Annotated in this window: 108 protein-coding genes, 3 tRNA genes and 1 pseudogene (1 of these 112 only partly in view); 49 read left to right on the top strand and 63 right to left on the bottom strand. The window is 56.5% G+C overall.

Features of this window, described 5'->3' with window-relative positions; genetic code table 11:
• The 5 genes from V6N04_RS06245 to V6N04_RS06225 all read right to left on the bottom strand — a co-directional run.
• On the bottom strand, positions 1–580 hold the 5' end (the start) of the coding sequence (locus tag V6N04_RS06245; protein ID WP_371169279.1) for an aromatic ring-hydroxylating dioxygenase subunit alpha. It extends 764 nt beyond the left edge of the window; 580 of the gene's 1,344 nt are visible here — the first part of the coding sequence; the start codon lies at positions 578–580; its stop codon lies off the left edge, out of view.
• A 24-nt stretch (positions 581–604) separates the two neighbouring features.
• On the bottom strand, positions 605–1,549 hold the full coding sequence (locus V6N04_RS06240; RefSeq protein ID WP_371169278.1) for a PDR/VanB family oxidoreductase: 945 nt from the start codon (positions 1,547–1,549) through the stop codon (positions 605–607).
• Positions 1,550–1,594: 45 nt separating this feature from the next.
• Entirely contained in the window at positions 1,595–3,163 is a 1,569-nt protein-coding gene (locus V6N04_RS06235; RefSeq protein ID WP_371169277.1) for an indolepyruvate oxidoreductase subunit beta family protein, read from the bottom strand.
• A complete protein-coding gene (locus V6N04_RS06230; protein WP_371169276.1) occupies positions 3,160–5,328 on the bottom strand; it encodes a thiamine pyrophosphate-dependent enzyme in 2,169 nt (722 codons plus the stop codon). Before V6N04_RS06230 ends, V6N04_RS06235 begins: the two co-directional genes overlap by 4 nt.
• A 94-nt stretch (positions 5,329–5,422) precedes the next feature.
• On the bottom strand, positions 5,423–5,881 hold the full coding sequence (locus V6N04_RS06225) for a MarR family winged helix-turn-helix transcriptional regulator (protein WP_371169275.1): 459 nt from the start codon (positions 5,879–5,881) through the stop codon (positions 5,423–5,425).
• A gap of 102 nt (positions 5,882–5,983) precedes the next feature.
• Here V6N04_RS06225 and V6N04_RS06220 point away from each other — a divergent pair, with 102 nt between their 5' ends.
• Positions 5,984–7,333: a M20/M25/M40 family metallo-hydrolase gene (locus tag V6N04_RS06220; RefSeq protein WP_371169274.1), complete on the top strand. Its 1,350-nt coding sequence runs from the start codon at positions 5,984–5,986 to the stop codon at positions 7,331–7,333.
• Positions 7,334–7,336: 3 nt separating this feature from the next.
• Here V6N04_RS06220 and V6N04_RS06215 read toward each other — a convergent pair whose 3' ends face one another.
• Positions 7,337–7,816, bottom strand: a complete 480-nt coding sequence (locus V6N04_RS06215; RefSeq protein ID WP_371169273.1) for an acyl-CoA thioesterase — start codon at positions 7,814–7,816, stop codon at positions 7,337–7,339.
• A 245-nt stretch (positions 7,817–8,061) separates the two neighbouring features.
• On the opposite strand from V6N04_RS06215, the gene V6N04_RS06210 reads away from it, so the two are divergent.
• The 13 genes from V6N04_RS06210 to V6N04_RS06150 all read left to right on the top strand — a co-directional run bounded on the left by V6N04_RS06210 (position 8,062) and on the right by V6N04_RS06150 (position 22,548).
• On the top strand, positions 8,062–9,642 hold the full coding sequence (locus V6N04_RS06210; protein WP_371169272.1) for a phytoene desaturase family protein: 1,581 nt from the start codon (positions 8,062–8,064) through the stop codon (positions 9,640–9,642).
• Between the two features lie 17 nt (positions 9,643–9,659).
• On the top strand, positions 9,660–10,808 hold the full coding sequence (locus tag V6N04_RS06205) for a nitrilase-related carbon-nitrogen hydrolase (protein ID WP_371169271.1): 1,149 nt from the start codon (positions 9,660–9,662) through the stop codon (positions 10,806–10,808).
• A 4-nt stretch (positions 10,809–10,812) separates the two neighbouring features.
• Positions 10,813–11,079 carry a hypothetical protein gene (locus tag V6N04_RS06200; protein ID WP_371169270.1) on the top strand — a complete coding sequence of 89 codons (267 nt, stop codon included), beginning with the start codon at positions 10,813–10,815 and terminating at the stop codon, positions 11,077–11,079.
• A gap of 19 nt (positions 11,080–11,098) precedes the next feature.
• Positions 11,099–12,766, top strand: a complete 1,668-nt coding sequence (locus tag V6N04_RS06195; RefSeq protein ID WP_371169269.1) for a thiamine pyrophosphate-dependent enzyme — start codon at positions 11,099–11,101, stop codon at positions 12,764–12,766.
• A 3-nt stretch (positions 12,767–12,769) separates the two neighbouring features.
• On the top strand, positions 12,770–14,263 hold the full coding sequence (locus V6N04_RS06190) for an aldehyde dehydrogenase family protein (RefSeq protein WP_371169268.1): 1,494 nt from the start codon (positions 12,770–12,772) through the stop codon (positions 14,261–14,263).
• Between the two features lie 3 nt (positions 14,264–14,266).
• The gene (gene hisC, locus V6N04_RS06185; protein WP_371169267.1) at positions 14,267–15,364 is read left to right on the top strand and encodes a histidinol-phosphate transaminase; all 1,098 of its coding nucleotides are present in this window, start codon (positions 14,267–14,269) and stop codon (positions 15,362–15,364) included.
• Between the two features lie 86 nt (positions 15,365–15,450).
• Positions 15,451–16,662, top strand: a complete 1,212-nt coding sequence (locus tag V6N04_RS06180) for an ABC transporter substrate-binding protein (protein ID WP_371169266.1) — start codon at positions 15,451–15,453, stop codon at positions 16,660–16,662.
• Positions 16,663–16,745: 83 nt separating this feature from the next.
• The gene (locus tag V6N04_RS06175) at positions 16,746–17,618 is read left to right on the top strand and encodes a carbohydrate ABC transporter permease (RefSeq protein ID WP_371169265.1); all 873 of its coding nucleotides are present in this window, start codon (positions 16,746–16,748) and stop codon (positions 17,616–17,618) included.
• A complete protein-coding gene (locus tag V6N04_RS06170) occupies positions 17,615–18,472 on the top strand; it encodes a carbohydrate ABC transporter permease (RefSeq protein WP_371169264.1) in 858 nt (285 codons plus the stop codon). The genes V6N04_RS06175 and V6N04_RS06170 overlap by 4 nt, the downstream gene beginning before the upstream one ends.
• Before the next feature lie 3 nt (positions 18,473–18,475).
• On the top strand, positions 18,476–19,567 hold the full coding sequence (locus V6N04_RS06165; RefSeq protein ID WP_371169263.1) for an ABC transporter ATP-binding protein: 1,092 nt from the start codon (positions 18,476–18,478) through the stop codon (positions 19,565–19,567).
• Positions 19,568–19,598: 31 nt separating this feature from the next.
• Complete coding sequence (locus V6N04_RS06160) at positions 19,599–20,312, top strand: FadR/GntR family transcriptional regulator (protein ID WP_371169262.1); 714 nt, start codon at positions 19,599–19,601, stop codon at positions 20,310–20,312.
• 207 nt (positions 20,313–20,519) lie between these two features.
• Positions 20,520–21,809 carry an imelysin family protein gene (locus V6N04_RS06155; protein ID WP_371169261.1) on the top strand — a complete coding sequence of 430 codons (1,290 nt, stop codon included), beginning with the start codon at positions 20,520–20,522 and terminating at the stop codon, positions 21,807–21,809.
• 217 nt (positions 21,810–22,026) lie between these two features.
• The gene (locus tag V6N04_RS06150) at positions 22,027–22,548 is read left to right on the top strand and encodes a hypothetical protein (protein ID WP_371169260.1); all 522 of its coding nucleotides are present in this window, start codon (positions 22,027–22,029) and stop codon (positions 22,546–22,548) included.
• Positions 22,549–22,804: 256 nt separating this feature from the next.
• On the opposite strand, the gene V6N04_RS06145 is transcribed toward V6N04_RS06150, so the two are convergent.
• The 8 genes from V6N04_RS06145 to V6N04_RS06110 all read right to left on the bottom strand — a co-directional run bounded on the left by V6N04_RS06145 (position 22,805) and on the right by V6N04_RS06110 (position 30,480).
• On the bottom strand, positions 22,805–23,713 hold the full coding sequence (locus V6N04_RS06145) for a sugar kinase (RefSeq protein WP_371169259.1): 909 nt from the start codon (positions 23,711–23,713) through the stop codon (positions 22,805–22,807).
• A 140-nt stretch (positions 23,714–23,853) separates the two neighbouring features.
• The gene (locus tag V6N04_RS06140; RefSeq protein ID WP_371169258.1) at positions 23,854–24,843 is read right to left on the bottom strand and encodes an ABC transporter substrate-binding protein; all 990 of its coding nucleotides are present in this window, start codon (positions 24,841–24,843) and stop codon (positions 23,854–23,856) included.
• Between the two features lie 43 nt (positions 24,844–24,886).
• On the bottom strand, positions 24,887–25,732 hold the full coding sequence (locus tag V6N04_RS06135) for an ABC transporter permease (RefSeq protein WP_371169257.1): 846 nt from the start codon (positions 25,730–25,732) through the stop codon (positions 24,887–24,889).
• The gene (locus V6N04_RS06130) at positions 25,729–26,664 is read right to left on the bottom strand and encodes an ABC transporter permease (RefSeq protein WP_371169256.1); all 936 of its coding nucleotides are present in this window, start codon (positions 26,662–26,664) and stop codon (positions 25,729–25,731) included. Before V6N04_RS06130 ends, V6N04_RS06135 begins: the two co-directional genes overlap by 4 nt.
• Positions 26,657–27,439 (bottom strand): ABC transporter ATP-binding protein, encoded by a 783-nt coding sequence (locus V6N04_RS06125; RefSeq protein WP_371169255.1) that lies wholly within the window; start codon positions 27,437–27,439, stop codon positions 26,657–26,659. Before V6N04_RS06125 ends, V6N04_RS06130 begins: the two co-directional genes overlap by 8 nt.
• A 1-nt stretch (position 27,440) precedes the next feature.
• Positions 27,441–28,895, bottom strand: coding sequence for a dihydropyrimidinase (hydA, locus tag V6N04_RS06120; protein ID WP_371169254.1), 1,455 nt, complete (start codon positions 28,893–28,895; stop codon positions 27,441–27,443).
• Between the two features lie 11 nt (positions 28,896–28,906).
• The gene (locus tag V6N04_RS06115; protein ID WP_371169253.1) at positions 28,907–29,236 is read right to left on the bottom strand and encodes a barstar family protein; all 330 of its coding nucleotides are present in this window, start codon (positions 29,234–29,236) and stop codon (positions 28,907–28,909) included.
• A complete protein-coding gene (locus tag V6N04_RS06110; RefSeq protein WP_371169252.1) occupies positions 29,233–30,480 on the bottom strand; it encodes a Zn-dependent hydrolase in 1,248 nt (415 codons plus the stop codon). Before V6N04_RS06110 ends, V6N04_RS06115 begins: the two co-directional genes overlap by 4 nt.
• A gap of 197 nt (positions 30,481–30,677) precedes the next feature.
• Between V6N04_RS06110 and V6N04_RS06105 the strand changes: the two genes are divergently transcribed.
• Both V6N04_RS06105 and V6N04_RS06100 read left to right on the top strand, forming a co-directional pair.
• Positions 30,678–31,316 (top strand): TetR family transcriptional regulator C-terminal domain-containing protein, encoded by a 639-nt coding sequence (locus V6N04_RS06105; RefSeq protein WP_371169251.1) that lies wholly within the window; start codon positions 30,678–30,680, stop codon positions 31,314–31,316.
• Positions 31,316–31,951: a TetR family transcriptional regulator C-terminal domain-containing protein gene (locus V6N04_RS06100; protein WP_371169250.1), complete on the top strand. Its 636-nt coding sequence runs from the start codon at positions 31,316–31,318 to the stop codon at positions 31,949–31,951. Before V6N04_RS06105 ends, V6N04_RS06100 begins: the two co-directional genes overlap by 1 nt.
• On the opposite strand, the gene V6N04_RS06095 is transcribed toward V6N04_RS06100, so the two are convergent.
• The 4 genes from V6N04_RS06095 to glpD form a co-directional block, all read right to left on the bottom strand.
• Positions 31,923–32,813 (bottom strand): DMT family transporter, encoded by an 891-nt coding sequence (locus tag V6N04_RS06095; RefSeq protein ID WP_371169249.1) that lies wholly within the window; start codon positions 32,811–32,813, stop codon positions 31,923–31,925. The genes V6N04_RS06100 and V6N04_RS06095 overlap by 29 nt on opposite strands.
• Before the next feature lie 7 nt (positions 32,814–32,820).
• On the bottom strand, positions 32,821–34,125 hold the full coding sequence (gene preA / locus V6N04_RS06090) for an NAD-dependent dihydropyrimidine dehydrogenase subunit PreA (RefSeq protein WP_371169248.1): 1,305 nt from the start codon (positions 34,123–34,125) through the stop codon (positions 32,821–32,823).
• On the bottom strand, positions 34,125–35,465 hold the full coding sequence (locus V6N04_RS06085; RefSeq protein ID WP_371169247.1) for an NAD(P)-dependent oxidoreductase: 1,341 nt from the start codon (positions 35,463–35,465) through the stop codon (positions 34,125–34,127). Before V6N04_RS06085 ends, preA begins: the two co-directional genes overlap by 1 nt.
• A 140-nt stretch (positions 35,466–35,605) precedes the next feature.
• Positions 35,606–37,177, bottom strand: coding sequence for a glycerol-3-phosphate dehydrogenase (gene glpD / locus V6N04_RS06080; protein WP_371169246.1), 1,572 nt, complete (start codon positions 37,175–37,177; stop codon positions 35,606–35,608).
• A 115-nt stretch (positions 37,178–37,292) separates the two neighbouring features.
• Between glpD and V6N04_RS06075 the strand changes: the two genes are divergently transcribed.
• The 4 genes from V6N04_RS06075 (at position 37,293) to V6N04_RS06060 (ending at position 41,399) form a co-directional block, all read left to right on the top strand.
• Positions 37,293–38,051 (top strand): DeoR/GlpR family DNA-binding transcription regulator, encoded by a 759-nt coding sequence (locus V6N04_RS06075; RefSeq protein ID WP_371169245.1) that lies wholly within the window; start codon positions 37,293–37,295, stop codon positions 38,049–38,051.
• A 91-nt stretch (positions 38,052–38,142) separates the two neighbouring features.
• The gene (locus tag V6N04_RS06070) at positions 38,143–38,601 is read left to right on the top strand and encodes a (2Fe-2S)-binding protein (protein WP_371169244.1); all 459 of its coding nucleotides are present in this window, start codon (positions 38,143–38,145) and stop codon (positions 38,599–38,601) included.
• Between the two features lie 2 nt (positions 38,602–38,603).
• Positions 38,604–40,838, top strand: a complete 2,235-nt coding sequence (locus V6N04_RS06065; protein ID WP_371169243.1) for a xanthine dehydrogenase family protein molybdopterin-binding subunit — start codon at positions 38,604–38,606, stop codon at positions 40,836–40,838.
• A gap of 126 nt (positions 40,839–40,964) precedes the next feature.
• The gene (locus V6N04_RS06060) at positions 40,965–41,399 is read left to right on the top strand and encodes a hypothetical protein (protein ID WP_371169242.1); all 435 of its coding nucleotides are present in this window, start codon (positions 40,965–40,967) and stop codon (positions 41,397–41,399) included.
• On the opposite strand, the gene V6N04_RS06055 is transcribed toward V6N04_RS06060, so the two are convergent.
• Positions 41,388–41,708 (bottom strand): hypothetical protein, encoded by a 321-nt coding sequence (locus V6N04_RS06055; RefSeq protein ID WP_371169241.1) that lies wholly within the window; start codon positions 41,706–41,708, stop codon positions 41,388–41,390. The genes V6N04_RS06060 and V6N04_RS06055 overlap by 12 nt on opposite strands.
• A 4-nt stretch (positions 41,709–41,712) precedes the next feature.
• A complete protein-coding gene (gene uvrB / locus V6N04_RS06050; protein ID WP_371169240.1) occupies positions 41,713–43,884 on the bottom strand; it encodes an excinuclease ABC subunit UvrB in 2,172 nt (723 codons plus the stop codon).
• Between the two features lie 582 nt (positions 43,885–44,466).
• On the opposite strand from uvrB, the gene V6N04_RS06045 reads away from it, so the two are divergent.
• Positions 44,467–44,778, top strand: coding sequence for an ETC complex I subunit (locus tag V6N04_RS06045; protein ID WP_371169239.1), 312 nt, complete (start codon positions 44,467–44,469; stop codon positions 44,776–44,778).
• Positions 44,779–44,854: 76 nt separating this feature from the next.
• On the opposite strand, the gene V6N04_RS06040 is transcribed toward V6N04_RS06045, so the two are convergent.
• On the bottom strand, positions 44,855–45,613 hold the full coding sequence (locus V6N04_RS06040; protein ID WP_371169238.1) for an alpha/beta fold hydrolase: 759 nt from the start codon (positions 45,611–45,613) through the stop codon (positions 44,855–44,857).
• A gap of 101 nt (positions 45,614–45,714) precedes the next feature.
• On the opposite strand from V6N04_RS06040, the gene V6N04_RS06035 reads away from it, so the two are divergent.
• From V6N04_RS06035 to V6N04_RS06020, 4 genes are all read left to right on the top strand, one after another.
• Positions 45,715–46,074 carry a hypothetical protein gene (locus V6N04_RS06035; protein ID WP_371169237.1) on the top strand — a complete coding sequence of 120 codons (360 nt, stop codon included), beginning with the start codon at positions 45,715–45,717 and terminating at the stop codon, positions 46,072–46,074.
• Between the two features lie 65 nt (positions 46,075–46,139).
• Positions 46,140–46,730, top strand: coding sequence for a TetR/AcrR family transcriptional regulator (locus V6N04_RS06030; protein WP_371169236.1), 591 nt, complete (start codon positions 46,140–46,142; stop codon positions 46,728–46,730).
• Positions 46,731–46,857: 127 nt separating this feature from the next.
• Positions 46,858–47,535 (top strand): PspA/IM30 family protein, encoded by a 678-nt coding sequence (locus V6N04_RS06025; protein WP_371169235.1) that lies wholly within the window; start codon positions 46,858–46,860, stop codon positions 47,533–47,535.
• A 41-nt stretch (positions 47,536–47,576) separates the two neighbouring features.
• Positions 47,577–47,855 (top strand): hypothetical protein, encoded by a 279-nt coding sequence (locus V6N04_RS06020; protein WP_371169234.1) that lies wholly within the window; start codon positions 47,577–47,579, stop codon positions 47,853–47,855.
• Between the two features lie 69 nt (positions 47,856–47,924).
• Here the strand turns inward: V6N04_RS06020 and glyA are convergent, their stop codons facing one another.
• The gene (gene glyA, locus V6N04_RS06015; RefSeq protein WP_371169233.1) at positions 47,925–49,217 is read right to left on the bottom strand and encodes a serine hydroxymethyltransferase; all 1,293 of its coding nucleotides are present in this window, start codon (positions 49,215–49,217) and stop codon (positions 47,925–47,927) included.
• 170 nt (positions 49,218–49,387) lie between these two features.
• On the opposite strand from glyA, the gene V6N04_RS06010 reads away from it, so the two are divergent.
• Positions 49,388–50,149 carry an NAD kinase gene (locus tag V6N04_RS06010; RefSeq protein WP_371169232.1) on the top strand — a complete coding sequence of 254 codons (762 nt, stop codon included), beginning with the start codon at positions 49,388–49,390 and terminating at the stop codon, positions 50,147–50,149.
• Between the two features lie 45 nt (positions 50,150–50,194).
• Here V6N04_RS06010 and V6N04_RS06005 read toward each other — a convergent pair whose 3' ends face one another.
• From V6N04_RS06005 to V6N04_RS05995, 3 genes are all read right to left on the bottom strand, one after another.
• Positions 50,195–51,664 (bottom strand): sigma-54-dependent transcriptional regulator, encoded by a 1,470-nt coding sequence (locus tag V6N04_RS06005; RefSeq protein ID WP_371169640.1) that lies wholly within the window; start codon positions 51,662–51,664, stop codon positions 50,195–50,197.
• A 265-nt stretch (positions 51,665–51,929) separates the two neighbouring features.
• Positions 51,930–53,819, bottom strand: coding sequence for a propionyl-CoA synthetase (locus tag V6N04_RS06000; RefSeq protein ID WP_371169231.1), 1,890 nt, complete (start codon positions 53,817–53,819; stop codon positions 51,930–51,932).
• Positions 53,820–54,047: 228 nt separating this feature from the next.
• Entirely contained in the window at positions 54,048–56,321 is a 2,274-nt protein-coding gene (locus tag V6N04_RS05995) for an NADP-dependent malic enzyme (protein WP_371169230.1), read from the bottom strand.
• Positions 56,322–56,527: 206 nt separating this feature from the next.
• On the opposite strand from V6N04_RS05995, the gene cdd reads away from it, so the two are divergent.
• The 4 genes from cdd to upp are packed head-to-tail and all read left to right on the top strand — an operon-like array spanning position 56,528 to position 59,745.
• A complete protein-coding gene (cdd, locus tag V6N04_RS05990; RefSeq protein WP_371169229.1) occupies positions 56,528–56,920 on the top strand; it encodes a cytidine deaminase in 393 nt (130 codons plus the stop codon).
• The gene (locus V6N04_RS05985; protein WP_371169228.1) at positions 56,917–58,131 is read left to right on the top strand and encodes a phosphopentomutase; all 1,215 of its coding nucleotides are present in this window, start codon (positions 56,917–56,919) and stop codon (positions 58,129–58,131) included. The genes cdd and V6N04_RS05985 overlap by 4 nt, the downstream gene beginning before the upstream one ends.
• Positions 58,128–59,111 (top strand): adenosine deaminase, encoded by a 984-nt coding sequence (locus V6N04_RS05980; RefSeq protein ID WP_371169227.1) that lies wholly within the window; start codon positions 58,128–58,130, stop codon positions 59,109–59,111. The genes V6N04_RS05985 and V6N04_RS05980 overlap by 4 nt, the downstream gene beginning before the upstream one ends.
• 1 nt (position 59,112) lies before the next feature.
• Positions 59,113–59,745 carry a uracil phosphoribosyltransferase gene (gene upp / locus V6N04_RS05975; RefSeq protein WP_371169226.1) on the top strand — a complete coding sequence of 211 codons (633 nt, stop codon included), beginning with the start codon at positions 59,113–59,115 and terminating at the stop codon, positions 59,743–59,745.
• Positions 59,746–59,794: 49 nt separating this feature from the next.
• Here the strand turns inward: upp and V6N04_RS05970 are convergent, their stop codons facing one another.
• Both V6N04_RS05970 and V6N04_RS05965 read right to left on the bottom strand, forming a co-directional pair.
• Positions 59,795–60,811: a hypothetical protein gene (locus tag V6N04_RS05970; protein ID WP_371169225.1), complete on the bottom strand. Its 1,017-nt coding sequence runs from the start codon at positions 60,809–60,811 to the stop codon at positions 59,795–59,797.
• An 83-nt stretch (positions 60,812–60,894) separates the two neighbouring features.
• The gene (locus V6N04_RS05965; RefSeq protein ID WP_371169224.1) at positions 60,895–62,541 is read right to left on the bottom strand and encodes an AMP-binding protein; all 1,647 of its coding nucleotides are present in this window, start codon (positions 62,539–62,541) and stop codon (positions 60,895–60,897) included.
• A gap of 118 nt (positions 62,542–62,659) precedes the next feature.
• Here V6N04_RS05965 and V6N04_RS05960 point away from each other — a divergent pair, with 118 nt between their 5' ends.
• The gene (locus tag V6N04_RS05960; protein WP_371169223.1) at positions 62,660–63,565 is read left to right on the top strand and encodes a DMT family transporter; all 906 of its coding nucleotides are present in this window, start codon (positions 62,660–62,662) and stop codon (positions 63,563–63,565) included.
• A gap of 20 nt (positions 63,566–63,585) precedes the next feature.
• Positions 63,586–64,233 (top strand): sulfotransferase family 2 domain-containing protein, encoded by a 648-nt coding sequence (locus V6N04_RS05955; RefSeq protein ID WP_371169222.1) that lies wholly within the window; start codon positions 63,586–63,588, stop codon positions 64,231–64,233.
• A gap of 126 nt (positions 64,234–64,359) precedes the next feature.
• On the opposite strand, the gene V6N04_RS05950 is transcribed toward V6N04_RS05955, so the two are convergent.
• The 8 genes from V6N04_RS05950 to V6N04_RS05915 form a co-directional block, all read right to left on the bottom strand.
• Positions 64,360–66,564, bottom strand: a complete 2,205-nt coding sequence (locus tag V6N04_RS05950) for a 3-hydroxyacyl-CoA dehydrogenase NAD-binding domain-containing protein (RefSeq protein ID WP_371169221.1) — start codon at positions 66,562–66,564, stop codon at positions 64,360–64,362.
• Positions 66,565–66,579: 15 nt separating this feature from the next.
• Positions 66,580–67,785, bottom strand: a complete 1,206-nt coding sequence (locus V6N04_RS05945; RefSeq protein ID WP_371169220.1) for an acetyl-CoA C-acetyltransferase — start codon at positions 67,783–67,785, stop codon at positions 66,580–66,582.
• A 17-nt stretch (positions 67,786–67,802) separates the two neighbouring features.
• Complete coding sequence (locus V6N04_RS05940) at positions 67,803–68,438, bottom strand: glutathione S-transferase family protein (protein ID WP_371169219.1); 636 nt, start codon at positions 68,436–68,438, stop codon at positions 67,803–67,805.
• 148 nt (positions 68,439–68,586) lie between these two features.
• Positions 68,587–68,799: a hypothetical protein gene (locus V6N04_RS05935; RefSeq protein WP_247034294.1), complete on the bottom strand. Its 213-nt coding sequence runs from the start codon at positions 68,797–68,799 to the stop codon at positions 68,587–68,589.
• Between the two features lie 22 nt (positions 68,800–68,821).
• On the bottom strand, positions 68,822–70,597 hold the full coding sequence (locus V6N04_RS05930) for an acyl-CoA dehydrogenase C-terminal domain-containing protein (protein WP_371169218.1): 1,776 nt from the start codon (positions 70,595–70,597) through the stop codon (positions 68,822–68,824).
• A gap of 23 nt (positions 70,598–70,620) precedes the next feature.
• On the bottom strand, positions 70,621–71,010 hold the full coding sequence (locus V6N04_RS05925) for a MerR family transcriptional regulator (protein WP_371169217.1): 390 nt from the start codon (positions 71,008–71,010) through the stop codon (positions 70,621–70,623).
• Positions 71,011–71,260: 250 nt separating this feature from the next.
• The gene (locus tag V6N04_RS05920; protein ID WP_371169216.1) at positions 71,261–71,629 is read right to left on the bottom strand and encodes a MerR family transcriptional regulator; all 369 of its coding nucleotides are present in this window, start codon (positions 71,627–71,629) and stop codon (positions 71,261–71,263) included.
• Positions 71,630–71,723: 94 nt separating this feature from the next.
• On the bottom strand, positions 71,724–72,848 hold the full coding sequence (locus V6N04_RS05915; protein WP_371169215.1) for a putative manganese transporter: 1,125 nt from the start codon (positions 72,846–72,848) through the stop codon (positions 71,724–71,726).
• Positions 72,849–72,953: 105 nt separating this feature from the next.
• On the opposite strand from V6N04_RS05915, the gene V6N04_RS05910 reads away from it, so the two are divergent.
• Genes V6N04_RS05910 through V6N04_RS05900 form a run of 3 tightly spaced genes read left to right on the top strand, consistent with a single transcriptional unit; the run spans position 72,954 to position 75,270 of the window.
• A complete protein-coding gene (locus V6N04_RS05910; RefSeq protein WP_371169214.1) occupies positions 72,954–73,445 on the top strand; it encodes a PaaI family thioesterase in 492 nt (163 codons plus the stop codon).
• Positions 73,442–73,957: a PaaI family thioesterase gene (locus V6N04_RS05905; RefSeq protein WP_371169213.1), complete on the top strand. Its 516-nt coding sequence runs from the start codon at positions 73,442–73,444 to the stop codon at positions 73,955–73,957. The genes V6N04_RS05910 and V6N04_RS05905 overlap by 4 nt, the downstream gene beginning before the upstream one ends.
• Positions 73,954–75,270 carry an MATE family efflux transporter gene (locus tag V6N04_RS05900; protein WP_371169212.1) on the top strand — a complete coding sequence of 439 codons (1,317 nt, stop codon included), beginning with the start codon at positions 73,954–73,956 and terminating at the stop codon, positions 75,268–75,270. The genes V6N04_RS05905 and V6N04_RS05900 overlap by 4 nt, the downstream gene beginning before the upstream one ends.
• Here the strand turns inward: V6N04_RS05900 and arsC are convergent.
• Genes arsC through V6N04_RS05885 form a run of 3 tightly spaced genes read right to left on the bottom strand, consistent with a single transcriptional unit; the run spans position 75,267 to position 77,004 of the window.
• Positions 75,267–75,608 carry an arsenate reductase (glutaredoxin) gene (gene arsC / locus V6N04_RS05895; protein ID WP_371169211.1) on the bottom strand — a complete coding sequence of 114 codons (342 nt, stop codon included), beginning with the start codon at positions 75,606–75,608 and terminating at the stop codon, positions 75,267–75,269. The genes V6N04_RS05900 and arsC overlap by 4 nt on opposite strands.
• On the bottom strand, positions 75,605–76,669 hold the full coding sequence (locus tag V6N04_RS05890; RefSeq protein WP_371169210.1) for a quinone-dependent dihydroorotate dehydrogenase: 1,065 nt from the start codon (positions 76,667–76,669) through the stop codon (positions 75,605–75,607). Before V6N04_RS05890 ends, arsC begins: the two co-directional genes overlap by 4 nt.
• On the bottom strand, positions 76,666–77,004 hold the full coding sequence (locus V6N04_RS05885) for a DUF952 domain-containing protein (protein ID WP_371169209.1): 339 nt from the start codon (positions 77,002–77,004) through the stop codon (positions 76,666–76,668). The genes V6N04_RS05890 and V6N04_RS05885 overlap by 4 nt, the downstream gene beginning before the upstream one ends.
• 173 nt (positions 77,005–77,177) lie before the next feature.
• Between V6N04_RS05885 and V6N04_RS05880 the strand changes: the two genes are divergently transcribed.
• The gene (locus V6N04_RS05880; protein ID WP_371169208.1) at positions 77,178–78,755 is read left to right on the top strand and encodes a bifunctional metallophosphatase/5'-nucleotidase; all 1,578 of its coding nucleotides are present in this window, start codon (positions 77,178–77,180) and stop codon (positions 78,753–78,755) included.
• A gap of 148 nt (positions 78,756–78,903) precedes the next feature.
• Here V6N04_RS05880 and V6N04_RS05875 read toward each other — a convergent pair whose 3' ends face one another.
• On the bottom strand, positions 78,904–79,458 hold the full coding sequence (locus tag V6N04_RS05875) for a flavodoxin family protein (RefSeq protein WP_371169207.1): 555 nt from the start codon (positions 79,456–79,458) through the stop codon (positions 78,904–78,906).
• 109 nt (positions 79,459–79,567) lie between these two features.
• Between V6N04_RS05875 and V6N04_RS05870 the strand changes: the two genes are divergently transcribed.
• On the top strand, positions 79,568–81,016 hold the full coding sequence (locus V6N04_RS05870; RefSeq protein ID WP_371169206.1) for an amidase: 1,449 nt from the start codon (positions 79,568–79,570) through the stop codon (positions 81,014–81,016).
• A gap of 28 nt (positions 81,017–81,044) precedes the next feature.
• Entirely contained in the window at positions 81,045–82,571 is a 1,527-nt protein-coding gene (locus tag V6N04_RS05865; RefSeq protein ID WP_371169205.1) for a malonate--CoA ligase, read from the top strand.
• A 10-nt stretch (positions 82,572–82,581) separates the two neighbouring features.
• On the opposite strand, the gene V6N04_RS05860 is transcribed toward V6N04_RS05865, so the two are convergent.
• The 6 genes from V6N04_RS05860 to V6N04_RS05835 all read right to left on the bottom strand — a co-directional run bounded on the left by V6N04_RS05860 (position 82,582) and on the right by V6N04_RS05835 (position 89,249).
• Positions 82,582–83,907, bottom strand: a complete 1,326-nt coding sequence (locus V6N04_RS05860) for an NAD(P)/FAD-dependent oxidoreductase (protein ID WP_371169204.1) — start codon at positions 83,905–83,907, stop codon at positions 82,582–82,584.
• A complete protein-coding gene (locus V6N04_RS05855; RefSeq protein ID WP_371169203.1) occupies positions 83,907–85,253 on the bottom strand; it encodes a glutamine synthetase family protein in 1,347 nt (448 codons plus the stop codon). Before V6N04_RS05855 ends, V6N04_RS05860 begins: the two co-directional genes overlap by 1 nt.
• Positions 85,253–86,062 (bottom strand): ABC transporter permease, encoded by an 810-nt coding sequence (locus tag V6N04_RS05850; protein WP_371169202.1) that lies wholly within the window; start codon positions 86,060–86,062, stop codon positions 85,253–85,255. Before V6N04_RS05850 ends, V6N04_RS05855 begins: the two co-directional genes overlap by 1 nt.
• Positions 86,059–86,949 carry an ABC transporter permease subunit gene (locus V6N04_RS05845; RefSeq protein WP_371169201.1) on the bottom strand — a complete coding sequence of 297 codons (891 nt, stop codon included), beginning with the start codon at positions 86,947–86,949 and terminating at the stop codon, positions 86,059–86,061. Before V6N04_RS05845 ends, V6N04_RS05850 begins: the two co-directional genes overlap by 4 nt.
• Entirely contained in the window at positions 86,946–88,091 is a 1,146-nt protein-coding gene (locus tag V6N04_RS05840; RefSeq protein WP_371169200.1) for an ABC transporter ATP-binding protein, read from the bottom strand. The genes V6N04_RS05845 and V6N04_RS05840 overlap by 4 nt, the downstream gene beginning before the upstream one ends.
• Positions 88,092–88,163: 72 nt before the next feature.
• Positions 88,164–89,249, bottom strand: a complete 1,086-nt coding sequence (locus V6N04_RS05835; RefSeq protein ID WP_371169199.1) for a polyamine ABC transporter substrate-binding protein — start codon at positions 89,247–89,249, stop codon at positions 88,164–88,166.
• A 163-nt stretch (positions 89,250–89,412) separates the two neighbouring features.
• Here V6N04_RS05835 and V6N04_RS05830 point away from each other — a divergent pair, with 163 nt between their 5' ends.
• The 3 genes from V6N04_RS05830 to V6N04_RS05820 all read left to right on the top strand — a co-directional run bounded on the left by V6N04_RS05830 (position 89,413) and on the right by V6N04_RS05820 (position 92,945).
• Complete coding sequence (locus tag V6N04_RS05830) at positions 89,413–90,066, top strand: GntR family transcriptional regulator (RefSeq protein ID WP_371169198.1); 654 nt, start codon at positions 89,413–89,415, stop codon at positions 90,064–90,066.
• A 134-nt stretch (positions 90,067–90,200) separates the two neighbouring features.
• Positions 90,201–91,595: an aspartate aminotransferase family protein gene (locus tag V6N04_RS05825; protein WP_371169197.1), complete on the top strand. Its 1,395-nt coding sequence runs from the start codon at positions 90,201–90,203 to the stop codon at positions 91,593–91,595.
• 48 nt (positions 91,596–91,643) lie between these two features.
• Positions 91,644–92,945: an NAD(P)/FAD-dependent oxidoreductase gene (locus V6N04_RS05820; protein ID WP_371169196.1), complete on the top strand. Its 1,302-nt coding sequence runs from the start codon at positions 91,644–91,646 to the stop codon at positions 92,943–92,945.
• Here the strand turns inward: V6N04_RS05820 and modC are convergent.
• The 5 genes from modC to msrB form a co-directional block, all read right to left on the bottom strand.
• Positions 92,942–94,042, bottom strand: a complete 1,101-nt coding sequence (gene modC, locus V6N04_RS05815; RefSeq protein WP_371169195.1) for a molybdenum ABC transporter ATP-binding protein — start codon at positions 94,040–94,042, stop codon at positions 92,942–92,944. The genes V6N04_RS05820 and modC overlap by 4 nt on opposite strands.
• The gene (gene modB / locus V6N04_RS05810) at positions 94,039–94,734 is read right to left on the bottom strand and encodes a molybdate ABC transporter permease subunit (protein ID WP_371169194.1); all 696 of its coding nucleotides are present in this window, start codon (positions 94,732–94,734) and stop codon (positions 94,039–94,041) included. Before modB ends, modC begins: the two co-directional genes overlap by 4 nt.
• Entirely contained in the window at positions 94,731–95,525 is a 795-nt protein-coding gene (gene modA, locus V6N04_RS05805; RefSeq protein ID WP_371169193.1) for a molybdate ABC transporter substrate-binding protein, read from the bottom strand. Before modA ends, modB begins: the two co-directional genes overlap by 4 nt.
• A gap of 108 nt (positions 95,526–95,633) precedes the next feature.
• Positions 95,634–96,143 carry a peptide-methionine (S)-S-oxide reductase MsrA gene (gene msrA / locus V6N04_RS05800; protein WP_371169192.1) on the bottom strand — a complete coding sequence of 170 codons (510 nt, stop codon included), beginning with the start codon at positions 96,141–96,143 and terminating at the stop codon, positions 95,634–95,636.
• The gene (gene msrB / locus V6N04_RS05795; protein WP_371169639.1) at positions 96,143–96,589 is read right to left on the bottom strand and encodes a peptide-methionine (R)-S-oxide reductase MsrB; all 447 of its coding nucleotides are present in this window, start codon (positions 96,587–96,589) and stop codon (positions 96,143–96,145) included. The genes msrA and msrB overlap by 1 nt, the downstream gene beginning before the upstream one ends.
• A 311-nt stretch (positions 96,590–96,900) precedes the next feature.
• On the opposite strand from msrB, the gene V6N04_RS05790 reads away from it, so the two are divergent.
• On the top strand, positions 96,901–98,022 hold the full coding sequence (locus V6N04_RS05790) for an aminodeoxychorismate synthase component I (RefSeq protein ID WP_371169191.1): 1,122 nt from the start codon (positions 96,901–96,903) through the stop codon (positions 98,020–98,022).
• Positions 98,023–98,136: 114 nt separating this feature from the next.
• On the opposite strand, the gene V6N04_RS05785 is transcribed toward V6N04_RS05790, so the two are convergent.
• A tRNA-Tyr gene (locus tag V6N04_RS05785) sits at positions 98,137–98,220 on the bottom strand.
• A 144-nt stretch (positions 98,221–98,364) separates the two neighbouring features.
• On the opposite strand from V6N04_RS05785, the gene rlmB reads away from it, so the two are divergent.
• The 3 genes from rlmB (at position 98,365) to V6N04_RS05770 (ending at position 100,348) form a co-directional block, all read left to right on the top strand.
• Positions 98,365–99,150 (top strand): 23S rRNA (guanosine(2251)-2'-O)-methyltransferase RlmB, encoded by a 786-nt coding sequence (gene rlmB, locus V6N04_RS05780; RefSeq protein ID WP_371169190.1) that lies wholly within the window; start codon positions 98,365–98,367, stop codon positions 99,148–99,150.
• 69 nt (positions 99,151–99,219) lie between these two features.
• Positions 99,220–99,693, top strand: a complete 474-nt coding sequence (locus tag V6N04_RS05775) for a YHS domain-containing (seleno)protein (RefSeq protein ID WP_371169189.1) — start codon at positions 99,220–99,222, stop codon at positions 99,691–99,693.
• A gap of 208 nt (positions 99,694–99,901) precedes the next feature.
• Positions 99,902–100,348, top strand: coding sequence for a CoA-binding protein (locus tag V6N04_RS05770; RefSeq protein ID WP_371169188.1), 447 nt, complete (start codon positions 99,902–99,904; stop codon positions 100,346–100,348).
• A 63-nt stretch (positions 100,349–100,411) separates the two neighbouring features.
• On the opposite strand, the gene V6N04_RS05765 is transcribed toward V6N04_RS05770, so the two are convergent.
• The gene (locus tag V6N04_RS05765; RefSeq protein WP_371169187.1) at positions 100,412–100,726 is read right to left on the bottom strand and encodes a phosphoribosyl-ATP diphosphatase; all 315 of its coding nucleotides are present in this window, start codon (positions 100,724–100,726) and stop codon (positions 100,412–100,414) included.
• A complete protein-coding gene (hisF, locus tag V6N04_RS05760) occupies positions 100,723–101,520 on the bottom strand; it encodes an imidazole glycerol phosphate synthase subunit HisF (protein ID WP_371169186.1) in 798 nt (265 codons plus the stop codon). The genes V6N04_RS05765 and hisF overlap by 4 nt, the downstream gene beginning before the upstream one ends.
• 100 nt (positions 101,521–101,620) lie before the next feature.
• On the opposite strand from hisF, the gene V6N04_RS05755 reads away from it, so the two are divergent.
• Positions 101,621–102,064 carry a DUF302 domain-containing protein gene (locus tag V6N04_RS05755; RefSeq protein ID WP_371169185.1) on the top strand — a complete coding sequence of 148 codons (444 nt, stop codon included), beginning with the start codon at positions 101,621–101,623 and terminating at the stop codon, positions 102,062–102,064.
• On the opposite strand, the gene hisA is transcribed toward V6N04_RS05755, so the two are convergent.
• Entirely contained in the window at positions 102,061–102,777 is a 717-nt protein-coding gene (gene hisA / locus V6N04_RS05750) for a 1-(5-phosphoribosyl)-5-[(5-phosphoribosylamino)methylideneamino]imidazole-4-carboxamide isomerase (protein ID WP_371169184.1), read from the bottom strand. The genes V6N04_RS05755 and hisA overlap by 4 nt on opposite strands.
• 138 nt (positions 102,778–102,915) lie before the next feature.
• Between hisA and V6N04_RS05745 the strand changes: the two genes are divergently transcribed.
• On the top strand, positions 102,916–103,299 hold the full coding sequence (locus V6N04_RS05745; RefSeq protein WP_371169183.1) for a DUF2147 domain-containing protein: 384 nt from the start codon (positions 102,916–102,918) through the stop codon (positions 103,297–103,299).
• A 47-nt stretch (positions 103,300–103,346) separates the two neighbouring features.
• Here the strand turns inward: V6N04_RS05745 and hisH are convergent, their stop codons facing one another.
• The 4 genes from hisH to V6N04_RS05725 all read right to left on the bottom strand — a co-directional run bounded on the left by hisH (position 103,347) and on the right by V6N04_RS05725 (position 106,544).
• Positions 103,347–103,985 carry an imidazole glycerol phosphate synthase subunit HisH gene (hisH, locus tag V6N04_RS05740; RefSeq protein WP_371169182.1) on the bottom strand — a complete coding sequence of 213 codons (639 nt, stop codon included), beginning with the start codon at positions 103,983–103,985 and terminating at the stop codon, positions 103,347–103,349.
• Between the two features lie 24 nt (positions 103,986–104,009).
• Complete coding sequence (gene hisB, locus V6N04_RS05735; RefSeq protein ID WP_371169181.1) at positions 104,010–104,597, bottom strand: imidazoleglycerol-phosphate dehydratase HisB; 588 nt, start codon at positions 104,595–104,597, stop codon at positions 104,010–104,012.
• A gap of 176 nt (positions 104,598–104,773) precedes the next feature.
• Positions 104,774–105,490: a hypothetical protein gene (locus V6N04_RS05730; RefSeq protein WP_371169180.1), complete on the bottom strand. Its 717-nt coding sequence runs from the start codon at positions 105,488–105,490 to the stop codon at positions 104,774–104,776.
• A 172-nt stretch (positions 105,491–105,662) separates the two neighbouring features.
• Positions 105,663–106,544, bottom strand: coding sequence for a LysR family transcriptional regulator (locus tag V6N04_RS05725; RefSeq protein WP_371169179.1), 882 nt, complete (start codon positions 106,542–106,544; stop codon positions 105,663–105,665).
• A gap of 230 nt (positions 106,545–106,774) precedes the next feature.
• On the opposite strand from V6N04_RS05725, the gene V6N04_RS05720 reads away from it, so the two are divergent.
• Positions 106,775–107,137 (top strand): helix-turn-helix domain-containing protein, encoded by a 363-nt coding sequence (locus V6N04_RS05720; RefSeq protein ID WP_371169178.1) that lies wholly within the window; start codon positions 106,775–106,777, stop codon positions 107,135–107,137.
• Positions 107,138–107,279: 142 nt separating this feature from the next.
• On the opposite strand, the gene V6N04_RS05715 is transcribed toward V6N04_RS05720, so the two are convergent.
• Both V6N04_RS05715 and V6N04_RS05710 read right to left on the bottom strand, forming a co-directional pair.
• A tRNA-Gly gene (locus tag V6N04_RS05715) sits at positions 107,280–107,354 on the bottom strand.
• Between the two features lie 46 nt (positions 107,355–107,400).
• Positions 107,401–107,475: transfer RNA gene (locus V6N04_RS05710), tRNA-Gly, on the bottom strand.
• A 201-nt stretch (positions 107,476–107,676) separates the two neighbouring features.
• Here V6N04_RS05710 and V6N04_RS05705 point away from each other — a divergent pair.
• Positions 107,677–108,483 (top strand): alpha/beta fold hydrolase, encoded by an 807-nt coding sequence (locus V6N04_RS05705; protein WP_371169177.1) that lies wholly within the window; start codon positions 107,677–107,679, stop codon positions 108,481–108,483.
• A 51-nt stretch (positions 108,484–108,534) separates the two neighbouring features.
• Here the strand turns inward: V6N04_RS05705 and V6N04_RS05700 are convergent, their stop codons facing one another.
• The 3 genes and pseudogenes from V6N04_RS05700 to V6N04_RS05690 form a co-directional block, all read right to left on the bottom strand.
• Positions 108,535–111,972 carry a pyruvate carboxylase gene (locus tag V6N04_RS05700; protein ID WP_371169176.1) on the bottom strand — a complete coding sequence of 1,146 codons (3,438 nt, stop codon included), beginning with the start codon at positions 111,970–111,972 and terminating at the stop codon, positions 108,535–108,537.
• A 151-nt stretch (positions 111,973–112,123) separates the two neighbouring features.
• Positions 112,124–113,302, bottom strand: a complete 1,179-nt coding sequence (gene dprA, locus V6N04_RS05695; RefSeq protein WP_371169638.1) for a DNA-processing protein DprA — start codon at positions 113,300–113,302, stop codon at positions 112,124–112,126.
• 224 nt (positions 113,303–113,526) lie between these two features.
• Positions 113,527–113,637: pseudogene (locus tag V6N04_RS05690) on the bottom strand (IS5-like element ISCARN85 family transposase); the annotation flags it as partial.

Here is a 113,637-nt window from a genome sequence, read left to right as displayed (position 1 = left end):
GACCTGCGACCTCTAACCGTCCTTCGGGCGAGCGATCTACCATATTGTCGAGCGATGTCAGGCTGTCCCCAAAGTAGTCCTCAAACGAGATGCCGTCCTCGGCCAAACGCGCAAAGATGAAGCCGCGATAGTTCTTAACGGCGCCAACGGCCTTCATGCCCTTTTTGGCTTCGCCTTCGTTGAATTCAGTCTTTGCATAGCCCTTTTTCAACGGAATCGCGAGCAGGCAGCCGTCCGTTTTGAAAGACCACGCGTGATAAGGACAGCGGAAGAATTTGCCTGTGTTTCCGGTCCGGTCGATGGCGATTTTTGTGCCCTTGTGGGGGCACCGATTATAAAGGACGTGAATTTCGTTGTCCGAGTGACGCACCATGATCACTGGCTGCGTACCGATCTGGGTCGTAAAGTAGTCGCCCTTGTTTGGCGTCTGACTGTCGTGGCCCACAAACACCCACGTATTGGCGAACAGATGCGCCATTTCGAGGTCGAAAATCTCTTCGTCGATATAGGTGTCCTTGTGGACCTGATGTGGCTGAACCAGAGCAGCGACCGCCTCTGGATTGGCTGTATATTTGCTCATCTTGTTCCTCCCATTTTGATCCCGCTAAATGTCCAATTTCAGGCGCGCGGATTTGGCCCGGCTGACGCAGATTTGCATAACATCGCCAGATGCGCGTTCGTCTTCCGATAGGACCACGTCGCGATGATCAGGCGTGCCCTCCAAGACATCCACTTGGCAGATGCCGCAGTCCCCCCGCTGGCAATCATACATCACATCGACACCTGCGTCCTCTAGCGCTTCGATGATCGTTTTGTCGGCGGGGATGGTATAGACTTCTCCGGTGCTGGCGATTTCGACCTCGAAGGCCTCGTCCCCTTCGGCGCTTGCGGCAGAGGTGAACAGTTCGAAATGGATGTGATCGGCTGCAAATCCCGCGCTTTCGGCAATTTCGCGTACGGTGTCGATCATACCTTTTGGACCACAGCAATAAATGTGCGCTGCACGGTCTGTGTTCTCTATGACATCGCGCAAGTCGATGGCGTTACCGTTGTCATGCCAAAGGTGAAATTGCGGACCGTGGTCACGCGAAAGGTGGTCCTTGAATGGTGTGATTTCTGCCGAGCGGGTGGTGAAATGAAACTTGTACGGCAAATCCCGAGATTTAAGCGAGGTCGCAAAAGACAAGATCGGTGTGACTCCGATCCCCCCCGCAAGTAAAAGCGACGGTGCATCGGTTGGGACAAGGGCGAAGTCATTTTTTGGGGCAGTTGCAGCAACGGTATCCCCTTCGGTCAGGTCGTGCATTGCCTTGGAACCACCCTCGCCGCCATCCTCGCGCTGCACGGCGATTTGATAGGTTGCGGGCTCGGGCGCCAAGGGCACGAGGTCGACCAGCGAATAAGCCCGTTTGCCTGCCTTCCCCAAATCAAACTCCAGATGTGATCCTGGTATATAAGTTGGCAAGGAACCCGTCGCGCCGGCAAGCGTGAACAGCGTGATCCGGTCGGTCAGGTCTTCGCGGGCTGTTATGATCAGGTCTAGCGTCACCTTGAGTCCTTTCTACAATAAATATGCATTTGCATATTAATGGGGTCAATCGCTTTGTTCAACTTTCCGGGCGGGGTCATCGCAGAACGACCGAACCGTTTCGATTGCGCCGTCAAGCGCGTCGCCATGCTCGTCCAGAAGTGCGGCCTCTCGCAGGCGCTTTATCCAAGTCGCGGCGTCGGCGCGTCCCTGCAACAATGCCAGCGCGCCGATGACGCGCGAGAACTTGGAGCGCGCCCGCAGATGAGTATCAGAGTACCCCTTAACGAGGCGCTGACATCGCAAAATTTCTGCGGCGAGTGCGGTGTCAGCTTGCGCGGCGTCATGTGCCAATGCAATCAAACTGGTTAGATGCGCCGCCTCATGTTTGTGGCGCAGTAGGCGGCGGCGGAATGGTCGCAGGCGCGCGATGAGCCATAGGAGCGTAAATCCAGCCATCCGATCTGTCCGAATGCGTCGCCCTTTGTTCATCACACGATCCAATCGCGCAAACACCCGTGGGCGATCCATAATCCATTGGCCAAGCCGGACGGGCAGGGTCAGGCAGAACTCCTCTGCACGCGGATGAAAATACTCGGTGACATGGACAATCCCACCGGCGTCGATCTGCTGTTCGCGACGCATGCGCAACTGGCGGGTCGAGCGGGTTTTCAGGTCGGCAACACGCAAGATGTCATCGTAGCACATGGCGTTCGCGATGTATTTTGCTGCCTGTTTGGTAAGGTCGTAATCCGTATCGCTTGTGTCGATCGCCAAGAACCGTTCCATGTGTTCAAGATACTGCTCGCCGTATCCAATATCTTGAAAATCAACGACCTTTGTTAAGCCAGCCTTTACCATCGGATGGACCGGTGTCGGAAGGGACAAGATGCGATTGGAAAGATTTTGCCATTCAGCCAACAGCGTATCGGGACCGCGCATGCCTGTTCCTGAACCGATGGCTGTATCGCCGTCGGATGTGTCTGGATCATGGGTCAACGCCGCTCTAAATGCGCGAAGGCTGGCCTCAACACCTCGACCAGACGCGCGGATCACCTCTTCGTAGGTTGTCGCGTCGAAGGGAAGTGCATCCGAACGAGCGAGGCCACCAAAAAGGCTGGATGAAATGACGCTTCCGGCGTTGCTCGCCAACTTCTCCATATCAAAGCACACCAGCTTCAGCGCCGCATTCTCTATCTTTTCATGCACCACGCCACTATTCGCACGACCGTCACCGGGCTGCTGTTTCTCGTCAACCGAGAGGATGCGATGCGACGAAGTGATCAGTGTGGTCTTGTCTGGAGTCACAAAGCCGCGCATCACTGCGCGGCCCGCCTCCATCAGTTCCGAGGCGATCAGAATATCAACGTCACCCGGCACCGGAGAGAGGGCCATGACTGGCATTCCCTTGTCGGATTTGGGGGCCATCTCGACATAATAGATCGTCGCACCGGTGCGCTGGGCCACGCCTGCGACCGATGTCATCTGGACATCATATCCTCCGCGCGTTCCAAGGTCTGCAATCCAATTTGCCAGCACGCCGCCACCTTGTCCGCCGACTGCTAGAATCGCGATTTTGATAATCTCGGCGGCGCTGTCATGCGGGTGATGTTTGGGGTTGGACATTTGGTTCATTCGGCAACCTCACGCGTTTCGACCGTGATCATCAGCCTGTTTTGCTCGGACCTACACTGTAAGAAATCGATCAACTTGTTGCGCCAGCGGCTTAGGAATTGATCCCAGGTTGTTGGATTTTGAACTAAGTCTGCCTGATAAAACGAGGGGCATAAAATGGCCGCGTCTGCGACCTCGCCGCAATTTCCACAGCCAACGCAGCTGGTGTCGATGGCGGCGACGGGATCGTCGCGCAATGGATCATCCAGATGTTTGACAGACAGCGACGGACAACCCGACAGGCGTATGCAGGCGTGGTCACCCGTGCAGATGTCGTCGTCCACGCCAAACCGGGTGCGTAAAAGTCGCTTCCCTTGCTTGAGTGCAGTCTGACGCGCTGGTTTTTCCCTGCGTTGTCGATTGAGCATGCATTCCGACGAGGCGATGATGACTTTCGGGCCCGTCTCTTTGGTGGTCAGTGCTTCGCGAAGGGCCTTTTGCATCGCGCCAACATCGTAGGTTCGTTCGATATGACGCACCCATTTGACCCCCATCCCTTCAACCGCCTTGCGGATTGGGTGCTGAGTGGACCTGATTGCATTTTCTGCACGCGACGACAGCAAGTCCTGGCCCCCCGTGGCGGCCGAGTAGTGATTGTCGACGATAACAATCACTCCGTCATTGTCATTAAAGACAGCATTCCCGATTGAGGAGGTCAGCCCGTTGTGCCAAAACCCACCATCCCCGATGAACGAGATTGACCGCTTATCTGCTGTTCTGTCGTTGAACGCCGCCGTCGACGCTGGGCCAAGCCCGTAACCCATCGTCGTGGCACCGATGTCAAACGGAGCGTTGATCGAAAAAAGGTGGCATCCAATATCACTGGCGATGTGGTGATCGCCAAGGTCTTGTTGCACCAGCTTGGTCGCCGCGAATATCGGGCGCTCGGGGCATCCGGTGCAAAAGCTTGGTGGGCGGGCAGGGACTGTCTTTGCAAGATCATCATCCGGGATGATGAGCGGCGCATTAGGTGCGCGCCCTTTTGATGGCAACAGATCACCGGCATGCATCTTGATGAAGCTGGTTATTGCATCGAACATCACGGTTCCGGTAAGCTCTCCTGCCTCTGGGAGCACCCCTTTGCCATCCAACGCTGTCGCGGCCCCGGCCTTGTGCAAAATCGCCCGCAGGTTTTGTTCGATATATTCAGGATGCCCTTCCTCAACGACAAGCACCGCAGTTTTACCTCCCGCGAAGTCTAGAAATTCCTCGTCCACAAGGGGGTAGGTCACGTTCAGCACGTAAAGTGGAATCTGAGACTTGCCCTGCAGATCCGCCAATCCAAGTCGTTGAAGCGCGCGGATCACGCCATTATACATACCGCCTTGCATCACGATGCCGACGGCGCCCGTTTCGGGGCCAAAAAATTCGTTCAGGGTGTTTTCTCGGATGAATCGCCGGGCCGCAGGAAGGCGCTTTGTCACCTTTTCCTGTTCGTGCAGAAAGGACGCCGGAGGTAAGACGATCCGGTTCAAATCGCGGGCCGGATTTTCCAGTGCGTCTTTGACGGTCATCGCTGGGCGAATATTGTCGCGTGCTTCAAACTCGCCCAACAGATGACAGGATCGGATGCGGATTTGCAGCATTACTGGCGTGTTCGAGGCCTCTGACAGACCGAACCCATCACCGACCGCCTTGACGATGGATGGCAGGTTTGGACGCGGATCCAACAGCCAGATTTGCGATTTCATTGCAAAGGCATGGCTGCGCTCTTGCATGATTGACGAGCCTTCGCCGTAATCCTCGCCGACAATCACCAGCGCACCGCCGGTCACGCCACCCGATGACAGATTGGCGAGCGCGTCAGATGCGACGTTGGTGCCCACCGTAGACTTGAACGTCACCGCGCCACGGATGGGATAGTGGACAGATGCAGCCAATGTGGCGGCTGCGGTTGCTTCGGACGCGCTTGATTCAAAATGGACGCCAAGGTCTTCAAGGATATCATTGGCATCTGCAAGCACGTCCATCAGATGTGAAATCGGTGATCCCTGATAGCCGCCGACATATCCGACGCCGTTCTCCAGCAGTGCCTTCGTAATCGCGAGTATACCCTCACCCCGAAATACCTCGCCGGCACCGAGTTTGAGGTGCTCCACCTCTTTTTTGAACGACCTCTCCGCCAAGAAACACCTCCAGTTAGATGAAAATTCATATTTATTGGCGCGGTGTGAGTCAAGCTGCGGATGCTGTCAGGTCGAACGAAAGATGTTTCGGGAACTAGATCGGATGCTCGCGCAGTTGTTTCAGGATCTTCTGGTTGAGCTTGAAAAACATGTCTTGTTCGTCCTCTGACAGTGCCCGCAGCAGATAGGCATTGGCCTGATCCATGACAGGGCGGATGTCATTATAGACCCGTCTTCCCTCGGCAGTCAGCGTGATCACCCGGGATCGTTGGTCGTCATCCGGTACGAAACGCGTCACCAGACCCTGCTCTTCCATCTTTTCAATGGCACGGCTCATTGTGGACTGCTCTGATATGGCATGCACGCATAGCTCGTTGACAGACAGTTTCTCGAACACTGCTAGGCTGGCGATCACCCGCATTTTGGTCACGGTCAGGCCGGCTTCTTTCAGTTTGGACTGAAGCGTTTGATTATAGCGGTGCACGATCCGGTTCAGAAGGTAGGGCGCGAAGCTCTGAAGTTCGAGCGGGACAGTCAGGTCGGTGTCGTTCATGTGATTTCTGGTCCCGGGGTTGAGTTACAAGTGGCTGTACAAGTGACGTGATCAACTTATATGAAAACTCATGAGCCTCAAGGGAGTGACAGGGATGCAGCCATGAAGCGTGACATCACAGCGGCACTGGCGCAGGTCGAAACTGGGCTGGGCGAAAGTCTGGAGCGGTTGTCCGAGCTCATCGCAATCCCCTCGGACGCCATAGATAAGACTCGTCACAAAGATTGTGAGGACGCGGCGAAATGGCTGCATCAAACATTCGAAAAAATAGGGTTTGAGGGGGGCGTCAAGCAAACACAAGGCCAGCCGATCGTGCTGATGCGCCGCCCATCCCGTGCACCGTCACGCCGCGTTCTGTTCTATGCCCATTACGACATTCAGCCCGAAGGCCCCGAACGGGAATGGTCCAGTCCTCCTTTTGCGATGGAGGTTCGCAACGGCGCCATCTATGGGCGTGGTGCATCAGACAATAAGGGCCAGATGATGACCGTCATCGAGGCCATCCGTATCCTGGTCGCACAGGATGCGTTTGACCTCGACGTGACGGTTCTGATCGAAGGTGAAGAGGAAATAGGTTCGCCTTCGTTGCCGGCGTTTCTGCAGGCACATCCCGAACTAAGCGACGTTGACGTTATCTATGTCTGTGACAACAGTATGTGGGATGTACAGACCCCGGCCATCTGCACCCGACTGCGTGGACTTGTCAGTGACGAGGTTTCGGTTCGCGTGGCGGCCCATGATCGTCATTCCGGGCAGTTTGGCGGTATCGCTCCGAACGCTGCGCACCTTTTGATCCAGGCTTTATCTTCTTTGCACGATGCAGAGGGTCGCATTCAGGTGCCGGGTTTCTATGACGATGTCGTGCCGCCCCCTGCGGCGGAATGGAGCCGATGGAACGCTCTGCGATTTGACCCCGGTCCTTATGAGGGCCTTTTTGCTGCATCCGATCAAGCCACACTACTGCGAAAACTGTGGTCCGAGCCGTCGTTGGAACTGGGTGGGCTTGTCTCGGGGCATATTGACGAAGGGTTCAAAACCATCATCCCCGCAATGGCATCCGCAAAGATCGGGATCCGGCTGGTAGAGGGGCAGGACCCAGACCGCATTCGTCACGCGCTGAGGCTCTGGCTGAAAAGTCAGCTGCCATCAGCAGCCGACGTTGACTTCACCGCTTATGCAACGACGCCGGCCTGCGTAGTTGAGGAAGGTGCACCCGCGCTTTCGGCTACGCGAAACGCGCTGGACGAAGAATGGCCCAACCCAACCGCGTTGATAGGTGGGGCAGGAACGATCCCCGTGGTTGGGATGTTTCAGGACATTTTGGGCAAGGCACCGCTTTTGGTGGGGTTCGGGTTGGCCGACGACGGCGCGCATGGGCCGGATGAACACTATGCGCTGTCCAGTTTTGTCGGCGGCACGCGCAGCTGGATAAGAATTCTATCTGCGCTTTAGCCCTTACAACTCTTTCGCCATCTGACCGTCGGGGCGTTTAATTTGGGTGTCGGCTTCTGGGGCGTTCAGAATATCCTCGATTTGCGAGCGAATGACGTCAGGCCAAGGCGTCGCCTTCTTTTTGCTCAGGCTGATGCAGACAAGTGTGATGATTGTGCGCAGGCGCTCTTCGCCGTTGCACCAACACGAGATGCCAAATGACAGGCTGGACCTGCCGATACGGTTGAGCTTCATTTGAAATTGCAAACGGTCCTCAAGATAGCTTGCTTCGAAGAAGTCGGTCTCCATGCGAACGGTTGGGACAGTGACCTGTAGTTCAGATTGAAGGCGGTTAAACGAATGCCCAAGCTGAGCCTCGAAAAACCGTTCCACAGTCAGATTTAACATTTCGTAGTAGCGTGGATAGAAAACGATACCGGCCGGATCGCAATGCTGAAAGCGGACGGTTTGTTGTTCTTCAAAAAAGTTCTCTCTTGGCCGCATGGCGTTCTCCCACATTTGCTTAGCGGAGTGTGCGTTGTTTGTGTGAAAGGGGCAAGCATGTGGTCTGGTTAATTGGTTGGACCAAAATTGCTTATTGCGCGGCAACCCCCGAAATCGCGTGTGGATATGGCAAGCAGAGGTGAATTCGTGCGGATCTGACGGGCCAATTTGCACCATTTGTGTCATTTGGTTTGACCAATATGCATTTTCATGTAATCTCGAATGATACCAAACAGGGGAATCAAGTGAGCAACCGCGATTTTGATGTTGTCATTGCAGGGGGTGGGCATAACAGCCTGGCCTGTGGCGCGTGGCTGGCCCGGAGCGGTCTAAAAGTCTGTGTGGTCGAGCGTAATCCATGGATTGGCGGGGGGTGTATTACCCGCGAAGTGACCCAGCCGGGGTTCAAACATGATCTCTTTGGATCAAGTCACGTGTGGATACATGCGAACCCTGATTTTCAAGAATTGCTGCCCGAACTTGAACAGCATGGGCTGGAATACCTTTGGGAGCAAAACCACATCACCGGCCATCCGAATCTGAACGGCGACGGGGTTGTCGTCTACAAGGATGTGGACAAAACCTGCGAAAGCATCGCGAAATATTCGGTGAATGACGCGAAACGTTACCGCGAGATTTACGACAAATGGCATGAAATCCGCGATGGATTCATCAAGGGCATGTTCTCTCCGCCCGCGAAACCAGGCGTGATGCCAAACGCGTTGCAAGACAGCTATGAAGGGCTGTTGAAGCTGAAGGAGTTCAACCTCTCATCCCGCCAATTCGTGATGCAGAATTTCGAAAGCGATACCGTGCGCGCATTCATTCTGGGCTGGGCCATGGCGCCGCAAATCTTTCCCGATACTGAATGCACGGGTCAGTCCTTCTATATCTTGATCCCAGGCATCCACACCTATGGGGCGGCGATCCCCAAAGGTGGATCGATGATGTTGCCGACATCTTTGGCCAACTACATCAAAGCGCATGGTGGGGAAGTTTTGACCGAAGCGCCGATAGACCGTTTTGTCATGGACAGCGACGGGTCATGCGTCGGTGTGCGTCTGGAAAGCGGAGAGGAAATCACTGCCTCAAAAGGCGTTGTGACGGGGCTGGGGATGAAGGTGTCGTTCCTGGACTGTATGGACCCAAATGACTTGCATCCAGAGTTTGTGAAGGCCTGCCAGAACTATTCCTATGGTTCTGTCTCTATTGCGCGGGTGCATTACGCGCTGAACGAGCTGCCCGATTATAACAATGGTGACGATATGAACGCCTGCGCGTTCCACCGCATTTTCGGCACGATGCAGGACATCGACGTCCAGTATGGCGAGATCATGATGGGTAAGGCCCCCACGAACCCGTTCCTGTGGTCTGCAGGCTGGACCAAGCTTGATCCCGGACGTGCGCCAGAGGGCAAGCACACTCTGATTTTAGACACTTTTGTGCCCTCGCGCTTGGCCGATGGCACAAACTGGGACGACTATATCGAAGAATACACCGAGAAGGTGCTGATGAAGGTCATGCGCCGCTACACATCCAACATGGATGACAGTAACATTCTTGGTGCCTACTATGAGACTGGCGTGAGCCTTGAGGCCGCCAATCCGGCCTTTGTCTCGGGCAATACCACCGGGGGCGAACGGCTGCTTAGCCAGATGGGCTACATGCGCCCGCTGCCGGGTTTCAGCCAATATAAATCACCGATCAAGAACCTCTATATGACCGGCCCAAGCTGCCATCCCGGCGGCGGGATCACGGCGATGGGTACGATCACTGCCAATGTCATGCTGCGCGATTGGGGAATGCCCCACCGCCCGCTTAGCTAAATCCGAAGGACACCACGATGCGCAAACCGATCGAGAAGTATACCGCCCTTGTCATGCAACCCCATGTCGAGGTCGCAACCGACCGCGAAGGCATCAAGCGCAACTTGCAACGCGCGCTTGATCTGATTGATTTCGGCGTTGGTTACTACTGGGAAGTCCCGGTGCGGTTGGTCGTTTTCCCCGAGTATTTCTTGCAAGGCGTAACGACGCCTGGAAAGGGCGAACACGGGCTCGAGGACTTCATGAAAAAGGCCATCACATTTGATGACCCGGAAATGCAGGCACTGATCGACAAGTGTAAGGAATACAATCTCTATATCTCGGGCGGCGGTGTGATTGAGAAAGTGCCGGAGTTCCCGGACCGCTGGTTCAACACCGCATTTATTCTTGGTCCCAACGGGGTCGAGCTGCGCTATCACAAATACCACATCCCGGCGTCGATTGGGTTGGGCACGTCGCCTCATGATATGTGGGACGAATATTCCGAGGTTTTTGGCGGTGATATCAAAGATATCTTCCCTGTTCTGGACAGCCCTATTGGCAAGCTGGGCTGCATGACTTGCCATGACGGCTGCACCCCCGAAGCGTCGCGCGCGCTGGGCTTTAATGGGGTCGAGGTGATTTGCCACCCAGTCGCATTGCAAGAAGTCGAAGGCGTGTCCGAGCCATGGGATTTCTGGATGTTCACCCGCCGGACCCGTGCCCACGACAATATGGCCTATGTGCTGGGCTCCAACTGGGGCACGGTGGATTATCAGTATTATCCAAAGGCGTTCTGCGCGGGCAATTCGTTTGCCATTGACTACACCGGGATGGTGCTGCGCCACGCGCCCTATCCAGAAGAGCAAGTGCTGTCGGTTACAATCGATATCGAGGCACAGCGCGAACACCGCACCCGCATCAACCACAACACCTGGGTCGATGTGCGCACCGAGGCTTTCCGCCAGATTTATGAAGAGCCGATCTACCCCCCCAACCTGTTCCCGTCGGGCAATCCGCCACGCAACCTCGCCCACAAAATGACGGGTGCTTATACGTCTATGGACAAGATGTATGAACGAGGTCAGCTGGAGATGCCGTTCGACAAGGCGGGGATGAAACACTCGGACTTGCTGAAATCCCGCATCACACGCGCGCAGAATGTCGGCGCACTTCGGAAGGACTGATCCCATGCGCGTGACCACGCCTATCGCGGATATGGATATCTCGATTGACCGGCTTCGTGTCGAGGATGGTGTGTTGGTTATGACCAACTCTGACGATGACGCCATGCAGACCCGCACGGTGATGAATCCGGAAGATGTTCGCAAAATTTTTGGGGCATTGATGCGCCCCAAAGTGTTGTGGTTCGCGTTCACCTGCCTGTTTCGCAGCAACGCGGATGGCGCACGCCCCGCAGATGTGACCGAAAGCCACCCAACCCCCAACCCTTGGTGAGACCGACGAGACCATGAATATGCAAAACAAAGTCAAAAACACCATGACCGGTGCAGATGTCATCGTATCCTCGTTGAAAGCCAACGGGATCGATACAGTGTTTGGTCTGCCGGGGGGACAGCTCGATAACCTGTTTGACGCGGTGCAGCGGACCGATGGTGACACCAAGATCATCCGCTCTCGTCATGAGCAGGGCGCGGCTTATATGGCCTTCGGCGCGGCACGCTCCACCGGGAAGCCTACGGTGTTTTCCGTGGTGCCTGGGCCGGGGATTATGAATGCGATGGGCGCGCTTTCGACTGCGTGGGCGGCCAATAGCCCGGTTCTGTCCATGTGTGGGCAAGTGGCCTCGGACGCTATCGGCTCGGGGCGCGGCTATTTGCACGAGCTACCCGATCAGCTGGCGACAATGCGCACGATGTTGAAACACGCGGAACGGATCGACAGCCCGCATAACGCGCCGCATATGATCAATGACGCGTTGGTGGCGATGCAAACGGGTCGTCCCGGCCCCGCGCATCTGGAAATGTCGCCGGACGTGATGGGGTTAGAGAGTGGGTATGTCCCAACGCCAGCGACAACTGTACCTGCCGGACCTTGCACCGCAATCGCTGATATCGAACAGGCGATCGCACTTCTGAAAAACTCCAAGCGCCCGCTGATCTATGTGGGCGGAGGCGCCACCCACGCGGCCGATCAGGTCAACACGCTGGCAAATCTGATCGAAGCCCCGGTGACGTGTTTCCGGTCAGGGCGGGGCATCGTCGATGATCGCGATTATCACGCACAGGTCTTCCCTGCGGGGCGTCGTCTGTGGAAAGACGCCGACGTCGTGTTCGCCATCGGCACGCGCTTGAAGTATGCGCAGATGTATTGGGGGCTGGACGAAAATATCAAGATTATCCGGCTTGATATCGACCCCAAGGAATTTGGACGCTACGCCCAACCGGCTGTGGCGTTGCATGGCGACGCGGTGGTGACGCTCGACGCTCTCCTCCCAGCATTGACCGACGAGATCAAAACACCGCGTCCGTCACGCGAAGAAGAATTGACCAAACTCAAGACCGAGCTGCACGCCGAAATGACCGCCAATGTTGGCCCGCAGATGGAGTATCTGAGCGCCATTCGCGAAGTGCTGCCCGATGACGGCATTTTCTGTGATGAGATTACGCAGGTTGGCTTTACTTCGTGGTTCGGCCTGCCAATTCACCGTCTACGCGGCCACATCAACTGCGGATTTCAGGGCACGCTGGGCTATGGATTTGCCACCGCGCTGGGCGTGAAAGCGGCTAACCCCGATACGCCAGTGGTTAGCATTTCGGGCGATGGGGGGTTCCTGTTTACGGCCACCGAACTGGCGACGGCAGTTGAATACGGTATCAATCTTGTATGTGTTGTGTTCAACGACAACCGTTACTCAAACGTCTATCGTCAACAAAAAGAATGGTATGACGGGCGCTTTATCGCATCGGACTTGCACAATCCCGATTTTGTGGCGTTTGCTCGGAGCTTTGGCGCAAATGCCGAACGTGTTGAGGGCCCAGCCCAACTGAAAGCGGCGCTAGAGCGCGGTTTGTCGGCGAAAGGCCCGACAATCATCGAAGCCGTTCAGCAGAAAAACCTGCCAGCCCCGTGGCAATACATCCTTGAGGCCCCGGTGCGCGGCCCGAATGCGGAGGGCGCGTAACGGATGGCGGTGCATAAGCTCTCTGACGCGACAAAGGCGTGGTTGGCCGATCCGGTACCGTTTCGGATTGGTGGAATGCCCGTGGCCGAAGGTGAAATTCGCGCGCTGATCAATCCTGCCACGGGTGCGGAATTTGCGAGCGTTTGCGCGGGAACTGCGGACCATGTTGATCGCGCGGTAGGTGCTGCCCGAGACGCATTTGGATCTGGCGCGTGGGCGAACATGAACCCGACCCTTCGCGCCCGGATCATGTGGCGTCTGGCTGATCTGATCGAGGAGCACGCCGAAGAACTGGGTGAGCTTGAAACGCTATGCATGGGCAAACCATTCGTTGCGGCATCAAAAATGGAAGTGCCGTTTTTTGCGGAGACTTTCCGGTACTACGCGGGCTATTGCACCAAGATTGCGGGACAAAGCGGCGCGCTGTCTTTCCCGGTTGGCGACTTGCATGGGATGACCTTCCATGACCCGGTCGGCGTGGTTGGGATGATCCTGCCTTGGAACGGACCGCTTGTGATAGGTGGCTGGAAAATCGCGCCGGCGCTGGCAACGGGCTGTACCATGGTGATCAAGCCTGCCGATATCACGCCACTTAGCCTTCTGCGTTTTGCCGAACTCGCGGCGGAAGCGGGTGTGCCTGATGGGGTGATCAATATCGTGACAGGGCCCGGTTCGGTCGTGGGGGCAGCAATTGCCAGCCACCCAGAGATCAACAAGTTGGCCTTCACCGGATCGACCGGGGTCGGGCGCGGGCTGGTACATGCCTCGGCCGACAGCAATCTTAAGAAGCTTTCGTTAGAGCTGGGCGGGAAATCCCCGATAGTAGTGTTCCCCGACGCCGATTTGGACGCAGCGGTAAACGGTGCTGCGGATGCGATTTTCGGAAATTCCGGGCAGGTCTGCGTGGCGGGATCGCGGCTTTATGTCAACAACGACATCCGCGAAGAATTCACGGCTCGACTGGCCGACAAGGCTCGTTCCCTGAAAATGGGCGACCCGTTTGACGATACGACCGATCTTGGTCCTGTTTCCTCCCACGGCCATTGTGCCGACATCGCCCGCCGCGTGACCGAAGGCCAGTCTCTAGGGGCTGATCTGGTCTGCGGCGGTGCGCCTGTTGCAGGGGATGGCGCGTTTTTTCCACCAACGATCCTGGCGGTCGATGATCAGACTAACCCGTTGGTGCAGGAAGAGATTTTCGGCCCGGTATTGGCCGTTCGCGGGTTCGATACAGAAGACGAAGCCATCGCGCTTGCCAACGGCACAGACTACGCGTTGGCCGGATCAGTCTGGACCAAAGACATTGACCGGGCGCTGCGTATGAGTCGCGCGATTTATGCCGGCATTGTCTGGGTCAACATTCATAACATCCCCGACCTGCACATGCCCATCGGAGGGCATGATCAATCCGGTTGGGGGCGCGAGTTGGGCCAGCAAGGCTTGTCGGAATACCTACAAACGAAATCGGTGATGATCTCTATCGCCGGAAAGGACTGAACAATGTCGATTGCGGCAAAAGAAACGCTGTCGAAGGTGGCTCCATACAAGCAGGGTCAAAGCACGATTGAAGGGGTGGATCAGGTGATCAAGCTCTCATCAAACGAGCTGCCCTTTCCGCCCAGCCCGAAAGCGGTCGAGGCGTTTCACGCAACTGAAGTTGATCTGGGCCGTTACCCGGACGGATCACAGGCCGGGCTGCGCGCAGCGGTTGCGACAGTGCATAACCTGCCCGAGGCCAACATCTTTGCGGGCAATGGCTCGGAAGAGGCACTCGGCCTGATCATCCGCACTATCCTGTCGGCAGGCGACGAGATCGTGATCAGTGAAAACAGCTTTATGATGGCTGAGATTTATGCCCGTTCGGTCGGGGCTGAGGTTGTGAAATGCGCCGAAACCGACTTCCGCGTGGATGTGAAAGCCATGGCTGCGGCGGTGACGGACAAAACCAAGATGGTCTATATCTGCACGCCAAATAACCCGACGGGCACTTATACAACGGCTGCCGAACTCGAATGGCTTGAAGCGCAGTTGCCTGAAGATATGCTTTTGCTTGTCGATGCGGCCTATGCCGAATTTGTCGACGCTGACGACTACGAAAGTGGGCTGTCCATGTTCTCGACCGAGGGGCGCGTGGCCGTCACAAGGACGTTTTCCAAGGCCTATGGGCTGGCAGCACAGCGGATCGGCTGGGCGGTCGCGCCGGATCGCGTCGTGGATGCGGTTGCGCGACTACGCACTCCGTTTAACACCAATGCAGCAGCGCTGGCCGCGGCAGAGGCGGCGGTCCTGGATCAGGACTATCTGGCTGCAACAGTGGCCCGGATGAATACGATCCGTCGCCAATTTGTTGCTGATCTCGAAGCGTTAGACCTGCACGTGGTGCCCAGTCAAACCAACTTCGTTCTGATCGTCTTTGGTGACGGTGGGGATGAGGCAAAAACCATAGATGCGGCCTTGCAAAAGGCGGGCATTCTAGGGCGGCCCGTTTCAGGCGAGGCCAATGAATTTAGGATTTCGATCGGCACTGAGGAGGAGATGTCGAAAACCATCGCGGTAATCCGCGACTGGGCCCAATCACGGGCGAAGTCCAATACCTGACCGCAGGTCCTGCCTGGCGGTTCATCTTCTACCCGCGCCGGACGGGCAGAGGATCATAACAATCCCGGCGATTAAGGGAGGCCAATATGACCTTTAACTACACGATCAAGGCCAGCATGCTTGCGCTGATGACCTCTGTCGCAGCGCCTGCATTGGCAGACAGTGATGTCTCGCATAACTGGAATTCGGACGGCGAAGCGGCGGCGATGCGCGTCTTCCGCGACAAATATGTCGAGATGGGCGGAACGTGGAAAGACACGTCGTTCCCGGATACGGAAGCCAGTATCTCATCTGTGAAAACCCGCGTCATCGGCGGTACACCCCCGATGGCGCTGCAGTCGTCGCTTGGCGGCGTGATGCGCGAATTTGCGGAAAGCGGTTTGTTGCAGAATATGGATGACGTCGCTTCGGCAGGCGGCTGGGCGGGCAATTTGTCCGAAAGCTTGGCTGAAGTCGGCAAATATGACGGCAACTGGGTGGCAGCACCCGTATTCGTTGACGTGATCAACTGGCTTTACACCAACAATGACGCCCTTGCAGCCGCAGACGTTCAACCACCCAACAGTTGGGATGATTTCAAAGCCTCGCTGCCAAAGCTAAAGGAAGCCGGCATCATTCCATTGGCGGTCGGTGGCCAGTCTTGGCAGGAAGCTATCTTGTTTGATCATGTGCTTTTGGCTGTCGGCGGCGCAGCTCTTTACGAAGGATTGCTGACCGGTGATTCGGACGTCGTGAAATCTGACGCCGTGCTGAAAGCGCTGGAAGAAATGGGTTCGTTGAAAGAGTTCACGGATGAAGGCAAGTCTGGCCGCAGCTGGAACGACACAAACACGCTGATGCTGTCCAACAAAGCCGCTTATTTCTTCATGGGCCCATGGGCCGCTGGTGGATATGGCGATATGGGCCCAGAGGGCGGAAAATGGTCTTGCCGCCTGACCCCATGGGACAACAGCCTGACGGTTGTCGCAGATGGGTTCCAGTTCATCGCAGTTGAAGATGACGCCGATAAAGCCGCGCAGGCATTGTTTGCCAATGCCGTAATGGACCCTGCCACGCAGGTCGCCGCTGCAAAGGCAAAGGGAACGCTGCCTGCGACAAACAAAGCCGACCCAGCTGACTTTGATGGCTGCCCGGCCAAAGCTGTGACTGCGATGGGCAGTGCTGTGACGGCCACCCATTGGAATGGTCGCGCAATCGACGTTGGGACGGCCGTAAAAGACAACGTCTCGGCGTTCTGGAACGGGTCAATTGATGCGCAGACCGCACATCAAAACCTGATCGCGGCTCTGGTTAAGTAAGGCAAGCACACGAAAAACTTGGGCGCGGACCGCGTTCTGCGCCCAAGGACCTCGATCAAAACCAAGAGGGAAGGAGCATTGCGATGCAGGTCTCCTCGAACCGGATAAAGGCATGGCTGGTATTGCTGCCAACCATCGTCGTCGCGCTCTACTTCATCTGGGGTTTTGCGCTGTACACCGGATATCTGTCGTTCACCAAGTCTAAGTTCCTGCCCAAGCACACTTGGAATGGTGTTGAAAACTATAGCGCCCTTTTTGCCGATGATCGTTGGTGGGTGGCCTATACTAATATGTTCCTGTTCGGCGGACTTTACCTTGCGGGCTGCATTGTGCTTGGTGCCGGTCTTGCCATGCTTCTTGATCGTCTGACCAAGGGCGAAGCACTGTTTCGCACCATGTACCTTTACCCCATGTCGCTGTCGCTTGTTGTGACTGGCTTGGCCTGGCAATGGATTTTGAACCCGACCAGCGGCATCCAACAAATCGTACGCAATACGGGGTATGAAAGCTTTAGCTTCAACTGGCTCGTGTCGCCGGATTACGCGATCTACACGATTGTGTTCGCGGCGGTCTGGAATGGCACAGGATTGATCATGATCTTGTTTCTGTCTGGCATCAAATCCGTGGACGGCGAGATTTGGAAAGCCGCGCGCATCGACCGGGTGCCAACCTGGCGTGTCTATGTCTCAATCATTCTTCCGCAACTTCGGACCACCTTGCTGACAGCGGTGATGCTGTTGGGTTTTCAGGTTGTACGCAGTTTCGACGTCGTTGTCGCGCTGACTAACGGTGGCCCGGGTTACGCCTCTGACGTGCCTGCACGTTATGTATTCGAGTACTTCTTCCAGCGCGGGCGTATCGGGCAGGGGGCGGCTGGCGCGGTCATTATGGTCGTCACGATGATCATGATCATCATGCCATATTTGCTTTACGAAGTTCGGAGGAAGGAAGCATGAGACGCCAATACACCTTCAAAACCGCAGCGCTTTATGCAGCTTTGGTTTTCTTCGGACTGTACTTCCTTGCACCGCTTTATGTGATGCTGGTGGCCTCGTTCAAAACACTGACCGAAGTGCGCAATTCCTCGATCATATCCTTGCCCGAGGTGTGGACAATCGAGCCATGGGTCAAAGCGTGGTCCAGCGCGTGTTCTGGGCTGGACTGTAATGGGATCAAACCCTTCTTCCTTGTCACCTTTGAAATCGCCATCCCAGCGGTGATCCTTGCGATCCTGTTCGGCGCTTTAAACGGCTACGTCATGGCAAAGTGGAGGTCCAAGGGCGCAGACATTCTGTTCGCGGCCCTTCTGATCGGCAGCTTTGTCCCACTTCAACTCTACTTAATTCCGCTGGCAGTCACCTTGCGCGAGCTTGGTGTGTTCGGCACCACGGCGGGGTTGATCTTGATCCACACCGTCTATGGTATTCCGCTGACCACGATGCTCTTTCGTAACTACTACGTCACGCTCCCGGACGAGCTGATACGCGCGGCGATTATGGACGGGGCGGGGTTCTTCAAGATTTTCTTCGCGATCATATTGCCGCTGTCACCTGCGATTATGGTGGTCGCGCTGATCCTCGTTTTCTCTGGGATTTACAACGACTTTCTGTTCGCTCTGACGTTTGGGGATACGGCCAAGCGGCCGATCATGGCTGCGGTTCAGAACATCGTCGCCTCGTCCTATGGGGTGAAGGAATACAACATGAATATCGCGGCCGTGATGATCTCGGCGCTTCCGACCCTGTTGTTGTTTTTGGTCGCGGGCAAGTTCTTTGTCCGTGGTCTGACGCAAGGCGCGGTGAAAGGATAAGACATGTCTTTGAAATTGAAAAACATCGTGAAGAACTACGGCAGCGTCGAAGTGCTGCATGATATCTCGATCGAGATCGAGAAGGGGGATTTTCTGGTGCTGTTGGGGGGGTCTGGCTGCGGGAAGTCGACGCTGTTGAATTGCATCGCGGGACTAGAAGAAACCACCGGCGGTGTGGTCGAGATTTTGGGGCGCGACGTAACACACGTGGACCCGGCAGATCGCAACGTGGCCATGGTGTTCCAGTCATACGCGCTTTATCCGACGATGAGCGTGGCACGCAATATCAGCTTTGGTCTGGAATGCGCGCGCGTGCCCAAAGCCGAACGCAAGCTGGCGGTTGATAAAGTCGCAAAGCTTTTGCAGATCGAACCGTTATTGGATCGCAAGCCCAGTCAGCTATCAGGAGGTCAGCGACAACGCGTGGCCATCGGCAGGGCGTTGGTGCGTGACCCTGATATTTTCCTTCTGGACGAGCCTATGTCGAACCTCGATGCCAAGCTGCGCAACCAGATGCGGTTTGAATTGCGAGAGCTTCACCGCAGCCTTGGTCGAACCTTCGTTCTTGTGACCCATGATCAGATCGAAGCCATGTCGATGGCCACCAAGGTTGCCGTGTTGGACCAAGGATATGTTCAGCAATTTGGCACGCCCTATGACGTGTTCCACCGCCCGGAAAACCGCTTCGTTGCGGAGTTCATTGGGGTCAACAAGATGAACTTTCTTGAGGGCGAAATTCGGACCCAGGACGGCGCACCACGTTTTGTCATCGGGTCCCATTCTGCACCTTTGTCCGGTTACGATTTCATCACGCCACCGCAGGACGGCCAGAAAGCCACTCTGGGGGTTCGGCCAGAAAATATCTACCGGCAAAAAGAGCGGCTGGAGGGTCACGAATGCCTTGAGGCGCATCTGACAGTACTGCGGTCCGAACTGACCGGAAGCGATGTTCAGGTGTGGTTCGACTTCGAACAGCAGACCATCGCCAGCCGCTTCAGGTCGTCGCGTACCCCTGATGAAGGGGCCGAGGCCACGCTTTATATGGACATGCAGAACGTGTCTTTGTTTGACCCTCAATCCGGAAAACGGCTATGAACTCTCGTTAAGTTCGCGTTAGGAGCCTTCTATGCTCAATCTTCCTCAGGATCGTTTGTACCAAAAGGTCGCTGCTGACCTTGCGGCCCGTATTGCGCAGGGAGAATTCAATAAGGCTGAAAGGCTACCAACCGAACGCGCATTGTCCGAGATGCTATCGGTGTCCCGCACGACTGTGCGCGAAGCGCTGCTGGTGCTGGAGCTTCATGGGCTTGTCGAAATTCGCGGTGGGTCCGGCAGCTATGTGGTCGATACAGGACCCGGACGTAGCCTGTTGGAACCGGTCCTGGAGTTTGGCACCTCGATCCGAGACAGCCTTGAAATCCGCATGTGCCTTGAGGTGCAACTGGCCGGGCTGGCCGCGGAACGCAGAACAGATGACAACCTTGCAACGCTGCAAGCGGCTTTGAATCGCGGATGGGAAGATTTTCGCAACGAGACGTTTCGCCATGACCCGAAAGATGATCCAGACGGAGTGTTCCATGTCGAGGTCGCGCGTGCCGCACAGAATGCCACCGCCGCACATCTGATACGCGAGCTATGGAATGTAATGCGTTCGCCTTTGTCCGAGGCTGCCGAAAATCTGGTTCAGATCGAGCAATATGCAGAATTGTCCCTGTTGGATCACGATCGCATATTGGCGGCCTTGATCGCACGGGATGCCAGTGCGGCGCGTGATGCGATGCAGCGGCACCTTACCCGGTATCAGAAGATTATCGGTTGGGCGGATCAGCCAGCATACTGACCTTTTCTGACCACCAAGAGACCCCCAAAATTGCGATACGATAAATGCGCCCGCCACTGGGCTGTGCCCGCATGTCATACGGGCGTCATAAGAAGCATATCGAATGATTTGAGGGCGTTAAAATACCTGACAAATATAATAAGGATAGTTTACCTGATAAAAATTGTCGTGTAATAGAACGTCAACGATTCAGAGAACGAGGATACCATGACCTTCAAGAACACCCTTTTGGCCTTGCCTTTGCTGCTCGGTTCTACCGCGCTGGCGCAGGCTGCCGAACCAGCCGACGTGCTGACCACCTATGCCGACATCGCACTTGCCGGATACGAAGATAGCCTGACTACGGCAAAGGCGCTGAAGGTCGCCGTGGATGCACTGGTTGCCAGCCCATCCGAAGGCACATTGCAAGCGGCAAAGGCTGCGTGGCTCCGGGCGCGCGTCCCCTATCAACAAACCGAGGCATACCGCTTTGGTAACCCGACCGTCGACGACTGGGAGGGTAAGGTGAACGCTTGGCCGCTGGATGAAGGGATGATTGACTATGTTGATGTCCTTGTCGCAGACAAGGATGCTGGCGAAGGGGCAAGCAACTATGGCGTCAATGACGAAAACCCGTTTTCGACAGCCAATGTGATCGCAAACCCCGCATTGACGGTTGGCGGCAAGTCCATTGACGCAAGCAAAATCACCCCAGAGCTTCTTGAGAGTCTTCAGGAGATCGACGGTATCGAGGCCAATGTAGCAACCGGATACCACGTTATCGAATTCCTTCTTTGGGGTCAGGATCTGAACGGTACAGATCATGGGGCGGGGATGCGCCCTGCCACGGACTACGACCTTACCAACTGTACCGGTGGCAATTGTGATCGTCGCGCAGATTATCTTGTGACCGCTGCGAACCTTCTGGTCAGCGATCTGGAAGAAGCTGTGGCGAATTGGTCCGAAGGCGGGCAAGGGCGCACCGATGTGACCACGGACACCGCAAAGGGCGTGAAGATGGCCTTCACTGGTATGGGCAGCCTGTCTTACGGCGAGCTTGCTGGCGAGCGTATGAAGCTTGGCCTGTTGCTCAATGATCCAGAAGAAGAGCATGATTGCTTCTCGGATAACTCGCACAACTCGCACTACTTCGATGCTTTGGGCATCCGCAATGTTTATACCGGGCGCTACGTCCGCATTGACGGATCCGTTGTTGAAGGCCCGTCGCTTTATGATCTGGTACAGGCCAATGACGAGGCGTTGGCGAACAACCTGCTGGTTGATCTGGACGAGACGATGATCGCGATGAGCGGTATCGTAACAGCCGCTGAGGGTGGCACGTCGTATGACCAAATGCTCGGCGTTGATGCAGCTGGCGGTGCCTTGGTTCAGAATGCGATCGATCACCTGGTCGAGCAGACCCGCAACATTGAACGCGCCGTTGTGGTCGTAAGCGGTGCAGAGCTCGCCGTCGAGGGATCGGATAGCTTGGACAATCCGACGGCTGTCTTTCAGTAAGATCGCACATATTGTCTTTTAAATCAGGGCATTGCGATCATCTCGCGATGCCCTTTTTCATTGAAAATGGCTTGCAAAACCCGACATTTTCTGTCAGATAAATCGAGCAGCCCGCACCGATTGCCAGCGAACCATACAATATGTTTCGGGAGGGCCCGCAATCCTCGGCACCCCTCAGGCCATGCCGCCTTCCCGGAAACGAAACCCGGAGCGGACTATGACACATGATCCCTGTACGGCGCCCAAACATGGTGATGCGGCTCTCTTGGAAACAGCGGGGCTTGATGCTGATGAGCGCGCAGTCTTGCATGTTATGCGATATTTTTTCCAAAGCTTCACACGCTCAAGCACACAGGGATGGATGGGGACCTTTCGACACGCGCTTGATCAATTCCCTGCTGATCAGGCCGCAAATGTTGCGCTGGCCGTGTTGTCGGTTGTGCAGAACATGCGGATATCGCGTCGCGAAGTGTTTCGTTTCTCAAACCCTGATTGCCCGGGCTGCTGCAAAGTGCTGTGCGATGATGAGCGCCAGTTGATCGGCATTGTCGTTGCCATGCGGCGGGGGCAAATATCCCGTGCGCATACCCATGCGTTGTTGATCTGCGAGGGCAACGACACAGCGCCCGTTTTGCAGGCCACCAGGGAATTGTCACATATCCTGGCACATTGTTCGAATATTTCGGGCCATGCGATCCCGAAGGGATCGGAACAGGCCGGGTTATCTGAAGGGATGTAGCCCATGACCGTTCACCGGACTACCGTTTGACGGAGAAGGTAGAAAGGCCGCGCGAGGGGATGCGCGACCTTTCATGAGTGGTCGTTCGGGTGAACGTGGGTATAGCAAGACCCTATGCATATTGCTGGACCGATCAAGAATGACCCCGGGGAAATGTCATTGGAACGAACTGTTTCCATTAAATGACCACGGGTCATTATTCATCCTGGATGTTCCTCACGCACAGATAAAATCCACCAAAGGTGGTGCGATTCTTCTAAGTACGCGGTGTGATAGCACCCGGTTGGCCGACCACCTCGCACGCCAGATCATGCCCCGCTTTCATGCAGGTAGAGGCTGGTGCACCTTGCAAGAGTGCTGCCAAAAATCCACCGTTGAAACTGTCCCCTGCGGCGGTGGTGTCGACAACGGTTTTGGCCGCAGGAAAACTGATGTTGTCGCCTTGGGCCGGATCAAGCGATACCGGGCCGAGGCTTCCGCGCTTCAGGGCGCCTTGCGTCAGACCATACGTTCGTAGCCGGGCGAGTACGGTTTGTTCGTCAGCCTCTTCGAACAAAGCCATTTCGTCGTCGACAGAGGGAAGTGCGATATCGGTGATCGACCATGCGCGTGACACTGTTTCGCGGGCGGCCTGCACGTTTTCCCAAAGCTTTGGACGATAGTTGCTGTCAAATGCAAAAGCGACGTTGTCCGAGGCGCGCAGCTGCGCCACCTTATCCAGCACCTTGTTTCGCTGATCTTGACCGATGATCGCCAGCGTAATCCCAGATAGGTAAATGATGTCGGCCTGGGCGAAGACATCAAGCTCTTTTGGGTCCTGAAATAGAGTACGGGCCGCGGAGTGTTCGCGCCAATAAAAGAAAGACCGTTCGCCCGCCGCGTCCGTTTTCACTGCATACAGGCCTAGATTTCGTGACGCGTCATAGCGGATTGCTTCGGTGTCCAGTTGTTCGCCTTTGGCAAGCGCGAGTGCGCCGGCGGACAAGGGGTCATGACCTATTCGGGTCTGATATGCGACCTCTCCATTACTGCCCAAACATCTTTTGCAATAAACTGCCGCGTTGAAGCTGTCGCCCGCGAACCCGACAGCGAAGCCATCGCCATCGCTTTCCGAATGCCTCAGCTCGCCCATAACTTCGCCTGCGAAAACGATGCGTTTTCTCATTGTCATAAGCTCCTTTTCACGTCCGCTGCACCCTCACAAATCCTTTTATTGCTTGCAACAGATTTAATACTTGCCGAGCGATACAAAAGAAAACGGCGCGCCAGCTTGGGCGCGCCGTTCCATTCTTGCGCTTATTGACCTTAATTCAGCGCCTTGTCGGTGATCGCGCTGGTCCATGCACCTGATGGCTCGGCTGTAATCACGGGGTCAGAGCCGCCACCCAGCAGCGTTTCCACCGTGCGCTTGTATGCCGCTTCGTCCAACGCGCCATTTGATCCAGCGGTCAGTTTGGCAATCTCGCCCATCATGCGGACCTGATGCTTTTCGGTCTGTGCGCCGGTCTCGTCATACTCAAGAACGATCATGGCTGCATCGGCTGGGTTTTCTTCGGCCCACTTCCAGCCTTTCATCGAGGCGCGGACAAAGCGTTCCATCTTGTCGACAAAGGCCGGATCGCTCAGCTTGTCTTCCATGACATAAAGACCATCCTCAAGCGTTGCGACGCCCTGATCTTCATATTTGAACGTGATCAATTCATCGGGTGAGACACCGGAGTCGATGACCTGCCAATACTCGTTATAGGTCATGGTCGAAATGCAATCGGCCTGACGTTGCAGCAATGGATCGACGTTGAAGCCCTGTTTCAGCACTTCCACGCCCTTATCGCTGGCACCATCTGTGGCGATGCCCAATTGAGACATCCAGCTCATAAACGGAAACTCGTTGCCGAAGAACCAAACGCCCAGCGTGCGATTAGCCAAATCGTTGGGGGTTTCGATCCCAACGTCATTCCAGCATGTCAGCATCATGCCGGACGAAGCGAAAGGCTGTGCAATGTTGACCAGTGGCAGGCCTTTCTCGCGGGCGGCAAGGGCGGCCGGCATCCATTCAACGATCACGTCGGCTCCGCCACCTGCGATCACCTGAGTGGGCGCAATGTCTGGACCACCGGGCAGGACAGTGACATTCAGATCTTCGTCTGTGTAAAACCCGTTCTCCAACGCGACGTAGTAGCCCGCAAACTGGGATTGCGTAACCCACTTGAGTTGCAGGGTCACATCATCTGCGGCCATTGCCGTGCTAGAGGTAACAGCAAGGGCGGCTGCCCCAATCACTGATTTGAAATTCATGTCTCTCTCCTTGTTGAACTTAGTTAGTTTTTATTTGTTTTGCTCAGCCTCTTTGGGATGGGTGCCAGAACGTCACCTTCTTTTCAAACCATGCAACGATACCATAAAACATGGTACCTGCCATCGCCGCCACGGCAATTTCCGCCCAAACCAGATCAATCGACAGACTGCCAACGCCTGTTGAAATGCGGAACCCCATGCCGCGTGTGGGCGATCCGAAATACTCAGCAACGATAGCGCCGATCAGGGCCAGCGTTGCTGCGACTTTCAAACCGTTAAAGATAAAGGGCATAGCGGCGGGGATGCGAAGTTTGATCAAGGTCGAGAAATAGCCCGCTGCATAGGTCTTCATAAGGTCTCGCATCATCACATCAGTTTCGCGCAGGCCCTGCACCGTGTTCACCAATACCGGGAAGAAGACCATGACCACGACCACAGCGGCTTTCGAATGCCAGTCAAAGCCGAACCAGCTGACTAGGATCGGCGCCACGCCCACGATGGGCAGCGCTGCTACGAAGTTACCAATCGGCAACAAGCCGCGGGTCAGGAATGCCGAACGGTCAATCAGGATTGCCATCACGAAAGCCGCAATCGCTCCGATCAGATAGCCGCGTAAGGCGCCTTTCAGAACCGTTTGCTGAAAGTCCTCCCACAACATACCAGTCGAATTCGCGAAGGTTTTTGCCACGTCAGACGGGGCGGGCAGGATTGCGGCAGAGATATTGAAGGACCGTACCACGGCCTCCCACGCGACCAGAATGGTCAGGCCGAAGATCACCGGGACGATGACACGCACGGCAGTGGTATCGACCCATCTGGAGCGCACCATTACGACATTGGCCACCCAGGCCGCGATCCAGAAGATGAATGCAAGGACCAACCAACTCATGAGCGCATCCCCATACGGCGAAGCAACAGATGCTGCGTTCGGTCGATCAGTGTGACCAGAACACCCGCAAGAATTGCCGCCGCAAACAGCGCAGACCAGATCGCCAGCGGCGTGCCGAACTGATCACCGATCAGAATACGCGCGCCAAGGCCGCTGATTGCGCCTGTTGGAAGCTCTCCGACGATGGCGCCGACCAAGGCCGCAGCAATGCCGATTTTCAGTGAAGTGAATAGATAGGGAAGCGACGCGGGCATGCGCAATTTCAGGAACTGCTGCGCACGGGAAGACGAGTATGTTTTCAAAAGGTCAAGTTGTTCAGAGGTCGGCGAGCGCAGCCCTTTGACCATGCCGACCAGCACCGGGAAGAAGCACAGATATGATGAAATCAGCGCTTTCGGAAATCCGCGCCCGTCAATCCCGACTTGTGACGACAGCACGATGATCATGGGCGCAAGCGCGACGATTGGAACGGCTTGTGATATGATGGCCCAAGGCATCATCGACATCTCGATCACGCGCGATTGCACAATGGCTATGGCCCCGATGATCCCGATTGTCGTGCCAAGAAGAAATCCCCAGAATGTCGATTGCAGCGTGATCCAACCATGATAAATCAGGGACCGCTTTGACCATGCGCGACCCTTCAAAGCCATTGCTCCGGTCGTTTTCCATAACTCTTGACCCACTTGCATTGGGGTGGGCAGGCGCGGGCGATCGAGGTTGTAGCCTGTCGCAATATGCGCGCTGTTGTTGGCCATGAGGCTCCAACTTGAAACCTCGCGCCGTTCCACCGGTGTCTCTGGCGTGACGATTTCACCGGCGCGATCCGCTTGATCCAAGGCAACCCGGATATTCATGGGGGCCACGGCCAGAAACCATACGATTACGATCCCGGCCAGCACCGTCAGGACAGAAAGCGCGGTTTTAGTCATAGGAATGCCCCGCGCGCAGCCCTTCACGCACCCTGTGGGCCACGTCCAGAAACTCTTGCGTGTCGCGAATGTCCAAGGGCCGATCCTTGGGCAGCGGACTTTCGATCACATCCGAAATCCGACCCGGTCGCGGTGACATGACGACAATCTTGGTCGACAGATACACCGCCTCGGGGATCGAGTGTGTGACGAAGGCAATCGTCTTTTGGGTCTTGGCCCAAAGCTGCAATAGTTGTTCGTTCAGGTGATCGCGAACGATTTCATCGAGCGCTCCGAAGGGTTCGTCCATCAGCAGGATGTCCGCATCAAAGGCCAACGCGCGGGCGATCGAAGCCCGTTGCTGCATGCCGCCAGACAGTTGCCAAGGGAATTTTTTCTCAAACCCGGCCAAATCAACCAGCTCCAAAACGCGTTTGATCCGCTCGTCTTGGTCAGATTTTGAATACCCCATGATCTCCAACGGCAAGCGCACGTTGCGCCCGATGGTCCGCCATGGATAAAGTCCCGCATGCTGAAAAACATAGCCATAGGCGCGTGACTTCCGAGCCTCACGCGCGGACACGCCGTTGACAGTGATCGTGCCGCCGGTGGGTTCTTCAAGATCAGCCATGCACCGCAGAAACGTGGTTTTGCCACAGCCCGAGGGACCGATGAAGCTGACAAAATCGCCCTTGTTGATGTCGAGCGATACGTCTTTCAACGCGTGCACCGGCCCGTCATTGGTCTGAAAGGTCAGCGAGAGGTTCTCGGCCTTAATCACCGTTTCTGTGTTCAACTTAGACCCCTGTCGCCGGAATGCCGGTGCGTTTGACCGGCTGCGGCGCAGTCAGTTCTTTCCATTTGCTCAGCGCCGTGTTGACGGTCGCATTCGCTTCGCGTTCAACAAACTTGCCGTGGCCTTCTTGCGTTCTGATCTCGCCGTCATGTACGGCAACTTGGCCGCGTGTCAGCGTAAAGCGGGGTAGGCCTTTGACCTTGTGGCCTTCGAACACGTTGTAGTCGATGGCCGATTGCTGGCTGTCTGCCGCGATGGTCTTTTCTTTCTCGGGGTCCCATACAACAAGGTCCGCATCCGCGCCCACAAGAACAGCGCCCTTCTTGGGGTAGCAATTCAGGATTTTGGCGATGTTGGTCGAGGTTACAGCGACGAACTCGTTCATCGTCAGACGACCCGTCGCAACGCCGTTCGTCCAGAGCATCGGCATACGATCCTCCAGCCCACCGGTGCCATTCGGGATCTTGGTGAAATCGCCGACGCCATAGCGTTTCTGTTCGGTCGTGAAGGCGCAGTGGTCGGTGGCCACAACGCTCAGCGAGCCCGATTGTAGACCGGCCCAGAGGCTGTCTTGGTGCTGTTTGTTGCGGAAAGGGGGCGACATCACGCGACGCGCGGCGTGGTCCCAATCCTTGTTGAAATACTCGCTTTCATCCAAAGTCAGGTGCTGGATCAGCGGCTCACCCCAGACGCGCTTGCCTTGCATGCGGGCGCGGCGGATCGCTTCGTGGCTTTCCTCGCACGACACATGCACAACATAAAGTGGCGCACCCGCCATATCGGCGATCATGATCGCGCGGTTGGTGGCTTCGCCTTCGACTTGAGTGGGTCGCGAGTAAGCGTGTGCCTCTGGCCCCGTGTTACCCTCTGCCAGCAGCTTGGCCGACAGTTCTGCCACCACGTCGCCGTTTTCGGCATGGACCATCGGGGTCGCGCCGAGTTCCGCCAGACGGTTGAACGAGGCGAAAAGCTCGTCATCATTCACCATCAGCGCGCCCTTATAGGCAAGGAAGTGCTTGAACGTGTTGATGCCGCGTTCCTGCACGACGGTTTTCATGTCGTCGAACACCTGCTCGCCCCACCATGTCACGGCCATGTGGAACGAATAGTCACAGTTCGCGCGGGTCGATTTGTTGTCCCAGCGCTTCAGTGCATCCAGCAGGCTTTCACCTTGGTTCGGCAGGGCAAAATCCACGACCATCGTGGTGCCACCCGCCAACGCCGCCCGCGTGCCACTTTCGAAATCGTCCGAGGAATAGGTCCCCATGAACGGCATTTCCAAGTGCGTATGCGGGTCGATCCCGCCGGGCATGACATAGCAACCCGTTGCATCGAGCGTCTCGTCGCCCTTCAGGTCCGGTCCGATTTCGACAATTTTGCCGTTGTCGATCAGGACGTCGGCCTTATAGGTCAGATCGGCTGTGACGACGGTTCCGTTTTTGATGACTTTGGTCATTTCGTTACTCCCTAATTCGAATATGCCAGCGACAGTACTGGTGGCATATCAACGTCTATCCGACGTAAATTCACAAATGCCGAGCACTCGTTCAGCGCCTCCCAAATCTGAGGTTGGGCTGATTTTAGTTTGGCTGCGTTCTGGACATAAAGCGTCATTACTTTTCCCGGTTCTATGTGCGTAGTTGTTAGTCCGTCCCCCGGAGCATCCAACGACGTCATACAGTCAATCCAAGCATTCATATTTTGGCCATAGAATTCCGGAAAACCAAGTTCGCGCACAAACAAGTCGTGAAAGTCCTTCCACGAGGAAACATTCCCGACATCTATCCGCAAAATCACTCAACAATCTCCGCCGTCGCCAGCACCGCATGCATCAGCACATCCGTGCCTGCCGCCGCCCATTCCTTGGAGATGTCTTCCGCCTCGTTGTGGCTTAGCCCATCCACACAGGGGCACATGATCATCGCGGTGGGATAGATCTCGTTGATCCAGCAGGCGTCGTGGCCCGCGCCGGAGACGATGTCCATGTGGCTGTAGCCCAGCTCCTCGGCCGCGTCGCGCACGGCTTTCACGCAGCCCTCGTCGAAGGCGGGCGGGTCGAAGGTGCCGACCATCTCCCAGCTCATCTCAACACCGATATCAGCGCAGAGCTTTGGCGCGCGCTCGTCAAACTCTGTGATCATCGCGTCGATCACCTCTTGCAGGTGCGAGCGGAAATCGACTGTGCAGACGACCTTACCGGGGATGATGTTGCGCGAGTTCGGATAGACGTCGACATGTCCAATCGCACCCACCGCGTTGGGTTGGTGCTTCATCGCGATCTCGTGGACCAGTTCGGTGATCAGCGCCAAACCGCGCCCTGCGTTGATCCGCATCGGCATTGGGGTGGACCCTGTGTGGCTTTCCTTGCCCACAATCGTCACTTCCAGCCAGTTCAGGCCCTGTCCATGGGTGACGACGCCAATGTCTTTGCCTTCAGCCTCCAGAATGGGGCCTTGTTCAATGTGCAGCTCGAACATCGCGTGCATCTTACGTGCGCCGACCTCTTCGTCGCCGACCCAACCGATGCGCTTCAATTCGTCGCCGAATTTCAGACCTTCGGCGTCTTCCCGGTCGTAAGCCCAGTCTTGCGTGTGCTTCCCAGCAAACACGCCGGAGGCCAGCATGGCCGGCGCAAACCGCGTGCCTTCTTCGTTGGTCCAGTTGGCGATGACAATCGGGTGCTTGGTTTTGACGTTCAGGTCATTCATCGTGCGGACGGCTTCCAGCCCTCCGAGCACGCCCAGAACGCCGTCATATTTACCGCCTGTCGGCTGCGTATCCAGATGTGATCCCATATAGACGGGCAGGGCGGTGGGGTCCTCGCCCGCACGCGTGGCAAACATGTTGCCCATCGTGTCGAGCCCCATGGTCATGCCCGCAGCCTCGCACCATGTTTGAAACAGCGCGCGCCCTTCGGCGTCTTCATCGGTTAGCGTTTGGCGGTTGTTGCCACCGGCGATGCCGGGGCCAATCTTTGCCATCTCCATCAAGCTGTCCCAGAGCCGATCTGGGTCAATTCGCAGGTTCTTCCTGTTGCTCATATCCATCTCCCTTTGGGTACGCATGGCAGCTGGCGGATTATAGATTCCGTGTTTCCCTCAGGCTGGCGGATTTCTGCACGATCGGTCAATCTTTTTCTGCACGATCGTGCGGAAATTCCTATTTTTCGGGCAAAACTCGTGGCACAAGGTGAAATGCTGTGCGTGTTTCGCACAGGAAATGAGTGTGAAGAGCTGGCGTGAACAAGACGACAAGAGGCATACAAAGCCGCAATCGCGAAGAAAAGACGGCCCAGATTTTGGTCGCCGCCGAGAAGGTGTTTGCTGAGTTTGGCTATGCGGGTGCCTCGATCAGCCGGATCGCCGCACTGGCGGGCATTCCGAAATCCAACGTCGTCTATTATTTTGAGACCAAAGAAGCGCTGTACCGCCGAGTTGTGGGCGAGATATTCGATATCTGGCGCGCGGCGGCCGACAGCATCACCGTCGACAACGATCCGATCCGGGCGCTAGGCGAATACATCGATACGAAGCTCGATCTCGCACGTACGCGGCCCTATGGCTCGAAAGTCTGGGCCAACGAGATCATTCAGCGCGCGCCCATCGTTCAGGATTATCTGGAGGACGAGCTGCGGTCCTGGACCGAAAATCGGATCACAGTGATCGAGGCTTGGATCGCAAACGGCCAGATCAGGCCCATTAGTGCCCGCCACTTGCTTTATGCCATTTGGGCAACGACACAGCACTATGCCGACTTTACCCACCAAATCACGACACTGAACGATGGTGAGGAGTTCTCGAACCAGCAATGGGACGAGGCCAAGGCGGCATTGAAAGATTTGCTGCTATCCGGCGTTCAGCTGCATGGGGACGTCTGATGGCAAAAGCAGGTTCGACATCCCAGCCCACCCGCATTCAACGTGAAAAACGGCAGGCGATATTTGAGGCGGCGTTGGATGTCTTCTCGGAAAAAGGACTGCGCGGCGCGACGCTGGATCAGATTGCCAAGGCGGCGGGGATTTCGAAGCAGAACATCGTTTATTATTTCAACGGCAAAGAGGCGATTTATTCCGAATTGCTAGAGAGTCTGCTTGAGGAATGGGTCAGCCCACTGCGCGATCTGTCTGCGGATGGCGATCCAATGGAAGAAATCCTGACCTATGCAGGACGAAAGATGGAAATGTCGCGCGAGATGCCGCGCGAAAGCCGTTTGTTCGCGACAGAGGTTCTGCACGGCGCACCGCGTCTTGGCGATATGCTCGACAAAGACTTGAAGGCACTGGTGGATGAGAAAGCTGCGGTGATTGCGGGTTGGATGGTCGAAGGCCGCTTGGCGACGATTGACCCGCACCACCTGATCTTCTCGATCTGGGCGATGACGCAGCATTACGCGGATTTTGATCTTCAGGTGCAGGCCGTTTTGGGGCCAGTGCGCAGTGACACCCGGTTCGAGGATGCCGAGGTTTTCATAAAGCACATGTTGATCAGGACGCTTCGCCCCGAAGCAACATGACCAAGGCCAACAGAGTTGCGACGACGCCAGCCATCAGGGCAAGTGGCTGCGTGGTTCCGTTGAACAGAAACTCCCACATCACGACCCAGCTTGGCACCAGATACGTATAGGCCATGACCTTGCCGGCGGGCAGCCGTTGGCTGGCGTATTGCACCAAAAAGAACGTGCCGGCGGTGGTGACAATCGCAAGGTAGGCGATCACAAGCCAGACAGTTGAGGACAGGGCCGCGTAATCTGTGTTTATCACGTCGCGAAACCCGTAAATACCAGCGACGATCAATGCGCCCATCACCGACCCGATGGACGTTTGGAGTGGCTTCACATCATGCGCGAGTTTACGTGATAATGACGGAACCAAGGCGTGCGCCAATGCGCCCAGCGTGAACAGGGCTTCGCCGTATCCGACCTCAAACCGCTTAACCGCGTCCAGGTCTGCGCGGAAGATAACCCAAATGGCTCCGATTGCACCGATGGTCAGCGCCATTAACGTCCAACGGCCAGATTTTTGTCCAGCGATCAGAAAGCCGGACCCTGCCGCCAGCAATGGGGTCAGCGTAAACACCGCCGCTGTTGATACCGCTGTTGTGACACGTAGGGCTTCGAACATCGTGATAAAGTAGATGGCCATTAATCCGCCGATCAAAGCGAACCGCCAGAACCGGTCAAAAACAGGTCGGATCGGCACCCGCAACACACGAGCAAGGACCAGAAGGACGAGCACCGCTAGCGCAAAGCGCACGGTGTTCAATGCGATGGGAGAAATGTCTTTCGCGACGATGTGGCCAAAGCTGAATGACAGCGAGACCAAGGCCGAAAAGGAAAGCATCGCCAGATGGCCCTGCCGGGAGGAGGACAGGGCCATCTCAGCCTTACTCGGCGGCTGTTGCGCTTGGGTTGTTCGGGTGGGTTGTCCAGTTGGCATAATCCTCCTTTACAACCGTTCCCGTACGTTCGTCCATGGCACCCGGTGTGATGGTTTCCATGGTGATGCAGCCCTCGACCGGGCAGACATTGACGCAGAGGTTACAGGCCACGCATTCGTCGTCTTTCACGTCAAAGACGCGATCTTCCGACATGCTGATGGCTTGGTGTGAGGTATCCTCGCAAGCCGCGTAGCACCGGCCGCATTTGATGCAATCATCCTGACTGATCCGCGCTTTGGTGACGTGGTTCAGGTTCAGATATTGCCAATCGGTGACATTGGGCACAGCGCGCCCGACGACTTCGTCAATCGAGTTATAGCCCTGTTCATCCATCCACTGGCTCAGGCCCGAGATCATCTCTTGCACCACTTTGAAGCCATAGGTCATGGCAGCGGTACAGACTTGCACGTTGCCAGCCCCAAGCGCCATGAATTCGGCCGCATCGCGCCACGTTGTCACGCCGCCGATGCCGGAAATAGGCAAGCCATGCGTGCCAGGGTTGCGCGCAATTTCAGCCACCATGTTCAGCGCGATGGGTTTCACCGCAGGGCCACAATAACCACCGTGGGTGCCTTTGCCGTCGATCATTGGCTCGGGCGCCATGGCGTCCAGATTAACATTGGTGATCGAGTTGATCGTGTTGATCAGGCTGACCGCGTCCGCGCCGCCATCCTTGGCCGCCTGCGCGGGCATCAGGATGTTTGTGATGTTTGGCGTCAGTTTCACAATCACGGGCAGGTCGGTGGCTTCCTTGCACCAGCGCGTAACCATCTCGATATATTCTGGCACCTGACCGACGGCAGAACCCATGCCACGTTCAGCCATCCCATGTGGGCAGCCGAAGTTCAGTTCAAATCCGTCACAACCGGTTTCAGCGATGCGTGGAATGATCTCTTTCCACGCCGCCTCCTCGCAGGGCACCATGACCGAGGCGATTAGCGCGTGATCAGGATAATCCTTCTTAACGCGGGTCATCTCCGCCAAGTTGACCTCAAGCGGGCGGTCGGTGATCAGCTCGATATTGTTCAGCCCCAACAAACGACGATCAGCCCCGTGGATCGCGCCATAGCGTGGGCCGTTGACGTTGACGACCGGTGGGCCTTCCGAGCCAAGTGTTTTCCAAACGACACCACCCCAACCGGCTTCGAACGCACGGCGCACGTTGTATTCCTTGTCAGTGGGTGGGGCCGAAGCGAGCCAGAACGGGTTCGGAGACGAAATTCCAAGAAAGTTCGATGTTAGATCGGCCATTAGCTTGCTCCCATCAGGCTGGCGTGAATGTCCATGGCCGCATCGCGGCCCTCGGCGACGGCAGTGACGGTCAAGTCGTCCCCGCCTGTGGCGCAGTCGCCCCCGGCCCAGACATTGTTGGCACTGGTTTTCTGTACGTCGTCGACTTTGATCTTGCCGCTTTCCAGTGTCAGCGCCTCGGGCATGTCGCCCAGTTTCTGACCGATGGCTTTGAACAGTTGATCGGCGGGCAGGGTGAAGGTCTCGTCCAAGGTGACAAGCTTACCGTCCTGCGTTTCGGTATAGGCAAAGGTCACGCCGGTAAGCGAACCGTTGCCTTCGATGCCGACAGGGGTTGCGTTGCAAACCAGGGTGACGCCCTTTTGCTGCGCAAGATCCTGTTCGAACTCGGAGGCTGCCATAGCTTCTTGGCCGCGTCGGTAGACGATAGTGACATCCTCGGCCCCAAGCAATTTGGCCTGCACGCCTGCGTCAATCGCGGTCATACCGCCACCGATCACCACAACGCGCCGCCCGACGGGCAGGGTGGTCATGTCGCCGGCTTGGCGCAGCTCGGCAATGAAATCGACGGCGTCCGAGACATTGTCCTTGTCTTCGCCGTCCATGCGCAGACCGTTCACGGCCGACAGCCCCATTCCAAGGAACACGGCGTCAAAGTCACTTTGCAGCCCATCTAACGTTATCGACTTGCCCAAAGGCTGGTCATAGCGGATTTCGATCCCGCCGATGGCAAGCAGCCAGTCAAGTTCGCGCTGGGCGAAGTCGTTGGTGGATTTGTAAGCGGCGATACCGAATTCATTCAGACCGCCCCCTTTGGCCCGCGCTTCAAAAACCACGACATCATGGCCGAGCATCGCGAGCCTGTGCGCGCAGGCCAGCCCGGCAGGGCCAGCGCCAACGACGGCGACTTGCTTGCCGGTGCCATCTGCGCGTTCAAAAGGGTGTGCCGCTTTGGCCATCAACGTGTCTGTGGCGAAGCGTTGAAGGCGCCCGATCTCGACCGGTTTACCTTCGGCGGTTTCACGTACGCAAACTTCTTCGCAGAGTGTTTCGGTCGGACAGACGCGGGCGCACATCCCACCCAGAATGTTCTGGTTCAGGATCGTCTTCGCGGCGGCCTCGGGTGTGCCTGTTGCGATTTGTCGGATGAAAAGCGGAATGTCGATCGAGGTCGGACAAGCCGTCATGCACGGGGCATCGTGGCAGAAGTAGCATCGATCTGCGGCAACAAGTGCTTCGTGCGGGTCATATTCGGGGTGTAGGTCTGAGAAATTGGCTTGCACATCGGCTGGCGCGAGACGTCCCGGAGAGACGCCATTTTCCCTGTTGGTTTGGGGCATTTCTTGATTCCCATATTGGTTTTGATGCCCAATCGTGACACAAAACAAATAATTTTACCAGATGGTAAAAAATGAAATCAAGACGAGCGCAGCCGCAGGATGGAAAGTTGCATTGCCGCTTGTGATGCAAAGCCGCCGGTTCAGAGGTTGCGTGATATCCAATTGTCGAGCACCTCGACCTCGCCTGTTTGCAAACGAAGCCCCAGTTTAGATCTGCGCCAGATGATATCTTCAGCGCGCGTCACGTATTCGTTGTCGATCAGCCAGCGCACCTCTTGCTCGGTCAGCGTTGCGCCGAAATCGGTGCCAAGATCTTCCGCGACCTTCGCACTGCTCAATATCTGCCAACTGTCGGTGCCGTACGCCTTGATCAAGCGCTGGGACCACCGATCAGTCAGGAAAGGGTAATCGTGGCGCAGTTTTTCTTGAAGTGCCTCCACCCCATCGACAGGGAAGTCGCCGCCGGGCAGGGGCACGCCTGCTGTCCATTGGCCTTTATTCGTGCCAAGCAGCGGCGCGACTTTGACCAGTGCGTTTTCGGCCAGTCGACGATAGGTGGTGATTTTGCCGCCGAAGATATTCAGAACGGGCGCGCCTTTGGCGTCGTTCAGTTTCAACACATATTCGCGGGTCGCCGCTGTGGCCGAACTTGCGCCGTCGTCGTAAAGCGGACGCACGCCCGAATAGGTCCAGACCACGTCATCTTGGGTGATCTGCCGCGCGAAATACTGATTGGCGAAGTCGATCAGATAGCGTTTCTCATCATCGGTACAGGCCGGGGTGTTTTCAGCGTCGTCATGCGCCGCGTCCGTGGTGCCGATCAAGGTGAAGTCAGTCTCATACGGAATGGCGAAAATGATCCGCCCATCTTCGCCTTGAAAGAAGTAAGCTTTGTCGTGCTCAAAGAGCTTCGGCGTCACGATGTGAGAGCCGCGAACCAGTCGGACACGCTCGGTTGTTTCAATATCGAGGACCCCGTCGATCACGTCACCCACCCACGGGCCAGCCGCATTGACCAGAACGCGCGCCTTGTGCGTGGTGACTGGGCCATTTTCCGCTTGTTGCGTTTCGATGATCCAATGGTCGGCGTGACGTGTGGTTTTTGTGACCTTTGTGCGGGTCAGAATGGTGGCGCCGCGCGCCTCGGCATCGCGCGCGTTAAGGACAACCAGCCGTGCGTCCTCGACCCAGCAATCTGAATATTCGTAGGCCGTGGTGAACTTGTTGTTCAGCGGCGCGCCTTCGGCTGTGTCGACCAATGATCGCGTCTCGGTCCCCGGCAGAATTTTCCGACCTCCGAGGTTGTCATAAAGAAACAGGCCCAAGCGGATCAGCCAAGCGGGACGGCGGCCCCTCATCCACGGCATCACCATGGTCAGAAGTTTTGAGGTCGGCGTGTCCCCTTCGAACCGCATATCTTTGTGATAGGGCAGCACGAAGCGCATCGGCCAGCTGATATGCGGCATCGCGCGCAAAAGGGTTTCGCGTTCAATCAACGCTTCTCGGACCAGCCGAAACTCGAAATATTCTAGGTAACGTAGCCCGCCATGGAACAGTTTTGTCGACGAGGACGACGTGGCCCATGCCAAGTCATTCATCTCTGCCAATGTCACGCTTAACCCACGCCCGGCAGCGTCGCGCGCAATGCCGCAGCCGTTGATACCTCCACCAATGATAAAGATGTCGCTGATGTCTGTGTCGGGCTGGGTCATTGGATTCTCGCTTCTCTAACAATGGGCGTTATGCGGCGATTCCCATCAAAAAGAAAGAAAAAGACTTTCGCAGATGTTCGTTTTGACGCAGATTGGCAAAAATGGAGGGGGAAGCATGTCCCAAACGCTACGCATCCCGGAAATTCTTGAAATGGCACGGCGGGAGGGAAAGGTCTCGGTCGACGGGTTGGCGGCCCATTTTGGGGTGACGTTACAGACCATTCGCCGCGACCTGAGCGATCTTGCCGAAGCGGGACGGCTGGAGCGGGTCCATGGCGGTGCCATTCTGCCATCGGGCATTACAAATATCGCGTATGAAGAGCGCAGGGCGCTGAACCAAGCAGCAAAGATGCGGATTGGGCAGGCGGCGGCAAATCTGATCCCGAATGACAGCGCGATCTTTCTGAATATTGGCACCACAACCGAGGCAGTGGCCCATGCGCTTTTGCATCACCAGAACCTTTTGGTCGTAACCAACAACATCAATGTTGCGCAGATACTGTCGCGGAACCCGGATTGTCAGGTGATAGTGGCCGGTGGTGTCATCCGCGCTGCCGATGGTGGGCTTGTTGGTGAGCTTGCCGTTCGGTCGATCCACGCGTTCAAGTTCGACCTGGCAGTGATCGGGTGTTCGGCTCTCGACAAGGACGGAGACCTCTTGGACTTTGATCTGCAAGAGGTTGTGGTTAGCCAGGCCGCTCTTGGGCAATCAAGGCGGTCGATCCTTGTTTGTGACCACTCCAAGCTGGCCCGAACAGCGCCAGCTCGGATCACCTCGCTTTCCGAAATTGATCAAATGGTTACCGATCAAGCACTGCCAAATGCTCTGGCTCAAAGCTGTTTGGTCTCTCAGACCAAAATCAATGTTGCATAGTGAAGTATTCTGTGATCACTATTAGGTGACCGGTGGTCATTTACCCACCGAAGCAGGGCCTTGGTATTTGCGGGGCCGATAGGCGGGCGTGATGAAGCTTACGGTGAACGGAACCGAGCACGACGTGGATGTCGAAGATGACATGCCACTTTTGTGGGTGCTGCGGGATGAGATTGGGCTTGATGGTCCGAAATATGGGTGTGGCGTGGCTGCCTGCGGGGCTTGCACCGTGCATGTGGATGGTGTGGCAGTGCGATCTTGCCAAACCCTTGTGTCCGATGTGGATGGACCCGTCACAACAATCGAAGGATTGGGCAATCCAACCGAAATGCACGCGGTTCAGGCCGCTTGGCTGAAGCATCAGGTCGCGCAATGCGGCTATTGCCAAGGTGGGCAGATGATGCAGGCTGCTGACCTGTTGTCCAATACGCCCGACCCAACTGATGACGATATTGATGAAGCCATGTCTGGCAATCTATGCCGCTGTGGCACCTATCCCCGTATTCGCGCCGCGGTGAAAACTGCCGCGAAGACTTTGCAGGAGGCGTGAGCATGGGACGTGTTGCCACAATCGCGCGCCGAAGTTTTCTTGTGGGCTCTGTCGCCGTTTTGGGCGGAGTCGCGTTTGGATACTACAAGTACAAGCAGCCCGTTTCGAACCCGCTATTGGATGACCTGCCGAAGGGCGATGCGGCCCTGACGCCCTATGTCCTGATCAACGCTGATGGCGTGACTTTGATCACCCCGCGTGCGGACAAAGGGCAGGGCGCCTATTCCGTGCAGGCGGCACTGATTGCCGAGGAGCTCGACATCGAGCTTGATCAGATCAATGTCGACCCCGGGCCCCCGTCGCCATCTTACTACAACACGGCGCTCGCGAATGAGGCTGTTCCGTTCCCAACAACCGATCACGGGACCTTTGCCAACCTGATGCGTGGGACCGCCAACGCGACCATGAAGTTCTTGGGCATTCAGGTGACCGGTGGCTCGACCACAGTTCCGGATGGGTACGAGAAACTGCGCGTTGCTGGCGCAGTGGCACGCGAGACGTTAAAGGCTGCGGCGGCGGAACAATCTGGTCTTGCTGTCTCTCAGCTTAAGACCGAGCGGGGCGCAGTGGTGCTGCCAGATGGCAAGCGCATCCCTTATCAGGCTTTGGCTGCGAAGGCGGCTGAAATCGACCCGGTAACTGATGTTACTTTGCGCCCGTCGACCCAGTGGCGGCTGATCGGAAAGCCGATGCAGCGGGTCGATATGGTGGCCAAGTCCACCGGCACGCAATCTTACGGGATCGATATGCGGATGGACGGGATGGTGAACGCCGCTGTCCGTCTGAACCCACGCAAAGGTGGTGACGTAACGAGCTTTGATGGCACCGAAGCAAAGGCAATGCGTGGAGTGCAGAAGATCATTCCAGTGACCGGCGGCGTTGGTGTGATCGCCGACAACACTTGGCGCGCCTTTCAGGCTGCTGACGCGCTGGAAATCGAGTGGGGTCCAGCCCCGTTCCTTCCTGAACAGGATGAGCATTGGGCGGCGCTGGCCGATGCATTGGATAACGGCGACGAGGATAGTCGTCAGCGCGACGACGGAGATGTTGATGGGCAAGCAGCCTCGGTCGAGGTTGAATATCGCGCGCCCTATCTGGCCCATGCGCCCCTCGAGCCCCTGAACGCCGTCGTAAAGGTAACCAAGGACCGGGTTGATGTGTGGACCGGCAACCAAATCCCACGCATGACCCAAGCCAGCGTTGCGAAAATCACCGGGGTTCCGGTTGACGATGTCCATGTCCACATCTTGATGATGGGCGGTAGTTTCGGTCATCGTCTGGAAGACGAGGTCGTCAAGCGCTGCACAGAAATGGCGATGGAATTGCCAGGAACGCCAGTCAAACTGACGTACAAACGCGAAGAAGACACCAAGCAGGATTACACCCGGCCGATTGCATTGATGCGCGGTCGTGGGTCCGTTGCCGATGGCAAGGTCACGTCGATGGATATTCGCGTGGCGGCGCCATCGATCATGGACAGCCAAATGGCCGAGCGGCAGGGGTTCCCTGTACCGGGGCCGGATAGCAGCATCGTGCAGGCCTTGTGGGACCAGCCCTACGGGATCGAGAATTATCGGATCGTGGGACACCGGGTGAAAGATCTTGGGCCTGTTAGCTCATGGCGGTCCGTCGGCGCGTCCCAGAACGGCTTCTTTCACGAGAACTTTCTGAACGAATTGATCCATGCAGCCGGTGCCGATCCTGTCCAAGAACGGCTGCGTTTGATGACCGATGAACCATCGCGCAAAGTGCTTGAGGCTGTGGCCGAGATGTCCGGCTGGGGCGGCGATCTGGGGCCAAACAAAGCGCGCGGCGTCGCGTTCAGCCTGTCATTTGGCACCCCCGTCGCCGAGGTGATCGAGATCACCAACGGCGAGGATGGTATATCGCTTGATAAGGTCTGGGTTGCAGCCGAAGTTGGCCGAGTGATCGACCCGGTGAATTTCGAGAACCTTGTGCAAGGCGGCGTGATCTGGGCGCTGGGCCACGCGATCAACAGCGAGATTACCTATACAGACGGCATTGCGGATCAAGAGAATTTCTGGGATTTCGAAGGGCTTCGCAACAATCAGGCACCGGAGATTTTCGTGCGTGGCATGGAGAACCGAGACCATGTGACTGGTGTTGGCGAACCCCCAGTGCCACCTGCTGCCCCCGCGCTGGCCGAAGCGATTTTTCAAGCTACAGGAACGCGCCCGACCGAAATGCCGTTCGGGAAAAACTTCACATTCGTCTGACCAACTCACCACCACTCACGGGGTCAGACAGAGCGCGCTTGCTAGGGGATGGCAAGCGCGCTTTCTTTTGGGGGTAGGGGGACTAGACCTGTTTAAATTTATTCGGCACGGTGGTAGTGCGAAGCTATGTTCTTGTTCTCAATCAAAAGCTCTTATGCCAGGACATGGGCCGCGGCGGTTATGCTTGCGTGGTTCATCGTTTTCAGCGCGTTGTTTGTCAAACTGCCGCTGATCATATCAATCATGCTTGCATGTGGTGCCTGCTACTTGAATGTTCGCTATTCAAAGTGGCTATGCGCGCACGAAGACGAGCATGTTTTCATCAACGCATTTGCCAAGGAACATGCGTTTCCCTCCAGTCCACAAAATGATCGCGCGACGTTTAACGTCCAACTGGCGGGGTTTCTTATATTGTTTTGTGTTCCGTTGGTGTTTGCACACGTTGCCAGTCTGGAAAATAGCCAGTTGGTGCATTCCTTCGGCGCGCTGTTTTTGTTTGCTTTCGGGGTTTTCTTCGTAACGGGCGTTATTCACGCCTTCGTTCGGCGGTTACTTTTCTGATCGTTGTCGGTCTATGAGCATCTGACGAAATACAGTTACCGCCGCGATGGCCCAAAAGGCCAGTTTGACCCAAATGAAGATTGCGACAACGAACCAAAGAAAGCCTACCAACACCATCATCGAGACTTCAACAAGCTGAGACATCTGCCTGAGGTAATCCGCAAAGGGTCCGCCACACTCAACACCGCTTCCAAGGGCACCTGTGCAAACTCCAAACGAATGCGCGATTAAGACCAGAACAGGGCCACCAAGTGTAGGTGCCAAGATCAAATAAAGGGCTAGTTTTGCAAAAGGTATGAGTGGCCCCATATACTCACCTCTTCTTCCCCCGCCCCGCCCGTTGCCCCGGTTTCCCAGCCTTCGACCGTCCCTTTACCTTCTGCGCAGCTTCTCCGGCTGCCTCAATCGCTGACTGCCTCGCGAGTGGGTCATCTGCGACCGCAAGCTCAACCGCTTCCAGCCTGTGCACCTCGTCCCGCAGGCGCGCAGCTTCCTCAAACTCGAGGTTTTCGGCCGCCTTGCGCATCTCGGCTTTAAGGCCTTCCAGATGCGCCAGAAGGTTGTCGCCGACCATGGGTTTGTCGATTGTGGCGGTGACGCGGGACATGTCGGTGTCGCCGTCGTAAAGCCCCGCCAGCACATCCTCGACATTCTTCTTCACGGTCTCAGGGGTGATGCCGTGTTCGACATTATAGGCCTGCTGTTTTTCACGCCGCCGTTCGGTTTCCTTCAGCGCGCGCTCCATGGATCCGGTGATCCGGTCGGCATACATGATGACACGGCCTTCGGCGTTCCGGGCGGCGCGGCCGATGGTTTGAACAAGCGAGGTCTCAGAGCGCAGGAAGCCTTCTTTATCCGCGTCAAGAATGGCCACGAGGCCACATTCCGGGATGTCCAATCCCTCGCGCAGAAGGTTGATGCCGACCAGGACGTCAAACGCACCCAGTCGCAGGTCGCGCAGGATTTCAATCCGCTCAATCGTGTCGATATCCGAGTGCATGTAGCGCACGCGGATGCCCTGTTCGTGCAGGTATTCCGTCAGATCCTCGGCCATGCGTTTGGTCAGGGTGGTGACCAGCGTGCGCATGTCGCGGGCCGCAACTTTGCGCACCTCGTCCAACAAGTCATCGACCTGCATGTCAACGGGACGAATTTCAACCTCGGGATCAAGAAGCCCTGTGGGGCGGATCACCTGTTCTGCGAAGACACCACCGGTTTGCTCAAGCTCCCAGTTCGACGGCGTGGCGGACACGAAGACCGATTGCGGGCGCATGGCGTCCCATTCCTCGAATTTCAGGGGGCGGTTGTCCATGCAGGAGGGCAGGCGGAAGCCGTGTTCGGCCAGCGTGAACTTGCGTCGATAGTCGCCGCGATACATGCCGCCGATCTGTGGGACCGAGACATGGCTTTCATCCGCAAAGACAATCGCGTCGTCGGGGATGTATTCGAACAGGGTGGGGGGCGGTTCGCCCGGTGCGCGGCCCGTCAGATAACGCGAATAGTTTTCGATCCCATTACAGAAGCCTGCGGCCTCCAGCATTTCAAGATCGAACTTGGTGCGTTGTTCAAGGCGCTGGGCTTCCAGCAATTTGCCTTCGTCCTCGAATTGCTTCAGGCGCACGGCCAGCTCCTGCTTGATGCTTTGAATGGCCTGTTTCAGCGTGGGTGTCGGTGTCACGTAGTGCGAGTTCGCATAGATGCGCACCTTTTCAAGCGTGTCGGTCTTGGCGCCGGTCAGCGTGTCAAATTCTGTGATGCTTTCCAGTTCTTCCCCGAAGAAAGAGAACCGCCAGCCGCGGTCTTCAAGGTGACTGGGCCAGACCTCTAGGCTGTCACCCCGCACCCGGAACGAACCACGTTGAAACGCGTTGTCGTTGCGCTTGTATTGCTGCGCCACCAGATCACGCATCATCGCGCGCTGATCGTATTCCTCGCCGACGGTGATGTCTTGGGTCATCGCCGTGTATGTCTCGGGCGAGCCAATACCGTATATGCAAGACACGGATGCCACGATGATCACATCGTCTCGTTCTAACAAAGCCCGCGTGGCGGAGTGGCGCATCCGGTCGATCTGTTCGTTGATCTGGCTTTCCTTCTCGATGAAGGTGTCAGAGCGCGCGACATAGGCCTCGGGCTGGTAGTAGTCGTAGTAGCTGACGAAATATTCGACCGAATTCTCCGGGAAAAATCCCTTCATCTCGCCGTAAAGCTGGGCGGCGAGGGTTTTGTTCGGGGCCAGAATGATCGCGGGGCGTTGGGTTTCCTCAATGATCTTGGCCATGGTGAAGGTTTTGCCGGTGCCAGTGGCCCCCAACAGAACCTGATCCTGTTCACCAGAGTTCATTCCACCGACCAGTTCCGCAATGGCTGTAGGCTGGTCCCCTGCCGGCTGGAAGGGTGTGTGCATTACAAATGCTTTGCCGCCCTCAAGCTTGGGGCGTGCTGTTGGCGCCTGAGTTGGATTTGTAAGTGGGCTATGGGTCATGCGAATCCCTCCGACCCTTAGAATGGTCACATTTTGTTCTTCTTCAAGAGGTAAGGAAGTCTTTACCCCTTCCTCCCCATAATTAGCGAGTTGAGGGAAAAGCACCAATTTCCGAAACTAATAGCAAGCTAGGCGATCTTACGTCTGTAGGAATATTGACCAGTTCGCAACCAACGGTTGCATCTTTCGCAAGGAGGTACTTGTTGTACCTTTTTGCTTTGTCGTATCTAACTATAAGAAAATAAACGACAAATTTCCAAATTGAGAACAATCTTTTTCGCAATTTATGCAACTAAAGGTGTTTTTTGCACTTGCGAAGGCGCATGCCCGACGCTAAGTTTGTTTTGCAAGCAGCAGAACGGACTGTCGGTGGCGGCGATACACCCACCCCACCCCTCGCTCCCTCGTCGTTAACCGACAGTCATTCTGATTTTATTCAAGTCACCACTCTCAACGCCATTCGATCCGGAACACGGATCGAATGGCGCGTGTGTGTTTGTAGACTGCTGATCACAACCAAATCCGCTTGAAATTGCTGCCTGCATGACAGATAAACTGCTCAAGCTTTTATGGAGGTCGCGGATGCGCGCACGTATCTATCAACCCGCTCGAAACGCCATGTCATCAGGTCTGGGGAAGACTAAGGTCTGGGTGCTGGAATATGCAGCTGACGAAGCGCGTGAGGTTGATCCCCTGATGGGATGGACCGGGTCGTCCGATACACAGAGCCAGGTGCGCTTACGGTTTGAAACCAAAGATGCCGCACTTGAATATGCCGAGGAGCATGGGATCGAGGCGACTGTTCAGGAACCTCATAAGCGTAAACCGAATATCCGTGCAGGTGGTTACGGTGAGAACTTCGCCACCAATCGCCGGGGACCTTGGACGCACTAATTCCAAGGCTACTTATTCGCCGATCTCATCAGGGGCACAGGTCGTGCCCCTTTTTTGATGCTCCGGGCGTTTGTGTCTATGTGTCCAAAAACATTCGCGCCGCTGCTTCGAACTCGCGGGGCTTTTCAGCGTGCAGCCAATGTCCGGCTTGCGGGATTTTGGCCTGTCTCGCGTTGGGGAAATGCGATTTGATAATGGCTCTGTCTTCGGGGCGAACATAGTCTGACATCGCACCTGCCAAAAATAGCGTTGATCCCTCAAAGCGCGCCTGATCTGCGGGGAAACCGACGATAAGGGACATCTCACGTTCCAGTACGTCGAGGTTTAGTCGCCAAACTTGGGCTTTTACGTCAAGGGATTGCAGTAGGAATGCGCGGACGGAGGCTTCCTCGAGCACATTTGCCAGTTGACGATCTGCATCCCCACGTGTGGACACACGAGACAAGTCGATGCTGCGCATCGCCGTGATCATTGATTGCTGGCTATGCGTATAGGCCACGGGTGCGATGTCAGCGACAAGCAGGCGCCGCACCAGATCACCTTGGCTCATCGCAAGCACCATCGCCGCCTTGCCCCCCATGGAGTGCCCGATCACATCGGCCACACCGCCGATACTTCTGATCACCTCGGCCAAATCTTGAGCCATGTCCGGGTAGCTATGAGTGTCAAACCATGGGCTGGCGCCGTGATTTCGCATGTCCACGCTGACCACGCGACGTGTGTCCGATAGCCGCTTGGCAATGACATTCCAATTGCGGGCAGATCCGAAAAGCCCATGTGCGATTACGATCGGGGGCAGGGAGGTATCGGTGCCGTATGAATAAGTTTCGAGCATGGTGATTGATAACCCGCAATTCGAGCCGCTTGAAGCGCTTTATCCCTTTCAGAGAAGCGCACGCCCCGAGTATAAGGGGACAGGTATACGGGACGCAGACAGTGGACATTCATTCACGGACAGACAGGCTGGCGCAGCTGCTTGAAGAGCGGTTGGATGTTCGCGGCGCGGGTTTCGCAGCAAAATTGCGCCGGGCGGGAAGGCTGTTGCCGGGGCATATCAGGAGCAAGGGGAAAATGCTGGTCCGTGCTCAAGAACATGCTGATCACCCAAGGTTGCTTCGCCAGTTGGATGAAGCCGCGCTTGATCTAGCCGCCAACGAAATTGAACAGTATTTGCTGAAGGTCGACCCGTGGGAGCGACGTCGAAACACGTTCCTGAATTGGGCTGCGAGCTTGTCATTCAACTTGTTCGCGATGATCGCGCTTATCCTGTTGTTGGTCTGGTATCTAGGCCGCTGATCGGGTTTCTCCTTTTTTCTTGCTATCGCGCGGTCTATGTTTGAACGCGGTTCAAGGGGGCAGAGATGGCACGCAAGAGTGAGATTCGAAGAGAGGCGTTGCGCCTGGCCTTGATAGAGGCTGCAGAGCTGCGGATCAGAGCCGAAGGTGCACGCGCCATTAAGGCACGAGACTTGGCCAAGGAAGTGGGCTGCGCGACCGGAGCAATCTACAATGTGTTTAATGATCTGAATGCCCTGAAGATGGCGGTGAATGGCCGGACATTTCTGGCTTTGGGCAAAGCCGTTGCCAGCAGTCGGACCGATGCAGCGGGGCAATCACCTCAGCGGGTTCTGATTGCAATGGCGCAAGCCTATTTGGATTTTGCGGCGCTGCACACGAACCTTTGGCGCGCATTGTTTGATCTTGAGATGACAGTAGAAGAGGTGCCGGAGTGGTATCTGGCAGAGCTTGAAAAGCTCTTCGCGAACATTTCGAGTACTCTCGGTGATCTTTGGCCTACGCGCGAAGCCACCGACATTGCATTGATGACTCGGGCTCTTTTCTCGGCAATCCATGGAATCGTATTGCTGGGATTGGAGCAACGAATCTCGGGTGTGCCGAAAGAAATGATCTCTCAGATGATTGAGAAAACTCTGATCGAGTTGACCGAATAGTCACGTTAGACCTTTGATAACAAAGCGGTAAATTATTTCTGGGAACGTAGTTCAGAAAATACTTGAACAGTGTTCATAAATTGCTATCTCTATTGGTGAACGATGTTCACGAAATGTGGAGGTACAAATGTTCAGAACGTTGAAGACACTTCTTGAAGGTGCAAATGCGCGGACTGAAGAACGCGTGCGCGAGGTATATTCGATCGAACTGATCGATCAGAAAATCCGAGAGGCCAATCAAGGGCTGAAATCCGCAAAGCTAAGCTTGGCCGCATTGACTCAAAGGGCACGATCAGAGGCGCGGACCATCGACAATCTGACTGGTCGCATCAACGACCTTGAAACCCGTGCGCGGGCGGCGCTGGATGCGAAACAGGCGGCTCTGACGGAAGAGGCTGCACAGGCCATCGCATCGTTAGAGAATGAGCGCGCAATGCGCCAAGCAACACAAGAACGACTGGAAGCACGAGTTATTCGGCTCAGGTCCACTGTTGAAACCGTAAACCGTCGCATCGACGATTTGAAGCAGGGGGCAATTGCGGCGCGCGCGTCGCGGGCAGAAGCTGGCGTGCATCGCAAATTGGCGTCGACACTTTCCGGCGCAGGAGCATTGGATGAAGCCGAGGAGCTGATCCGTGGCGTTCTGTGCGAAGATGATCCCTTTGAACAAGCCGAGATCCTTCGCGACATCGATCGAGATTTGGATCAACGCAATGTTACCGACAAGTTGGAGGAAGCAGGCTTTGGAGATCAGACCAAGGCGACGAAAGCATCCGTTCTTAAAAGGCTGAAATCCAATGGCTAACGCCGTTCAAGAACCAATAATGAAAAGAAGGAAAAAGACTCATGCGTAATACACACAGTGATACTTGGCTTATTATGGCTCTTAACGCGGCTGGCGTGGTGGCGGCATATGCCCTGTTGGCATTGTCACTTTATAAATCAGTCGACGTGCCTTTGGCCACAAAGGGCTATTGGGGCATGGGCATCGTGCTTTTGACCCTGTCGTTGATCAACGTTGTCAAATACCGTTTCGATACAAGGGCAAGCGAAGACCGTATTCAAAGAATTGAAGACGCGAAGAACGAAAAGTTGCTGGAGGAATATATCGGAGAGGATAAATAATTCTTCCCGTAAATACGACGAAAGCCCCGGAAATACTCCGGGGCTTTTTTGTCTTTTGGACTCCAACCTTTACAGGTTTGGATACATGGGGAACTTGGCGCAAAGGTCAGCGACCTTCGCTTTGACCGCCTCTTCAACAGCACCGTTGCCGTCTTCACCATTCGCGGCCAAACCATCGACAACCTCGACAATCAGGTCGGCAATTTGACGGAATTCGTCTTCGCCGAAGCCACGGGTGGTGCCGGCGGGCGTACCCAGACGAATGCCCGAAGTTACCGTCGGTTTCTCGGGGTCAAACGGAATGCCGTTTTTGTTGCAGGTGATGTGCGCGCGGCCCAATGCTTTGTCGACGATGTTCCCGGTCACGCCTTTCGGGCGCAGGTCAACCAGCATGACGTGCGTGTCGGTTCCGCCAGTCACGATGTCCAAACCACCCTTCATCAGCTGGTCTGCCAAAGCCACAGCGTTGGCACGGACTTGCTTTTGATAGGTCTTGAACTCGGGGCGCAGGGCTTCTCCGAATGCGACGGCCTTGGCGGCAATGACATGCATCAGGGGACCGCCCTGAATGCCGGGGAAGATAGCAGAGTTGATCTTTTTGGCCAAATCTTCGCGGTTGGTCAGGATCATCCCGCCACGCGGTCCGCGCAGGGTTTTGTGGGTCGTGGTGGTGGCCACATCGGCATAGGGGAACGGCGAAGGGTGTTCGCCCGCAGCGACCAGACCAGCGAAGTGAGCCATGTCGACCATCAGGAAGGCGCCGACACTATCTGCGATTTCACGGAACTTGGCGAAGTCAATTTGGCGTGGAATGGCCGAACCGCCAGCAATGATCAGCTTTGGTTGGTGCTCTTTGGCAAGCGCTGCAAGCTCGTCATAGTCGATCAGATTGTCTTGCTTGCGCACGCCATATTGAACGGCCTTGAACCATTTACCCGACTGGTTCGGGGCAGCACCGTGGGTCAGGTGACCGCCGGACGCCAGGTTCATGCCCAGAATGGTGTCACCAGGCTGAATCATTGCCATAAAGGCACCCTGGTTGGCCTGGCTGCCCGAGTTCGGCTGAACGTTTGCGAACTCGCACCCAAACAGTTCTTTTGCCCGGTCAATCGCGAGCGTTTCGGCCACGTCGACATACTGACAGCCACCATAGTAACGGCGACCGGGATAGCCTTCGGCGTATTTGTTGGTCAGGACTGAACCCTGAGCCTCCATTACGGCAGCAGAGACGATGTTTTCCGAGGCGATCAGCTCGATCTCGTCGCGCTGGCGGCCTAGTTCATTTGTGATCGAGCCGTATAGCTCGGGGTCGCGGGTAGCGAGGGATTCGGTGAAGAAGCCTTGGTCACGAGTGGCAGACATGCGCGTATTCCTTGGGTTGAAAGCCAGATATTGGGATTTCCTATCGGAAACACACCTGTTCGCAAATACCGGAAAGCGACGTAGAAGCCGAAAGACGCGGCAATTTCTGGCACTTTGTGGAAACTTGTGTTTCTTTCGGAAACGAAGGGTCATGAACAGGAAACCCGCGCATGAGTCGCAAGATCGCATTTGTCGCCAGCGAAACGCAGATGTCGCAGCAAGCGAAAACGGAGCTGGTGGCCCGTTATGGTGAAGTTGATGTGGACAGAGCAGATGTGATTGTTGCGTTGGGCGGCGACGGATTCATGTTGCAGACCCTGCACGATACTCAGGGCCAAGCGGCCCCGGTCTACGGCATGAATTGCGGCACAGTCGGATTCTTGATGAACGAATACGCCCCAGATGATCTGGTGGAGCGCCTCATCGCATCGGTAGAAGAGGTGATCAACCCATTGTCCATGCGGGCTGAAGGCGTTGACGGGAAAATCTACAAGGCGCTGGCGATCAATGAAGTAAGCCTTCTGCGGGCGGGCCCTCAGGCCGCGAAGCTTCAGATTAGTGTGGACGGACGGGTGCGTTTGCCTGAACTGGTTTGCGATGGCGCGTTGCTTAGCACACCCGCAGGGTCAACGGCCTATAACTATTCGGCGCACGGCCCAATCCTTCCCATCGGTTCAGACGTGTTGGCCCTGACGGCCATGGCCGCGTTTCGGCCACGTCGCTGGCGTGGGGCGTTGCTGCCCAAAAGCGCGGTGGTGCGGTTTGATGTGTTGGAGCATGACAAGCGCCCTGTAATGGCAGATGCTGACAGCCGCTCCGTGCGCAATGTTGTCTCGGTCGAGATCAAGTCGAAAGGCGATATTGAGCACCGCATCCTGTTTGATCCCGGTCATGGCTTGGAAGAGCGGCTGATCCGGGAGCAGTTTGTCTGACATGACATGGCAGGCCCCTTGGGGCGTTGCGAACAGGCAGACCGGCTATTCTCGATCCCAAGCATCCCGTTTTCGGTAGAGCGTCGACGGTGAGACCCCCAACACCTTAGCCGCCTGGGTTACAGAACCGTTTTGCATCTCGATGGTTCGTTCAATGATCAGCCGCTCAATTTCAGCAAGAGGCCTGCCAATCAACGTGTCCAGAGATGCCTGACTAGAAGCGCCGTCTGCGGCCGGTTGTTGATGATGCTCCGAAAGCAGGTTGGCGGGGAGCATGTCGTGGGTGACCTGTGGGCCATCGTGATGCAACACAACATTGCGGATGACATTCACGAGCTGCCGTATGTTGCCAGGCCAATGGTGCTCGGACAGCCGCTGGGTGGCTTCGACGGACAACGATCGGTAACGTCGCCCATTACGTTGCGAAAGCTCTGTCACCCATGTGGTGGCGATGGCGGCAATATCGGCTCCACGCGCCCGCAGGGCGGGCAGATGGATGGGGACCACATTCAGCCGGTAGTAGAGTTCTTTTAAGAAACTCCCAGATTTAATGGCTGCGGTGATGTCTTCTGAGCAGGAGCAAATAAACCTATGGCCACCTCTGGGGTCGTCCAGTTCGCGTTGGCTTGTGTCTTTTACGGTGTTCAATAGGCTGAGCAGCCGCCGTTGCACGTCAAGACTACATTCCGTGATCCGATCCAAATATACCGTCATTACAGGTAAGCGGTCGTCAACTGTGTCTTTCTGTGGGAAGTGGTCTTTCGAGAACGTGTCAGCCAATCGTTCGATCGTGAGCCGTGGGCAGTCAAGCAATGTAAACGGCCCATGTGCATGCGGACCTTCCGCGTGGATGACGCGGGCGAGGCGTTCTTTTCCCGTACCACTCTCACCGGTAATGAACACCGGTGCACCCGTTGTTCTGACACTATTAAGAGCACGAATGACGGGTTGTGTGGATGGGTCAGAAAAGATCAGGCCACGCCGGGTCTCTGGGATGGGTGTTGGCCGTTTTTCATGGGTCGGGGGTTGGATGGCGGGCGCATGGGGATGCGCGGTGCGTCGAACGTCCCGTCTTGGTCGGACGGCGTTTTGACCAAGTACCTTTTGTAGGACACCACTGACGGTTTTATGCAGTCGTTTTTCGGTGAAAGGTAAGAATATACAGTCTTCGGCACCCAGCCGCATCGCCTCAGCCGCGTCATCGATCTGATCATTCTGAGAGACAACAACGACCCCCAAATTGGAAGTTTTGTTCAACAACTCCTCGATCAGCCACAACGTGCTGCGATTGTTCACCTGCAAGGGCAAAAGCGCTAGATCGAAGTCTTGTGCGTCAGCCAGAGCCTTTGCCTCGGTAACCGAGTGGGCGACAGCAACACAGCATCCGAGCCGCGCAAAAACATGGTCGGGAAACTGGCCTGCCATCTCGTCCGATGTGACCAACAGAGCGTGCGACTTGGTCTGATCGTCATGCCGTGGGTCATCGGTCGACTGGTCGGTGCATTCTGCGACCATCTTATCCAAGATCTTTACTCCCATAAGATCAGGGTATTTGCATTTGCAACGTTGTTGAGATGGTTCTAGCCCGATACGACTTGAAATGCCAAAAAAACTCTCCCAATACGTGTTTGGGAGAGGTCTTAAGCACAGGCTTGGATGCGCCCGGTTCATTAGCGCGCCATGAGAAGTGCCTTTCGACCGGGTATCCTGGCAACTACGACCACGCTGACACGTGTTCCGCGGTCCCCGTCAAACCTGCCGCGGGCAATGCAGAGATGCCTTATGAGGCATATCCCAAGTCCTGAAGTGCGGTCTGGATTTCATCCAGAATTGCGGTGTCGTCGATCGTTGCGGGCATTTTGTAGGATTTCCCATCTGCGATGGAGACCATGGTCGCGCGCAGGATTTTGCCCGAGCGAGTTTTGGGTAGGCGGTCAACAACGGCGCAAAGTTTGAACGCAGCCACCGGCCCAATCTTTTCGCGTACCAGTTTCACACATTCGGCGGTGATCTCGGTATGTGGTCGATCAACACCCGCGCTGAGGCAAATCAGACCCAGCGGCAATTGGCCTTTCAGTGTGTCGGACACGCCGATCACCGCGCATTCAGCGACGTCGGGGTGGTTGGCCAGAACTTCTTCCATCGCGCCAGTCGACAGACGGTGGCCCGCGACGTTGATCACGTCATCGGTACGCGCCATGATATAGAGGTATCCGTCTTCGTCCTTATATCCCGCGTCACCCGTTTCATAATAGCCGGGGAAGGTGTTGAGGTAGCTCGATTTGTATCGCTCCTCTGCGTTCCAAAGCGTGGGAAGCGTGCCTGGGGGCAAAGGCAGCTTGATCGCGATCGCTCCCAACTCTCCGGTCGGCATCTCGTGCCCCCCTTCATCAAGAATCTGCACATCAAAACCCGGCATCGGAACCGACGGGCTGCCAAGCTTTATCGGCATTTTTTCGATCCCAATTGGGTTGGCGGCGATGGCGAAGCCGGTTTCGGTCTGCCACCAGTGATCAATCACCGGGACACCCAATTGAGTTTGTGCCCAGGTAATCGTGTCGGGGTCGGCACGTTCGCCTGCCAGATAGACCTGCTTTAGGCAGGATAGGTCGTATTTTTTGACGAACTCGCCTTTCGGGTCCTCTCGTTTCACGGCTCGAAACGCCGTTGGGGCCGTGAAAAAGCTTTTCACATTATGTTCCGATATTACCCGCCAAAATGTTCCCGCGTCCGGCGTGCCTACGGGCTTACCTTCGAACACGATGGTGGTGTTGCCGTGAATAAGCGGGCCATAGGTGATGTAGCTGTGACCCACCACCCAGCCCACATCGGATGCGGCCCAAAACACATCGCCGGGGTCGACGTTGTAAAGGTGCTTCATCGTCCAGTTCAGCGCCACCAGATGCCCGCCGGTATGGCGAATAACACCTTTGGGTTGGCCGGTCGTGCCAGAGGTATAAAGGATATAGGCTGGATGATTGCCTTCGACCGGGACGCATGGGGCGGGGTCGGCTGCGGCCTCCAACTCCGTCCAGTCATAATCGCGGCCCGGAATAAGATCAGCAAGGCATTCGTCGCGTTGCAGGATCATGGTGAAATCCGGTTTGTGCATGGCCAAATCAATGGCGCCATCCAGTAAGGGCTTATAGGCAATCACACGCCCCGGTTCGATCCCGCACGAACCAGCGATCACGGCCTTTGGTGTAGCATCATCAATACGGACGGCGAGTTCGTTGGCCGCAAATCCGCCAAACACGACCGAGTGCACCGCCCCGATCCGGGTTACGGCCAGCATGGCGATCAGGGCTTCTGCGACCATCGGCATATAGATGATCACCCGATCCCCTTTGGCCACACCTTTCGCCAACAATGCGCCGGCGACTTTGGAAACACGAGTTTGTAATTCAGCAAATGTTATCTTCGACTGCTGCCCGGTGATGGGGCTGTCATAGATGATGGCGACCTGATCAGCGCGTCCATTTTCCACATGGCGGTCGACCGCGTTATAGCAAGTGTTCACCATGCCATCCGCGAACCATTCGTAGAGCGGTGCGTTTTCATCAAAGAGCGCTTTGGACGGCCTATGATCCCAGCTGATAGCCTGCGAGGCGTTCATCCAAAAGTTCTCGGGGTCCGATTGCCAGGCGGCGTAAACATCTTTGTATGCCATAGTGTACATCCTCCAGTTTCCTCGGGTCCACCTGTTACGCCTCAGCCTATCCCTAGGGCAAGCATCCTGAGCAGTAGCGCGACAGTTTATCCTAATTCATTTGCAGCATCGCGCAAAACGGGCTGCAAATTTTTGCAAACCTCTTGAAAATAAGCCACGCGATTTTGACAATCACCGTTTTTGCAAATCTGCAAACCCGACATTGCAAATGCTGAGGTAAGATTCGCCCTATCCGTAATGCGCCACCGGGGTGCCAGCTACAGCAGACATATTCAGCAACCCGCGCGCGGTGATCGAGGGCGTTACGATGTGCGCTCGGTTGCCCATTCCCATAAGAATGGGGCCAACTTCCAACCCACCACCTTTGACTTTCAGCGTGTTGCGCACGGCGCTGGCTGCGTCGGCATTGGTGAACACAAGCACATTCGCAGGTCCGTCAAAACGCGCGCCGGGGAATATGTGATTGCGCACTTCGACATCAAGAGCAGCGTCCACATGCATCTCGCCCTCATAGGCGAAGTCGCGCGGCTTACTGTCTAGGATGTCGAGTGCCCCCCGCGCGCGCAGACCACTGTCACCAGCATGGTTGCCAAACTGCGAATACGAACAGATGGCGATCTTGGGGTCGACGCCAAAGCGACGTACATGGCGCGCTGCTGCGCAGACCGTTTCTGCGATCTGTTCCGAGGTCGGCGTGTTGTGTACATGTGTGTCCGCGATGAAAAGCGGGCCGTCTTGCAAGATCATCAGGCTAAGTGCGCCCACAGGGTGAAGCTGCGCATTCCCTAAAATCTGCTGAATATAGTTCAGGTGCCATAAGTATTGCCCGAATGTGCCCGCGATCAGACTGTCGGCCTGTGCAAGATGAACCATGATTGCGCCAATCGCTGTCGTATTGGTGCGCAAGACGGCTTTCGCCAGATCGGGCGTGGTGCCGCTGCGCGCCATGAGCTGGTGATAGGCACCCCAATAGTCGCGATACCGATCGTCCCGCTCCGGATTAACGATCTGGAAATCTTTGCCGGGCGTAATCGACAGGCCGGCCCGCTTACACCGAAGTTCGATCACATCCGGGCGGCCGATCAGGATGGGGGCGTCGGTGGTCTCTTCCAGCATCGCGTTTGCGGCCCGCAGCACACGCTCATCTTCGCCCTCCGCAAATACAATGCGACGCGCGGCCGTAGCCGCGGCCTCGAATACCGGGCGCATGATCAGGGCAGAGCGGAAGACGGACTCGTCCAGCGCTTCTTTATAGGCGGTCAGGTCTTCAACAGGTTTCGTGGCTACACCGCTTTCCATCCCGGCTTTGGCAACGGCGCTGGCAACCACGCCCATCAAGCGCGGATCAAATGGTTTTGGGATCAGGTAATCTGCCCCAAAAGTGAGTTGCTCGCCCTTATATGCCGCCGCCGCCTCGGCCGAAGTTGTGGCACGTGCCAGCGCAGCGATGCCATCGATACAACCCAATTGCATGTCATCGTTGATCTCGGTCGCACCGACGTCCAGCGCGCCGCGGAAGATGAAGGGAAAGCAGAGTACATTGTTGACTTGATTAGGAAAATCAGAACGACCTGTCGCGATGATCGCGTGGGGGGCGACGGATCGCACCTCGTCTGGCATGATTTCTGGCGTGGGGTTGGCCAATGCGAATACGATAGGCCGTTTGGCCATCTTGGCGACCATATCTGGCTTCAAAACACCTGGGCCAGATAGCCCGAGGAATAGATCAGCGCCATCAATGACATCGTCAAGCGTGGCGGCGGATTTGCCCTGAGCATAAGCCGCCTTCTGAGGTGTCATTTCCGTTTCGCGGCCGTCGTAAACCAATCCGTCGATATCGCAAAGCCACACGTTTTCGCGCTTCACGCCGAGCTTCAATAGCATGTTCAGACAGGCGATCCCGGCCGCCCCGCCGCCCGTCGACACAACCTTGATCTCGTCAAACGACTTACCGGCAACCTTCAACGCATTGGTGGCCGCAGCCCCCACAACGATCGCCGTTCCGTGCTGATCATCGTGGAAAACCGGGATGTTCATCTTCTCGCGACAAATTTGTTCAACGATAAAACAATCGGGTGCTTTGATGTCCTCAAGATTGATCGCACCGAAGCTTGGCTCCATCGCGCATACGATCTCGGCCAGTTTTTCGGGGTCTTTTTCATTCAGCTCAATGTCAAAGCAATCGATGTTGGCAAACTTCTTAAACAAGACCGCCTTACCCTCCATTACCGGCTTTGAGGCCAGCGCGCCGATGTTGCCCAGCCCCAGCACCGCCGTACCGTTCGACACCACCGCGACCAAGTTGCCACGAGCCGTGTATCTGCTTGCCACAGAAGGATCTTTCTTGATTTCGAGGCAGGCTTCGGCAACGCCAGGCGAGTATGCAAGGCTAAGATCGCGACCGTTCGCCATTGGTTTTGTTGGGCGTATCTCTAACTTCCCGGGTTTTGGAAACTCATGGTAATCCAATGCGCGTTTGCGGGGGTAATTGTCTTCGCTCAAGGTGCCCTCCTGCGGGAAGTTTAACGTTAAACTATCTGCGATACTGGCTTACACGATGGTGGTATCGGCAATCAAGCCTGCTTGCGCAATCATAGGATAGCGCAGGTATTGGCCCGCGCGTCAACTCGGGCGGTTTGGTCTTGCATCCGCCTGCTGGCCGCGTCACGGTGTTTGAATATCTGAACCATGACTGATCAGGAGGTCCGATGTCTCTGTTGGACGCAGCAAAGATGGCGCGTGAAAACGCCTATGCACCGTATTCGAATTTCAAAGTGGGCGCAGCGCTGAAATGTGCCTCTGGTGCCGTTTACACAGGCTGCAACGTCGAGAATGTCGCCTATCCAGAAGGCACGTGTGCCGAAGCTGGCGCTATTGCCGCGATGGCGGTTGCAGGTGAACGCGATGTGGTCGAGGCGGTTGTGATCGCAGACGCGCCGTTGCCAGTGACACCTTGCGGCGGTTGCCGTCAGAAACTGGCCGAATTTACCAGCGCAGATGCGAAGATCACCATGATGACGCTTGGCGGCGAGAGCCTGACCATGACGATGGCCGAGCTTCTGCCCGGCGCGTTTGGCACCGAGCATATGGAGAACACATGACACGTGCCTTCCTAATCGTGATGGACAGCGCTGGTTGTGGTGGAGCGCCCGATGCAGATGCATTCTTCAATGACAAAACCGTGCCCGATACAGGTTCCAATACGCTGGCCCACATTGCGCAGGCTTGTGCGGATGGGCGGGCGTCCGAGGGACGAACTGGTCCGTTGAAGATGCCCAACCTAGATGCGCTGGGTCTAGGGGCCGCGATCCGCTTGGCGTCCGGCGATGAAACGCCGGGTCTGACCGCTATTCCCGAAGGATTGTGGGGGGCGGCGCAGGAGGTTTCAAACGGTAAGGATACACCATCTGGGCACTGGGAAATCGCCGGCGTCCCGGTGCCGTGGGACTGGGGCTATTTCCCCGATACTCAACCCGCGTTCCCGACCGAGTTGACGCAGAAGATATGCGAGGTTGCAGGCGTAGATGGCGTTCTGGGCGACAAACACGCATCCGGGACCGCCGTTCTCGAAGAGCTGGGACCAGAGCACATGCGCACGGGTCGCCCGATTGTTTACACTTCGGTCGATAGTGTCATCCAGATCGCCGCACACGAAGAGATGTTCGGTCTGGATCGTCTTATCGCGCTTTGCGAGGCGATTGCGCCAATGGTGCACGAGATGCAGGTTGGCCGTGTAATCGCGCGCCCGTTCCTTGGGTCCGAGGCCAAAGGGTTCAAGCGAACCGTCAACCGGCGCGATTTCGCAATGACGCCCCCCAGCCCGACTTTATGCGATTGGGTGCATGACGCCGGGCGCAAGGTTCACGCCATCGGCAAGATTGGGGACATCTTCGCCCATCGCGGCATCGACACGCTAAAAAAGGGTACGGACGCCGATCTGATGGAGCATCTGATCGCCTCGATGGACACTGCCGAAGACGGTGACTTGGTCTTTGCAAACTTCGTCGAGTTCGACTCGAAATTCGGCCACCGGCGCGACGTTTCGGGCTATGCCCGCGCTTTAGAATGGTTTGACGCTGAACTTCCGCGACTTTTTGCCAAAATGCGTGACGGAGACCTGTTGCTATTCACCGCAGATCACGGCAATGACCCCACCTGGGTTGGCACTGACCACACACGCGAACGCGTGCCGGTTGTTGGTGTTGGCTTGGGCGCACACGAAATCGGAGTGTGCGGATTTTCGGATATAGGTGCGTCCGTGGCGGCGCATCTTGGATTAGACACACGCGGGGCAGGGGTTTCGTTCCTATGAGTTTCAGAGAATTGCCAAAGGTAGAGCTGCACACACATATCGAAGGTGCAGCACCGCCCGATTTCATTCGCAGCTTGGCGAAGGAAAAAGGCGTCGATCTCTCGGCTATCTTCACCGAAGACGGCGGTTACGCATATCGCGATTTCTGGCATTTTCTAGAGGTCTACGAGGCCGCAACATCGGTTCTGAAAAGCCCCGAGGATTACGCCCGTCTGACCACCGCGATTTTGGAAAATGCAGCGAATGATGGTGTGGTTTATCTTGAGACTTTCATCTCGCCCGATTTCTGTGGTGGGCGCGAGGTTGGCCCATGGCGCGAGTATCTTCACGCTATTCAGGAAGCCGCCTCTGCCGCCGAACGAGACACCGGCATCATCTTGCGCGGCGTTGTGACTGCCGTACGCCATTTCGGGCCAGAGAATGCGCGTGAGACAGCGATTTGTGCGCAGCAGACAGCTGGCGATTTCATCACCGGTTTTGGCATGGGCGGGGACGAGAAGTCCGGCAAGCAGGGCGATTTCGCCTATGCCTATGACATGGCGCGCGAAGCTGGGTTGCAGTTGACAACCCATGCTGGTGAGTGGAACGGGCCGGATGAAATCCGCGCAGCCCTTGATGATCTTAAGGTGCAGCGCATAGGCCACGGCGTGCGTGCGATTGAGGATTTGGCGCTGGTCGACCGCTTGGTCGAGGAGGGCATCACCCTTGAAGTGTGCCCCGGCTCCAACGTGTTTCTGGGTGTCTATCCTGACCTTGCCGCGCACCCGATTGCCAAACTGCGCGAGCGTGGCGTGAAGGTGACTGTGTCAACCGATGACCCACCCTTTTTCCGCACCGATATGGTGAAAGAATACGAAGATTTGTCGCGTCAATTTGGGTGGGATGAAGGCGATTTCAAAGCGCTGAATCTTACCGCCGCCGATGCGGCATTCTGTGACGATGCGACCCGCGCCCGCGTGCGCAAATTACTGGAGGCCTGAGATGTACGATCATCTGACCGTCGTGAAACACCCGCTTATTCAGCACAAGCTGACTCTGATGCGGGATCAGAAAACGCCGACCAATCATTTCCGACAGTTGTTGCGCGAAATCAGCCAACTACTGGCCTATGAGGTGACACGCGAATTGCCGATGGAAGACAAGCGCATCACGACGCCGATGCAGGACATGGATGCACCAGTCTTGGCGGGGCGCAAACTGGCGCTCGTGTCGATCTTGCGGGCAGGGAACGGTCTTTTGGATGGCGTGTTGGAGCTGATCCCATCAGCGCGTGTCGGGTTCGTCGGTCTTTATCGGGACGAGGAAACACTTGAGCCGGTTCAGTACTATTTCAAAGTCCCTGAAGCGATTGAAGACCGGTTGGTCATTGCGGTGGACCCAATGCTGGCGACCGGCAACAGCTCGGCCGCGGCCATTGATCTGTTGAAAGAAGCAGGCGCGAAAAATATTCGTTTCATGTGTCTGTTGGCGGCCCCAGAAGGTGTTGCACGCATGAAAGAAGCCCATCCGGATGTGCCGATTATCACGGCATCACTGGACGAAAAGCTAAACGAAAAAGGTTACATTGTCCCTGGACTTGGGGATGCGGGTGACCGGATGTTTGGCACCAAGTAAGATTAGATCGCTGAGACTTGCGAAATGGCGGCCCTTTGGGTCGCCTTTTTCATTCGCCACAGATGCCTTGTAACCGGACCCAATCTGCATCTGACAACAGAGGTGTGGCGTCAAGTAGGGGAACGGGGTCGGCCTCGATCAAATCCAGCGTGCTTTCGCCCGTGATGTCGAGCGCGAAGGCATAGGGGGTGGTACGAAGCCCGGCAGCCTTGAACCGAGCAAGCATAACGTCGTTTGACAGGGGGGCAGGGCGCGCTGTCAGCACATCTTCCGCGTAGTTGTCGATCACATGATCAGGCAGCACGCCTGTGGTCAAAAGCTGTGCAGTTGCTCGCAGGCCTGCGTGTTCCAGCAAAGCGCGCATCGGATCAATGCTCTGTCGACGCATGTCTTCGGCCAACAGAAAACCCGCCACGACGTCAGGCTCTTCGTAATCCTCGATCAAAGCGCGGTTCAAGAGGGTGATATGGCCCGGCAGGTGGGCTGCCTTTTGCACACCACTGGAAAGCACGATGATACGTGGCGCATCTGGACCAAGCACACGGGTACCCAAACGATCCAGCGCGTCGTGTCCGGTTCGTGCGTCACATTGTTGCCCTGCCACACGCCCAATCCGGTTCAGGATACGTTGTCCAATACTGGCGCGCGTTGGATCTGGCACAACAGAGAGCGTATAGCTGCGCAACGCGTTTGGCATCCAAAACACCCCAAGCGCCACCAGCAGTGCGAAGACGCCTGCGGTGACCCAATAGCGCAACCGACCGGGATGTGGCCGCCGTCGCTCGACCACGCGGCGCACTTTCTCGATCGCTTTGATCAGTGTCTCGTCGTCGATCTCGAGCCTCTCGGCCGCATCTTCGCCGGGGGCATAGATTGCGGGACGTTCCGTGGGATTAAGACGAATAATCGCGGGCAGGGACCAATGGGCCAGCGCGGTTTCTTGCATATCTGCAATGGTCAGCGTGGCATCACCAAGGGACAATAGCACATCCCTGCGCTGCGCATCAGGCGAAGCGTGCCATATTCCGGCTGCTTCCAGCCGATCATATTTCGTGAGGGCCGTCATGTTTGGACGGGTCTCGCCTGCTCGTTATTGTTGTTGGCGTCAGAATACCCGCACAACACCCAATGGGCAATGCACGAGGCGGATTAGCCTTCATTACGCATTCTTTGGCGCAGCTCGAACTTCTGAATTTTCCCGGTCGATGTCTTGGGAAGCTCGCAAAACTCCACCATTTTCGGGGTCTTGAACCCTGCCAAACGGCTGCGTACGAAGGCGATCAGCTCGTCCTCGGTGGCGGTTTCTCCGTCCTTAAGCTCAACGAATGCGCACGGCACTTCGCCCCATTTGTCATCTGGCTTGGCGACCACGGCGCACAGGCTGACGGCGGGATGGTGCATCAACACGCCCTCAACCTCGACCGAGCTGACGTTTTCACCGCCCGAGATGATGATATCCTTGGCACGGTCGGTGATACGGATATAGCCGTCCGGTGTTTGGTGAGCGATGTCGCCTGAGTGGAAATACCCACCAGCAAACGCCTCTCGCGTGGCCTCGGGGTTTTTCAGATACCCTTTCATGACAGAGTTGCCACGGATCATAATCTCGCCAATCGCTTCGCCGTTCATTGCCACTTGATCCATGCTGTCTGTGTCCAGAACCGTGATGTCTTCCATCTGCGGCATGGCCACCCCGGTGCGCGCTTTTTTTGAGGCCTTTTCGTCTTGCGAAAGATCGTCCCAGTCCGGTCCGTTCCACAGGCATTCTGTCACGTGGCCGTAGGTTTCCGTCAGGCCATAGACCTGCGTGACGTTGAACCCCAACGGCTCGACTGCTGCCAGTGTTGCGGCCGGTGGGGGCGCGCCTGCGGTGAACACCTCAACCACATGTTCGAAGGGGCGGCGGGTGTCTTCGGGGGCGTTCACGATCATGTTCAGAACGATGGGCGCGCCGCCGAAATGCGTGACGCCTTCGTCCGCAATCGCGTCATAGACCGCTTTTGGCGTCACATCGCGGCAGCAAATGATCGTGCCACCAAGCAGCGGCATCATCCAAGAATGGTTCCAGTTGTTGCAATGAAACAGCGGCACAATCGTCAGATAGCGCGGATAGAGCGTCATTCCCCAACTAACCGGCGTGCCCATCGTCATCAGATAAGCGCCACGGTGGTGACAGACCACGCCTTTCGGTCGCCCCGTGGTGCCAGAGGTGTAGTTCAGCGCAAGGCTTTCCCATTCGTCTTCGGGCATGATCCACTCGAAGCCGGGATCGCCTTCGCCCAACAGGTCTTCGTATTCTTTGTAGGTGCCTGTGGCGGGGAAATCAGCCTCTGGGTCTGCGACCTCGATAATTTTTGGCGTGACCGTTGCGCCCTCTGCCTTCATCTGGCCAATTGCCGCTTCTGCAAGCGGCAGAAGTTGCGTATCGACAAGTACGATGCGTGCCTCACCATGTGCGAAGATATAGGCGACGGTATCGACATCCAGCCGCGTGTTTATCGTGTTCAAAACCGCACCACAGGCGGGGATGCCGAAACTGGCCTCAACATGGGCCAGAACGTTGGGCAATAGTGTGGCGACCACCTCACCGGGCTTGATACCCGTCTTGTTCAACGCCGAGGCAAGCCGCGTCACTCGTTCATAATACGTCGCGTAGGTCAGTCTGCGCGACCCATAGACGAGAGCTTCGCGATTAGGAAAAACCCGAGCGGCGCGCCTTAGATGGGACAGAGGTGTTAACGGCACAAAGTTGGCCGCGCATTTCTCCAACCCGGTTTCGTCAGCCATCCAGCCCATCAGCGTCACTCCCTGTCTTGTCCCGACTTTTATGTCGTGTATGTCGTTGTCAGAGCAGACCAGACCGGGTGCGGCATGGTCAATGCCTTGAAAACGTAATTTGCGGGCGGAAAACGACATGGCGGGCAACAGAACCCTTCAAGCGGCAGGTGTGATCTGCCTTGCGATGTTCTTGCTCGGCTTTTTGGATAACTTTGTCGCGATGCTTGCACAGGATTTGGGGCTTTGGCAGTTTCACCTGATGCGCACCGTCATGGCCGTAGGTGTTTTGGGCGCTCTGGCAATGGCAGGGCGGGCTCAACTTCGGCCCAAACGACAATGGGCGGTTGCGGTGCGCGGAGGGTTCGCGGCTTTTGCTATGCTGATCTATTTCGGCTGTCTCGGTTTTCTTCCGATTGGACAGGTGGCGGCGGGACTATTCACTGCGCCGATTTGGGTCATGTTGATTTCAGCTCTGTTTCTGGGTCAGCGCGTTGGCCTGACGCGGCTCAGCGCAGCGCTGATCGGGTTCCTGGGCGTTCTGATCGTACTGAACCCGTTTGAAAACGGTGTGAACCTGATTGCCCTCGTGCCCATGACTGCCGGTTTTTTCTATGCTATCGGGGGGATCGCAACACGCGAGTGGTGTGAAGGCGAAAGTGCAATGTCGATGTTGCTCTATTTCTTTCTGGCGCTCGGGCTGTTTGGGCTGATTGGCACAATCGTCACCACGGTCTGGGCTTTTGATGTTCCTGCCGGGTCAGAGGGTTTCTTGTTGCGTGGTCTCGTGTGGCCCACGCCACTCGGGTTCGGGCTGACTGTGCTTCAGGCCGTCGGGTCATTGGTCGCTGTCGGATTGGTGTTCAAAGGTTACCAGCTTGGGGACGCCGCACAGGTCGCCATCTATGAATACTCGCTTCTGGCTTTCGCGGCGGGTTGGAGCTTTGTGCTGTTTGGGCAACCGATCCCGCCCCAAGCCATCCTTGGGATGGCGCTGATCGTGGTGTCTGGCATCGTTATCTCGCTGCGCTCGCGCCCGGCCTGATTTCCCGCTAAGGTCGCCATATGATCATTTCGCATGGGCGCCGTTATATCTTTATTCATCCCCCTAAAACCGGAGGGACGTCGCTGGCGCTGGCGCTTGAGGCGCGCGCGATGAAGGATGACATCATGCTGGGCGACACGCCCAAAGCGGTTAAGCGGCGCAAGCGGATGAAGCATGTGAAGACGTCGGGCCGGTTGTGGAAGCACTCGAAGCTTCGCGATATATATGGGTTGGTTACGCAAGAACAGATCGAGGACTATTTCGTCGTCACGCTCGTTCGCAATCCGTGGGATCGGATGGTCAGCTATTACCATTGGCTTAAAGCCCAGCATTTCGATCATCCGGCTGTCGATCTGGCGCACGCGCTGACGTTCTCGGAATTTCTGAACCATCAGCACACAATTGATAGCTTTGCGGCCTCGCCGTTCGGGTCATATGTGATGGATCAAACCGGGCAGGAGCGTTGTGATCTGTTTGCCCGGATGGAGAAATTGCCGGCTGATCTTGCGCCGTTCGAGGCACATTTGGGATTTTCTTTAGGCCCAATGCCGCATGAGAACCGGTCCGAGCGACAGGCGGAATATCGGAGTTATTATAACGACGACGATGCCGCGTTGCTTGCTGATATCTGTTCGCGAGACATCAAACGGTTTTCGTATCAGTTCTGAATTGAAAAGGGAGGGGCGTCGCCCCTCTGCGCTTGCGCGTATTCACCCCAGGATATTTGTGACAAGAAAAAAACTTGGGGGTGAGGAGCAGCCCAAGGAAGTTCTTGGGCTGCTTTGTGGTTTTGATCAGGCTGCGTCTTGGGCGCTGTCGAAGCGGCCGTAGAACGTATCGCCTTTGTCAGCCAGATCGCGCAGAAGGGCGGGCGTTGTAAACCTCGCGCCGTGGGCTTCGGTTAGGCCATCGCAGATCTGGGCCGCCTTGCCTGCGCCGATCATGTCCAGCCAGCTAAACGGACCGCCCGACCAAGGTGCAAAGCCCCAGGCCAGTATCGCGCCGACGTCGCCTTCGCGGATGTCTTCCAACACGCCTTCTTCCAGCGCGCGGACGGCTTCAAGAACCTGGCTCATCATCAGACGATGTTTCACTTCGCTTAGGTCAGGCTGATCGTCGGCCAGTTGGAACTTGTCGCCAAGCCCTTCCCACAAACCGGTCCGCTTTCCCTTGTCGTCGTAGTTATAGAAACCTGCGTTTGACTTGCGGCCCAAACGGCCTTCGTCGGCCATCCAGAAGATGATGTCGTCGACAGCTTCGTCCGGGTAGTCGTTGCCCATCGCCGCTTTCGTGGCCTTGGCGATCTTCACACCCAGATCAATCGAGGTCTCGTCGACCAGTTGCAGCGGTCCGACCGGGAAGCCCAGCAGTTTCGCAGCCCCTTCGACCAGCGCGGGGCTGACGCCCTCGCCAACCATGCGCATACCTTCGTTGATGTAAGGAATGATGCAGCGGTTGCAGTAGAAGAAGCGCGCGTCGTTGACAACGATGGGCGTTTTGCGGATCTGGCGCACATAATCGAGTGCTTTGGCCACCGCACGACCGCCGGTCTCTTTGCCCTTGATGATCTCGACTAACATCATGCGTTCGACCGGGCTGAAGAAGTGGATGCCAATGAACTGATCCGGGCGTGCCGAGGCTTTCGCCAACTCGGTGATCGGCAGGGTCGAGGTGTTGGTGGCGTAGATGCAATCTTCACCCACGACGGCCTCGACCTTCTTGGTCATTTCAGCCTTCACGCCCACGTCTTCAAACACCGCTTCGATGATCAGGTCCGCACCTTTGAGCGCCTCCAGATCGGTGGTTGCGGTGATGGCGGACAGCACAGCCTCTTTCTTCTCAAGCGTGGCTTTCTTGCGGGCGATGCCTTTGTCCAGATAACCCTCTGAATAAGACTTGCCGCGATCAGCCGCTTCTTGGGTCTGGTCGATCAGAACGACCTCCATCCCAGCCATGGCAGACACAAGCGCGATGCCCGCGCCCATCATGCCCGCGCCCAAAACGCCGACCTTCTTGACCGACTGGTCGTCAACGTCCTTGGGACGCACAGCGCCTTTTTCCAAGGCCTGCTTGTTGATGAACAGCGAGCGGATCATGGCGCTGGATGACGGGTTCATCAGCACGTTCACGAACCAACGGCATTCCACGCGCAGCGCGTCGTCAAAAGGCACCATCGCACCTTCATAGACAGCAGCCAAAAGAGCTTTTGCTGCTGGATAGACGCCATTTGTCTTGCCATGGATCATCGCGGCCGCGCCTACGAAAGTCTGGAAACCAGCGGGGTGATAGGGCGCGCCGCCAGGCATTTTGTAGCCTTTGGCGTCCCACGGTTTCACGATGTCCGCGTCGGTGGCGTTCAAAACCCACTCTTTCGCGCGGGCTTGCAGTTCATCCGCTGGGACAACCTCGTCAATCAGGCCAGCGGCCTTGGCTTTGTCAGGCGAGACGGTCTTGCCTTCCAACAGGAACGGAGCAGCCGCCATCGCGCCCATCTTGCGTACAAGACGGGTGGTACCGCCGGCGCCGGGGAAGATGCCGACCATAATCTCTGGCAGACCGATCTTGGCCTTGGGATTGTCGGCGGCAATGATGCGGTGGCAGGACAGCGGGATTTCGAGGCCGATGCCAAGCGCGATGCCGGGCAGGGCGGCGACAATCGGTTTGCCGCCTTTGTTGGTTTTGGCATCCATGCCTGCACGCTCGATTTTACGCAGCACGCCGTGCATGCCCATGACACCGTCGAACAGGCCTTTGGCGGGGTTGTCGCCCGCATCGTTCTTCATCTGAGCGATGACGTTCAGGTCCATCCCGCCAGCGAAATCCTTTTTCGTGGACGTGATGATTGCACCCTTCACGGCATCGTCTGCCAATACGGTGTCGATATGTCCATCCAGCTCGCGCAGTGCAGCATAGGACAGCACGTTCATGGATTTGCCCGGAACGTCCCAGGCAATAGTTGCGACGCCATCGGCGTCCACGGAATAGTGAAAATCAGCCATTATAACGTCTCCTTCTTACACGCGTTCAATGATGGTTGCAGCGCCCATGCCCGAGCCGATGCAAAGCGTGGCCAGTCCGGTTTCTTTGTCGGAACGCTCCATTTCGTCCAAGAGAGCGCTCAGGATCATCGCGCCGGTGCCGCCCAGCGGGTGACCCATAGCAATGGCGCCACCGTTGACGTTCACCTTGTTGGTGTCGGCGTCAAACGCTTGGATGAACCGCAGAACAACCGAGGCGAAAGCTTCGTTGACTTCGAACAGGTCGATGTCGCCGAAATCCATGCCAGCGGCTTGCAGCACACGCTCGGTCGCGGGGACCGGGCCGGTCAACATGATCGTCGGATCAGTACCAACTTTCGAGGTCGCACGGACCCGCGCCCGAGGTTTGATCCCGTGACGTTCGCCGAATTCTTTGTTGCCGATCAGGATGGCTGCCGAGCCATCCGCGATGCCAGACGAGTTGCCGGCGTGGTGAACGTGATTGATCTTTTCTAAGTGTGGGTACTTCAACAAGGCCACGGCATCGAAGCCCGGCATCGCCTCGCCCATCGCTTTGAAAGACGGGTTCAGGCCACCAAGTGTTTGCATGGTGGTCTCGCGGATCATCTGATCCTCAGCCATAATCTCAAGGCCGTTTTGATCCATCACCGGCACAATGGCCTTAAACCGGCCATCGGCGCGGGCTGCTGCCGCGCGTTTCTGACTTTCGACTGCGTAGGCGTCGCAATCATCGCGGCTAAAGCCATATTCGGTGGCGATGATGTCGGCCGAGATACCCTGCGGCACGAAATAAGCTTTCATCGCAAGATGCGGGTCGGCGGCAATTGCGCCACCATCCATGCCCATCGGCACACGGCTCATGCTTTCCACACCGCCAGCGATGTAAGCGTCGCCTGCACCGCCTTTGACTTGGTTGGCGGCCATGTTTACGGCTTCCAGACCTGAGGCGCAAAAGCGGTTGATCGAGACGCCTGGAATACGTTCATCCAGATCGGAATACAGTACCGAGGAACGGGCCAAACATGCGCCTTGTTCGCCCACTTGGGTCACATTGCCCCAGATCACGTCCTCGACAGCATGGCCTTCAAGGTTGTTGCGTTCTTTCAGCGCGTTCAATGCAAGCGCTGACAGGCGCACCGCCGTCACTTCATGCAAAGTTCCGTCTTTCTTGCCTTTGCCGCGCGGCGTGCGCACAGCGTCATAAATATAGGCGTCGGTCATCGTTAATCCTTTCGAGATCACGCGCGGTCCGCAGGGGAACCGGGCATCAGGTCATAGGGGTGTTTCCAGCCGGGTGTTTCCGAGATACGGGTCAACCAGGCGTCGATTGCGGGCCACTCGGCGCGGTCAAAGCCGAATGGTTCAGTGTAGAAAAGGTAGCTACAGCACGAGATGTCAGCGATTGTGATCGCGTCGCCGACCAGCCAGTTGCGGCCAGTTAGTTCGCTCTCTAACGTTTTGTAAGCAGTGTTCAGTCGGCCTTGGGTAAAAGCGATCGCCTCTTGTGGGCGTTTGTCTTCTGGTAGGAAGTTCACCAAAAAACGGGTCATGCCAGCGGGGCTGGATAGCTTGTGATTGTCCCAAAACTGCCAACGCAGAATTTCCCGACGCTCCGCCGCGCTGCGCCCACCCAGTTTCCCAGATTTCGAGGACACATAGTCCTGAATGACCCCAGATTGCGAAAGCGTGATGTCGCCATCAATCATGACCGGAACTTCACCCATAGGGTTTAGTTCACGAAACTCAGGCGTGCGGGTTTCTCCGTTAAAGAAATCGACAAAGATGGGCTCCCAAGCGAGTTCAGACAACTCAAGTGTCAGCGCGGCCTTGTAGGCGTTGCCGCTTTCTCCGAAGCAATAAAGCTTGATTGTCATATGACCCTCCCAGTCGATATGTGGTGATTGAGGGCGCTGCCCTCAAACTCCCAGGGATATTTTAGGAAAGAAAATGGAGGTGTTCCGCCTATTTTCTTTCCGGAAATATCCCCGCCGGAGGCTCCTTTCGTTGCCGCCGGCGGTGAATCTAGCGTTTTCGCGCGTCCAGTTCAGAGTTGAACAGACGCAAGCGCGCCGTCAGGTTCTCTTGATCCGTGACGCTGTCAAAATGTTCAAAGAGAAAGGATAGGGCTTCGCCTTCATCAAGCCCCGCCTCTTTTGCAAAACGCCTCAGCCGACGATAACCATCCTCTGTCATTGCGCAGGGGAAGCGGCGGGTCAGTTTGAAGCGTTTTGGCATTGTCTCTCCTTACGTGGTCAGATCAGAACGCTTCTGCGTCCAGCGCCATGACGGTGTCGGCACCGCTTTCGATACGAGCCAGATGCATCCCGGTGGCAGGCAGGCGACGTGCCATATAGTAGCGCGCGGTCGCGAGCTTGGTCTCGTAGAACGTGGCGTCATCCGCACCGTTTTCAAGAGCGTCCAATGCCGCGCGTGCCTGTTGCGCCCATACTAGGCCAAGGCACACATGGCCAAACTGGTGCATGAAGTCATAGCTGCCCGCCAGCGCATGGTTGGGGTTTTTCATACCATTTTGCATGAAGAACATGGATGCCGCTTGAAGGTGCTTGGATGCGGTTTTAAGCGGTTCGATGAAGTCTTTCATCGCCTCATCATCGCCTTGCTCTTTGCAGTAGGACTTGACCAATTCAAAGAACGCCATAATTGGCTTGCCGCCGTCTGCAGCCAGCTTGCGACCCACAAGATCGAGCGCCTGAACACCGTTGGCGCCTTCATAGATCTGAGTGATACGGGCGTCGCGTGTGAACTGACTCATGCCATGTTCTTCGATATAGCCGTGGCCGCCATATATTTGCTGCGCCAGCACGGTCATATCGTAGCCCTGATCTGTCAGGAACCCTTTGAGGACGGGCGTCATCAGGCTGATCAGCCCGTCGGCGTCTTTATCATCTGCACGGTGGGCTTGGTCGATCAGCTGAGCGCCCCATAGCAGGAAACCGCGCGCGCCTTCGACGAAGCTTTTCTGATCCATCAACGAGCGACGGATATCAGGGTGCACGATCAACGGATCAGCTGGACCCTCGGGGTTCTTAGCACCGGTCACGTCGCGCCCTTGCAGACGGTCTTTGGCATAGATTACGGCGTTTTGGTATGCAGCCTCGGCTTGCGCCAAGCCCTGCATCGCAACGCCAAGACGCGCTTCGTTCATCATGGTGAACATGGCGCGCATGCCTTTGTGCAGATCGCCCAGCAGATAGCCGGTTGCCTCGTCATAGTTCATGACACAGGTCGAGTTTCCGTGGATACCCATCTTATGTTCGATATTTCCAACGGACACGCCATTGCGTGAGCCTACAGACCCATCTTCGTTCACATTGAACTTGGGGACGATGAACAGTGAGACACCTTTGATACCCTCTGGCCCGCCGGGAATTTTTGCCAGCACGAGGTGAATGACGTTGTCGGACATGTCATGGTCACCAGCCGAGATGAAGATCTTCTGGCCGGACACCTTGTACGACCCATCGTCCTGAGGCTCGGCCTTGGTGCGCATAAGGCCCAAATCAGTACCGCAATGCGGTTCGGTCAGGTTCATGGTGCCGGTCCATTCGCAGCTGACCATCTTGGGCAGATAGGTTGCCTTTTGATCATCCGTGCCGTGCGCCAGAATGGCCGAGGCCGCGCCGTGGGTCAGTCCTTGATACATAGTAAAGGCTTGGTTCGCCGCCGAGAACATCTCGCCCACGGCTGTGCCCAGAAGGACTGGCATGTTCTGGCCGCCGAATTCCTCGGGCATGTCCAGCCCGGTCCAGCCACCTTCTTTCATCTGTTCAAATGCTGCTTTGAAGCCGGTTGGTGTGTAGACCACACCATTTTCCAGACGACAGCCCTCTTGGTCTCCGACCACATTCAGAGGGGTCAGCACTTCGCTGGCCACCTTGCCCGCTTCTTCCAGAACTGCCCCGGTGAAATCGGGTTCCAGTTCGTCGTAGCCGGGAATGTCTGATTGGTCTGCCTTAAGCACTTCATGCAGGAGGAAGGCCATGTCCTTGGTCGGAGCGGTGTAGCTGGGCATAGAGGTCGTCCTTATTTCTGATCTTAATTATCGTCGTCGAGCGTGGCGATCTTCTCGTCCACCCATTTCAACTGTTCGGTCAGATCGTCGATCGCGTCATCCAGCTCTGCACGTTGGCGTTTGAGCCCGTCGAGATGGCCCAATGCCACGTCGTAGGTGCGCTTGAGTTGGGTTTTCTGCTGATCGCCACGGTCATAAAGGTCCAAAAGCTGGCGAATTTCTTCCAGCGAAAATCCAAAGCGTTTACCGCGAAGGATCAGTTTCAGACGCGCCCGGTCGCGTTTTGTGAACAGGCGTTTCTGGCCTTCGCGAATTGGGGCAATAAGCTCTTTCGCTTCGTAAAAACGAAGCGTCCGCGCTGTGACGTCAAAGGCGTCGCACATTTGCCTAATCGTCAAAAGTTCGTCGGTCATACTATCTCCAATCATTACCCGACGCCGGTCGCGTGATCTGACCAGCACGTTATACAATATAAGTTTACGTTGACGTAAATGTAACGTGGCGTCAGAGGTTTTGTTGTCGTTACGTAACGTCGAAATTTTCAACTTTGTCGCAACGGTATGTTTTACAACGAAAAATAGAGTTCCGTAGCGGCAGCGGAAAATCGTGAACTTAAAGCGAACAGGTCGTGAAGCGACGATAAATAAGGGGAATCAGGCCGTTTTAGCCCTTTGCTCCGGCCACATCGTCGCGCAGTTTTTGAAGATCGGCAATGCTGTCTTCAAGCTGTTCAAGTTGCGCGCGAAGATCGATCAATTGCCGATCAGCCAATTCTACCCAAGCCTGATTTTGTGCCTCGGTGCCTTTTTCGTCGTAGATCAGAAGCCACTGGCGCAGTTCTTCAAGCGAGAAGCCAAACCGCCGGCCACGTAGAATCAGTGTCATGCGCGCGATTTCTCTTGGCGTGTAAAACCGGGCACGGCCTTCCTTTTCAGGGCTCAGAAGCTCGATATATTCATAATATCTGAGCGTCCGTGGCGTCACGTCGAACTTCGCGCACATTTCCTTAAAGGTCAGGCGTTCTTCCGTCATGATCGTCCCTTTGTCGGCCTTATTACCTGACAGCGTAATAGACCGGCGCGGAGGGTGCAATTGTATAGGCGATATGTTTGCTTGCCCGTGGTGCCTAGTTCATGAAGCCGGGTGCGAGGAAATAGAACGCGTAGGCCACAATCAGCGCAGGTATCGTTGAATAAAGCGTGGCCATCACAGCGGCTTTGGGGTTCAACGCAATTGCCGGGAACAGCGCGTCACCGTCGTTCGAGATCGCGTTGCCCATCAGGGCGGAGAAAGGGATCACCCCGTTCAGAAACAGGGTCGCGACCAGAACCTGAGGACCACAGCCGGGGATCAGGCCAACTAGGACGGCCATAAGCGGCAATAGCGGTGCGATGGACTGGAACATAAGTTCAATGTCCAAACCGCCATATTCGGCGACATAGTCGTAAGCCAGATAAGCTCCGATAACCCAGACCGAGATAAAGCTGGTTTCCTCGGCCATGCGAGTGACGGGGCTGTCGGTCGCATTGGTCATTGCGCTAAGCTTTGATGTCGCCCAGATCGCCAGGCCCAAAAACGTACCGACCATCGCAAGCCACAGTACAGGCAGGCCAAAAATCATATCGATCTGGATTTGGGCAAGCTGGGCGACGCCAACATATAGACCGGGAGCCGCCAAAAGCAGATAAGCAATGTCTTGAGGGCGGGTGCGTCCAATGCGTGGGGCAAGTTCACAGCTGGCAAGGCTGGACGCTCGATACTCTACCTTATGGAACCGATCCACGATCCACCCGGACAGGACGCCAACAACCAAAGAAAGCGGCAAAACCACCAGTGCCGCATCAGGGCGGGTCGCGATCAGCAGGAACGCCGCATCGCCCATGGTTGCTGTCAGAGTTGCAACCACGGCGCCGAACCCGACATGGCCCGAACTATAGGCAGCAACCACCACCACTGCGCCACCGCAGCCGGGGGTGGCACCAAGCAGGGCGGCCAAGGGAACTTGTGCACCACGCGCTTTTGACAGGCTTTCGCCGATGTCGAAATTAAACAGGCGTTCTGCGCCGTAGAAGACTAAAAGCGTAGCGGCCACAAAAACCGACACCTGCACATACGCATCTGTCATCAATCCACGCGTAAGCTCGCCTAAATGTCCGGGGGCAAGCGCAAGCGCCGCCATAATCGCCAGAACAAGCAGGCGTTTAGGACGTAAATTCCCCAACGGGGCGGTGATAGCAGTGGCTTCGGTCATGATCGCTCTTGCAATTGAGAATAATTCTTAATTGCGAAAGTAAGGGCTGGACGGTAAGAATGCAAGGGCCAATAAAGGCCCATGCAAGAACAAGGAGCCAGCAAGATGGTCGACGGCCTGACGCCCGAGAAAAAGGCTGAAATCGCTCGGAAATTCACCGAAGCGATCCCGCATTGCGGCGCGCTAGGCATGTCGTTGGATGATCTGGGCGACGGCGAAGCCACAATGTCGATGCCGTATGATGAGCGTTTGGTTGGGGATCCACGAACCGGCGTCATTCATGGCGGCGCTGTGTCGGCGCTTTTGGATACGTGCTGCGGATCGGCGGTGATGAGCCACCCGAAGGCGCCCGCAACCACTGCGACAATCGACCTGCGTATTGACTATATGCGCCCGGCGACACCGGGCCATCGCATTACCGCGCGCGCAACCTGTTATCATGTGACCCGCTCCGTCGCGTTCGTCCGGGCCGTCGCCTTGGATGAAGACGAAGGGCGGCCTGTGGCAACGGCGACAGGAGCTTTCACCGCAGATGGCGACCCAAAGCGGCGATCGACCGAGATTTCTGCCGAGATCACCGGTGGAGAAATGCCATGAGCAGCAACGGCAAACGCTCACGCCCTGAACCGGTCGAAGTCGTCAAACTGCGTCGGGACACCACACTTGCCGCATTGGTCGACAGCGTACCCTATATCAAATTCCTGGGCATTCGGGTCGAGCGTCATGGGGACGAGCTGACCACAGTATTGCCTTTCGCGGACAAGCTTATAGGCAACCCGTTGCTGCCTGCGATTCATGGGGGTGTCACGGCGGCTTTTTTGGAAAGTGCAGCGGTGTTTGAACTGACGTGGGTATCACTTTGGGCGGATATGGAAAGCGGCAAGCTTGATCCAGACACTTTAGGACCGGACAACCTGCCTGACTTTCCCAAAACCATCGACTTTTCCATCGATTATCTCCGCTCCGGTCTGCCGCGTGACGCCTATGCGCGTGCCCGGATTGTGCGTCAGGGCCGTCGCTATGCATCGGTTCATGTCGAGGCGTGGCAGGACAACCGCACCAAGCTTTACGCGCAGGCGACAGGCCATTTTCTGATGCCAACGAAATGAGCACGCAGCCCACCCAGATCACCCACCGTCGCATTCTGGCGGTGGCCGGACCCATAGTCTTGTCCAACGTGACAGTGCCGATCCTGGGCGTCGTGGACACTGGCGTTATCGGCCAACTGGGTGAGGCAGCGCCAATTGGCGCGGTTGGGATTGGCGCTGTGGTCGTTTCGACCTTCTATTGGCTCTTCGGGTTTCTGCGGATGGGGACGACGGGCCTGACCGCGCAAGCGCACGGGGCAGGGCGGTCGGGTGAGGTCTCGGCCATGCTGATGCGCTCGCTGATGATCGGCGGCGCGGCGGGCCTGGCGCTTATAATACTGCAACTCCCGCTGTTTTGGGCGGCGTTTCAACTGGCGCCCGCCTCGGCCGAGGTCGAGGGCATGGCCCGCGACTATCTTGATATTCGCATCTGGGGAGCGCCCTTCGCGATTTCGATCTATGCGCTGACAGGTTGGCTGATCGCGTTGGAACGCGCAAAATCGGTGCTGGTCCTGCAAGTTGCAATGAATGGCGTGAACATTGCCTTGGATCTGTGGTTCGTCCTTGGCCTTGGCTGGGGGATCGAGGGCGTCGCAATCGCCACCCTGATTGCGGAGTTCACAGGCGTCGCGCTGGGCCTCTGGTTGTGTCGAGACGTGTTTAGCAACCCCGCATGGCGGGATCGAACCCGGATCATGGATGGCGCAACGTTGAAACGCATGGCGATTGTCAATTCGGACATTCTGATCCGGTCCTTGCTGCTGACCGCAATCTTCACCAGCTTCATGTTCTTTGGCGCGCGGTTCTCGGACGCTGAACTGGCCGCCAATCAGGTGCTGCTGCAATTTCTGAACGTGGCGGCTTATGCGATGGACGGGTTTGCCTTCGGGGCCGAGGCATTCGTTGGGCAAGCCATGGGGGCACGTAATCGGCAAGACCTCCGGCGGGCTTCGATCATGTCGAGCCAATGGGGCGCTGGGATCAGCTGCGCGATGGCGCTTGCGTTTTTGTTGTTTGGCGGTCTGGCAATTGATCTGATGACCACCGCCGAGGACGTGCGGACGGCGGCGCGCGCATTCCTGATCTATATGGTCTTTGCGCCGCTGGTCGGCTGGCCATCATGGATGCTGGACGGGATATTTATCGGTGCCACTCGCACCGCGGATATGCGCAACATGATGGTGGTGTCAGCGGTTGTTTATCTGATCGCTGTACTGTCGCTTATGCCGCTTATTGGCAACCACGGCTTGTGGTTGGCGCTGCTCATTTCGTTCATCGCGCGCGGTATCACGCTTGGATTACGCTATCCGGCGTTGGAACGCGCGGCGGTCTAGAGGATTTCAATCACGCCTTCGGGTGGGCGCCCCATGCGCGCCTTCCCGTTTTTCTGGACGATGGGCCGTTCAATCAGGATTGGGTGCGCGACCATCGCCGCGATCAACTGATCATCTGCCATATCAAGCGTTAGGCCCAACTCTTTGAACAGTTTCTCGCCCTTGCGGATGATTTTGGATGGAGAGACGTCTAAAGCAGCGAGCGCTACGCGCAATTCGTGTTCGCTTGGCGGATCGTCAAGATAGCGGCGCACCGCTACATCTTCGCCCCGCTCCTCAAGGATCGCGAGTGTCGCACGTGATTTCGAACAGCGCGGGTTGTGCCAAATCTCGGTCATAGCCAATCATCCCGGCCAGTGCCAACAGCGTCTGCCACATGGTCGAACCCATCACGTTCCAATAGCCTATCAAGGCCCAACGCGATGTCCTCCACCAGGCTGAGGCCTTTATAAGCAAGCGAGGAGTAAAGCTGCACAATGGAAGCACCCGCACGTATCTTTTGATACGCGTCTTCGGCCGTGGCGATACCACCTACACCCACAAGAGGCATCGCTCCGTCCGTTAACTTTGACAAACGCGCAAGTACGCGCGTGGACTTTTCGAACAAGGGCGGTCCGGAAAGGCCGCCAGCCTCTCTTTTATAAGGACTTTTCAGGCCTTCGCGCGATAGCGTTGTGTTGGTCGCGATGACCGCGTCGACATCAACCTCCAATGCGACTGCCGCGACTTCGGCCAGTTCATGGTCCGTCAAATCAGGGGCGATTTTCAGGAAAACAGGTGTGTATTTGTCGTGCGCCATTCGCGCGTCCAACACGCCCGACAGAAGGCCGCGTAGGGCGTCGGCGCCCTGCAGGTCGCGCAGCTTTTCAGTGTTGGGTGAGCTGACATTGACCGTTACGAAATCCACGAACGGCCCGCAGCAGTTGAACACATTTACGTAGTCTGCAGCACGGTCATTGCTGTCTTTATTCGCACCAAGGTTCAGCCCAACAGGCACAGGACGGGTGCGCGAGCGGCGTGTCAGGCGGGCTGCCGCCGCTTCCATCCCTTCGTTGTTGAACCCAAACCGATTGATGACGGCCTGATCTTCGCTCAGACGAAACAGGCGTGGTTTGGGGTTGCCGGGTTGCGGGCGAGGGGTAACGGCGCCGACCTCGACAAAACCGAAACCGGCTTGCGTTAGCGCGTCCACAACCGTGGCGTTCTTGTCATAACCCGCCGCCAAGCCGATAGGGTTCAACATATCCATGCCGCAGAAACTGGTTTTGATCCGGTCGGTGGTGACAAGGCCCGGCAGCGGGACAACGCCGGCTTTCATCGCCATCAGAGCCAGCGAATGCGACCGTTCAGGATCAATTTTATGAAGCGCTTTCAGCGCGATCTTCTCGATCAGGTTCATGCGAGGGTCTCGGGAAAAATATGTCCGGCCGGACCAAGGGGAAGGGCGCGATGCCAAAGAGCCTCGGATAGGACAAGTTCGCGATAGAGGTGCGGGAATAAGGCACCACCACGCGAGGGTTCCCACTTAAGCGCGTCGCCCATCGCTTTTGCGTCAAACGCAACAAGCATCAATCCAACTTCACCTGCAAAGTGCTTTGATGCGGTTTCCTGTGCCTGTTCAGCGGTTGAAAAGTGGATGTATCCATCGGAAAGGTCGATGGGTGCACCCAAAGTCTTGCCCGCGTCTTGAAACGCCTGCCATTCAGCGGCTCGAAGAATTTTGTAAATCTGCATGCCTTCATGTGACGCCCAGAGCCGCGTTCGTCAAGCCGTGCGCTGTGTCGCAGGTAAGGCCCTGATCAGGCATCTTCCCGCTACGTCAATCAACTCGCAAGCCCGAGGTCTTTGACAAGCCCACCCGACTCGCGCAACCTTGTCGGCAAAATATCAAAACCAGGGGGTTCCCAATGATTACGCGTTTCATGACCACAGTGGCGGCACTTGCCGTGACAGCAGGGGCGGCGACAGCGGACTATACGCTGACCGTGCTTCACACCAATGACTTCCACGCCCGCTTTGAACCGATCAGCAAATATGACAGCGGCTGTTCGGCCGAAGATAATGCCGAAGGCAAGTGCTTTGGCGGTTCTGCCCGTTTGCAGACCGCAATTGACGACGCCCGGACACGTACCAACAACTCGATCCTTGTGGATGGCGGTGACCAGTTCCAGGGCACGCTGTTTTATACATACTATAAAGGTAAGCTTGCGGCCGAGATGATGAATCAGATGGGCTATGACGCGATGACCGTGGGCAACCACGAGTTCGACGACGGCCCGGAAGTTCTGCGCGGTTTCGTTGATGCCGTTGATTTCCCGATCCTGATGTCAAACGCTGATGTCTCGCGTGAAGAGCTGCTGTCAGGCAAAATCCTGAAATCCACAGTGATTGAGCGTGGCGGCGAAAAGCTTGGCCTGATCGGTCTGACCCCTCATGACACCCACGAACTTGCGAGCCCCGGTGACAACATCACCTTCACCGATCCAGTGCAGGCCGTGCAGGGCGAGGTCGACAAGCTGACAGAGATGGGTGTGAACAAGATCATCGTCTTGTCGCACTCAGGTTATAGCGTCGACAAGAAAGTTGCCGCTGAAACAACCGGCGTTGACGTGATTGTCGGTGGCCACTCGAACACGCTTTTGTCCAATACGAACGAGCGCGCAGAAGGTCCTTATCCGACCATGGTTGGTGATACAGCGATTGTATCTGCCTATGCCTATGGCAAGTTCCTTGGCGAGCTGAACGTGACCTTTGATGATGAAGGCAAGATCGTAGAGGCCAAGGGCGAGCCGTTGATTATGGACGGTGAAGTGCATGAGCATGACGCAACGAAGGCACGGATTGCCGAGGCTGCAAAGCCTCTGGATGAGATTCGCAACCGCGTGGTTGCGAATGCCGCCGAAGCAATCGACGGAGATCGCGCCAATTGCCGGCACAAGGAATGCCAAATGGGGACACTTGTAGCGGATGCGATGCTCGACCGCGTGAAAGATCAAGGCATCGACATCGCGATACAGAACGGCGGCGGGCTTCGTGCCTCGATAGACGCCGGTGATGTGACCATGGGCGAAATCTATACTGTGCTGCCATTCCAAAACACCCTAGCGACCTTTCAAGCGAGCGGGAGCATGATCAAGGATGCGTTAGAGAATGGGATGGCGCAATTTGACGACGAAACGAAGGACGGTCGTTTCCCTCAGGTTGCTGGTCTGAAATACACAATTGATGCCTCTGCGGCGACCGGAGAGCGGATCTCGGACGTCATGGTGATGGTTGGTGATGATTGGGTCGAGTTGGATCCGGCGGCAACTTACGGTGTCGTTACCAACAACTACGTGCGTAACGGTGGTGACGGGTACAAGATGTTCCGCGATGCCGAGAACGCTTATGACTTCGGACCAGATCTTGCCGAAGTTTTGGTTGATTACATGGCGAACGGGGGTCCGGTGAAACCGTACCTTGATGGACGTATCACCAAGAAGTAACGGCACGATCTGAGTGCTGTTTGACCTCCGTCGGTTTGATCGGCGGGGGTTTTTTGTAGCCGGTCAGGGGAAGGGGCGCTGCCCCTACGGGCTGGTTCTTCGAACCATCCCTACCCCGGGATACTTCCGACAAGAAAAAAAAGCGATTTCAGGTGCTGTTCCAGCGTTTTGTCGCGTTAAGGATGCGTGTGCCGAACATGCGGGCTGTGCTGATGTCTTCGGGCGGGATGTCATTTGTTGCGCCCAGTTGCTCGGTCACCATGAGGCCCAGCCAGCTTCCGTCCCGGTTCAATCCGGGTTGGTCGGGATTGACAGGCGTGCCAATAGCGCTTTGGCCGACCCAGATCATGCCCATTTGGGCGGCAAATGTAGACAGGCGTTGCAGGGTGGCGAGCTTGTCGCCCGACGGGTGGATCGCTGTGGTGAAACCTGCCGCCAGTTTGTCGACCCATTGGCCGTGTTCCCATCGGGTATCGACAGCCTCTAAGAACAAGCTAAAGCGGGCTGCCGCCGATCCCATATAGGTGGGCGCACCAAATACGATGGTGTGTGCAGCGTCGAGATCAGCCCAGTCTTTGTCGGTGATGTGCTCCACGTCGATCAGGTGGGCCGGGTTGCCGATGCCTTCGGCAATCGCCTGTGCGATGCGGTGTGTGTGGCCAAAACCAGAGAAATACGGCAAGCAGATTACAAGGTCAGTCATACGCATAACATGACGAGAACCTGGGGAAAGTCAAAGTGATACGGGAAAAGGTTTCGTTTCGTCAAAATGGGCGTTTATGGTGACCGGGGCGAGACCGGAGGACGATCAAATGACCGCGTATTCAGGACCAGAACTTTGTTCATTTGAGGCGCACGAGGTTGTTACGCTGTTGCGCAAGAAAGAGGTTTCACCCGCCGAGTTGTTAGGGGCATCTGAGGCGCGCATTTCGCAGGTTGATCCTCTGGTCAATGCGATCCCCACCACTTGTTTTGACAGGGCGCGACGTTTGTCCGACGCGTTGGACAACAGACAGGCAGGTTCAAGTAGCGCGCCGGGATGGCTGGACGGGTTACCGATCGCGATCAAGGATCTGACACCCGTGGCAGGGGTTCGGTCGACCTCGGGCACCAAGGCGCTGGCTGACAATGTCCCGCTAGAAAGCGATCCGTTGGTTGAAAGACTAGAGGTGCGCGGCGGTTTGGTCGTGGGCAAAACCAACACGCCCGAATTTGGTGCAGGCGGAAACACGTTCAACGATGTTTTCGGCGCGACACTGAACCCATGGGATACAAGGTTGAATGCCGGAGGATCATCTGGCGGTGCTGCGGTCAGGCTGGCGACAGGATCAGTTTGGTTGAGCCACGGATCGGATCATGGTGGCAGTCTGCGAACCCCAGCGGCCTATTGCGGGATCGTTGGGTTGCGCCCAAGTCCTGGCCTGTGTGCCTCACTGTCAGGCACAGGTTTCATTGGCGAAGGTGTTCAGGGGCCGATGGCGCGCTCGGTCACAGATTGCGCTTTGTTCTTGGATGCTATGGCGGGATTTGACCCTTGTTCGCCATTGTCATTTCCTGCACCGGATCAGCCTTATCAGACCGCTGTCATGAACGCCGAAATGGGATTGCGGATCGGGTTTGCTCCGGATTTGGCGGGTTTTGCTCCTGTTGACAAAGAGATGTCGGACCATCTGGCTTGGGCGATGGGAACGATAGAGCGGGCGGGCGCGGACGTTGAGGAAGCCTGCCCAGCTCTGCCAGATATTGAGCGCACGTACCATGTATTGAGAGGTGGAATGTGGGCGGCGAGTTTTGCGACCGCACCCGAAGAACTAACCCGGCATTTCAAACCTACACTGGCTCAGAACATATCCTTCGGGCTTTCACTGACCGCCGAGGACCACGCAAAGGCTCAGCTTTCGCGATCTCTGATCTATGACAATATGCGCCAGTTTCTGGGGTGTTTTGACGTGCTGGCGTGCCCCGTGGTCGGCAACATGCCGCATCCGCAGACCGAGGAATGGGTGCGCGAGGTCGGCGGGCAGACACTGGATGGGTATATGGATTGGCTTAAGTTTGCGTTCCTGGCAACCGTCGCTGGCCTGCCCGCGATCTCGGTGCCGGTTGGTCGTACTAAGCGCGGCCTGCCGGTCGGTTTGCAATTGATCGGCCCGCCACGTGGTGAAGCCAAGCTTTTGGCCGCGGCGCGCATGGTCGAGCTTGCGATGGGCGGACCATTGGGACCGATTGACCCGATTGACGGGTCGAAGGCCACAAGCTAACTGAACCGGGTCACAAGGGGGACGGGGCATGTACGAATACAACCACCTTGCTCAGGCGATTTCACAGGCGTCAGATGGGCGCCATGATGCGACGTTCCTGATCGACGGGCAAACCGGTCATCCGACCTCTTATGGCACGTTCTGGGCGAATGCTGAGCGGATGGCAGCCGCGCTGGTCAGGTTGGGTTTGAAGCCTGGGGATCGGGTGGCAGTTCAGGCCCCCAAAGAGCCCGCGATGCTGGAGCTATATGTGGGGACGGTGCTCGCAGGTGGCGTGTTTTTACCGCTGAACACCGCCTATACGCCTTCTGAGATATCGTATTTTCTGGACGATGCGTCTCCTCATGTTTTTGTGTGCGATCCTGATCGGCGTGATGCTCTGGCGGGCGTGATTTCTCGGGCGGACATTGCGCATGTTTTGACGCTGGGGGCGAGTGGGGCTGGTTCGCTTGCAACGGCGCGTGACGCGCAGTCCGCCGGTTTTAAGGCCGTGGCGCGCGGGCCGCTGGACCTGGCGGCGATCCTTTATACTTCCGGCACCACGGGGCGGTCAAAAGGGGCGATGCTGACCCACCGGGCGTTGGCCTCGAACAGCGCCACATTGCGGGAGTACTGGAGGTTCACGGATCAGGATGTCTTGATCCACGCTTTACCAATCTATCACACGCATGGTCTGTTCGTGGCGACAAATGTGACCTTGATGGCGGGGGCGTCTGCCATCTTTATGGCGGGATTTGATGCAGAGGCGATCATTGACGCGATGCCGCGCGCGACCGCGCTAATGGGGGTGCCAACATTCTATACGCGGCTTTTGAAAGACGACCGCTTGTCCGCCGCGTCGCGCGATATGCGGCTGTTTGTGTCGGGTTCTGCGCCCTTGTTGGCTGAGACACACACCCAATGGCGCGAGGTGACGGGGCACGGCATTCTTGAACGCTACGGAATGACCGAAACAAACATGAACACGTCCAACCCCTATGACGGAGAGCGCCGCGCGGGGACGGTTGGGTTTCCTTTGCCCGGCGTCGAGGTGAAGGTTTGCGACCAAGAAAGCGGCAACGAGGTACCGATTGGCGAAATCGGGGTCCTTGAAGTGCGGGGCGACAATGTCTTTGCTGGCTACTGGCAGATGCCCGAAAAGACGGCCGAAGAATTACGCGATGACGGGTGGTTTATCACGGGTGATCTGGCGATGATTGACGGCGATGGCTACGTGAGGATTGTGGGGCGCGGCAAGGACCTGATCATCTCGGGTGGGTTCAACGTATATCCGAAAGAGGTGGAAACCGTGATCGACGCATTGCCCGACGTGCTGGAAAGCGCCGTCATTGGCGTGCCGCACGAGGATTTTGGCGAGGCTGTGGTGGCCGTGGTGGTCGCGCATCCAGACCGGTCGATCGATGAAGCACAAGTGTTGATGGGTTCGGCGGATCAGTTGGCGCGGTTCAAGCAACCAAAGCGCGTCGTTGTCGTGGATGAATTGCCACGAAACACAATGGGTAAGGTGCAGAAAAACGTGATGCGCGACAGCTACGCCGATCTACTGAAAGACTAGGGCAGAAAGCCTATTTCGGTAGTGGGCCGTCTTTTAGGCGGTAGCCCAGGAACGCAGGATAAAGATAGCTGCGCCTGATTGCGGGGAATTGGAAGCGGGGAAGCGCCCGCGTATGAACGGGCAGGGCCGCAATGCGTCCAAGCGCCATATCGGCCAGACGCGCACCCACCCATGTGCCCATGGCGACACCATTACCGTGATAGTTCAGACCGGCCCAAGCCGTGGCGCTGTTTCCGATGGGGCCGGCATAGGGCAACAAGTCACGCGAAAGACTAATGAGACCGGACCAGAAATACGGGGTCTCGACGTTGCGCCATGCGGGGAACATGGCAGCGAGGTGCTGTCTTAGCTGCTCCCGCATGGCGTTCTGACCCTCGGCAGTGGCGGCGATATTGCCGCGTGCACCGAAAAGGAAACGTCCGTCGGGCAGCAATCGAAAATAGTGCAAAAGATTGCGGCTGTCATAGGCCATAAGGTCCGTGCTCCAACCCTGCGCGGCGATCTCGTCCGCGGTCAGTTCGCGGGTCACAAGGATGTTGGATTGCACTGGCAGGTAGCGCCCGGAAAGCCAATCCGGCAAGCCATCGGTGGAATAACCATTGGTGGCGATGATAAGTTTCTTAGCCGTGATTTGGCCACGGGGGGTCGTCAGGATGTGCTTGCCTTCGGCCTCAGTGATCTGGGTCACTGGGCTATTGGCGCAGAGCGTTGCCCCGGCGGCGCTGGCGGCACTGGCAAGCCCGCTGACATAGCGCCCCGGATTAAGGGCAAAACCCAGCGGCAGGACCAGCCCGCCGTGAAACGCCCCATTCATTCCGCGTGACGTCAGATCGCTTTTCGGGATCAGTTCAGCGGGGTGGCCCAGCTTGGCCCACTCTGCTTGCTCGGCTCGCAAACCGGTCACAGCGCGAGGCGAGTGCGCCAATAGAAGCTCACCATCGGAATGGGTTTCGGCGTCTATTCCGTGTCGGTCCAATAAGTTTGCGACCAGTTCAACTGCGCCGCGCTGGGCCGCGAAATAGGCACGGGTGGCGTCTTCTCCGAAGCGTTTTCTTATTGCTCCTAGCCCAAGTTTATCGCCACCGATGGTACAAAAGCCACCATTGCGTCCGGACGCGCCCCATCCAGGGGCCTGGGCGTCCAATACCATCACCTCTGCCCCTGCCTCGGCAAGGTGAAGTGCAGCTGATAACCCAGTAAATCCACCACCGATCACCGCTATTTCAACTTGGTGATCACCTTCGGGCGCTGGCCAATCGCCGTCGGGTCGTGGCCAGATACATTCTGCCCGCGCCGCATCTTCATAGGCATAGTCTTCATAGATGCGTCGCGGCATCAGAGCCTGCCAAGATAGGTGCGATACTCGATCTGGCTGATCTCGTGGGTCAGCTGTTGGATTTCATCGCGGCGGATGGTTGCATAGATGTCCTGATAGCGCGCGCCAAAGATGTCCGTGGCAATCTGGGCGTTCGCAAACCGGTCGACGGTCTGTGCCCAATCAGCGCTTAGCGGTTGGGCAGGCGTGGCGTCGGCATCATCCAATGGAAGAGGCAGGGCCGGTTTAGCCTCTAACCCGTGCAGCATGCCGCCCAATATTGCGGCCACGGCCAGATAGGGGTTTACGTCAGCACCCGCGATCCGGTGTTCCAACCGCGCGCCGGGGCCTTTGGTTTCCGGCAAACGGATACCGGCGGCGCGGTTGTCAAATCCCCAGTCGGGGGCCGAGGGTGCGAAGCTCATCGGTTTGAAGCGACGGTAGGAATTCATATGCGGCGCAAAGATCGCTTGCAGGTCGCGCATGGTGTCCAATACGCCACCCACCGCGTGTTTCAAAGCGTCAGACGGCCCGTCTGTGCCGTCGTCAAAGACGTTCTTTCCGTCCTTGTCCACGACCGATGCGTGCACATGCATCCCGTTACCGGGAAAATCGGCATAGGGTTTGGCCATGAACGTGGCTTCCATCCCATGTGACCGCGCCACGCCACGTACGAGGCGTTTGAACAAGAGCGCCGTATCCGCGGCCCACATCACATCATCGGTGTGGTGGAAGTTGATCTCGAACTGGCCGGGGCCGTATTCGGCGATCAGCGTATCGGTGGCCAGCCCCTGTGCTTCTGATGCCTTAAGGATGTCATCGAGGATATCCTGCGTACGCTCCAGCACTTCGAGGTCATAGTTCTGCGCATCGGGGCTGCGGTCCGGTGGCGTCGGGGCGTCGTCTTCGGAACCGCGCGGCTTGAACAGATAGAACTCAAGTTCAGTCGCCAGCACCGGGTGCAACCCCTTTGCATGAAGCTTACCCACCATACGGGCGAGTTGCTGGCGCGAGGACAGATCGCTGATCTCGCCCGTGTCTGGGTCAATCATCTCGACCTGTACCTGTGCCACGTGTGCCTTTGCCCATGGCACAGGCTTCAACGTGCCGGGAATTGGGACGATGCGGCCATCCGGGTCGCCGACACTGATCCCCAAGCCGGTTTCCTCAACCTCGGCCCCAAGAATGTTTGGCGCATAGGTCGACAGGGGCAGCCGCACCGCCCCATCAGCCAGTTTCTTTTCATCATCACCCGGCAACCACTTGCCGCGTAAGACGGCATTGGCATCACAAAGCATCAGTTCAACCCGGTCAGGGCGGCCGTGGGCCTTGCAGTACTCGGCGTATTCTTCAAGGAAATCGCTCATCAAATGGCTTCCTGTTCGTCTTTCTGACGTTTGGCAATCGCACGTTTCGAGGTGAGGGATGCACCGATTACGCCGATCGTTACAAGTGCAATCATGATGGTCGATAGCGCGTTGATTTCCGGACTGACGCCAAGACGGACAGCCGAGAAAATCTTGATCGGTAGGGTCGTAGAGCTAGGGCCAGAGGTAAATGAGGCGATCACCAGATCGTCTAGCGATAGTGTGAAGGCCAAAAGCCAACCCGAGATCACAGCCGGCGCGATAATCGGTAGGGTCACAAGGCGAAACGCTTCAAATCCCGTGCAGCCAAGATCAAGGGCGGCCTCTTCCAGGGATCGGTCAAACGTCACCAATCGCGACGACACAACAACCGAAACGAAGCACATCGAGAACGTCGTGTGCGCCAGAACGATGGTCGTGATCCCGCGGTCAAATCCGATTGAGATGAACAGCAAAAGCAGTGAAAGGCCAGTGATCACTTCCGGCATGACGAGCGGTGCATAGATCATGCCTGAGAAGATGGTGCGTCCCGGGAAGCGCCCAGCACGAACCATGACATACGCGGCCATCGTGCCCAGTACGGTGGCGATGGTGGATGAGAAGACAGCGACGCGCAAAGTGACCCATGCTGCGTCCAAAAATGCCTCGTTTCTAAAAAGCTCGCCATACCATTTGGTCGAGAAACCCGACCAAACCGTCACCAGCTTGCCCGCGTTGAACGAGTAGGTGATCAGGATGATCATCGGGATGTAAAGGAACGCAAAACCAAGCGTTAGCGATACGGCGTTAAACCAAGTGAGACGTCTCATTGCTCAGCCTCCCTTTGTTTTTCCTCGTTACGCTGGAACAGCACAATCGGAATGATCAGGAGAAGCAGCAGGATGATCGCCACAGCCGACGCAACCGGCCAGTCGCGGTTCGAGAAGAATTCTTCCCACAGCACTTTGCCGATCATCAGTGTTTTCGATCCGCCCAATAGGGCAGGGATCACGAACTCGCCCATCGCAGGGATGAACACGAGGAACGAGCCTGCGATGATCCCTTGTTTCGACAACGGGAATGTCACGAGCCAGAAGGCTGAGAAGCGAGAGCAGCCCAAGTCCTCGGCAGCTTCCAATAGGCTTTCGTCTAGGCGTTCCAGCGCCGAGTAAATCGGCAGCACCATGAACGGCAGATACGTATAAACGATGCCGATATAGACGGCGAGGTTGGTGTTCAAGATCACCAGTGGTTCTTGGATAATCCCGATATACATCAGCAATTGGTTCAGAAGCCCCTCGTTCGACAAGATTGCTTTCCATGAATAAACGCGGATCAGGAAGCTGGTCCAAAACGGCAGGATCACCAGCATCATCAGAGTGGGGCGCCACTCATCCGGCGCGCGGCTCATGCCATAGGCGATGGGAAAGCCGACGATCAGGGTCAGAATGGTCGAGATCAGTGCGATCTTCAGGCTCGATAAGTAGGCCTTCCAATAAAGGTCATCCGATGTCAGCCACCAGAAATTCTCCATATCAAGACCGGCCCACCACGCGGAAATACCGGCCCAGCCTTCTGACAAATCAAGCGTTGGTGTGTAGGGCGGGATCGCCAATGCGGTGTCTGACAGGCTGATCTTCAAGACGATCAGGAACGGCACCAGAAACAGGGCCAGTAGCCACAAGTATGGGATCGAGATCAGGGCAAAACGCTTCATTTGTCCAACACCACGCCAGCGGTGTCGGTGAAGCTAAGCCAGACCTCGTCTTCCCATGTGATCTGTCTGCGTCGAATGCGGCGCGTGTTGGCTGCCTGCGCTTTGATGTGAACACCATTGGCCATTTCAACGACGTAAGTCGACATATTGCCGAGATACGCGATATCGAGCACTTTGCCTTGCAAAACATTGGTGGCGTCGGCGGGGCGTTCGGTGGAAATGGTGACCTTCTCGGGGCGGACGGCCAATGATGCCTCGGTTCCTACCGTGAATTCTTCATGCGCAATGCCGGTTAAATCCTGCTGCCCCTCAGCCCAACTGATAGAGGCGTGCCCGTCGCCTGTCTTCGTGATGTTTCCTTTGATCAGGTTCACATCCCCAATGAAGTCCGCGACATAGACCGAGCTTGGCTCTTCATAAATTTTGGCGGGCGTGTCGACTTGGATGATCTTGCCGTGATCCATTACGGCTATGCGGCTGGCGACAGTCATCGCCTCTTCCTGATCGTGGGTCACAATCACGAAGGTTGTGCCGGTCTTTTCTTGAATGTCCATCAGTTCGAACTGCGTGTCCTGACGCAGTTTTTTGTCCAGCGCGCCCAGAGGTTCGTCGAGCAACAGCAATTTGGGGGCCTTAGCCAAAGACCGCGCCAACGCGACCCGCTGACGTTGCCCGCCTGAAATCTGATGCGGTTTCCGGTTGGCGAATTTGTTCAACTGCACAAGCGTCAGCATCTCTTCGACGCGGGCTTCGACCTGATCCTTGGGCAACTTGTCCCGCTTCAAGCCAAACGCGATGTTTTCAGACACCGAAAGATGCGGAAACAGCGCATAGCTTTGGAACATCATGTTTACAGCGCGCTTGTTGGGCGGGATCGGGGCTACGTCCTGCCCATCAATGAAAATCGTGCCTTCGGTCGGTGTTTCGAACCCCCCGAGCATCCGCATCATCGTCGTCTTGCCACAACCGGATGGCCCAAGAAGCGCAAAGAACTCCTGTTCGTAGATGTCGATTGTCAGATTGTCGATCGCAGTGAAACCACCCCACCGTTTCGTCACGTTTTTGAACTGGATTAAGGGTTTGGCCTGGGCATCTTCCCAGGGTGCGAAAACAGAGACCGGTGCAGTTGCGGTGTCAGACATTGGAACCTCGGGAATGAAAAAAGCGCTTCCCTCCGCATATGGAGTACATGCGGAGGGACAAGGAAATCAGGCTTAGGTGCCCGACTTGATTTTGGTCCACAGACGGGTGACGACGCGCTGAACTTTGGGCGCGTAGGGCGTTGTGGTGTAAAGGTTTTTCAGCGTTTCTTCGTCCGGATAGATGGCCGGATCACCGATCACATCTTCCACCAGAAACTCTTGAGACGCTTTGTTGCCGTTGGCGTAGTAAACATAGTTAGACGCCGCAGCCATGTTGTTTGCATCCAGAATGAAGTTCAGGAATTTGTGGGCCGCTTCGGGGTTTGGAGCGTCTGCTGGAATTGCCATTTGGTCAAACCACATCAATGCGCCCTCGGAGGGTGCATTATAAGCAATCTCAACCCCGTTTTCGGCCTCGTCCGCGCGGTCGCGGGCTTGCAGAATGTCACCGGACCAGCCGAATGCCACGCAAATGTCGCCGTTTGCCAAGGCGTTGATGTATTCCGAGCTATGGAATTTCTGAATGTACGGGCGAACGGGTGCAAGCACTTCTTCCGCCTTTGCAATCACGTCCGGATCGTGGCTGTCTGGATCCTCACCCAAATAGGCCAACGCAGCAGGAATGATTTCGGCAGGGGCGTCCAGAACGTGAATCCCACACGCTGATAGTTTCTCGGCATTCGCCGGGTCGAAGATCAAATCCAACGATCCGATTGGCGCATCTTCGCCAAGGATCTCGGTTACCTTGCCGACATTCACACCCAAACCAGTGGTTCCCCACATGTAGTTGATGGAGTAAGCGTTGTCTGGGTCATACTGGGCAGTTCGATTTTGGATGACGTCCCAAAGGTTGCCTGCATTGGACAACTGCGCTGTGTCCAGGGGTTGGAATGCGCCCGCAGTAATCTGACGCTGCAGGAACGTTCCCGAGGGTACGACCACATCGTAACCCGAACCACCGGCCAGCATCTTGGTTTCCAGAACTTCGTTTGAGTCGAAGACGTCATAAACCAGATCAATCCCGGTCTCTTCTTCAAATTTCGCCAGCAGCTCTTCGTCAATGTAGTCTGACCAGTTATAGACGCGTACTTCCTCGGCGGTGGCGGCACTCGCCCCCAACGCGAGGGCAACACTTAACGTGACCCAAGTTTTATTCATTTGTCGTTTCTCCCTGATTGCGGGTGGTTCCCCGTCCGCGACATTTGATCAAAAAAATGCCTTTCACGCAATATGGTAAAATTACGGATGGCATAGTAGATTGCTTTCAAAGATTATCTTTGGGGCCGGATTTGGCAAAACAATTGTAACGAAGGGGGCATGTGTGTCCGAAAAAGCAGCGAAATTGCCCGACCACCAGCGTGTTTACCGTCAACTTCGCGAGATGATTCTATTCGGCGAACTGGCACCCGGTCAGCCTGTGACGATCCAAGGTTTGGTTGGAACTTTGGATGTTGGTATGACCCCAGTTCGCGAAGCCATTCGCAGACTGACGTCAGAAGGGGCATTGATCTTCAAGGGAAACCGCCGTGTTTCTGTGCCTCAACCGGATATGGCGCAGTGGAATGAAATTGCCTTTGCACGCCTTTGCGTTGAGCCAGAGCTGGCGCGTATGGCCACTGAAAACATTGGCGAAGATGAGCTTGCGCGACTGACCGATTATGACGACCGGCTGAACAGCTCGATCGATCGCGGCGATGTCCGCGGATACCTCGAGAACAATTATCGCTTCCACGCCTATCTCTACGATTTGGCCAATACCGAGGTGTTGTCATCCATCGCCAACATGCTTTGGTTGCGTGCTGGTCCGTCACTGCGTGTGGTGCTTGGTCGCTATGGTACGGCAAACCTGCCCGACAAGCATGCTGAGGCGATGGAAGCCATGAAGGCCGGCGATGCTGATGCGGTCGCTGCGGCAATTCGTGGTGACATTGATCAGGGAATCGCCCAGGTGCGCGAGACTCTTTTAGCAGAGTGAATTTGATCAGATTGTCGACTTGCCGTTGACAGTGTGTTTTTTGATCATATTCTGGGCGCGACTATTCAGGGGCCCAGTAAAGGCTGATTCCATCCGGCGTGCCCCGATCCTGACCGTTTCTAGGAGTTCGCGATATGAACAAGATCACCAACCACCTGCCCACTGCCGAATTGCAAGCCATTGATGCAGCCCACCACATGCACCCGTTCACAGCGGATGGGGAGCTTAAGAAAAAAGGCGCGCGCGTAATGACGTCGGCTGACGGTGTCTGGCTGAAAGACAGCGACGGCGAAACAGTGCTGGACGCAATGGCTGGCCTTTGGTGTGTGAATATCGGCTATGGTCGCGATGAGTTGGCGGAAGTTGCCGCCCGCCAAATGCGCGAACTGCCGTATTACAACACGTTCTTCCAAACCACCCATGTCCCCGCGATCGCGCTGGCCCAGAAGCTGGCGCAGCTTGCCCCCGGTGATCTGAATCACGTCTTCTATGCCAATGGCGGCTCTGACGCGAATGACACAAACATTCGTATGGTGCGCACCTATTGGGCTGAAAAGGGCCAGCCCGACCGCGATGTCATTATCTCGCGCTGGAATGCCTATCACGGCTCCACAATCGGTGGAACTTCGCTGGGTGGCATGAAGGGTATGCATGGACAAGGCAGTCTACCCATTCCGGGGATCGAGTTCATCGACCAGCCCAATTGGTACGCCGAAGGTGGTGATACGGACCCAGAAGAGTTCGGGCTGGAGCGCGCACGCCAACTGGAAGCCAAGATCAAAGAGGTCGGCCCAGACCGTGTTGCCGCCTTCATTGGCGAACCTGTTCAGGGCGCGGGTGGTGTGATCGTTCCGCCGGCCAGCTACTGGCCTGAAATTCAGCGGATCTGTAAGAAATACGATATCTTATTGATTGTGGATGAGGTGATTACCGGGTTTGGCCGCACTGGCAACTGGTTTGGAAGCCAAACCTTTGACCTCACTCCGGACATTATGACCGTCGCCAAGGGGCTAAGCTCGGGCTATGCCCCCATTGGTGCTTCGATCGTGTCTGACAAAGTGGCGGACGTTCTGGCGGGGACCGAATTCAACCACGGCTACACCTACTCGGGCCATCCCGTGGCCTGCGCGGTTGCGCTGGAAAACCTACGCATTCTTGAAGAAGAGGGCATTGTGGATCAGGTGGGGTCGGACACGGCGCCCTATCTGGCCGAGAAGTGGCATGCGCTGGCCGATCACCCCTTCGTAGGTGAAACCAAGATCGTTGGTATGATGGCGTCCCTAGCACTGACACCTGACAAGGGCGCGCGCGCGCCGTTTGCGGCGGACACCGGCACCGTTGGCTTCATCACCCGCGAATGCTGCTTCGGTAACAATCTGATCATGCGCCATGTGGGGGATCGGATGATCATCTCACCGCCGCTGGTGATCACCAAGGGCGAGATCGACACGCTGATCGAAAGGGCGCGTAAGTCGTTGGATGAGGCTTACGAGGTCGTGAAGGAAAAGGGCCTTCTGGTGGCTGGCTGATCAGGCATAGGCCGGGGGTACTCTGGCCTTTCTACATCCGAGGGATCCATGGACCTACTTACTGCCAATGATCGGCACGGGGAATATCCCCAAAGCTGGTATGCTGCGACGGCTGAAGCGCCCGGCCCATACCCAGAAGCAACCGGAGGTATCACCTGCGATGTCTGCATCGTTGGCGGTGGCTTTACCGGATTGTCCGCTGCGTTGCATTTGGCCGAGCGTGGCTATGACGTGGTGCTGTTGGAGGCGCAACGTGTCGGGTTTGGTGCCTCTGGGCGCAATGGCGGTCAGGTGGGGACCGGTCAGCGACTAGACCAGGACGAACTGGAACAGATGGTTGGGCGCGACGATGCGCGCAAGCTTTGGGATCTTGCCCTTGAAAGCGTTCAATTGGTTCGGGATATGGTCGCTGAACACGCGCCAGACGCGGGGTTCACCGATGGTATCCTTCACGCGATGCACCGCGCGCGATACGTGCCCGAAGATCACGCATATGTTCGTAAACTGAATGAAAAGTATGATTACGGACTGATCCGCGCAGTCGATCGCGATGAAATGCGCGAATTGTGCAACTCACCCGCCTATCACGGAGGGTCGCTTGATCTGGGGGCAGGCCATACCCATCCGTTGAGATTGGCTTTTGGCATGGCGCGCTCGGCGGCGACCAAAGGGGTTCGGATTTTCGAAACGAGCCGCGTGACTGATGTGGCAGAGGGTGCACCTGTAAGCATATCGACACCCGCGGCTATGATCACAGCAACGCACCTTGTCTGGGCGTGCAACGGATATCTTGGAAATGCCGAGGGGCGCGTCGCATCCCGCGTGATGCCGATCAACAATTTCATTGTCGCGACAGAGCCGCTGGGTGAGGGTTTTGCTCAATCCTTGATCAAAGGCCAACACGCTGTCGCAGACAGCAAGTTCGTCGTCAATTACTTCCGCCTGTCTGAAGACAACCGCATGCTTTTTGGTGGGGCCGAGAGCTATGGCTATCGTTTTCCCAAGGACATTCGAAAGCTTGTTTCAAAGCCAATGTTGGAGGTCTATCCTCAACTCAAAGACGTCAAGGTCGACTATGCTTGGGGTGGGACGCTTGGGATTACGATGAACCGGATGCCGCATTTTGAGCGGCTTGCGGGGAATATCCTTTCTGCGTCGGGTTATTCAGGTCATGGGGTCGCAATGGCAACACTAGGCGGCAAGATGGCGGCTGAGGCGATTGCGGGTCAGGCTGAACGGTTTGACCTGATGGCCTCGGTTCCAACGCCCCGGTTCCCCGGTGGGGTTGCGATGCGCTGGCCGTTGCTGGTGGCGGCGATGCTTTGGTATTCCATGCGCGATAAACTCTAACGCACCGGACCACCGACATCTCCGGGTGCGACTGCGACGGATTTGACGATGGCATAGACCTCGGCCCCATCCTGCAAACCCATTGCATTGACTGACCGTTTGGTCAGACGCGCCAATACACGTCCGGCTGGCGTATCCAAGGACACAACTGCGCCCGGACCGTCGCCCAACCGAATGCTGGCAATGATACCAGGCAAAGTGTTCAGCGCCGAAAGGCCTTCGGGTCGGGCTGTAGACAAGATCACATCCTGCGCCGCAATCCGCAGGCGCAATAGGCTACCGGGGCTTTGGGCGACATGTGGTAACAGGATGGGCAAGCCTCCTGCTTCCAGCTCGGTCAGGCCGTCGTCATGATGGGCTTTTACCCGCGCTTCGATCACCGCTCCGATAGAGCGGATGTCGCCCGGCGTAAAGCTTGGGTCGCCCAATACCTCTGCGGCGGTACCTTGGCGTGTGACTTTCCCGGCATTCAGGGCGACAACCGTGGTAGCCAACCGCGCCACCTCGGTGGCGGAATGTGTGACATATAGGATTGGTACATCACTTTCATCGCGCAAGCGCTCGAAATAGGGCAGAATCTCGGCTTTGCGGGCGTCATCCAGTGCCGCCAACGGTTCATCGGCAAGGATCAGTTCCGGGTGGGCCAGAAGCGCGCGGCCGATGGCGACCCGTTGCTTTTCACCACCTGACAGGCGGGCGGGGCGACGGGACAGAAGGGGTCCTATACCCAACATCTCGACCACACGATCAAAACCTGATTGATCCAAGCGCATTTTTATCGCCCTTCGCCCGTATTCCAGATTTTGCTGCACGTTCATATGGGGAAATAGACGTGCATCCTGAAAGATGTAGCCCAGCCGACGTTTGTGCGGTGGCAGGAAAACGCGTTTTTCGCTGTCCATCAGGGTTTGGCTACCGACAGAAATGCGTCCTGTTCCCGCACGATTCAGCCCGGCGACCGTATCAATGATCGAGGTCTTGCCAGAGCCTGATGGCCCGAACAGAACGGTCAGTCCGGCGGGAGCCTCGAAAGCGACATCCAGCGAAAATCCCCTGAATGTTTGGCTGAGTTGAACAGAGAGAGCAGGCTTGGTCATGTCCCCTCCATCCGTTTGGCAACACGGCGGGCGAAGACCTCGGATAACACCAGCGCGGCCATCGCGATGACGATTGAGACGATGACAAGCCCCAACGCTGCGCTTTCGCCACCGGGCACTTGCAAAAAGCTATAGATCGCCAATGGCAGAGTCTGGGTTTGGCCCGGGATGTTGGAGACGAAGGTGATCGTGGCTCCAAATTCCCCCATCGCCTTGGCAAACCCCAGGATCGTGCCGGTTAGAATGCCGGGTAAGGCAAGTGGTAGGGTGATGGTTGCAAACACACGCAAGCGGCTTGCACCTAGCGTTGAGGCCGCTTGCTCAAGCTTTTGATCGACAGCTTCGATGGATAAGCGAATGGCGCGCACCATCAAGGGGAAGCCCATGATGGCCGACGCCAGTGCTGCCCCTGTCCATTGAAACGCGATGCTAACGCCTAACGCGTCCAGAAATCGGCCGCCCAAACCGGTGGCCCCGAAGGTCAGCAATAGTAGATAGCCGGTGACGACAGGGGGCAGGATCAAGGGCAGATGCACCAGACCATTGGCGAATTGCTTGCCGGGGAATTCCCACCGCGCCAAGGCATGTGACACGAAGATCGCCAATGGCAGTGACAACAAGGTGGCCCAAAACGCCACCTTCAGTGACAGCGCGACGGCTTGCCACTCTGCGGGACCCAGCCAACCGGTCATGAACCTGCCATGGGGGTGAACCCATGCCGTCGAAAGATGTCGGTCGCCAAGGGTTGGCTCAGCCAGCGCAGAAATGCTGACGCGGTGTCTTTATTGCGATCTGCCACAACGGCGGCGGGATAGACTATCGGCGGATGGCTGTCCGGGGCCAGTGTCGCTACGATCCGCACCCGTGGTTCCGCCTTCGCATCGCTTCCGTAAACGACCCCCAGCGGCGTTTGATTAAGCGCCACGAGCGCCAATGCGGCGCGCACACTGTCGGTTTGGGCTGCAAGCGGGGAAACGGCGTCCCACTGCCCCAAATGCTCTAATGCGGCCTTGCCGTAGATACCGGCAGGCACTGCGCCCACCAGCCCAATCGCAATTTTGCGATCACCCAGAAATCCCGCCAGATCGTCGAGGTTTTCGGGGCCGGACGTCGCGGTTGGGGCAATCACAACCAGTGTATTTCCCAGCAAATCAACGCGCGTGCCTGGCACGATATGCCCACTGTCTTCGACCACATCCATCCAGCCTTCGTTGGCGGAAATGAACAAGTCTGCTGGCGCACCCAAAGTGATTTGCCGCGCCAGAACAGATGATCCCGCGTATGAGATGCGTATCTCTTGCCCATAGCCTTCTTCGTACGATTGAGCTGCCTCGTCGAGCGCGCCTTTCAGACTTGCAGCGGCAAACAGCGTGATCGGTTCAGCGCGTGCTGACACTGCCAACGCTGCCACCGCCACGAAGGCGATCGGCATCATGCGAAATAGGGCCGACTGGGCCAAAAGGGATGGGGAGCGTCGGGTCATGGTTGCCCAGTGATAACGACATGCAGCAAAGGGCGGCAAGGTCTTTTGCTAGGCCAGTAGCCAAGAATGCCCACCCGCGCGATGTCCTTGCGCAGGTGGGCGACTACATTATTCGGCGGCGTCACGCTTTGGTAAGACCCAGCCGGGTCGCACAAAATGACAGGTGTAGCCATTTGGCAGGCGTTGCAGATAATCCTGATGCTCGGGCTCAGCTTCCCAGAAATCGCCTGCAGGTTCGACTTCGGTCACGACCTTACCGGGCCAAAGGCCCGACGCATCGACATCCGCGATGGTGTTCAGCGCTTCGGCCTTTTGGTCGTCATCCAGATAGTAGATCGCTGATCGATAAGATGCACCAACATCGTTGCCCTGCCGCATTGGCGTGGATGGATCGTGGATCTGAAAGAAAAACTCCAAAAGCCTACGATAGCTGATCTGCGTGGGGTCAAAGACGATCTCGATCCCTTCGGCATGGGTCCCGTGATTGCGATATGTCGCATTGGGCACATCGCCACCCGTGTACCCCACGCGGGTCGTGGTCACGCCGGGCAGTTTGCGGATTAGCTCCTGCATTCCCCAAAAACACCCACCAGCGAGAATCGCGCGTTCATGTGCCATCAAATATCCTCCACTTGATCAATGTAGTCTCCGTAACCCTCGGCCACCATATCGTCACGATGGACGAAACGCAGCGAGGCCGAGTTGATGCAGTAGCGCAGCCCACCACGGTCCCGTGGTCCGTCAGGGAACACATGACCCAAATGGCTATCACCATGGGTCGAGCGTACCTCGGTGCGGACCATGCCAAGTGTGCTGTCTCGCAATTCTGCCACATGAGCAGGCTCAATCGGTTTGGTAAAACTTGGCCAGCCGCAACCGCTTTCGTATTTATCGGAAGAGGCAAATAACGGTTCGCCCGATACGATATCAACATAGATACCCGGGTCTTTGTTGCCTAGGTAGGCGCCGGTGCCGGGACGCTCGGTCCCGTTTTCCTGTGTGACCCGGTATTGCTCAGGTGACAGCTTTGAAATGGCGTCGGCGGATTTCGTGTATTCAGTCAAATCAGTGTTCCCCATTACAGTTTCGTTGACGATAAGATGGGGCGCAGAGAACGGAATTTCCATGGCGTAGCGCGGGCACAGGCTTCCAAGCAACCCTGACGGCCGAGCCGGGGCACGGAAAACCCCAATCTGGTAAGCCTCCGACGCAGGCCGGGCCGCACCGATTGCGCGGTTCACAAAATTGGCATTTGGCGAAACAAATACGATCGCGCTGAATGTACGCCGTATTTGCGCGGATGTTCGGCGCAAATGGTTGTGCGCAGGCCCGTTCCGGCAGATAGACCAAGCCGCACGCAACCGGAGACCCAGACGTGAAACTGCGTTTTGATCATGGACCAGACGAGGCACCCTGCCAATTTGACGCCCCCCAGCGCTTGATCAGAGCTGAAAATGTGCAGGAGGTGCCGCAAGCGCTTGCGGCCATCGATGCCGCGCGCGCTGAAGGGGCTTGGGTTGCCGGGTTTGCAAGCTACGAGCTTGGCTATGCGCTTGAGGAACGCTTGCACCATTTGATGCCACCGAAACGGCGCCTGCCGTTGCTCCTGTTCGGTGTCTATGACGATCCCAGTACGCCGGTTGCTGTAACGCATGGTCCGGCGTCGCTGTCGGATCTGCAGTCTGGCTGGACGCAGGGGCGCTATAAAAAAGCGTTTCAGCGCGTCCATGAATATATATGTGCCGGCGACATCTATCAGGTAAATTTGACCTTCCCGATCCATGCTCGGGCATCGGGCCTTGATCAAGCCCTTTATGCGGCCCTCATAGACGCGCAGCAGGTGCGATATGGTGTGATGTTAAAGGCCGACGGCTTGCCCAGCATTCTGTCACGCTCTCCAGAGCTTTTCTTTCGAACCACGACGACCGGGCAGATCGAGACGCGCCCGATGAAGGGTACGCAGCCACGCAGCCTCGATCCAATTGAAGATGCCCGTCGCATCGAATTTCTACGTAATGATGAAAAAAATCAGGCCGAGAATCTGATGATTGTCGACCTCCTGCGCAACGATATCTCTCGTATCTGCACCGCAGGTAGCGTCTGTGTACCGGAGCTATTCACGGTCGAAAGTTATGAAACCGTGCACCAGATGGTGTCGCTTGTCAGGGGGCAAATGTGTGATGATACAGGGCTTTCCGATATCCTAAGCGCCTTGTTTCCCTGTGGCTCGATCACTGGGGCCCCCAAACTGCGCGCGATGGAGATCATCGCGGAGCTCGAAGACGCCCCGCGCGAAATTTACTGTGGCACCATTGGATGGGCAGCACCGGATGGCAGGTCAGAATTTAATGTGGCCATTCGGACGCTGATGCTTGATGACGGTGCTGTCACCCTGAATGTTGGCGGTGGAGTTGTCTATGACAGCACGGCTGCCTCAGAACATGAAGAAGCTTTGTGGAAAGCACGCTTTGCGTCCCGCTTGGCTGGGGTGTCGTGACTGAAGGGAAATCGCGCGCATTCATTAGAGATTTGTCTATGAACTTTACCTTGCAACGCCGAATTCGACTGGAATGCTTTGCGAACCGAGGATGAATAGATGCCGAGGGGAAAGTGGTGGGCGACCTTGGAATCGAACCAAGCGTGCGTCTCCGCGAGGGAGTTACAGTCCCCTGCCACACCTTGCGGCCTGTCGCCCACTAACCCGGCACTTTCGCGCCGAACGTGGGGCTGATTATCCCGCCCGTGCCAAGCCGTCAATACGAAAAATTGCGCGAATGCACTTGTCTCGCCGACGCAATCGCCGCATTGTCCGGGCCTTGCGAAAAGAAGGGCAAAGGGCATGACGAGAAAGCCAAAATGGGTGGTGCAGAAGGAAAAGGCGCGGCGGGATGCTGCGGCCGAAACCGTTTGGCTTTTTGGGCTGCATGCCGTGCGCGATGCGCTGATGAACCCAAACCGAGAGCGACTGCGCCTGATCGTCACGAAAAACGCGGCCGATAAGTTGGCCGAGGCAATCACGACATCCGGAATGGAACCCGAAATGGCGGATGCACGGAAGTTTCCGGCGCCCCTCGATCCGAATTCGGTGCATCAGGGGGCAGCGTTAGAGGTCAAACCCCTTGCGTGGGGCAGCTTTGCTGAACGGGTCATGGGTGGCGAAGGTGGATTGCCTATCGTTGTGTTGCTTGATCGGGTAACAGACCCGCACAATGTGGGGGCGATCCTACGTTCAGCAGAGGTCTTTGGAGCCAGTGCTGTCATCGGTACGGCGCGTGGCTCGGCGCCCGAAACCGGAGCGCTTGCCAAAACGGCGTCTGGCGCATTGGAGCGCCAGCCCTATCTGCGCATTCGTAATCTTGCCGACACCATGATCGAACTGCGCGAGATGGGGTTCATCGTATTGGGTTTGGACGGGGAAGCTGACGAGACACTGGAAAGCGCGTTGGCCACACGCCCGGACCGACCAGTTGCTTTGGTGCTGGGCGCCGAGGGTCCTGGTCTGCGCGAAAAGACCAAGGCAACCTGTGATCAGCTGGTCAAAATCCCGTTTGCGAGGGGGTTTGGATCGCTCAATGTCTCCAACGCGGCGGCGGTGGCGCTTTATTGCGCGCGGTCTACGCGGTGATCACATCCCCTTGAGTGAGGATGTAATTTGCTGTCAGAATGTGCAGATTAGTTGCGATTGGAGGGGTTTATGTCCGAGAAAAATTATACACGACGTTTGGTTCTGACGGGTTTGATTGCTACGCCGCTGGCTGCTGGCTTGTTTGGCACGCGCGCTATGGCGGCAACTTCGGCGGTCTATATCGAAGATGGGGTTGCATGGGATGGCTACGATCCAGTGGCCTATTTTACGGTGGGTGAGCCCACCCCGGGATCTAAGGATTATGCATTTGATTACAATGGTGTAACGGTCCTTTTCTCAAACTCAGAGAACCGTGATTTGTTCGCAGCCGACCCGATGAAATATGCGCCGCAATATGGTGGCTACTGCGCTTACGCAATGAGCAAAGGCTATATAGCGCCGACAATTCCGGAAGCCTGGACCATCTATGATGACAAGCTTTATTTGAACTTCAGCCTGCGCGCACGCGAGCTTTGGTCAGAGGATATTCCCGGCAATATCGTCAAGGGTGACAAGAATTGGCCCGGTATTTTGAGCGCCTAACGGGGCGTTTCACAACCGGTTCACAAGTTCTTTACATTATCTTCTCATCATCTGAACCGGACCTATTTGTATAAGGAGAGCGGGCCGTGGAACGCCCGCATCTCATTTCACTGTCCCTCGTTCCACCAACTTGCGCCCGGTTCGTCCGGGCGCATTTTTGTTCGGGCTTGGCATGGTGCGGCTTTGGTCTTAGCTAACGGGTATGAACATGACTGACGCAGACACACGTATGAAACGCATCCTGACCTCAACCCGCGTGATTGGGTTGGTGGGACTGTCCCACAAACCCGAACGCGCAAGCCACCGGGTCGCGGGATTTCTGGCTGCGAAGGGCTATCGCGTGATTGGCGTGAATCCAGGTCTTGCCGGGCGCGAGATGTTCGGTGAGACGGTTGTGGCGTCGGTTTCGGAGTTGCCAGCCGAGACTGATATGATCGATTTGTTTCGCCGCTCAGAAACCATCGCGCCCATCGTAGACGAGGCACTGGACGCCCTTCCGAATCTGCGTACCGTTTGGATGCAGTTAGAGATTTTCAATGCGGAAGCCCGCGAGAAGGCCGAAGCGCACGGGGTTGAGGTTGTGGAAAATCACTGCCCGGCGATCGAATATCCGCGTTTGATTGGGTCAGCACCGTTGAGCGATCTGGTGGGGTAGGGGCTTCGCCCCTCTGCGCCTGCGCGCATTCACCCCAGGATATTTGCGACAAGAAAAAGCGGATCAGGGTTTTCGGGCCGCTTTTTCGGTGATGCCCGAGGTGCCTTCACGTCGTTCGAGTTCTTTGAGGACATCGGAGAACGGAATATCGCGCGCCGCAAGCATGACCAGAAGGTGATAGAGCACGTCTGCAGCCTCGGCAGTCAGGTTCTCGCGGTCGTTCTTCACAGCGGCGATGATGGCTTCAACGGCTTCTTCGCCAAACTTCTCGGCACATTTTTCTGGACCTTTCGATAGCAGCTTGGCGGTCCAAGATGTGTCCGGGTCAGCGGTTTTGCGTGCTTCGATTGTTGCGGCGAGTTGGTTGAGGATGGTCATGAAAGCCTCATAGGGATACCGGCGGCGGCCATGTGATCCTTGGCCTCGCGAATTGTGTAGTCGCCGAAGTGGAAGATGGATGCAGCCAGCACGGCGGATGCGCCGCCTTCGGTTACGCCTTCGACCAGATGGTCCAGATTGCCCACACCTCCGGACGCGATCACCGGCACATGCACTGCGTCCGAGATCGCACGGGTCAGTGGCAGGTTGAAGCCTGCCCGCGTGCCGTCGCGATCCATTGAGGTCAGTAGGATTTCACCGGCGCCCTTGGATTCCATCAGTTTTGCAAATTCAACAGCATCGATTGGGTCGCCGTTTTTATCGAGCGCGGCCTTCCGTCCCCCATGGGTGAAGATACCCCACTTGTTGGGTTTGCCATCCGCGTCATGTCCGATTGTTTTGGCATCGATGGCCACAACGATACATTGGCTGCCGAACCGGTCGGCAGAACGGGCAATCACGTCCGGATCTGCGACTGCGGCGGAGTTGAAGCTGACTTTATCGGCCCCCGCCAGCAACAGATCACGCACGTCATCTGGGCTGCGCACACCGCCGCCAATGGTCAGCGGCATGAAGCATTGTTCTGCTGTACGCGTTGCGAGGTCATACATCGTGCCACGGTTTTCGTGGGTGGCCTTGATGTCGAGGAAACACAGCTCGTCCGCGCCGGCGGCATCGTAGGCGCGTGCCTGTTCCACCGGGTCGCCCGCGTCGATCAGATCGACGAAGTTGACGCCTTTCACCGTGCGGCCCTCGGCCACATCGAGACAAGGAATGATACGAGTCTTCAGCATTTTCTGCGCGGTCCTCAGCTGATCACAATTTGTTTTATGTATTCCATCGCCGACTGACCAGAGCATTGTCGCATTCAGACCTGATTAAAGGAATTGTCTTATGAAAAAGCTCACACTCGCGGTCCTAGCGTCTTTGGTTGCGCTTCCTGCAATGGCCGAGATCGTAAAAGTCCCAGCTACCGGTTCGGTGGCTGACACGATGGATGCGTTGGAAGCGGCTGTCGGCAACGCAGGCGCTACCGTATTTGCACGTGTCGATCATGCAGGTGGTGCCGCGTCCGTCGACTTGGAGTTGGGAGCGTCGCAGCTTCTGGTGTTCGGAAATCCCAAGCTTGGCACCCCCGCGATGCAGGATGCCCCACTTGCGGGGTTGATGCTGCCCCTGCGAGTGCTGGTGTATGAAGACGGCGACGGTGCGGTTTGGCTTGCCTATGAGGCACCGGCTGACATGTTGGGAGAGCTCGGCATCGCCGGCGACGCGCCCTATGTTGCCAAGATGACCGGGGCGCTGGGCAAACTGACCGCAGCCGCGGCGGGGGGTTAAAGTGCCGCCAAGGCCGCTTTCAGATCAATCGCGCCGTCATACAACGCGCGGCCAGAGATGGCGCCGTTTAGTGCTACGCCGCAATCGCGCAGGGCAATCAGGTCATCCATCGAGCTGACGCCGCCCGAGGCAATGACCGGGATCGAGACCGCGCGGGCCAGGTCTGCCGTGGCCTCGATATTCGGCCCCTGCATCGCGCCGTCGCGGTTGATGTCGGTATAGATGATCGCGGCGACGCCTGCGTCTTCGAACGACTTGGCAAGATCTGTGACCATCACGTCGGTTTCCTCGGCCCAGCCTTTGGTGGCCACGCGACCGTTGCGTGCGTCGATGCCGACGGCGACCTTGCCGGGAAACGCGCGGGCGGCTTCACGGACCAGATCGGGGTTCTCGACTGCGACGGTGCCAAGGATGACCCGCGATAAGCCCTTTTCGATCCAACCTTCGATGGTGGACATCTCGCGGATGCCACCGCCCAACTGGGCTGGGACGTCAACGGCGGAAAGGATTGCTTCGACCGCTGCGCCATTCACGGGCTCGCCCGCAAAAGCGCCATTCAGATCAACCAAGTGAATCCATTCGCAGCCTGCGTCCTGAAACGCTCGCGCCTGTGCGGCGGGGTTGTCGTTGAAGACCGTGGCCTCCTCCATCTCACCGCGCAACAGGCGCACGCATTGGCCGTTTTTCAGGTCGATGGCGGGGTAAAGGATCATGGCGCGGCTCCGACATTTTTAGCTTTTGGTGCTTTTGGCACGGACTGGGACAGGGGACAAGATGCGCCTCCCGTGACGTAACACTTGCCTAAAAGGGGTCGGCGGGGTCAGGATATTTCCAAATTCAGGGAGGATTACATGAAACGAGTATTAATGGCGCTTGCGCTGAGTGTGGGAATGGCAGCACCGGCTTTGGCGGACGCGGTTGAAGGGGTCTGGAAAACGCAGGTGGACGACGGAGCCTATGCCCATGTCACGATGTCCAAATGTGGGTCGTCGATTTGTGGTGTGATCTCAAAGGCGTTCAACGCAAGCGGGCCAATCAAATCAGACAACATCGGTAAAAAGTTGGTTTGGGATATGAAGCCACAGGGTGATGGCTTCTATAACGGCGGCAAGATCTGGCAGCCATCGACCGGTAAAGTGTTTAAGTCGAAGATGACGCTTTCAGGCAGCAGCCTGAAGGTTCAGGGCTGCGTTGCGGTCTTTTGTAAGAAGCAGACTTGGTCACGCGTGAAGTGATTGACATCTTCCTACAACTTAAAGGGCGTCCAAGCGGGCGCCCTTTCTCATGGCGCCCAGCTTAGGAAATTGGCGATCATTCGCAGACCAGCGGCTTGGCTTTTTTCAGGGTGAAATTGCATTCCGATCAAGTTGTCCCGTCCGACGATAGCAGTGATGTCGCCTGCGTAGTCACAATGGGCCAGCCGGTCCGCGGCATTGTCGACGACGAAATGATAGGAATGCACGAAGTAGGCATGATCACCCGTTTCGACCCCTTTTAGCACCGCGTGGTCGCTGTCGATAACAAGATCGTTCCACCCCATATGAGGGACCTTCAGGGCCGGATCGGACGGTTCGATCCTGCGAACATGTCCTTTGATCCAGCCAAACCCGTCCGTGTCCTGATATTCATGACCCATCGAGGCCAGCATCTGCATGCCGACGCAAATCCCCATGAAGGGGCGGCCTTGATTGATCACAGCCTCTTCCAAGGCTTCATAGATGCCCCGATGGTCTGACAGCTGCTTACGGCATGCCGGGAAAGCTCCGTCACCCGGCAGAACGATGCGATCGGCGCGGGTAACGTCCTCGGGCTTGGTCGATACGATAACCTCGCCTGCATTCGTCTCGGCGGCCATGCGTTGAAACGCTTTTTCTGCCGAGTGCAGGTTGCCGCTGTCATAGTCGATGATCACGGTTAGCATGATGGTCTCCGGATCGGATGCGGGTCAGAGCGCGCCCTTGGTCGAGGGGATGGCATCCGCCTTGCGCGGATCGGTTTCAATGGCAATTCGCAACGCACGTGCGACGGCCTTGAAGGCAGCCTCGGCCACGTGGTGGGCGTTGAAGCCGTGAATTTGGTCGATATGAAGCGTGATGCCGCCGTGGGTCGCCAGTGCTTGGAAAAACTCACGCACCAGTTCGGTGTCAAACGTGCCGATTTTGGGCGTGGCGAAGTCGACATTCCACACAAGGAATGGGCGCGCCGATAGGTCAAGTGCCGCACGCACCTGCGCGTCATCCATGGGTAGGTGGCATTCGCCATAACGACGGATGCCCTTTTTGTCGCCAAGCGCCTCGACCAAGGCTTGGCCGATCGCGATACCGGTGTCCTCGACGGTGTGGTGGTCATCAATATGCAGATCACCCGTGGCGCGGATCGTCATGTCGATCAGCGAGTGGCGCGACAGCTGGTCCAGCATGTGGTCAAAGAACCCCACACCGGTTTGGTTGTCATAAGCGCCGGTCCCGTCAAGATTGATCTCGACCGAGATATCGGTTTCCGCGGTTTTGCGGGTGATCGTTGCGCGCCGCATCAGGTCATCCTTCTATTAGCTGCGCCCCTTATAGGAGCGCATTGTCGCGCCGAAAAGGCGACTTTTCAAACGATTGCTGTTGCTGTGGTAATCATACCCCCACGCGGACGGTCGGACACATGGGTGTCCGCGTGGGGGTATATCGCTCTACTCCCGTTTGTGGCGGGTAACGTCGGTTAGGCAGCCTGAGATTGCATGAACTCGCGCGGGCACAACGTGATCAAATGGCTCAGATCGTCGCGACCCATATAGGTCATAAACCCCTTCAGCGGGGCGTTTCCACCTTTTGCGAACCACGCCAAGGCACCCGGATCCGTGTGCATATATCCCTCGCGCTCTGCCAAACCTTTGAACGCGTATTTTTCGGGCATGAAGCCAAACACGTAGTCTGGCGACCAACGCAACACGCACGTGGCCAGCGCGAACCTTGCCAACATCCCAGGCAGGCCCGTGCCACGATAGCGGTCATCGCCCTTTACCCATAGCTCGCCATGATAACAGGTCTTGCCGCTGATACGTTTGGCCCCTGGGCCAGGAGAGTAGCGGCACCGGTCAAAATCCAGATCAAGACCGGTAGGCGGGAAATCCACGAACTTGCTGTCCAGATAATCCGACAATGGTACCCCGTCCAAGTCGAACCGGCGCATGGCTTGGGTGTGAACCAGCTCGCCGGTCTCGTTCCAGCCGACAATCCAAAAGCCATTGTCTTCGTTCATAACGTGTAACTTGGGATCAAAAGGCATGCCAATTGGCTGGTGCGTCCGGTGTTCGTTTATGTATTTTTCGTAGAGGTCAAAGTCCGACCCCATCTCGATCATCATGCCGTAATCATTGGCCATATCGAGGATCGCGGTTACGAATTGAGCCCCCGCAAAGGTGTCATGAATGGTCATTTTGGTCTCCCATGTGTGTGGTGCATGAGAATTTTAACCTAAGGGGGAATTTTTTCGAATCGTTTCGGCAAATTTCCCGTTATGCGGGAATAACAGCAAAAATATGTGGAGACTGGGTCTCAATTAGCACGATATCGGGGCGTTTTTGCGTTAAGGCAGCTTGTGCACTGCGTTACGTAGCAGGTGGAATCTCGTTCATTTCAAAGCTTTCATCCATGCTGTTGCGATTCTCTTCGCTCAGATTTGCGATCACTACGTTGCGTGTGCGGTCGATCAATGTCGCCAGAGCGAACTCTCCATCCGCAAATCGGCAGGCCATCGCCAGACGCTGATAGCTGATCGTTTTCAACTCATCGTCGGGACCGTGCCCGATACGTGTATGAATATGATCCAGTCGAATGCCGCGGGTGGTTGCGATATCATGGAATGGTTTGGCTAGAAGATTGGCAAAACCGGGTCCACCAGGAAGGTTGGCAATCCCCTTACCGACCGATGACCGATACTTCTCCCAGCCGAACCACGTGGCGTAGGAAGACTTTTCCCCGACCTCTGTACAGATCCAGTCACCATTATCTTCGTTGAAGCGAAAGACCATCAGGTAAGGGCGAAGCGGCTGCAATGCCGGACTTTCCAAATCGCCTTGTGAATCCGCCCAGGCGTGAAACGCATACTGTACCAACGGCGATCCCATATCCCAAATGGCGGTCAGCGGATGTTGCTGTAGGTAAAAAGGAATGGGTCCGACCTGAAGCCCAAGATAAAATAGCTCGTTTACGTGTTTGCTTTCGTCGTGAAGCCACGCCTCGCATCGTGCGATAAGTTCCTCGGCCTCGCGAAGTGAGTTCTTACCAGCTTCAGTCAGCACATATTGCCGGTTTTCGAATGAAAAGAGCGGACTGCCTTTGTATTCCTCCAGCAACGCGATGTGCCGGCGTACTGTTTGACGCGTGCTTTGGAGCTCCCGAACGGATTCGGAGAGGTTCAGCGTGCGCGCCAAAGATGCATAGGAACGCAGCATTTCAAACAGAAGTGGGGGGCTGTCTCGAGTGCTCATTTTTATAACATACCGGTGATCACCAAACTGTTTCCGCGATGTAATTCATAACAATCTCTGAATTTAACAAAGAAAAAGTTGTTTTGAAATGGATATTTAGCTAGTTGGGTAAAAAAATCATCCATGGGGTGTATATTTACGTACCCGTACTGTTCACCTCTCACCACTTGGATACGAGGTGGCAGGCTGCCATTCTCTCTAAACGGGAAGCAATTAAATGGTGAGAGAAAATGGTCCATCCTGTTGATGTCCATGTGGGTAAGAAGATCCGAGAAGTCCGTCTGCTGCGCGGCCTAACTCAAGTAAAAGTGGCGGAGCAACTGGGACTGTCGTTCCAGCAACTCCAAAAGTACGAAACAGGGTACAATCGCGTATCCGCAAGCAAGATGTTCGAGATTGCACAATTATTGAATGTGCAACCTGGCTACTTCTTTGAAGGCCTCGCAGATGCTGAGGGCGCCGAGAATGAGGCCATGGATGAACGGACAGCGAAAGCTGCACAGGCCTTGTCGTCAATTTCGGACGTCAAGGTTCGCAATCAGATACAGTCGATGATCCACGAGTTGGCCAATCGACAGTCGCTGAGCGCCTGAGCAGTAACACGTCCTTCTGAGGGGAAGGGGTGGGGAAAAGGGGATGCGTTTGCGCGTCCCCTTTTCTGTTTTTCCGATCAAAAAGGGAAAAACGCCAACGCACGGGTTGGTTTAGAAATAGGGATCTAAGAAGGTGGTCCATTGGAGCGGGCGAGGCGATTCGAACGCCCGACCCTAACCTTGGCAAGGTTATGCTCTACCCCTGAGCTACGCCCGCATCCTATGGCAGTCTTCGGCTGGGTAGGCCGAACTGGGTAACCGAATGGAGCGGGCGAGGCGATTCGAACGCCCGACCCTAACCTTGGCAAGGTTATGCTCTACCCCTGAGCTACGCCCGCTTCCTTCGGTGAGCCGTGAGATATGTAATCCAACGCCGACCTGCAAGGGGAAAATCGCAGACGCGGCGGTTTTTTGTAAGAAGTTTGAGGCTGGCGTTACAGATACACCTGTTTTGCCGGGGCGCTGGCATTTCTGTGTTGCGGCTCTCGGGTGTGTTACTGTCAGCGTGAATACATCAATTCACCCAGCAAAGGCGGACCATGCCACATCTCAATGTCAACGACGTAATGCTTCACTACACAGATCAGGGGCAAGGGGCGGAGACGATCTTGTTTTCACACGGGCTTCTTTTCAGCGGCGAAATGTTCGCGGCGCAGGTTTCGGCCCTGTCTGACGACTACCGCTGCATTACATTCGACCATCGCGGACAGGGTCAAAGTGACGTAGCCAAAGATGGATACGACATGGACACCTTGACCGACGATGCGGCTGCGCTAATCGAGGCGCTAGGCATCGGGCCGTGTCATTTTGTAGGGCTATCTATGGGTGGTTTCGTCGGCATGCGCTTGGGCCTTCGTAAACGCGAACTGCTAAAGACCCTTACATTGATCGAAACCAGCGCCGACCCAGAACCGAAGGAAAACCATTTCCGCTACAAGCTGCTGAATGTTGTCGCACGATGGTTTGGTTTGAAGGCCGTCGTCGGGAAAGTGATGCCCATCATGTTTGGCCAAACGTTTCTAAAGGACGATAAGCGACGTGCAGAGCGCCAGCACTGGCGTAGCAGAATAGCGGCGAGCAATCGATTTGGGATCACACGTGCGGTGAATGGTGTCATTCACCGGGACGGTATTTACGATCAATTGCCCCAGATGTCTGTTCCAACCTTGATCCTTAGCGGTGACGAGGATGTGGCAACAACACCTGAGAAATCGCGACGTATGCATAACGCGATTAAGGGATCGAAGTTGGTTTCTGTTCCGAAAGCGGGACATTCTGCAACAATCGAAGCGCCTGAAGCGATCACCAAAGCCATCTCCGATTTTCTTCAAGATCAGGCGAAGTAAAGGAAATGGCCGCCCGATTGAGCGGCCATTTCCGAGCGTTTCTGAGCAGCGTTATTCCAACTCGATCATAAGGTCCTTGGCGTCGATCTGGCCACCAGCTTGAACATGGACCGCTTTGACCGTCGCATCCCGTTCTGCATGGATGCCGGTTTCCATCTTCATCGCCTCGATGGTCAAAAGCAGATCACCTTCGTGCACCTGTTGACCAGCGCTGACAGCAACGGTGGCGACCACGCCCGGCATCGGTGCGCCGATATGATCGGCATTGCCTTCGTCGGCTTTGGGGCGTTGGATCGTCGAGGCTTTGACCAAACGGTTAGGGACCCGGATGGTGCGGGGTTGGCCATTGAGTTCGAAGAAGACTTTGACCTCGCCGTCCTCGTTCGTTTCGCCAACTGCTTGCAGTCGAATTTCCAGTGTCTTGCCCGGGTCAATCTCGGCTGAGATTTCTTCCCCCGGTTCCATTCCATAAAAGAAGGTCTTTGTCGGCAGGGCCCGCACGGGTCCATACTGACGATGACGCCCCATGTAGTCCAAAAATACTTTGGGATACATGAGATAGCCGTTCAGGTCTTCGTTATCGACCTTGAACCCCTGCAACTCCTTTGACAGTTCGGCGCGGGTTGCCTCAAGATCCACCGGCTCCAAGTGTTTGCCGGGACGTTTCAGATTTGGTTTCTCGTCCTTCAGGACCTTGCTAACAATCTTTTTCGGGAACCCACCTGGAGGTTGGCCAAGATTGCCGCGCATCATGTCGACAACGCTGTCCGGGAAGGCCACGTCTGCTTTTGGATCCTCGACCTCGGCACGGGTCAAGTTCTGGCTGACCATCATCAGCGCCATGTCTCCCACGACCTTAGAAGACGGTGTAACTTTGACGATGTCGCCAAACATCTGGTTCACATCGGCATAGGTCTGCGCGACCTCGTGCCAGCGATCCTCCAACCCAAGTGAGCGGGCTTGCGCCTTGAGGTTGGTAAACTGTCCGCCAGGCATTTCATGCAGATAGACTTCTGATGCCGGGGCCTCTAGCCCGCTTTCAAACGCGGCGTACTGCCCACGAACGCCTTCCCAGTAGTTGGACATCTCGCGGATCGCACCGATATTCAGGCCGGTGTCGCGGTCGGTGTTGCGTGTGGCCTCGACGATTGAGCCCAGACAAGGTTGCGATGTCCCACCCGAAAATGCATCCATCGCCGCGTCGACTGCGTCTACGCCCGCTTCGGCCGCGGCAAGGATGGTCGCACCAGCGATGCCGGATGTGTCGTGAGTATGGAAGTGGATCGGCAGACCAACTTCGTCCTTCAACGCCTTGATAAGCGCGCGGGCAGCGGCGGGTTTCAGAAGCCCAGCCATGTCTTTCAAGCCCAGAACGTGCGCACCGGCAGCTTCAAGCTCTTTGGCCATGCCAACATAATATTTCAGGTCGTATTTCGACCGGTCTGGGTTCAGAATATCGCCCGTGTAGCAGACCGTGCCTTCGCAAACTTTACCGGCCTCGACCACCGCATCCATGGCGACACGCATGTTTTCCACCCAGTTGAGGCTGTCAAACACGCGGAAGACGTCAATCCCGTTGGCGGCTTCCTTCACAAAGGCCTGCACCACGTTGTCTGGGTAATTGGTGTACCCGACCCCGTTTGAGGCCCGCAAAAGCATCTGCGTCATCAGGTTCGGCATCGCTGCACGCAGGTCGCGAAGGCGTTGCCACGGGCATTCCTGCAAGAAGCGATAGGCCACATCGAAGGTTGCTCCGCCCCAGCATTCGACGCTGAACAGCTCGGGCAGATTGGCGGCATAGGCAGGTGCCGCCGTGATCATATCGATCGAGCGCATGCGTGTGGCCAGAAGCGACTGGTGTCCGTCGCGCATGGTGGTGTCAGTGATCAGCAGCTTTTGCTGCGCTTTCATCCAATCAGCGACGGCCTGTGGCCCCTCGGCTTCCAATAACGTGCGCGTTCCCGGTGCCGGTTCAGCGTGCAATGTCGGAGGTTTGGGGATTTTCAGATCGGCGATCGGTGCGGCGCGGCCCTCGGTTTCAGGATGTCCGTTCACCGTGATATCTGCGATATAAGTCAGAACCTTGGTGCCCCGGTCGCGTCGCTTTTTGAACTGGAACAGCTCTGGTGTCTCGTCGATGAACTTCGTTGTGTACTGATTGTTCAGGAACGTGGGATGCTTCAGCAAGTTCTCGACGAACGCGATGTTTGTCGACACACCACGAACGCGGAATTCGCGCAAAGCGCGGTCCATCCGCGCAATTGCGGCCTCGGGCGTTTGCGCCCAGGCGGTCACCTTGGTCAGAAGCGAGTCGTAATAGCGGGTGATCACACCGCCCGCATAGGCTGTGCCGCCATCCAAACGGATACCCATGCCCGTCGCCGACCGGTAAGCTGTGATACGGCCATAATCCGGGATGAAATTGTTCTGTGGGTCCTCTGTCGTAACGCGCGTTTGTAGCGCGTGACCGTTCAGGCGGATGTCATATTGGCTGGCTTTCCCGGTGGCTTCCGCCAGTGACTTGCCCTCAGCGATCAATATCTGAGCCTGAACGATGTCAATGCCGGTGACCTCTTCTGTGACAGTGTGTTCAACCTGCACGCGGGGGTTCACTTCGATGAAGTAGAACTTGCCGGTTTCCATATCCATTAGGAATTCAACGGTGCCCGCACATTCATAGTTCACATGGGCGCAGATTTTGCGGCCAAGTTCACAGATTTCTTCGCGTTGAGCTTCCGAGAGGTATGGGGCAGGGGCACGTTCGACAACCTTTTGGTTGCGCCGTTGAACTGAGCAGTCGCGTTCATAAAGGTGATAGATATTACCGTGGCTGTCGCCAAGGATCTGCACCTCGACGTGGCGGGCGCGGGTGATCATCCTTTCCAAGTAACCCTCGCCATTGCCGAAGGCAGCCTCGGCTTCGCGACGGCCTTCCAAGACCTTTTCTTCCACCTCGTCTGGGCCGAAGATGGGCCGCATGCCGCGTCCGCCGCCACCCCAACTGGCCTTCAGCATGAGGGGATAGCCGACGGCTTCGGCTTCTTTCTTGATGGCCGCGATATCGTCGCCCAACACTTCGGTGGCGGGGATGACGGGGACTCCGGCCTCTACCGCAACCTTCCGGGCCGAGGCCTTGTCGCCCAAGGCGCGCATGGTTTCGGCCTTCGGGCCAATGAAGGTAATGCCGTTGGCCGCACAGGCGTCCACGAAATCGGGGTTCTCAGACAAAAGACCATAGCCTGGGTGGATCGCGTCCGCACCGCACTCCTTGGCCACGCGGATAATTTCATCAATCGAGAGGTAAGCGGCCACGGGCCCCATGCCCTCGCCGATCCGGTATGCCTCGTCGGCTTTAAACCGATGCAAGCCCAGCTTGTCTTCTTCGGCATAGATGGCAACGGTTTTCTTGCCCATTTCGTTGGCGGCGCGCATCACACGGATCGCAATCTCGCCCCGGTTGGCAATCAGTATTTTCTGAAAGTCCCGCATCTCACACTCCCCTTGGCCCAATGTGTAGATTTGGATCGAATTGGTAGGACGTGCTGCGCTGCAGCGCAATAGGGTTTGTAAGGTTTCTGCAATGATTATCTGCAAATTGGTAATATTTACTTACCAAAATTGCACAAGTTAAGCAGCAGGCCTATCCGTGTTTGGAAAGTAGTCCACCAGGTTGGCGCGTGATTCGACCCTCAAGCTCGAGCGTGACGAGTTCGGGTAGGATTTCGGCCGACGCCATGCCTGATGTGCCACCCAGATCGCGGATCAATTGATCTTCGGCCAGTGGGCTTGGTCCCAACCGCGATAGTATCTGGCTGTGTAGTTTTGCCGTTTCCTTCAGATTTCGATCCTGGACCGGTTCTTGCCTGTCTGTTGCCGCGTGCGCGACAGGGGCTGGCGTTTTTACGGCATCGGATGGTGCCGGGCGGGCAGGACCAATCGCTTCGATTACATCTTCGGCACCGCGGATCAGGGCCGCGCCATCACGTATCAGAAAATTGCACCCGGTGGCGCGGGCATCGAAGGGGTGGCCGGGCACTGCCAGGACATCACGCCCCTGATCCAGTGCATTGCGCGCCGTGATCAGTGAACCTGATTTCGCGGCCGCTTCGACCACCACGACGGCGCGCGCGAGACCCGAGATTAGCCTGTTTCGACGGGGGAAATGCCTGGCCTGAGGCGTCAGCCCCGGTGCTTGTTCCGACACACGTAACCCTTTGCGCGCAATATCTTCGGCCAGCACGGTGTTTTCTTTGGGATAGATGACGTCTACGCCACCGGCCATGACAGCGACGGTGGTCCCGACCTCAACCGCGACCTCATGCGCAACGGTGTCGATGCCACGGGCAAGGCCCGAAACGGTGGTGAACCCGGCCTCGCTTAGCTCACGCGTCAATTTTCGTGCCATGCGAATGCCAATCGACGACGCGTTGCGTGCACCGATAAGGGCGACCATCGGACGGTGAAGCAAAGCGACGTCGCCTATGGCCCAGAAGAACGGAGGGGGGTCGGATATTTCCGACAGAAGCTCGGGATATTCGGGGGTGCCCCATGAAATCATCCGAGCGCCTGCAAAATGTGCGCGGCGCAGTTCTTCTTCGGCAATTTCGACCGGGCAAGGGGTGTAATTTTTCACGCCCGCGGCCTGTGCGACCTCTGGCAAGGCATCCAAAGCGGCTTGTGCCGTGCCGTGCTCGCCGAGTAGCCGAAAGAAGGTCGCAACGCCAACGCGACGTGATCGCAAGAGACGGATCCACGCCAGTTCATCTTCCGCAGTCAAAGGTGAGGGGGTGGGGTGGAGTAGGGAAGCTGAAATATCCATTGGCATGATTGATTCCGTCTCTTGCGGATTAACCATGCGCTGGGATTGGTTAAGGAAATACTAACTCAGCTTCCAGCAGAATTTGACGTGGGGCGTGGCGGAACACTGCGTCGTGTGATCGCGGTAATCATTATGTGAAACAAAGCACCGGCAATGAGGCCGGGCGGAACCACATCCAAAAGATAACCCGATAGCCTTTCTGCTTGCGGAATTACTAGGGCCTGTTAACACTTAATCATATCGACGATTAGGGCGAAATTCAGGAAAGCGCGGTACATGACGTCCAGCTTTTCGAACCTTGAGAAGATGCGCCGGTATCCTTTCAGCCTTCGAAA

It is taken from the genome of Aliiroseovarius conchicola (genome assembly GCF_041403445.1).
Taxonomy (GTDB): domain Bacteria; phylum Pseudomonadota; class Alphaproteobacteria; order Rhodobacterales; family Rhodobacteraceae; genus Aliiroseovarius; species Aliiroseovarius conchicola.
Note: the sequence above shows the minus strand (reverse complement) of the source record. Positions and strands in the feature narration are given on the sequence as shown.

Excerpts from the sequence above, each read along its gene's own strand:
- V6N04_RS06110 (WP_371169252.1), bottom strand. The coding sequence starts at position 30,480 with ATGAGCAACAGGAAGAACCTGCGAATTGACCCAGATCGGCTCTGGGAC.
- V6N04_RS06140 (WP_371169258.1), bottom strand. The coding sequence starts at position 24,843 with ATGAATTTCAAATCAGTGATTGGGGCAGCCGCCCTTGCTGTTACCTCT.
- V6N04_RS05855 (WP_371169203.1), bottom strand. The coding sequence starts at position 85,253 with ATGAGCGATTTCCTTGAAGAATACGCCGAGTACTGCAAGGCCCACGGC.
- hisA (WP_371169184.1), bottom strand. The coding sequence starts at position 102,777 with ATGATCCTTTACCCCGCCATCGACCTGAAAAACGGCCAATGCGTGCGC.
- modB (WP_371169194.1), bottom strand. The coding sequence starts at position 94,734 with ATGACCGGTTGGCTGGGTCCCGCAGAGTGGCAAGCCGTCGCGCTGTCA.
- V6N04_RS05885 (WP_371169209.1), bottom strand. The coding sequence starts at position 77,004 with ATGCAGATTTACAAAATTCTTCGAGCCGCTGAATGGCAGGCGTTTCAA.
- V6N04_RS06005 (WP_371169640.1), bottom strand. The coding sequence starts at position 51,664 with ATGGTCGCAGAATGCACCGACCAGTCGACCGATGACCCACGGCATGAC.
- V6N04_RS06025 (WP_371169235.1), top strand. The coding sequence starts at position 46,858 with ATGTTCAGAACGTTGAAGACACTTCTTGAAGGTGCAAATGCGCGGACT.
- V6N04_RS06135 (WP_371169257.1), bottom strand. The coding sequence starts at position 25,732 with ATGAGTTGGTTGGTCCTTGCATTCATCTTCTGGATCGCGGCCTGGGTG.
- rlmB (WP_371169190.1), top strand. The coding sequence starts at position 98,365 with ATGACGAGAAAGCCAAAATGGGTGGTGCAGAAGGAAAAGGCGCGGCGG.
- V6N04_RS06060 (WP_371169242.1), top strand. The coding sequence starts at position 40,965 with ATGTTCTTGTTCTCAATCAAAAGCTCTTATGCCAGGACATGGGCCGCG.
- V6N04_RS05835 (WP_371169199.1), bottom strand. The coding sequence starts at position 89,249 with ATGAATAAAACTTGGGTCACGTTAAGTGTTGCCCTCGCGTTGGGGGCG.
- glpD (WP_371169246.1), bottom strand. The coding sequence starts at position 37,177 with ATGACCCAGCCCGACACAGACATCAGCGACATCTTTATCATTGGTGGA.
- hydA (WP_371169254.1), bottom strand. The coding sequence starts at position 28,895 with ATGACCAAAGTCATCAAAAACGGAACCGTCGTCACAGCCGATCTGACC.
- V6N04_RS06220 (WP_371169274.1), top strand. The coding sequence starts at position 5,984 with ATGAAGCGTGACATCACAGCGGCACTGGCGCAGGTCGAAACTGGGCTG.
- V6N04_RS06075 (WP_371169245.1), top strand. The coding sequence starts at position 37,293 with ATGTCCCAAACGCTACGCATCCCGGAAATTCTTGAAATGGCACGGCGG.
- V6N04_RS05730 (WP_371169180.1), bottom strand. The coding sequence starts at position 105,490 with ATGACCATTCATGACACCTTTGCGGGGGCTCAATTCGTAACCGCGATC.
- V6N04_RS05745 (WP_371169183.1), top strand. The coding sequence starts at position 102,916 with ATGAAACGAGTATTAATGGCGCTTGCGCTGAGTGTGGGAATGGCAGCA.
- V6N04_RS05890 (WP_371169210.1), bottom strand. The coding sequence starts at position 76,669 with ATGAACCTGATCGAGAAGATCGCGCTGAAAGCGCTTCATAAAATTGAT.
- V6N04_RS05700 (WP_371169176.1), bottom strand. The coding sequence starts at position 111,972 with ATGCGGGACTTTCAGAAAATACTGATTGCCAACCGGGGCGAGATTGCG.
- V6N04_RS06130 (WP_371169256.1), bottom strand. The coding sequence starts at position 26,664 with ATGACTAAAACCGCGCTTTCTGTCCTGACGGTGCTGGCCGGGATCGTA.
- V6N04_RS05845 (WP_371169201.1), bottom strand. The coding sequence starts at position 86,949 with ATGAAGCGTTTTGCCCTGATCTCGATCCCATACTTGTGGCTACTGGCC.
- V6N04_RS05825 (WP_371169197.1), top strand. The coding sequence starts at position 90,201 with ATGAACAAGATCACCAACCACCTGCCCACTGCCGAATTGCAAGCCATT.
- V6N04_RS06205 (WP_371169271.1), top strand. The coding sequence starts at position 9,660 with ATGCGCAAACCGATCGAGAAGTATACCGCCCTTGTCATGCAACCCCAT.
- V6N04_RS06010 (WP_371169232.1), top strand. The coding sequence starts at position 49,388 with ATGAGTCGCAAGATCGCATTTGTCGCCAGCGAAACGCAGATGTCGCAG.
- V6N04_RS06155 (WP_371169261.1), top strand. The coding sequence starts at position 20,520 with ATGACCTTCAAGAACACCCTTTTGGCCTTGCCTTTGCTGCTCGGTTCT.
- V6N04_RS06235 (WP_371169277.1), bottom strand. The coding sequence starts at position 3,163 with ATGAACCAAATGTCCAACCCCAAACATCACCCGCATGACAGCGCCGCC.
- V6N04_RS05765 (WP_371169187.1), bottom strand. The coding sequence starts at position 100,726 with ATGACCATCCTCAACCAACTCGCCGCAACAATCGAAGCACGCAAAACC.
- V6N04_RS05860 (WP_371169204.1), bottom strand. The coding sequence starts at position 83,907 with ATGCCGCGACGCATCTATGAAGACTATGCCTATGAAGATGCGGCGCGG.
- V6N04_RS05935 (WP_247034294.1), bottom strand. The coding sequence starts at position 68,799 with ATGCCAAAACGCTTCAAACTGACCCGCCGCTTCCCCTGCGCAATGACA.
- dprA (WP_371169638.1), bottom strand. The coding sequence starts at position 113,302 with ATGGATATTTCAGCTTCCCTACTCCACCCCACCCCCTCACCTTTGACT.
- V6N04_RS05980 (WP_371169227.1), top strand. The coding sequence starts at position 58,128 with ATGAGTTTCAGAGAATTGCCAAAGGTAGAGCTGCACACACATATCGAA.
- V6N04_RS05820 (WP_371169196.1), top strand. The coding sequence starts at position 91,644 with ATGGACCTACTTACTGCCAATGATCGGCACGGGGAATATCCCCAAAGC.
- hisH (WP_371169182.1), bottom strand. The coding sequence starts at position 103,985 with ATGCTAACCGTGATCATCGACTATGACAGCGGCAACCTGCACTCGGCA.
- V6N04_RS05865 (WP_371169205.1), top strand. The coding sequence starts at position 81,045 with ATGTACGAATACAACCACCTTGCTCAGGCGATTTCACAGGCGTCAGAT.
- V6N04_RS06065 (WP_371169243.1), top strand. The coding sequence starts at position 38,604 with ATGGGACGTGTTGCCACAATCGCGCGCCGAAGTTTTCTTGTGGGCTCT.
- V6N04_RS06055 (WP_371169241.1), bottom strand. The coding sequence starts at position 41,708 with ATGGGGCCACTCATACCTTTTGCAAAACTAGCCCTTTATTTGATCTTG.
- uvrB (WP_371169240.1), bottom strand. The coding sequence starts at position 43,884 with ATGACCCATAGCCCACTTACAAATCCAACTCAGGCGCCAACAGCACGC.
- V6N04_RS05925 (WP_371169217.1), bottom strand. The coding sequence starts at position 71,010 with ATGACCGACGAACTTTTGACGATTAGGCAAATGTGCGACGCCTTTGAC.
- msrA (WP_371169192.1), bottom strand. The coding sequence starts at position 96,143 with ATGGCACATGAACGCGCGATTCTCGCTGGTGGGTGTTTTTGGGGAATG.
- V6N04_RS06095 (WP_371169249.1), bottom strand. The coding sequence starts at position 32,813 with ATGGCCCTGTCCTCCTCCCGGCAGGGCCATCTGGCGATGCTTTCCTTT.
- cdd (WP_371169229.1), top strand. The coding sequence starts at position 56,528 with ATGTCTCTGTTGGACGCAGCAAAGATGGCGCGTGAAAACGCCTATGCA.
- V6N04_RS06020 (WP_371169234.1), top strand. The coding sequence starts at position 47,577 with ATGCGTAATACACACAGTGATACTTGGCTTATTATGGCTCTTAACGCG.
- V6N04_RS05905 (WP_371169213.1), top strand. The coding sequence starts at position 73,442 with ATGAGCAGCAACGGCAAACGCTCACGCCCTGAACCGGTCGAAGTCGTC.
- modA (WP_371169193.1), bottom strand. The coding sequence starts at position 95,525 with ATGACCCGACGCTCCCCATCCCTTTTGGCCCAGTCGGCCCTATTTCGC.
- V6N04_RS06150 (WP_371169260.1), top strand. The coding sequence starts at position 22,027 with ATGACACATGATCCCTGTACGGCGCCCAAACATGGTGATGCGGCTCTC.
- V6N04_RS05970 (WP_371169225.1), bottom strand. The coding sequence starts at position 60,811 with ATGACGGCCCTCACGAAATATGATCGGCTGGAAGCAGCCGGAATATGG.
- V6N04_RS05900 (WP_371169212.1), top strand. The coding sequence starts at position 73,954 with ATGAGCACGCAGCCCACCCAGATCACCCACCGTCGCATTCTGGCGGTG.
- V6N04_RS06200 (WP_371169270.1), top strand. The coding sequence starts at position 10,813 with ATGCGCGTGACCACGCCTATCGCGGATATGGATATCTCGATTGACCGG.
- V6N04_RS05720 (WP_371169178.1), top strand. The coding sequence starts at position 106,775 with ATGGTCCATCCTGTTGATGTCCATGTGGGTAAGAAGATCCGAGAAGTC.
- V6N04_RS05910 (WP_371169214.1), top strand. The coding sequence starts at position 72,954 with ATGGTCGACGGCCTGACGCCCGAGAAAAAGGCTGAAATCGCTCGGAAA.
- V6N04_RS06180 (WP_371169266.1), top strand. The coding sequence starts at position 15,451 with ATGACCTTTAACTACACGATCAAGGCCAGCATGCTTGCGCTGATGACC.
- arsC (WP_371169211.1), bottom strand. The coding sequence starts at position 75,608 with ATGACCGAGATTTGGCACAACCCGCGCTGTTCGAAATCACGTGCGACA.
- V6N04_RS05870 (WP_371169206.1), top strand. The coding sequence starts at position 79,568 with ATGACCGCGTATTCAGGACCAGAACTTTGTTCATTTGAGGCGCACGAG.
- V6N04_RS06175 (WP_371169265.1), top strand. The coding sequence starts at position 16,746 with ATGCAGGTCTCCTCGAACCGGATAAAGGCATGGCTGGTATTGCTGCCA.
- V6N04_RS06170 (WP_371169264.1), top strand. The coding sequence starts at position 17,615 with ATGAGACGCCAATACACCTTCAAAACCGCAGCGCTTTATGCAGCTTTG.
- V6N04_RS05705 (WP_371169177.1), top strand. The coding sequence starts at position 107,677 with ATGCCACATCTCAATGTCAACGACGTAATGCTTCACTACACAGATCAG.
- V6N04_RS06195 (WP_371169269.1), top strand. The coding sequence starts at position 11,099 with ATGCAAAACAAAGTCAAAAACACCATGACCGGTGCAGATGTCATCGTA.
- V6N04_RS06215 (WP_371169273.1), bottom strand. The coding sequence starts at position 7,816 with ATGCGGCCAAGAGAGAACTTTTTTGAAGAACAACAAACCGTCCGCTTT.
- V6N04_RS05985 (WP_371169228.1), top strand. The coding sequence starts at position 56,917 with ATGACACGTGCCTTCCTAATCGTGATGGACAGCGCTGGTTGTGGTGGA.
- V6N04_RS05725 (WP_371169179.1), bottom strand. The coding sequence starts at position 106,544 with ATGAGCACTCGAGACAGCCCCCCACTTCTGTTTGAAATGCTGCGTTCC.
- V6N04_RS05955 (WP_371169222.1), top strand. The coding sequence starts at position 63,586 with ATGATCATTTCGCATGGGCGCCGTTATATCTTTATTCATCCCCCTAAA.
- V6N04_RS05920 (WP_371169216.1), bottom strand. The coding sequence starts at position 71,629 with ATGACGGAAGAACGCCTGACCTTTAAGGAAATGTGCGCGAAGTTCGAC.
- V6N04_RS05940 (WP_371169219.1), bottom strand. The coding sequence starts at position 68,438 with ATGACAATCAAGCTTTATTGCTTCGGAGAAAGCGGCAACGCCTACAAG.
- V6N04_RS06045 (WP_371169239.1), top strand. The coding sequence starts at position 44,467 with ATGCGCGCACGTATCTATCAACCCGCTCGAAACGCCATGTCATCAGGT.
- V6N04_RS06040 (WP_371169238.1), bottom strand. The coding sequence starts at position 45,613 with ATGCTCGAAACTTATTCATACGGCACCGATACCTCCCTGCCCCCGATC.
- V6N04_RS05875 (WP_371169207.1), bottom strand. The coding sequence starts at position 79,458 with ATGACTGACCTTGTAATCTGCTTGCCGTATTTCTCTGGTTTTGGCCAC.
- V6N04_RS05915 (WP_371169215.1), bottom strand. The coding sequence starts at position 72,848 with ATGACCGAAGCCACTGCTATCACCGCCCCGTTGGGGAATTTACGTCCT.
- V6N04_RS06145 (WP_371169259.1), bottom strand. The coding sequence starts at position 23,713 with ATGAGAAAACGCATCGTTTTCGCAGGCGAAGTTATGGGCGAGCTGAGG.
- modC (WP_371169195.1), bottom strand. The coding sequence starts at position 94,042 with ATGACCAAGCCTGCTCTCTCTGTTCAACTCAGCCAAACATTCAGGGGA.
- hisB (WP_371169181.1), bottom strand. The coding sequence starts at position 104,597 with ATGCGGCGCGCAACGATCACCCGCAAAACCGCGGAAACCGATATCTCG.
- V6N04_RS05770 (WP_371169188.1), top strand. The coding sequence starts at position 99,902 with ATGACTGACGCAGACACACGTATGAAACGCATCCTGACCTCAACCCGC.
- V6N04_RS06160 (WP_371169262.1), top strand. The coding sequence starts at position 19,599 with ATGCTCAATCTTCCTCAGGATCGTTTGTACCAAAAGGTCGCTGCTGAC.
- V6N04_RS05950 (WP_371169221.1), bottom strand. The coding sequence starts at position 66,564 with ATGGCTGATTTTCACTATTCCGTGGACGCCGATGGCGTCGCAACTATT.
- V6N04_RS06190 (WP_371169268.1), top strand. The coding sequence starts at position 12,770 with ATGGCGGTGCATAAGCTCTCTGACGCGACAAAGGCGTGGTTGGCCGAT.
- V6N04_RS05945 (WP_371169220.1), bottom strand. The coding sequence starts at position 67,785 with ATGACCGACGCCTATATTTATGACGCTGTGCGCACGCCGCGCGGCAAA.
- upp (WP_371169226.1), top strand. The coding sequence starts at position 59,113 with ATGTACGATCATCTGACCGTCGTGAAACACCCGCTTATTCAGCACAAG.
- hisF (WP_371169186.1), bottom strand. The coding sequence starts at position 101,520 with ATGCTGAAGACTCGTATCATTCCTTGTCTCGATGTGGCCGAGGGCCGC.
- V6N04_RS06225 (WP_371169275.1), bottom strand. The coding sequence starts at position 5,881 with ATGAACGACACCGACCTGACTGTCCCGCTCGAACTTCAGAGCTTCGCG.
- preA (WP_371169248.1), bottom strand. The coding sequence starts at position 34,125 with ATGGCCGATCTAACATCGAACTTTCTTGGAATTTCGTCTCCGAACCCG.
- glyA (WP_371169233.1), bottom strand. The coding sequence starts at position 49,217 with ATGTCTGCCACTCGTGACCAAGGCTTCTTCACCGAATCCCTCGCTACC.
- V6N04_RS06085 (WP_371169247.1), bottom strand. The coding sequence starts at position 35,465 with ATGCCCCAAACCAACAGGGAAAATGGCGTCTCTCCGGGACGTCTCGCG.
- V6N04_RS05850 (WP_371169202.1), bottom strand. The coding sequence starts at position 86,062 with ATGAGACGTCTCACTTGGTTTAACGCCGTATCGCTAACGCTTGGTTTT.
- hisC (WP_371169267.1), top strand. The coding sequence starts at position 14,267 with ATGTCGATTGCGGCAAAAGAAACGCTGTCGAAGGTGGCTCCATACAAG.
- V6N04_RS05840 (WP_371169200.1), bottom strand. The coding sequence starts at position 88,091 with ATGTCTGACACCGCAACTGCACCGGTCTCTGTTTTCGCACCCTGGGAA.
- V6N04_RS06070 (WP_371169244.1), top strand. The coding sequence starts at position 38,143 with ATGAAGCTTACGGTGAACGGAACCGAGCACGACGTGGATGTCGAAGAT.
- V6N04_RS06000 (WP_371169231.1), bottom strand. The coding sequence starts at position 53,819 with ATGGCATACAAAGATGTTTACGCCGCCTGGCAATCGGACCCCGAGAAC.
- V6N04_RS05775 (WP_371169189.1), top strand. The coding sequence starts at position 99,220 with ATGTCCGAGAAAAATTATACACGACGTTTGGTTCTGACGGGTTTGATT.
- V6N04_RS05930 (WP_371169218.1), bottom strand. The coding sequence starts at position 70,597 with ATGCCCAGCTACACCGCTCCGACCAAGGACATGGCCTTCCTCCTGCAT.
- V6N04_RS06030 (WP_371169236.1), top strand. The coding sequence starts at position 46,140 with ATGGCACGCAAGAGTGAGATTCGAAGAGAGGCGTTGCGCCTGGCCTTG.
- V6N04_RS05880 (WP_371169208.1), top strand. The coding sequence starts at position 77,178 with ATGATTACGCGTTTCATGACCACAGTGGCGGCACTTGCCGTGACAGCA.
- V6N04_RS06100 (WP_371169250.1), top strand. The coding sequence starts at position 31,316 with ATGGCAAAAGCAGGTTCGACATCCCAGCCCACCCGCATTCAACGTGAA.
- V6N04_RS06165 (WP_371169263.1), top strand. The coding sequence starts at position 18,476 with ATGTCTTTGAAATTGAAAAACATCGTGAAGAACTACGGCAGCGTCGAA.
- V6N04_RS05965 (WP_371169224.1), bottom strand. The coding sequence starts at position 62,541 with ATGGGCTGGATGGCTGACGAAACCGGGTTGGAGAAATGCGCGGCCAAC.
- V6N04_RS05755 (WP_371169185.1), top strand. The coding sequence starts at position 101,621 with ATGAAAAAGCTCACACTCGCGGTCCTAGCGTCTTTGGTTGCGCTTCCT.
- V6N04_RS05960 (WP_371169223.1), top strand. The coding sequence starts at position 62,660 with ATGGCGGGCAACAGAACCCTTCAAGCGGCAGGTGTGATCTGCCTTGCG.